Source organism: Kitasatospora sp. NPDC058046 (genome assembly GCF_042885595.1).
In the GTDB taxonomy this organism is placed as follows: Bacteria; Actinomycetota; Actinomycetes; order Streptomycetales; family Streptomycetaceae; genus Kitasatospora.
In genome coordinates, this window is the sequence record NZ_JBHVRS010000005.1 from 378,950 (window position 1) to 491,156 (window position 112,207).

At 73.8% G+C, this 112,207-nt stretch carries 98 protein-coding genes, 1 pseudogene and 1 riboswitch (1 of these 100 only partly in view); of the genes and pseudogenes, 52 read left to right on the forward strand and 47 right to left on the reverse strand.

Annotated elements, in window-relative coordinates:
* Positions 1–138: 138 nt before the first annotated feature.
* Positions 139–840 (reverse strand): hypothetical protein, encoded by a 702-nt coding sequence (locus ACFVU7_RS13980; RefSeq protein WP_074002535.1) that lies wholly within the window; start codon positions 838–840, stop codon positions 139–141.
* Between ACFVU7_RS13980 and ACFVU7_RS13985 the strand changes: the two are divergent.
* Positions 827–937, forward strand: a pseudogene (locus ACFVU7_RS13985) (IS5/IS1182 family transposase); the annotation flags it as partial. The gene ACFVU7_RS13980 and the pseudogene ACFVU7_RS13985 overlap by 14 nt on opposite strands.
* Before the next feature lie 179 nt (positions 938–1,116).
* Here the strand turns inward: ACFVU7_RS13985 and ACFVU7_RS13990 are convergent.
* The 3 genes from ACFVU7_RS13990 to ACFVU7_RS14000 form a co-directional block, all read right to left on the reverse strand.
* Entirely contained in the window at positions 1,117–2,163 is a 1,047-nt protein-coding gene (locus tag ACFVU7_RS13990; protein WP_074002536.1) for a hypothetical protein, read from the reverse strand.
* 31 nt (positions 2,164–2,194) lie between these two features.
* Positions 2,195–3,889 (reverse strand): DNA/RNA non-specific endonuclease, encoded by a 1,695-nt coding sequence (locus ACFVU7_RS13995; protein WP_388045172.1) that lies wholly within the window; start codon positions 3,887–3,889, stop codon positions 2,195–2,197.
* A 605-nt stretch (positions 3,890–4,494) separates the two neighbouring features.
* Positions 4,495–7,866, reverse strand: coding sequence for a hypothetical protein (locus tag ACFVU7_RS14000; protein ID WP_074002538.1), 3,372 nt, complete (start codon positions 7,864–7,866; stop codon positions 4,495–4,497).
* 444 nt (positions 7,867–8,310) lie between these two features.
* On the opposite strand from ACFVU7_RS14000, the gene ACFVU7_RS14005 reads away from it, so the two are divergent.
* Positions 8,311–8,826, forward strand: a complete 516-nt coding sequence (locus ACFVU7_RS14005) for a hypothetical protein (RefSeq protein ID WP_074002539.1) — start codon at positions 8,311–8,313, stop codon at positions 8,824–8,826.
* 184 nt (positions 8,827–9,010) lie between these two features.
* Positions 9,011–9,367 (forward strand): cytochrome P450, encoded by a 357-nt coding sequence (locus tag ACFVU7_RS14010; protein WP_380718504.1) that lies wholly within the window; start codon positions 9,011–9,013, stop codon positions 9,365–9,367.
* 45 nt (positions 9,368–9,412) lie between these two features.
* On the opposite strand, the gene ACFVU7_RS14015 is transcribed toward ACFVU7_RS14010, so the two are convergent.
* The gene (locus ACFVU7_RS14015) at positions 9,413–10,033 is read right to left on the reverse strand and encodes an L-threonylcarbamoyladenylate synthase (RefSeq protein WP_049650747.1); all 621 of its coding nucleotides are present in this window, start codon (positions 10,031–10,033) and stop codon (positions 9,413–9,415) included.
* Positions 10,034–10,133: 100 nt separating this feature from the next.
* Complete coding sequence (locus ACFVU7_RS14020; RefSeq protein WP_049650746.1) at positions 10,134–10,547, reverse strand: Fur family transcriptional regulator; 414 nt, start codon at positions 10,545–10,547, stop codon at positions 10,134–10,136.
* A gap of 301 nt (positions 10,548–10,848) precedes the next feature.
* On the opposite strand from ACFVU7_RS14020, the gene katG reads away from it, so the two are divergent.
* Entirely contained in the window at positions 10,849–13,065 is a 2,217-nt protein-coding gene (gene katG / locus ACFVU7_RS14025) for a catalase/peroxidase HPI (RefSeq protein WP_049650745.1), read from the forward strand.
* 80 nt (positions 13,066–13,145) lie between these two features.
* Here katG and ACFVU7_RS14030 read toward each other — a convergent pair whose 3' ends face one another.
* Together ACFVU7_RS14030 and ACFVU7_RS14035 are read right to left on the reverse strand one after the other, a co-directional pair.
* Positions 13,146–13,841 (reverse strand): response regulator, encoded by a 696-nt coding sequence (locus ACFVU7_RS14030; RefSeq protein ID WP_388045173.1) that lies wholly within the window; start codon positions 13,839–13,841, stop codon positions 13,146–13,148.
* Positions 13,838–15,082 (reverse strand): sensor histidine kinase, encoded by a 1,245-nt coding sequence (locus tag ACFVU7_RS14035; protein WP_388045174.1) that lies wholly within the window; start codon positions 15,080–15,082, stop codon positions 13,838–13,840. Before ACFVU7_RS14035 ends, ACFVU7_RS14030 begins: the two co-directional genes overlap by 4 nt.
* 209 nt (positions 15,083–15,291) lie before the next feature.
* Between ACFVU7_RS14035 and ACFVU7_RS14040 the strand changes: the two genes are divergently transcribed.
* On the forward strand, positions 15,292–16,059 hold the full coding sequence (locus tag ACFVU7_RS14040) for an ABC transporter ATP-binding protein (RefSeq protein ID WP_380745494.1): 768 nt from the start codon (positions 15,292–15,294) through the stop codon (positions 16,057–16,059).
* Complete coding sequence (locus tag ACFVU7_RS14045) at positions 16,056–18,437, forward strand: FtsX-like permease family protein (RefSeq protein ID WP_388045175.1); 2,382 nt, start codon at positions 16,056–16,058, stop codon at positions 18,435–18,437. Before ACFVU7_RS14040 ends, ACFVU7_RS14045 begins: the two co-directional genes overlap by 4 nt.
* Positions 18,438–18,529: 92 nt before the next feature.
* Here ACFVU7_RS14045 and ACFVU7_RS14050 read toward each other — a convergent pair whose 3' ends face one another.
* The 5 genes from ACFVU7_RS14050 to ACFVU7_RS14070 form a co-directional block, all read right to left on the reverse strand.
* Entirely contained in the window at positions 18,530–19,030 is a 501-nt protein-coding gene (locus ACFVU7_RS14050) for a histidine kinase (protein WP_388045176.1), read from the reverse strand.
* A gap of 81 nt (positions 19,031–19,111) precedes the next feature.
* The gene (locus ACFVU7_RS14055; protein ID WP_388045177.1) at positions 19,112–19,576 is read right to left on the reverse strand and encodes a DUF6193 family natural product biosynthesis protein; all 465 of its coding nucleotides are present in this window, start codon (positions 19,574–19,576) and stop codon (positions 19,112–19,114) included.
* A 157-nt stretch (positions 19,577–19,733) separates the two neighbouring features.
* Positions 19,734–20,771 carry a JmjC domain-containing protein gene (locus tag ACFVU7_RS14060; RefSeq protein ID WP_388045178.1) on the reverse strand — a complete coding sequence of 346 codons (1,038 nt, stop codon included), beginning with the start codon at positions 20,769–20,771 and terminating at the stop codon, positions 19,734–19,736.
* Positions 20,772–20,837: 66 nt separating this feature from the next.
* On the reverse strand, positions 20,838–21,884 hold the full coding sequence (locus tag ACFVU7_RS14065) for a cytochrome P450 (RefSeq protein ID WP_388045179.1): 1,047 nt from the start codon (positions 21,882–21,884) through the stop codon (positions 20,838–20,840).
* Positions 21,885–22,423: 539 nt separating this feature from the next.
* Complete coding sequence (locus tag ACFVU7_RS14070) at positions 22,424–24,703, reverse strand: M9 family metallopeptidase (protein ID WP_388045180.1); 2,280 nt, start codon at positions 24,701–24,703, stop codon at positions 22,424–22,426.
* A 399-nt stretch (positions 24,704–25,102) separates the two neighbouring features.
* Between ACFVU7_RS14070 and ACFVU7_RS14075 the strand changes: the two genes are divergently transcribed.
* Both ACFVU7_RS14075 and ACFVU7_RS14080 read left to right on the forward strand, forming a co-directional pair.
* Positions 25,103–25,705 carry a superoxide dismutase gene (locus ACFVU7_RS14075; protein WP_049649981.1) on the forward strand — a complete coding sequence of 201 codons (603 nt, stop codon included), beginning with the start codon at positions 25,103–25,105 and terminating at the stop codon, positions 25,703–25,705.
* 266 nt (positions 25,706–25,971) lie between these two features.
* Positions 25,972–27,000, forward strand: coding sequence for a glycosyltransferase family 2 protein (locus tag ACFVU7_RS14080; protein ID WP_117487007.1), 1,029 nt, complete (start codon positions 25,972–25,974; stop codon positions 26,998–27,000).
* Between the two features lie 47 nt (positions 27,001–27,047).
* Here ACFVU7_RS14080 and ACFVU7_RS14085 read toward each other — a convergent pair whose 3' ends face one another.
* Positions 27,048–28,538 (reverse strand): PLP-dependent aminotransferase family protein, encoded by a 1,491-nt coding sequence (locus ACFVU7_RS14085; protein WP_388045181.1) that lies wholly within the window; start codon positions 28,536–28,538, stop codon positions 27,048–27,050.
* A gap of 145 nt (positions 28,539–28,683) precedes the next feature.
* Between ACFVU7_RS14085 and ACFVU7_RS14090 the strand changes: the two genes are divergently transcribed.
* The 3 genes from ACFVU7_RS14090 (at position 28,684) to ACFVU7_RS14100 (ending at position 31,856) form a co-directional block, all read left to right on the forward strand.
* Positions 28,684–29,919 carry a Tm-1-like ATP-binding domain-containing protein gene (locus ACFVU7_RS14090; protein WP_388045182.1) on the forward strand — a complete coding sequence of 412 codons (1,236 nt, stop codon included), beginning with the start codon at positions 28,684–28,686 and terminating at the stop codon, positions 29,917–29,919.
* A 54-nt stretch (positions 29,920–29,973) separates the two neighbouring features.
* Positions 29,974–30,798, forward strand: a complete 825-nt coding sequence (locus ACFVU7_RS14095; protein WP_074002548.1) for a phosphoenolpyruvate hydrolase family protein — start codon at positions 29,974–29,976, stop codon at positions 30,796–30,798.
* Positions 30,799–31,034: 236 nt separating this feature from the next.
* Positions 31,035–31,856, forward strand: coding sequence for an aminoglycoside 3'-phosphotransferase (locus ACFVU7_RS14100; protein ID WP_388045183.1), 822 nt, complete (start codon positions 31,035–31,037; stop codon positions 31,854–31,856).
* 267 nt (positions 31,857–32,123) lie between these two features.
* On the opposite strand, the gene ACFVU7_RS14105 is transcribed toward ACFVU7_RS14100, so the two are convergent.
* Positions 32,124–33,074 (reverse strand): methyltransferase domain-containing protein, encoded by a 951-nt coding sequence (locus tag ACFVU7_RS14105; protein WP_388045184.1) that lies wholly within the window; start codon positions 33,072–33,074, stop codon positions 32,124–32,126.
* 100 nt (positions 33,075–33,174) lie between these two features.
* On the reverse strand, positions 33,175–33,315 hold the full coding sequence (locus tag ACFVU7_RS14110; protein WP_388045185.1) for a hypothetical protein: 141 nt from the start codon (positions 33,313–33,315) through the stop codon (positions 33,175–33,177).
* Between the two features lie 126 nt (positions 33,316–33,441).
* Here ACFVU7_RS14110 and ACFVU7_RS14115 point away from each other — a divergent pair, with 126 nt between their 5' ends.
* Genes ACFVU7_RS14115 through ACFVU7_RS14125 form a run of 3 tightly spaced genes read left to right on the forward strand, consistent with a single transcriptional unit; the run spans position 33,442 to position 35,492 of the window.
* A complete protein-coding gene (locus ACFVU7_RS14115; RefSeq protein WP_388045186.1) occupies positions 33,442–34,293 on the forward strand; it encodes a helix-turn-helix domain-containing protein in 852 nt (283 codons plus the stop codon).
* A gap of 14 nt (positions 34,294–34,307) precedes the next feature.
* Positions 34,308–34,877 (forward strand): class IV adenylate cyclase, encoded by a 570-nt coding sequence (gene cyaB / locus ACFVU7_RS14120; RefSeq protein ID WP_380739648.1) that lies wholly within the window; start codon positions 34,308–34,310, stop codon positions 34,875–34,877.
* Positions 34,878–34,910: 33 nt separating this feature from the next.
* Positions 34,911–35,492, forward strand: coding sequence for an HD family hydrolase (locus ACFVU7_RS14125; RefSeq protein WP_388045187.1), 582 nt, complete (start codon positions 34,911–34,913; stop codon positions 35,490–35,492).
* A 73-nt stretch (positions 35,493–35,565) separates the two neighbouring features.
* Here the strand turns inward: ACFVU7_RS14125 and ACFVU7_RS14130 are convergent, their stop codons facing one another.
* The 4 genes from ACFVU7_RS14130 to mutA form a co-directional block, all read right to left on the reverse strand.
* Positions 35,566–36,648 (reverse strand): hypothetical protein, encoded by a 1,083-nt coding sequence (locus ACFVU7_RS14130; RefSeq protein WP_388045188.1) that lies wholly within the window; start codon positions 36,646–36,648, stop codon positions 35,566–35,568.
* A gap of 236 nt (positions 36,649–36,884) precedes the next feature.
* A complete protein-coding gene (meaB, locus tag ACFVU7_RS14135) occupies positions 36,885–37,871 on the reverse strand; it encodes a methylmalonyl Co-A mutase-associated GTPase MeaB (RefSeq protein ID WP_074002556.1) in 987 nt (328 codons plus the stop codon).
* Positions 37,872–37,883: 12 nt separating this feature from the next.
* The gene (gene scpA, locus ACFVU7_RS14140) at positions 37,884–40,103 is read right to left on the reverse strand and encodes a methylmalonyl-CoA mutase (protein WP_117486997.1); all 2,220 of its coding nucleotides are present in this window, start codon (positions 40,101–40,103) and stop codon (positions 37,884–37,886) included.
* Positions 40,100–41,968, reverse strand: a complete 1,869-nt coding sequence (gene mutA / locus ACFVU7_RS14145; protein ID WP_388045190.1) for a methylmalonyl-CoA mutase small subunit — start codon at positions 41,966–41,968, stop codon at positions 40,100–40,102. The genes scpA and mutA overlap by 4 nt, the downstream gene beginning before the upstream one ends.
* 562 nt (positions 41,969–42,530) lie before the next feature.
* On the opposite strand from mutA, the gene ACFVU7_RS14150 reads away from it, so the two are divergent.
* Positions 42,531–43,616 (forward strand): C40 family peptidase, encoded by a 1,086-nt coding sequence (locus tag ACFVU7_RS14150; protein ID WP_074002559.1) that lies wholly within the window; start codon positions 42,531–42,533, stop codon positions 43,614–43,616.
* A 108-nt stretch (positions 43,617–43,724) separates the two neighbouring features.
* On the opposite strand, the gene ACFVU7_RS14155 is transcribed toward ACFVU7_RS14150, so the two are convergent.
* Complete coding sequence (locus tag ACFVU7_RS14155) at positions 43,725–44,240, reverse strand: MarR family winged helix-turn-helix transcriptional regulator (RefSeq protein WP_388045191.1); 516 nt, start codon at positions 44,238–44,240, stop codon at positions 43,725–43,727.
* 55 nt (positions 44,241–44,295) lie between these two features.
* Between ACFVU7_RS14155 and ACFVU7_RS14160 the strand changes: the two genes are divergently transcribed.
* The 3 genes from ACFVU7_RS14160 to ACFVU7_RS14170 all read left to right on the forward strand — a co-directional run bounded on the left by ACFVU7_RS14160 (position 44,296) and on the right by ACFVU7_RS14170 (position 48,015).
* Positions 44,296–45,372: an ABC transporter substrate-binding protein gene (locus ACFVU7_RS14160; protein WP_388045192.1), complete on the forward strand. Its 1,077-nt coding sequence runs from the start codon at positions 44,296–44,298 to the stop codon at positions 45,370–45,372.
* A 127-nt stretch (positions 45,373–45,499) separates the two neighbouring features.
* Positions 45,500–46,999 (forward strand): APC family permease, encoded by a 1,500-nt coding sequence (locus ACFVU7_RS14165; RefSeq protein WP_388045193.1) that lies wholly within the window; start codon positions 45,500–45,502, stop codon positions 46,997–46,999.
* Positions 46,996–48,015 carry an acetamidase/formamidase family protein gene (locus ACFVU7_RS14170; protein WP_388045194.1) on the forward strand — a complete coding sequence of 340 codons (1,020 nt, stop codon included), beginning with the start codon at positions 46,996–46,998 and terminating at the stop codon, positions 48,013–48,015. The genes ACFVU7_RS14165 and ACFVU7_RS14170 overlap by 4 nt, the downstream gene beginning before the upstream one ends.
* A gap of 171 nt (positions 48,016–48,186) precedes the next feature.
* Here the strand turns inward: ACFVU7_RS14170 and ACFVU7_RS14175 are convergent, their stop codons facing one another.
* From ACFVU7_RS14175 to ACFVU7_RS14185, 3 genes are all read right to left on the reverse strand, one after another.
* Positions 48,187–48,555, reverse strand: coding sequence for a BlaI/MecI/CopY family transcriptional regulator (locus ACFVU7_RS14175; protein WP_049650008.1), 369 nt, complete (start codon positions 48,553–48,555; stop codon positions 48,187–48,189).
* A gap of 215 nt (positions 48,556–48,770) precedes the next feature.
* On the reverse strand, positions 48,771–51,512 hold the full coding sequence (locus tag ACFVU7_RS14180) for an FtsX-like permease family protein (protein ID WP_388045196.1): 2,742 nt from the start codon (positions 51,510–51,512) through the stop codon (positions 48,771–48,773).
* Entirely contained in the window at positions 51,509–52,309 is an 801-nt protein-coding gene (locus tag ACFVU7_RS14185) for an ABC transporter ATP-binding protein (protein ID WP_117486990.1), read from the reverse strand. The genes ACFVU7_RS14180 and ACFVU7_RS14185 overlap by 4 nt, the downstream gene beginning before the upstream one ends.
* Before the next feature lie 360 nt (positions 52,310–52,669).
* Here ACFVU7_RS14185 and ACFVU7_RS14190 point away from each other — a divergent pair, with 360 nt between their 5' ends.
* Together ACFVU7_RS14190 and ACFVU7_RS14195 are read left to right on the forward strand one after the other, a co-directional pair.
* Complete coding sequence (locus tag ACFVU7_RS14190; RefSeq protein ID WP_388045197.1) at positions 52,670–53,404, forward strand: MgtC/SapB family protein; 735 nt, start codon at positions 52,670–52,672, stop codon at positions 53,402–53,404.
* 100 nt (positions 53,405–53,504) lie between these two features.
* Positions 53,505–54,182: a YoaK family protein gene (locus tag ACFVU7_RS14195; protein WP_388045198.1), complete on the forward strand. Its 678-nt coding sequence runs from the start codon at positions 53,505–53,507 to the stop codon at positions 54,180–54,182.
* Positions 54,183–54,343: 161 nt separating this feature from the next.
* Here the strand turns inward: ACFVU7_RS14195 and ACFVU7_RS14200 are convergent, their stop codons facing one another.
* On the reverse strand, positions 54,344–55,000 hold the full coding sequence (locus tag ACFVU7_RS14200; protein ID WP_380739672.1) for a hypothetical protein: 657 nt from the start codon (positions 54,998–55,000) through the stop codon (positions 54,344–54,346).
* Positions 55,001–55,417: 417 nt separating this feature from the next.
* Between ACFVU7_RS14200 and ACFVU7_RS14205 the strand changes: the two genes are divergently transcribed.
* From ACFVU7_RS14205 to ACFVU7_RS14215, 3 genes are read left to right on the forward strand one after another with little or no spacing between them, the layout of a single operon-like run.
* A complete protein-coding gene (locus ACFVU7_RS14205) occupies positions 55,418–55,942 on the forward strand; it encodes a PadR family transcriptional regulator (protein WP_049656925.1) in 525 nt (174 codons plus the stop codon).
* Entirely contained in the window at positions 55,939–56,631 is a 693-nt protein-coding gene (locus ACFVU7_RS14210; RefSeq protein WP_074002566.1) for an ABC transporter ATP-binding protein, read from the forward strand. The genes ACFVU7_RS14205 and ACFVU7_RS14210 overlap by 4 nt, the downstream gene beginning before the upstream one ends.
* A complete protein-coding gene (locus ACFVU7_RS14215; RefSeq protein ID WP_388045199.1) occupies positions 56,628–58,856 on the forward strand; it encodes an FtsX-like permease family protein in 2,229 nt (742 codons plus the stop codon). Before ACFVU7_RS14210 ends, ACFVU7_RS14215 begins: the two co-directional genes overlap by 4 nt.
* A gap of 26 nt (positions 58,857–58,882) precedes the next feature.
* On the opposite strand, the gene ACFVU7_RS14220 is transcribed toward ACFVU7_RS14215, so the two are convergent.
* The gene (locus ACFVU7_RS14220; RefSeq protein ID WP_387966940.1) at positions 58,883–59,425 is read right to left on the reverse strand and encodes an NUDIX hydrolase; all 543 of its coding nucleotides are present in this window, start codon (positions 59,423–59,425) and stop codon (positions 58,883–58,885) included.
* Between the two features lie 21 nt (positions 59,426–59,446).
* Positions 59,447–60,865, reverse strand: coding sequence for an SDR family NAD(P)-dependent oxidoreductase (locus ACFVU7_RS14225; RefSeq protein ID WP_234348576.1), 1,419 nt, complete (start codon positions 60,863–60,865; stop codon positions 59,447–59,449).
* 462 nt (positions 60,866–61,327) lie between these two features.
* Here ACFVU7_RS14225 and ACFVU7_RS14230 point away from each other — a divergent pair, with 462 nt between their 5' ends.
* Entirely contained in the window at positions 61,328–62,767 is a 1,440-nt protein-coding gene (locus ACFVU7_RS14230; RefSeq protein WP_049656920.1) for a GuaB1 family IMP dehydrogenase-related protein, read from the forward strand.
* Here the strand turns inward: ACFVU7_RS14230 and ACFVU7_RS14235 are convergent.
* Positions 62,728–63,729, reverse strand: a complete 1,002-nt coding sequence (locus tag ACFVU7_RS14235; protein ID WP_388045200.1) for a DUF5995 family protein — start codon at positions 63,727–63,729, stop codon at positions 62,728–62,730. The two genes, ACFVU7_RS14230 and ACFVU7_RS14235, sit on opposite strands and share 40 nt — an antisense overlap.
* A 207-nt stretch (positions 63,730–63,936) precedes the next feature.
* Here ACFVU7_RS14235 and ACFVU7_RS14240 point away from each other — a divergent pair, with 207 nt between their 5' ends.
* A complete protein-coding gene (locus ACFVU7_RS14240) occupies positions 63,937–64,776 on the forward strand; it encodes a poly-gamma-glutamate hydrolase family protein (protein ID WP_117486985.1) in 840 nt (279 codons plus the stop codon).
* Between the two features lie 38 nt (positions 64,777–64,814).
* On the opposite strand, the gene ACFVU7_RS14245 is transcribed toward ACFVU7_RS14240, so the two are convergent.
* Together ACFVU7_RS14245 and ACFVU7_RS14250 are read right to left on the reverse strand one after the other, a co-directional pair.
* Positions 64,815–65,210, reverse strand: a complete 396-nt coding sequence (locus ACFVU7_RS14245) for a DUF3224 domain-containing protein (protein WP_388045201.1) — start codon at positions 65,208–65,210, stop codon at positions 64,815–64,817.
* Positions 65,211–65,385: 175 nt separating this feature from the next.
* Positions 65,386–66,477: a PP2C family protein-serine/threonine phosphatase gene (locus tag ACFVU7_RS14250; protein WP_049655986.1), complete on the reverse strand. Its 1,092-nt coding sequence runs from the start codon at positions 66,475–66,477 to the stop codon at positions 65,386–65,388.
* Positions 66,478–66,681: 204 nt separating this feature from the next.
* Here ACFVU7_RS14250 and ACFVU7_RS14255 point away from each other — a divergent pair, with 204 nt between their 5' ends.
* Together ACFVU7_RS14255 and ACFVU7_RS14260 are read left to right on the forward strand one after the other, a co-directional pair.
* Positions 66,682–67,659, forward strand: a complete 978-nt coding sequence (locus tag ACFVU7_RS14255) for a pseudouridine synthase (RefSeq protein WP_388045202.1) — start codon at positions 66,682–66,684, stop codon at positions 67,657–67,659.
* Between the two features lie 137 nt (positions 67,660–67,796).
* Entirely contained in the window at positions 67,797–68,555 is a 759-nt protein-coding gene (locus tag ACFVU7_RS14260) for an SDR family NAD(P)-dependent oxidoreductase (RefSeq protein WP_388045234.1), read from the forward strand.
* Between the two features lie 83 nt (positions 68,556–68,638).
* Here ACFVU7_RS14260 and ACFVU7_RS14265 read toward each other — a convergent pair whose 3' ends face one another.
* Together ACFVU7_RS14265 and ACFVU7_RS14270 are read right to left on the reverse strand one after the other, a co-directional pair.
* A complete protein-coding gene (locus ACFVU7_RS14265; RefSeq protein WP_388045203.1) occupies positions 68,639–72,322 on the reverse strand; it encodes a SpoIIE family protein phosphatase in 3,684 nt (1,227 codons plus the stop codon).
* A 1,333-nt stretch (positions 72,323–73,655) separates the two neighbouring features.
* Complete coding sequence (locus ACFVU7_RS14270; RefSeq protein ID WP_388045204.1) at positions 73,656–75,089, reverse strand: MFS transporter; 1,434 nt, start codon at positions 75,087–75,089, stop codon at positions 73,656–73,658.
* Positions 75,090–75,211: 122 nt separating this feature from the next.
* On the opposite strand from ACFVU7_RS14270, the gene ACFVU7_RS14275 reads away from it, so the two are divergent.
* The gene (locus ACFVU7_RS14275) at positions 75,212–75,757 is read left to right on the forward strand and encodes a helix-turn-helix domain-containing protein (RefSeq protein WP_117486978.1); all 546 of its coding nucleotides are present in this window, start codon (positions 75,212–75,214) and stop codon (positions 75,755–75,757) included.
* 106 nt (positions 75,758–75,863) lie between these two features.
* Here ACFVU7_RS14275 and ACFVU7_RS14280 read toward each other — a convergent pair whose 3' ends face one another.
* From ACFVU7_RS14280 to ACFVU7_RS14295, 4 genes are all read right to left on the reverse strand, one after another.
* A complete protein-coding gene (locus ACFVU7_RS14280) occupies positions 75,864–77,054 on the reverse strand; it encodes an alpha/beta hydrolase family protein (protein ID WP_388045205.1) in 1,191 nt (396 codons plus the stop codon).
* Between the two features lie 149 nt (positions 77,055–77,203).
* Positions 77,204–77,944, reverse strand: a complete 741-nt coding sequence (locus ACFVU7_RS14285; RefSeq protein WP_388045206.1) for a hypothetical protein — start codon at positions 77,942–77,944, stop codon at positions 77,204–77,206.
* Positions 77,945–78,447: 503 nt separating this feature from the next.
* Complete coding sequence (locus tag ACFVU7_RS14290; RefSeq protein WP_388045207.1) at positions 78,448–79,512, reverse strand: serine hydrolase domain-containing protein; 1,065 nt, start codon at positions 79,510–79,512, stop codon at positions 78,448–78,450.
* Positions 79,513–79,699: 187 nt separating this feature from the next.
* Complete coding sequence (locus tag ACFVU7_RS14295) at positions 79,700–80,113, reverse strand: HIT family protein (RefSeq protein WP_074005165.1); 414 nt, start codon at positions 80,111–80,113, stop codon at positions 79,700–79,702.
* 183 nt (positions 80,114–80,296) lie between these two features.
* On the opposite strand from ACFVU7_RS14295, the gene ACFVU7_RS14300 reads away from it, so the two are divergent.
* Positions 80,297–80,485, forward strand: coding sequence for a DUF1508 domain-containing protein (locus tag ACFVU7_RS14300; RefSeq protein ID WP_049651337.1), 189 nt, complete (start codon positions 80,297–80,299; stop codon positions 80,483–80,485).
* A gap of 201 nt (positions 80,486–80,686) precedes the next feature.
* On the opposite strand, the gene ACFVU7_RS14305 is transcribed toward ACFVU7_RS14300, so the two are convergent.
* Complete coding sequence (locus tag ACFVU7_RS14305) at positions 80,687–81,391, reverse strand: MSMEG_1061 family FMN-dependent PPOX-type flavoprotein (protein ID WP_117486974.1); 705 nt, start codon at positions 81,389–81,391, stop codon at positions 80,687–80,689.
* A 228-nt stretch (positions 81,392–81,619) separates the two neighbouring features.
* Here ACFVU7_RS14305 and ACFVU7_RS14310 point away from each other — a divergent pair, with 228 nt between their 5' ends.
* From ACFVU7_RS14310 to ACFVU7_RS14360, 11 genes are all read left to right on the forward strand, one after another.
* Positions 81,620–81,934 carry an antibiotic biosynthesis monooxygenase family protein gene (locus tag ACFVU7_RS14310; protein ID WP_380743535.1) on the forward strand — a complete coding sequence of 105 codons (315 nt, stop codon included), beginning with the start codon at positions 81,620–81,622 and terminating at the stop codon, positions 81,932–81,934.
* Between the two features lie 202 nt (positions 81,935–82,136).
* A riboswitch (FMN riboswitch) is annotated at positions 82,137–82,264 on the forward strand.
* Positions 82,265–82,487: 223 nt separating this feature from the next.
* Positions 82,488–83,234 carry a riboflavin synthase gene (locus ACFVU7_RS14315; RefSeq protein ID WP_387823502.1) on the forward strand — a complete coding sequence of 249 codons (747 nt, stop codon included), beginning with the start codon at positions 82,488–82,490 and terminating at the stop codon, positions 83,232–83,234.
* A 56-nt stretch (positions 83,235–83,290) separates the two neighbouring features.
* Positions 83,291–83,878 (forward strand): nicotinamide riboside transporter PnuC, encoded by a 588-nt coding sequence (locus ACFVU7_RS14320; protein ID WP_388045235.1) that lies wholly within the window; start codon positions 83,291–83,293, stop codon positions 83,876–83,878.
* A 5-nt stretch (positions 83,879–83,883) separates the two neighbouring features.
* Positions 83,884–85,167, forward strand: coding sequence for a bifunctional 3,4-dihydroxy-2-butanone-4-phosphate synthase/GTP cyclohydrolase II (locus ACFVU7_RS14325; RefSeq protein ID WP_049651350.1), 1,284 nt, complete (start codon positions 83,884–83,886; stop codon positions 85,165–85,167).
* A 48-nt stretch (positions 85,168–85,215) separates the two neighbouring features.
* Entirely contained in the window at positions 85,216–85,689 is a 474-nt protein-coding gene (gene ribH, locus ACFVU7_RS14330) for a 6,7-dimethyl-8-ribityllumazine synthase (RefSeq protein ID WP_049651340.1), read from the forward strand.
* Positions 85,690–85,801: 112 nt separating this feature from the next.
* A complete protein-coding gene (locus ACFVU7_RS14335; protein WP_049651341.1) occupies positions 85,802–86,074 on the forward strand; it encodes a phosphoribosyl-ATP diphosphatase in 273 nt (90 codons plus the stop codon).
* Positions 86,075–86,131: 57 nt separating this feature from the next.
* Positions 86,132–86,980 (forward strand): ATP phosphoribosyltransferase, encoded by an 849-nt coding sequence (gene hisG / locus ACFVU7_RS14340; protein ID WP_049651342.1) that lies wholly within the window; start codon positions 86,132–86,134, stop codon positions 86,978–86,980.
* Positions 86,981–87,088: 108 nt separating this feature from the next.
* Positions 87,089–87,529, forward strand: a complete 441-nt coding sequence (locus ACFVU7_RS14345; RefSeq protein WP_259316486.1) for a PH domain-containing protein — start codon at positions 87,089–87,091, stop codon at positions 87,527–87,529.
* A gap of 321 nt (positions 87,530–87,850) precedes the next feature.
* Positions 87,851–89,194: a hemolysin family protein gene (locus ACFVU7_RS14350; protein WP_049651344.1), complete on the forward strand. Its 1,344-nt coding sequence runs from the start codon at positions 87,851–87,853 to the stop codon at positions 89,192–89,194.
* Positions 89,191–90,237, forward strand: coding sequence for a hemolysin family protein (locus ACFVU7_RS14355; RefSeq protein WP_049651345.1), 1,047 nt, complete (start codon positions 89,191–89,193; stop codon positions 90,235–90,237). The genes ACFVU7_RS14350 and ACFVU7_RS14355 overlap by 4 nt, the downstream gene beginning before the upstream one ends.
* 125 nt (positions 90,238–90,362) lie before the next feature.
* Complete coding sequence (locus ACFVU7_RS14360; RefSeq protein WP_388045208.1) at positions 90,363–91,349, forward strand: NAD-dependent epimerase/dehydratase family protein; 987 nt, start codon at positions 90,363–90,365, stop codon at positions 91,347–91,349.
* A gap of 20 nt (positions 91,350–91,369) precedes the next feature.
* Here ACFVU7_RS14360 and ACFVU7_RS14365 read toward each other — a convergent pair whose 3' ends face one another.
* Together ACFVU7_RS14365 and ACFVU7_RS14370 are read right to left on the reverse strand one after the other, a co-directional pair.
* The gene (locus ACFVU7_RS14365; RefSeq protein ID WP_388045236.1) at positions 91,370–93,505 is read right to left on the reverse strand and encodes an AAA family ATPase; all 2,136 of its coding nucleotides are present in this window, start codon (positions 93,503–93,505) and stop codon (positions 91,370–91,372) included.
* A 389-nt stretch (positions 93,506–93,894) separates the two neighbouring features.
* Positions 93,895–94,551: a uridine kinase gene (locus ACFVU7_RS14370; protein ID WP_375874883.1), complete on the reverse strand. Its 657-nt coding sequence runs from the start codon at positions 94,549–94,551 to the stop codon at positions 93,895–93,897.
* A gap of 212 nt (positions 94,552–94,763) precedes the next feature.
* On the opposite strand from ACFVU7_RS14370, the gene ACFVU7_RS14375 reads away from it, so the two are divergent.
* Positions 94,764–95,927 (forward strand): acyl-CoA dehydrogenase family protein, encoded by a 1,164-nt coding sequence (locus ACFVU7_RS14375; RefSeq protein WP_049655285.1) that lies wholly within the window; start codon positions 94,764–94,766, stop codon positions 95,925–95,927.
* A 76-nt stretch (positions 95,928–96,003) separates the two neighbouring features.
* Here the strand turns inward: ACFVU7_RS14375 and ACFVU7_RS14380 are convergent, their stop codons facing one another.
* A complete protein-coding gene (locus tag ACFVU7_RS14380) occupies positions 96,004–96,525 on the reverse strand; it encodes a hypothetical protein (RefSeq protein ID WP_181970507.1) in 522 nt (173 codons plus the stop codon).
* A 229-nt stretch (positions 96,526–96,754) separates the two neighbouring features.
* Here ACFVU7_RS14380 and ACFVU7_RS14385 point away from each other — a divergent pair, with 229 nt between their 5' ends.
* From ACFVU7_RS14385 to fxsA, 5 genes are all read left to right on the forward strand, one after another.
* Entirely contained in the window at positions 96,755–97,195 is a 441-nt protein-coding gene (locus ACFVU7_RS14385; RefSeq protein WP_045694655.1) for an Lrp/AsnC family transcriptional regulator, read from the forward strand.
* Positions 97,196–97,226: 31 nt separating this feature from the next.
* A complete protein-coding gene (locus ACFVU7_RS14390) occupies positions 97,227–98,834 on the forward strand; it encodes an amidohydrolase (protein WP_380782019.1) in 1,608 nt (535 codons plus the stop codon).
* Between the two features lie 42 nt (positions 98,835–98,876).
* Positions 98,877–99,314, forward strand: a complete 438-nt coding sequence (locus ACFVU7_RS14395; protein WP_388045210.1) for an N-acetyltransferase — start codon at positions 98,877–98,879, stop codon at positions 99,312–99,314.
* A 95-nt stretch (positions 99,315–99,409) separates the two neighbouring features.
* Entirely contained in the window at positions 99,410–101,056 is a 1,647-nt protein-coding gene (gene lnt / locus ACFVU7_RS14400; protein ID WP_074005173.1) for an apolipoprotein N-acyltransferase, read from the forward strand.
* 55 nt (positions 101,057–101,111) lie between these two features.
* Complete coding sequence (gene fxsA / locus ACFVU7_RS14405) at positions 101,112–101,690, forward strand: FxsA family membrane protein (protein ID WP_074005174.1); 579 nt, start codon at positions 101,112–101,114, stop codon at positions 101,688–101,690.
* Between the two features lie 163 nt (positions 101,691–101,853).
* Here fxsA and ACFVU7_RS14410 read toward each other — a convergent pair whose 3' ends face one another.
* The 3 genes from ACFVU7_RS14410 to ACFVU7_RS14420 form a co-directional block, all read right to left on the reverse strand.
* The gene (locus ACFVU7_RS14410; RefSeq protein ID WP_049655293.1) at positions 101,854–102,228 is read right to left on the reverse strand and encodes an RNA polymerase-binding protein RbpA; all 375 of its coding nucleotides are present in this window, start codon (positions 102,226–102,228) and stop codon (positions 101,854–101,856) included.
* A gap of 311 nt (positions 102,229–102,539) precedes the next feature.
* The gene (locus tag ACFVU7_RS14415; RefSeq protein WP_388045211.1) at positions 102,540–104,156 is read right to left on the reverse strand and encodes a hypothetical protein; all 1,617 of its coding nucleotides are present in this window, start codon (positions 104,154–104,156) and stop codon (positions 102,540–102,542) included.
* Between the two features lie 113 nt (positions 104,157–104,269).
* Positions 104,270–104,464 (reverse strand): hypothetical protein, encoded by a 195-nt coding sequence (locus ACFVU7_RS14420; protein WP_049660046.1) that lies wholly within the window; start codon positions 104,462–104,464, stop codon positions 104,270–104,272.
* A gap of 398 nt (positions 104,465–104,862) precedes the next feature.
* Between ACFVU7_RS14420 and ACFVU7_RS14425 the strand changes: the two genes are divergently transcribed.
* The 4 genes from ACFVU7_RS14425 to ACFVU7_RS14440 all read left to right on the forward strand — a co-directional run bounded on the left by ACFVU7_RS14425 (position 104,863) and on the right by ACFVU7_RS14440 (position 107,563).
* On the forward strand, positions 104,863–105,279 hold the full coding sequence (locus ACFVU7_RS14425; RefSeq protein ID WP_049660049.1) for an ankyrin repeat domain-containing protein: 417 nt from the start codon (positions 104,863–104,865) through the stop codon (positions 105,277–105,279).
* 24 nt (positions 105,280–105,303) lie between these two features.
* Positions 105,304–105,819, forward strand: coding sequence for a GNAT family N-acetyltransferase (locus ACFVU7_RS14430; RefSeq protein ID WP_049660050.1), 516 nt, complete (start codon positions 105,304–105,306; stop codon positions 105,817–105,819).
* A 48-nt stretch (positions 105,820–105,867) separates the two neighbouring features.
* Positions 105,868–106,956, forward strand: a complete 1,089-nt coding sequence (locus tag ACFVU7_RS14435) for a serine hydrolase domain-containing protein (RefSeq protein WP_388045212.1) — start codon at positions 105,868–105,870, stop codon at positions 106,954–106,956.
* 106 nt (positions 106,957–107,062) lie between these two features.
* Entirely contained in the window at positions 107,063–107,563 is a 501-nt protein-coding gene (locus ACFVU7_RS14440) for an NUDIX domain-containing protein (RefSeq protein ID WP_388045213.1), read from the forward strand.
* A gap of 7 nt (positions 107,564–107,570) precedes the next feature.
* On the opposite strand, the gene ACFVU7_RS14445 is transcribed toward ACFVU7_RS14440, so the two are convergent.
* From ACFVU7_RS14445 to ACFVU7_RS14455, 3 genes are all read right to left on the reverse strand, one after another.
* Positions 107,571–108,227, reverse strand: coding sequence for a vitamin K epoxide reductase family protein (locus ACFVU7_RS14445; protein WP_388045214.1), 657 nt, complete (start codon positions 108,225–108,227; stop codon positions 107,571–107,573).
* A gap of 106 nt (positions 108,228–108,333) precedes the next feature.
* On the reverse strand, positions 108,334–109,137 hold the full coding sequence (locus tag ACFVU7_RS14450) for a thioredoxin domain-containing protein (protein ID WP_049659252.1): 804 nt from the start codon (positions 109,135–109,137) through the stop codon (positions 108,334–108,336).
* A 153-nt stretch (positions 109,138–109,290) separates the two neighbouring features.
* Positions 109,291–109,965: a hypothetical protein gene (locus ACFVU7_RS14455; RefSeq protein ID WP_387976348.1), complete on the reverse strand. Its 675-nt coding sequence runs from the start codon at positions 109,963–109,965 to the stop codon at positions 109,291–109,293.
* Positions 109,966–110,132: 167 nt separating this feature from the next.
* On the opposite strand from ACFVU7_RS14455, the gene ACFVU7_RS14460 reads away from it, so the two are divergent.
* On the forward strand, positions 110,133–111,011 hold the full coding sequence (locus tag ACFVU7_RS14460) for a CHAD domain-containing protein (RefSeq protein WP_388045215.1): 879 nt from the start codon (positions 110,133–110,135) through the stop codon (positions 111,009–111,011).
* A gap of 111 nt (positions 111,012–111,122) precedes the next feature.
* Here ACFVU7_RS14460 and ACFVU7_RS14465 read toward each other — a convergent pair whose 3' ends face one another.
* Positions 111,123–111,935 (reverse strand): uracil-DNA glycosylase, encoded by an 813-nt coding sequence (locus ACFVU7_RS14465; protein ID WP_387823543.1) that lies wholly within the window; start codon positions 111,933–111,935, stop codon positions 111,123–111,125.
* A gap of 155 nt (positions 111,936–112,090) precedes the next feature.
* Between ACFVU7_RS14465 and ACFVU7_RS14470 the strand changes: the two genes are divergently transcribed.
* Positions 112,091–112,207, forward strand: partial view of a slipin family protein gene (locus tag ACFVU7_RS14470; RefSeq protein ID WP_388045216.1) — the beginning only. The gene runs 876 nt beyond the window's last position; the window shows 117 of its 993 coding nt (coding positions 1–117); the start codon lies at positions 112,091–112,093; its stop codon lies off the right edge, out of view.

Here is a 112,207-nt window from a genome sequence, read left to right on the forward strand (position 1 = left end):
GCCACCACCCCCCCTTGCCGCTGCTCCCCCCCCCCCCCCCCCGGGTCACCCGGCCGCATTTCTGGGCCCCGGAACCGGCGCCGCCGGCCCGCCGGGGGATCGGGCGGCACGGCAGCGTTCGTGACGGGCGGGACGGGGTCAGGCCGTGAAGTAGCCGCTCAGGTCGGCGATCACGTGGGTGTCACCCCAGTTGTTGAAGAACGTCACCCGGCCGTCCACGACCGGGACGACGACCAGGTTGGCCCTGGTCTGCCCGGCCGTGAAGTTGAGGTTCGACACGCCGGGGCGGTCGGTGCCGTGCGGGTAGACGATCAGGTGGCCGTCCGCCGTCGGCTCGGTGACCGTGACGTTGAGGACCACGGCGGTGACGCCGGTGGCCGGCACGCCCTCCAGGCCCGTCACCCGCATGCTGACGACGCCGCCGCCGCTCACCGCTCCGGCTCGGGCGCCGACACCGTTGCGGGTGTCCAGCAGCCGGACGGGGGTGGTGGGGGAGTAGGTCGAGCCGGAGTCGCCGTAGTAGCCGGTGACGTCGGCGATCAGGTCGACGTCGCCCGCGCTGTTGCGCAGGTCGACCTTGCCGTTGACGACCGGGACCGTCACCAGGTTGGCGACGATCTTTCCGGCTTCGTAGTTGAGGTTGGAGACATTCGGCAGGGGCCGGCCGTCGGGGTAGACGATGATGTGGCCGGAGCCGGTCGGGTTGACGGCGGTGACGTTCATGACGACGGCGGTGACGCCGGTCGCCGGGACGCCCTTGACGCCGGTGACCTGGAGGCTGACCACGCCGCCCGCGCCGACCCGCTGGGCGGGGGCGCCGGTGCCGTCCCGGGTGTTCAACTACAAGATCCTCCGAGACCGCCGACAGAAAGGCGACGGCCCGCACCACGCGGTGCAGGCCGTCGCCCACATGTACAACCTCGCCCGAACCGCATGAACCATCAGGCCAGACCACACACCGACCTGCCCACACCCGGACTTCCGCAACAAGCTTTAGGCAACCCCGGCCCTGGGCCGCACGCTCTTCGGGGTAACAACCACCCGCCCGCCGCCGTCGCTACTGACCCCCGCCCACTTCGGTCTTGACCCGGCGCAGGCCGCGCGGCTCCTCGGCGTCTACTGGATCAGTTCGAGGTGCGGATGGTCCGGGGACACCGGGCAGACGTGGAGTTGCAGGTCGTAGCCGCGGGCGAGGTCGAGCATGGTCGGGTTCCACGGTTCGGGATCGGTGAGGGACTGCGTGGAGCGGGACTGGTCCTCGTAGGGGATCCAGCTCTCGGTGCTGGGATCCCATTCGGCCGAGGAGATGGTCAGCAGCGGGTCCATCTCGGTGCCGCACGCGTCGCAGTCGCGGGGGGTGGGGTCGGTCAGGCCCCAACGGGTCCAGCCACCGACCTTCCAGCCGGGAGCGTGGGACAGCTTGTTCAGGTAGAACTCCTGCGGGGCGATGGCGTAGGAGCTGTCCACCGCGGGCCCGGCCGCCTGCCAGGCACTCCACTCCGCCAGTTGCTGCTGCACCTCCTCGTCCAGCTCCAGGGGGTTGGGGTAGTCGGTGACGTCCTCCGGCGAGAGCAGGCACGGCTGCGGCACATAGCCGGGGAACTGGACCGCAGGCGGCTCGGGATGTGCGGTGAGAACTGGGGTGACCGCCGCGGCGGACCGCCAGAACAGTGCGGTCCTGGGGTGCTCCGGGTGGTCGAAGGGGCACCACAACACCTGGAGCACATCGGCCTCGGCCGTGCCGGGCGGGCGCAGCCGGGGGATGTCACGCGTGTACAGCTGGGCGACGGGAAGCATGGGGACGGGGCCGTCGGGCCACGGGCGGCCGGCTTTGATCAGGCTGTCGATCGCGCGCTCTTCGGGCGTGAACCGGACCATCTCGGGAATGCCCTTCGGGCGGCTCGCCACGGCCGCCCGGATGCTGCGCTGCTGCCGTACGTCCTGCGGTGAGAGGATCGTGTTGACCTGGTCCCACACGTGCGGGCCCTCGCAGTGCGGCCAGGGCTCGTCGGCGGGCCACAGCAGCGGCCCGCCGACGGAACTGTCATGCGGTGACGGTGATCCGGGGTGCGGGTGCAACCGGGTCGCCGTGCGTGCCAGGGGGGCCAGCCGAGGGAACAGCGCGGTGACGTCGAGCGGCCGCGGTGGGGTGGTACGACTCATTCTGGCTCCCGATGGCACTGGTCGGTCGGATTTAGTTGCCGAGGTTGTACAACCCAGTATTGCCCTTGGTGTTGGGGATGTAGACGTCGGGGAACAGCGGCTGCGACGTTCCGTCCGCCCGCTGGACGGTCGCGCTCATCGTGACGCCGTCGGGGATCGTGCTGGTGATGTCACCGTAGTGGGGCGTGACCTCGTAGAAGATGGCGTCGTTCTCCCCGAAGTTGGCGTCCTTCACCAGTTCCTGAGCCTTGTACTCGTAGGTCCGCATGCTGGGGGTTCCCGTGTTCATGCCCGACTGCCAGCAGGGGACGAGGTTGTCCTGCCCGCCGTCCTTTATTTGGCCCTTTCCGCCGACGATGTTGGCGATCAGGTGGCACCGGGCGAGTCCGTACGGAGCCTTGGTGCCGGGAGAGGCCAGGGGGCGGGCGAATTCCTGTGCGTCCTCCCAGCCGGTGATGTCACCCGACGCTGCGGTGCCCTTGCCCGGATTCTTCCCCAGACAGGCTTCGGCCTTGGTCGGCCGGGTACCGGCCGGGCCGGGCGGGTTGGTGTCCTTGTTGCGCTGCGCGACCGGTTCGGTGGTGTTGCTGTTCCACCCGTCGCCATTCGGGAGCGACCCTGTCGGCCGAGTCTGAAGGCAGGCGGCCCGAGGCGGGGCGGTCGAGCCGGTGACCTCCAGACCGAACCGCTCGCCCTCCACCACACGCTGGTTGGCGAAGCCCTCGGAGAGCCGCGTCCGGGCGGACTGGCTGTCCGCGACCGGAACGTGGGCGCGCACGCACGGCATGCTGCCCGTCACGCTCCGCAGCGGGTAGACGTCCCATGTTCCGGTGCTGGGGTTGGGGATGATCTCGGCGCACTGGGCGCCGTCGGTTCCCCCTTCATGGCTGGCCCCGAAGGGGAAGTCGTCACAGGTGTCGTCGGTGACGAGGTCCGGTAGGGCCTCGAAGGGTTGCGAGCCCTCGCAGGTGCGGCTCGTGCGGTCGGCCATGCCGCTCTTCGCGCGGGTCAGTGGCTTGTTGCGGCCCCAGCCGTCGGAGAGGTTGTTCTGGGCCCACTGGTATCCGGCCGCCGCGGCTCCCTCGGTCGACGTGCTCATCCGGACGATGGGCATGACGCTGGGGACGGCGCAGCCGGCAACGGGCTTGCTGGTGGAGCTGCTGGTGTCCCGGACGTCGTCGTCGCACCGGATCTTCTCCGGATTGCTCCAGGAGGCGTTCGGGTCGACGGCCTGGGCGCCGGGTGAGGTCACGTACAGCTTGTACGACGTCGTGAAGTCGACGGACGTTCCGGCGGCGGGGGCGGAGGAGTAGGACACGTTGCCGCTGACGGACTGGCCCTTGACCAGGTCCCCGCCGAACCAGGGGGCGGGCTTGGTGACCTTGCAGCCGGCCGAGCATTCGGCCCTGAACTTCGCGCTGAGGGACGTGACCGCCCCGGTCGCGCCGGTCATGGCCACCGTGATGTCCTCGTCCCACGTCGTGCGCGCGGCGGGCAGGAGGGCACTGGTCGCGACGGTCAGGGTGCCGGTGCCGAGCTCCTTGCCGTTGCCGTCCTTGAGCGTGTACAGCACGTTCAGGCCGTTCACGCAGTAGCCGAAGCGGCCGTAGCTCCAGTTGCCGGGGGTCGTCGTCGCACAGGTGGCGTCGTCGGCGGCGGCCGGAGCGGTCGGCTGAGCAGCGGCGAGAGACCGCCGCTCGGCCGGCGTCGGCGGCGCGACGCTCATGGTGACACAGGCCTGCACGGCTCCCGCCCCGCGCTCGCTGGAGCCTGTGCGCGTGGGCTCACAGTTCTCCTCGGAAGTCGCCGTGAAGGGCCGGGTCTTGGCGGGGGTGGGAACGCGGTCCGGACCGCTGGGGTCGACCGTGCCCACCTTGAGGCCGGACGCCGTGGGCACGTGCGCCGACGGGGTGTGCTGGTCGGCGACGGCGGTGCCGGTCGCGGTGAGGCTGAAAACGAGAAGGAGCCCGGGAAGTATTCGTCTTGTGCGTGATGAGATCATGTCTTCTCTCGGCTGGGGATCGTTCCAAGCGCCATGTGGTGGGCTGCGTGACGAGGTGAGCCGCACCGCCGTCCGTCGTTCGGGTCGGCGGGTGCGGCTACGGGAATCGCCTTGGGAGCTATCCGTCACTGACCGTCCGGCACGGTTTCGGTACTGGTTGAGCCTGCTCTCACTTCCCTCGGCGCCCGTGCCGTGGGGGCAGCGGGTGAGTATCAGTGAGCTGCGGCTGGATGCGGGCACTTCATCCCGGGTCGGCCGGAGACGCTGCCGTGCCGGACGAGCCGATCAGCCGACGCCTGGGAGGTGAGCGGAAGGCGGTGGCGGACCTGTCAGAAGAAGGCGCCGACGAGCTTGGAGCCGGCGTCGGCGAGCTTCTCCACCGTCCTGACGACCGGCTTGGCCACGGTGGAGACGGCCTTTCCGCCGCCACGGGTGACGAGTTGCAGCGCCGTGCGCCCGGCGGCCATGGCGAATTGGCTGCTGCCGAAGCCGTATTCGAATCCCGAGGCGATCGCGCTGATTCCAGAGGCGACGACGGAGACGCCGAGGCAGACCGCGGCGATGCTGCCGAGGACGGGCGCGGCAGGCCAGAACACGCAGGCGACGCCGAAACCCACCGCCAGGAGTCCTGCGGCCGAGCTCACCTTGTCGGCGGTGTCAGCCCACCATTTGGCGTTGCTCGGCGATTCGTCCTGGCCGGGCTGGGATCCGTCCTTGCCGGGTTGGGTTCCCTTGGGGTTGACCGTGTCGTTGGTCGCCGTGTTGGAGGGATTGCGGTTCGCATCGCGGTCCCTCTGCGCCTGCTCGGCGGCGACGCGCGCGGCTTCCTGCACCTCTGCCGTGCGCTTGTCGGCCGCGGTCTGGCGTGCTTCGGCGGCTGCGGTGGCAGCGGTCTTGGCGTCCCGGCCGGCGTTGAGCTCGGCCTGGTGGGCACTGGCGGCGGAGGCTGCGGCGCTGTAGGAGGAGGCCAGCGCGCTGCGGGCCGCGTCGACGGCGATGTTGGCGGAGTTGTTCGCCGCGCGGGAGGCACCCTGAGCGGTGTTGGCGGCGTCCTTGGCCTTGTCCGCCGAAGCCTGGGCGTCGGCGGCGGATTTGTCCGCCGCGCTCGCGTACTGGCGGGCCTGGGTGGCGTAGCCGTCGGCCAACGTGGCCGAGTCCAGTGCTTTCTGGGCCCACTCCTGGGCCTTGACCCCCGCATCTCGGGCTTCGGCCGCGACCTTGGAAGCGAGTGCCGCGTCCTTCTGCGCCTCCTGGGCGATCTTGGCTGCCGCCGCGATGGTCGCTTGCATGGCGGCGGCGTGGCTGAGGGAGTCGTAGTCGAGCTGGGCGGCTCGGTGCTGGACGAAATCCACGAAGCGCCGGCGCATCCAGGCCGGGCCTTCCATGGCGACCTGGGCGTACGCCTTGGAGTAGGCGTTGCCGGAGGCGATCACCTTCATGGTGGAGACGGCGTCGTCCTCCCTGATGGCGTTGGTCAGGTCCTCGTCGAAGAACTTCTGGAGGGCTTCCGGTGTGTTGGCGTTGAGGGCGTCGTTGGCGGCCTGGACCACGGCCTTGCCGGGCCTCTCGTTGAGGATCTTGAGGATGTTGACCCTGTTGTCCTCGGCCCGTGACTTGATGACGCCGCTGGTGTTGAAGTCGCCTTCCGCGGGGATGCCGCCGGCAAGGGCTTGGACCGCCGCCCTCGCGACGGCCGGCTCGGAGACCTGGGCGATGAAGAGGATGGTCTCGCGATCGTCCTGGGAGGCGGCGAGCTCGCGGTCCAGGTCGATCCAGGAGTAGACGTCGTACTCGGATCCGGCGAGTGCGAAGCGGGCGGCCTGACGGCTCCAGGTGCCCGCGGAATCCAGGAACGCGGTCGCCGCCTGTCGGCCGAGGGTGGCGGCAGCGGCGAGGTCGTTGTTCCTGAGGGCCTGCTCCGCCCGGGCGATGAGGTCCTTGGTGGCCTGGGCGGTCCGCTGCGCCTGGGTGCGCTTGTGCAGGGCGGCCGCGCGTTCGCTCTGGTCCAGCAGGGTGAGTTGGGCCGCCTCCTTCATACCTTGCAGTCTGTCGGTCTCCAGTGCGGCGGCCTCGGCGGCGCGGGCGTTCTTCTCGACCTCGATCGCGTCCGCGATCGCCTGGGTCGCGAGGTTGGCCGCCTTGACCGCCTCGTCGGCGTAGGCGGTGGACCTGTTGGCGAAGTCGATGGCCTGGCCGGCGTACTTGACGGCTTCCTCTGCGGCGTCGGCGGCCTTCTCGGCGTGTTCGGCGGCCGATTTGGCCGCGACATGGGCAGTGCGCGCGGCTTGGGCGGCGGTGGAGGCGAGTGCCCGGGCGGTGGAGGCGGCGTTGGTCGCCTGGTTGGCCGCGGAGGAGGCGATCTCGGCCTGGCGCTTGGCTTCGGCCGCCTCGTTCTGGGCGGCACCGGAGGCGTTCGCAGCCTGGGCGGAGGCCTTCGCGGCGGCGGCGGCGTCGCGTGCGGCGTCGGCGGCCGCCAGGCCGGCGTCGGCGGACTGGTCCGAAGCGAGGGCCGCGTCATCGGCCGCCTTGGCCGCGTTGTAGGCCTTCGCGGCGGCGTCGCGTGCGGCGACCGCGGCGTTCTTCGCCTCTTCGGTCTTCTTCTCGTCCTTCGACGCGGCGATCGCGGCGTTGTAGGCGCGCGTGGCCGCCGAGCCGGCGGCGGTTGCCGCTTGCGAGGCCGCGGTGGCTGCCCAGGACGCCCGCTGCGCTGCCTGGATGGCGGCGTTGGAGGCATTGATGGCGATCCCGGCGGCGGACGCGGCGCCGCTGGCGGCGGTGGCGGCCGAGCGGGCCGCGTCGGCGGCCAGACGGCCGTCGTCCCGCGCCTTCTCGGCTTCGAGCGCGGCGGTCTCGGCCTTTTCCTTGGCCTTGCCCGCGGCCGTCGTCGCACGTGCCGAGGCCTCGACGGCCAGGTCGGTCTGCTCCCGTGCGCGTGCGCTCTCACGCTCGACGATGGCGACCAGCTGCCCGATGTTGGCTGCTTCCTGGTCACGGGCCCGCGCGATGTGCTGGCCGGTGTCGAGGTACCACTGCACGTCGTCCGCGGTCCCGCTCAGGGCCCGGTTCGCGTACTTCTTGAGCTCCGGGCCGGCTGTAGCGAGGCTGCGGATGATCTCGACCCGCATGTCCTCCAGCCTGGCACTGTACTGAGTGGTGAGCAGGAACTGCTCCAGCGCCTGGTCCGTTCCGGCGCTGAGCGCGGTGTTGCCGTCGCGCTTGACGCTCTTTCCGCCGTTGGCCATCACCGAGAGGGTCGAGACCCGCATGTCCTCGGTGACCGAGGAGCGGAATCCGTCCTTGATGAAGGCCGATATCGCGTCGTCACCGTCGTTGAGGGCGGCGGTGACGTCCCTGCGGATGCTCCTGCCTCCGAAGCCGAGGTAGGTGAAGGCGGTGACACGGTTGTCGATCCGCGTCGCCTTCGGCAGCTGCTCGGTGAGGAACGTGGTGATCTCCTGGTCAGTGCCGCTCAGCGCGTAGGAGGCCGCCTCCCTGACCGAACGGCCGCCCAGGATCCAGGCCTTGACGACCTGGGCGCGGTCCGTGTCCGGAAGGGACAGGGCGTCACCGGCGGGGTCGGCCGTGCCGGCGCCGGGGGCTGCTCGTGCGGGTGTGGTGAACAGCCAGGGAGTGGAGACGGCGGCTGCGCTCGCCGCGAGGGCGGTGGCGAAACGGCGCCGGCTCCAAAAAGTCTGCTGCACAGAAGGACCTCTCTGATTGCGAATCCTCGAGGGTGAGGCCGAATCCCGCCCGGGACGTATCGTCGGAGTGGCGGTGGCCTGACCCTATGTAAGCGAACACGTCGTTAAAACCTTGGCTGGAGCCCAGGTGACGTCCCGGTCGGAAGATGGCTGGATCTGGTCCTCAGATTTTCGCAAAACTGCCACAACCATTCGACGGAGTGGCACACGTCGCGTTCCAAATATGGAGTTTGCACGACTATGTTCCGGTATATCCGCTTGGCTTGGCGGCATCTGGCTGCTTCTATTCAGGAGCTCGCCAGTCAGGGCATGATGTCGCTACACTCCCGTTCCGGCAGAATCCTTATGACCTGGCCGAGGCGCACCCCATAAATCTGCGCGCCTCTCTTTCCCATCGCGCACTCATGCGCGTTCACATGCACCGAATCGACACCTGGGACGAAAATGAAGGTACGTAGCACCATTCTGCGGATCACTGTCACAGCTCTGAGTGCAGGCGCTCTGACCTGGATTGCAGTTGCTGGAGGAGCGACTGGCGAACGCGGCCCCGATAAGCTCGCGACGCAGGTGGTTGCCGATGAAGGCCCCGGGTACGCGGTTGAAGACTTCGCCTACCCGAATGCCGACGGAATCCTCGCGGAGCAGAAGATCAAGCTCAAGAGAGGAGACGGCCACATCCTCCTCGCTCCCTGCACGGGCGCACCTGAATTGATGGAGGTCTTCTCCCACAAGAACGAGAAGGTCTGCTTCCGGGTCACTGGGGACAAGGGCTACCTGAGCCTCGAAATCCCTGCGGTCTTCGGAGTGAAGGGAAACGATTACGCCGCGCAGGTCGCGATGACCACCGGCACCGAGGAAAAGACCTTCCCGGTCGACAAGAACTCCTGGACGGCTGTCGGCGAGACCGCGGATGCGCAGGGCCGCGATTTCATGCTCCTGGAAATCCGCACCAGCAAGTAGCACCAGTCGGCGCCCGGCCCCAGGGGCGTCGTCGTTCAGTGTGCGTCCCCGGTTCGATCATGCGATACCGAGGATGGCCAGGGTACGGGTGGCGTTGCGCGCGTGGTGGCGGACGCCAGCGGCGATGGCAGTGTGTCCGGCGAGGCGGAGGGCGAGCCTCGCCGCCGACGGCGCCACCCGGACCGTGGATGTCCCCGAAGGCTTCCGCCGCACCGCGACGCGGGACGTGGAGCTGGGCGGACGGGCTATCCGGCGGGGGGACAAGGTGGTGGTCTACCACGCCTCCGCGAACCGGGACGGGGCGGTGTTCCCCGACCCGGACCGCTTCGACGCCACCCGTAGCCCGAACGACCACGTGAGCTTCGGGTACGGTCCGCACTTCTGCCTCGGTGCCCAACTCGCCCGCCTGCAGCTGAGGTCGGCCCTGCGCTGCCTGGTCGAGCGGCTGCCGGGGCTCCGGCTCGTGCCGGGGCGGCCGCCGCGGCGGCTGGTCTCCAACTTCCAGAACGGGCTCAAGTCACTGTGGGTCCAGTGGGGTTGAGGCGGCCCTCCGGATGCGCCCGGTGTGCCCGGTGCGCCCGGTGCGTCACTCGAAGCGCTCGGGGTCGCCGGCCCCGCGCCGGGTGATCTCCGCCTCGCCGCTGGAGAAGTCGACGACCGTCGTCGGTACCGTGCCGCAGTCGCCGGAGTCCAGCACGGCGTCCAGTTGGTGGTCGAGCCGCTCCTTGATCTCCCAGCCCTGGGTCATCGGCTCGTCCTCGCCGGGGAGGAGCAGGGTGCTGGAGACCAGGGGCTCGCCGAGCTCGGCGAGCAGGGCCCTGGTGACGACGTGGTCGGGGATCCTGACGCCGACCGTCTTCTTCTTCGGGTGCAGCAGGCGGCGCGGCACCTCCTTGGTGGCGGGGAGGATGAAGGTGTAGCTGCCCGGCGTCGCGGCCTTGATCGCGCGGAAGACGTTGTTGTCGATGTGGACGAACTGGCCCAGTTGGGCGAAGTCCATGCACATGAGGGTGAAGTGGTGGCGGTCGTCGAGGCGCCGGATCGACCGGATCCGTTCGAGGCCGTCGCGGTTGTCCAGCTGGCAGCCCAGGGCGAAACAGGAGTCGGTCGGGTATGCGATGAGGTCCCCGGAACGGAGGCCGGCGGCCACGGAGCCGATGGTGCGCGGCTGGGGGGACTCTGGATGCACGTCGAAGTACTTCGCCATTGGTCGACCCTAAGCGATCCCGGCCCCCGATCGCTGCACGGCGGGCCAGCGGGTACGGCCAGCGGGTACGGGCAGGGCGGCCGGCCGGCCGCCGGAGCGGTCAGCCCGCGCAGTCCGGGCACAGCCCCCGGTAGGTGACCTCCGCCTGCGCCACGACGAACCCGAAGCGCTGCTCGGCCGGCAGGTCGGCCAGCGGATCGCCCTGCGGGTGGACGTCGCGGATGGCGCCGCAGCCGGTGCAGACCAGGTGCTGGTGCGGGTGGTGCGCGTTCGGGTCGTAGCGCTTGGCGCGCCCGTCGGTGGCGACCTCGACGACCTCACCCAGGGTGACCAGTTCGCCGAGCGTGTTGTAGACCGTCGCCCGGGAGATCTCCGGGAGGCGCTCGGCGGCCCGGGCGTGCACCTCGTCGGCGGTCAGGTGCACGTGCTCGCCGTCCAGGACCTCGGCCACGACACGCCGCTGGGAGGTGAGGCGCCAGCCGCGCCCGCGCAGCCGCTCCAGGAGGTCACTCATATCGGTTCACCTATTCAGGTAATGGGGAGGACCGGAGTTTACCAATGCGCTTCCGGTGCCCTCCGGATCCCGATCGGATATGGGCTTGGTGTCTTTCTTGACTTGGATTCCGTCCACCGTAGGATCGGCTCCGGCGCTAGCCTGGACAGCAGCAGCACGTGACTCCCGTCACCACTCCCGTCACCGCCGGACGCGGTGCCGAGTGGGAACACCACGGGGCGCACCAGGCCAGACCGCAGCAGTAGGTGCCGTAGGTAGCAGATGAAGACACCGTGATCCGCCTTGTGAGGGAAGGATTCCCATGTCTGACAACCACGATGCAACCGGCGTAGAGGCGAACGCGGAGGGCTGCCCGGTGAACCACGGGCGCGCGCCGCACCCCACCCAGGGCGGCGGGAACCGCCAGTGGTGGCCGGAACGGCTCAATCTGAAGATCCTCGCGAAGAATCCCGCCGTGGCCAATCCGCTCGGCGCGGAGTTCGACTACGCCGAGGCCTTCAAGACCCTCGACCTCCCGGCCGTCAAGCGGGACATCCAGGAGGCCCTCACCACGTCGCGGGACTGGTGGCCGGCCGACTTCGGCTACTACGGCCCCTTCATCATCCGGATGGCCTGGCACAGCGCCGGCACCTACCGGATCAGCGACGGCCGCGGCGGCGCCGGCGGCGGCCAGCAGCGCTTCGCCCCGCTGAACAGCTGGCCGGACAACGCCAGCCTGGACAAGGCCCGCCGCCTGCTGTGGCCGGTGAAGAAGAAGTACGGGCGCGCCCTGTCCTGGGCCGACCTGATCATCCTGTCCGGCAACGTGGCCCTGGAGGGCATGGGCTTCCGGACCTTCGGCTTCGGCGGCGGCCGGGTCGACGAGTGGGAGCCGGACGAGGACGTCTACTGGGGCCCCGAGACCACCTGGCTCGGCGACGAGCGCTACACCGGCGACCGCCAGCTGGAGAACCCGCTGGCCGCCGTCCAGATGGGCCTGATCTACGTCAACCCCGAGGGCCCCAACGGCAACCCCGACCCGCTCGCCGCCGCCCGCGACATCCGCGAGACCTTCTACCGGATGGCGATGAACGACGAGGAGACCGTCGCGCTGATCGCCGGCGGCCACACCTTCGGCAAGACCCACGGCGCCGGCCCGGCCGACAACGTCGGCCCGGACCCCGAGGCCGCCCCCATGGAGCAGCAGGGCCTCGGCTGGAAGAGCAGCTTCCGCACCGGCGTGGGCGCCGACGCGATCACCAGCGGTCTGGAGGTCACCTGGACGGCCACCCCGATCACCTGGGACAACAGCTTCTTCGAGACGCTGTTCGGCTACGAGTGGGAGCTCACCAAGAGCCCGGCCGGCGCCTGGCAGTACAAGCCCAAGGACGGCGGCGGCGAGGGCACCGTGCCGGACGCGCACGTCCCGGGCAAGCGGCACGCCCCGAACATGCTCACCACCGACCTCTCGCTGCGCTTCGACCCGGTCTACGAGCCGATCTCCCGGCGCTTCCTGGAGAACCCGGAGGAGTTCGCCGACGCCTTCGCCCGCGCCTGGTACAAGCTGACCCACCGCGACATGGGCCCAGTCGTCCGCTACCTCGGCCCGGAGGTCCCCGCCGAGCACCTGCTCTGGCAGGACCCGCTGCCGGAGGTCACGTACCAGCGGATCGGCGCGGCCGACGTCGCCGACCTCAAGCGGCGGATCACCGCCACCGGCCTGTCGGTGTCCGAGCTGGTCTCCACCGCCTGGGCGGCCGCCTCCTCGTTCCGCTCCAGCGACAAGCGCGGCGGCGCCAACGGCGGCCGCATCCGGCTCCAGCCGCAGATCGGCTGGGAGGTCAACGAGCCCGACCGGCTGGCCACGGTGCTGCGCGCCCTGGAGGGCGTCCAGCGGGAGTTCAACGCGCAGGCCGGCGAGAAGCAGGTCTCGCTCGCGGACCTGGTGGTGCTGGCCGGCGGCGTCGGCGTCGAGCAGGCCGCGAAGGCGGCCGGCCTGGCCGTCGAGGTGCCGTTCGAGCCCGGCCGGGTGGACGCGCCGCAAGAGCTGACCGACACCGAGTCCTTCGCCGCGCTGGAGCCCAAGGCGGACGGCTTCCGCAACTGGGTCGGCAAGGGCAACCGGCTGCCGGCCGAGTACCTGCTGCTCGACAAGGCCAACCTGCTGGGCGTCAGCGCCCCCGAGTTGACCGTGCTGGTCGGCGGCCTGCGCGTGCTGGGCGCCAACCACGGCGGGTCCGCGCACGGGGTGCTCACCGGGACGCCGGGCGTGCTGACGAACGACTACTTCGTCAACCTGCTGGACCTGGGCACCAGTTGGAAGGCCACCTCGGAGGACGCGCACACCTTCGAGGGCCGGGACGAGTCCGGCCGGGTGAAGTGGACCGGCACCCGCGCCGACCTGGTCTTCGGCTCGAACGCCGAACTGCGCGCCGTCGCCGAGGTGTACGCGAGCGACGACGCCAAGGAGAAGTTCGTCGAGGACTTCGTCGCGGCCTGGGCCAAGGTCATGAACGCGGACCGCTTCGACCTGGCGTGATCCGCACCCGCGGCTGACGCGGCGGGAGCCCGGGGTGTCGACCCCGGGCTCCCGCCGTCGTTGCCGGGCTCCCGCCGCCGCTACCGGGCGGCGTCCGCGGACCCCACGCTGACCAGCCCGGTCTCGTACGCCGCGACCACCACCTGGGCCCGGTCCCGCAGGCCCAGCTTGCCGAGGATCCGGGCCACGTGCGTCTTCACCGTCGCCTCGGACAGCCCCAGCCGGGCGGCGAGTTCGGCGTTGCTGAGGCCGCGGGCGAGCAGCGCCATCACCTCCAGCTCGCGCGGGGTGAGCGTGCCCAGCTCCCGGTGCGGGGCGATGGCGGCGGCGCCCGGGTCGTCCGGGCGGGCGAAGCGCTCGACCAGGCGGCGGGTGATCGCCGGGGCGAGCAGCGCGTCCCCGGTGCGGACCAGCCGGACGGCGGCCGCCAGGTGCTCCGGGGTGACGTCCTTCAGCAGGAAGCCGCTGGCCCCGGCGGCCATCGCCGCGTAGACGTAGTGGTCGAGGTCGAAGGTGGTCAGCATGATGATCCGGGGCGGCTGCCGCGCCCCGTCCGCCAGGATCCGGCGGGCGGCCTCCAGCCCGTCCAGGCCGGGCATCCGGATGTCCAGCAGCACCACGTCCGGCCTGGTGCGCCGGACGGCGGCGACGGCCTGTTCGCCGTCCTCGGCCTCGGCCACCACGTCGATGCCCTCCGACTCCAGGATCAGCCGGAACCCGGTGCGGACCAGGGCCTGGTCGTCGGCGACCACCACCCGCAGCGGCTGCTCGTTCATGAACTCTCCAGGGGGACAAGGGCCTTGACGCGGTAGCCGCCGCGCGGCCGGGGGCCCGTGTGCAGGGTGCCGCCGTAGACGGCGAGGCGTTCGCGCAGGCCGAGCAGGCCGCGTCCGTTGCCGGTGGCGGCGGCGCCGGTGGGGCGGCCGCCGGTGTCGGTGACCTCGACCAGCAGCCGGTCGGGGGCGTACTCGACGGTCACCGCGGCGTCGGCGCCGGACGCGTGCTTGACGGTGTTGGTGAGCGCCTCCTGGACCACCCGGTAGGCGGCCAGCTCGACCCCGGGCGGGACGGGCCGGCGCTCGCCGCGGACGGTCAGCTCGACCGGCAGCCCGGCCTGCCGGACGCCGTGGACCAGCGCCTCCAGGCGGCCGAGGCCCGGCTGCGGGCTGAGGTCGGCCTCGGCGGCCGGGTCGCCGGCGCTCTCCGAGTCGATGGTCAACAGGCCCATCACGTGCCGCAGTTCGGTCATCGCCGCGCGCCCGCCGGACTCCACCGCGGCCATCGCCTCGCGGGCCTTGTCCGGGGCGGTGTCCAGGATCTTGCGGGCCGCCCCGGCCTGGATCGTCATCATGCTCACGTTGTGGGTGACGACGTCGTGCAACTCCCGGGCGATCCGGGCCCGTTCGAGCTCCACCGCGCGCTCCAGCGCGGCCAGCTGCCCGCGCTCCAGGGCGGAGAGCCGCTCCCGCCCCTCGTCCACCCGGCGGCGCCACATCCGCAGTTCGTAGGCGACCGCGAACACCGGCACCAGGACCAGGACGGCCATCACCCCGTTGGGGAAGTGCGGCAGCTTGGCCGCGGCGAAGAGCACCACGAGGGCGGCGGTCGCGGCCGGCAGGCTCAGCAGCAGGGCCGTCGCACGGCGCCCGTACGCGGCGGCGCTGTACGCGGCGACGATCACCGCCACGCCCGCCGCGTACGCGATGTCCTCCGACTCGTGCCGGACCAGCAGCGCGGCGGGCAGGACCACCCAGAGCACCGCCAGCGGGTGGCGCCGGCGCAGCACCAGCGGCAGCGGGACGAGCGGCACCAGCAGCAGCAACAGGCTGTGCCGGTCCGGATGGCCGGGGTTCTGCGCGATGGTCGCGTAGCGCCCGCCGGTGAGCGCGAGGAAGAGGGCCAGGGCCAGGTCGAAGGCCAGGCCGCGCCTGGTCGGCCGGTGCGGCGGCGGTCCGCCCGGGCCGCCGGCCAGCCGGACCGCCGCGCGCAGCCGCCGCACCGTCGGATGGTTGATCACCGGGACATTGTGGGGGCCGCGGGCGCCGGGGGACAGCCCCGCGGGTGGCGGGCGGCGGGTACACCCGGCGACTACGTCGGAAGGATGACGCCGCGCCCGGGTCCGCCGGACGCGGTAGCGATGGTGCGGCGGACGGCTGACGCGGGCGCGGGCCGCCCGTTCGTACCTTCGTCCTCGTCAGCAGGCGGGCAACGACGAGGAGCGGGGACATGAGCGGCGATCCGGTGATCGAACTGAACGGGGTGAGCCGTCACTACGAGGGCGCCCGGGCGGCCCTGGACGGGGTCACGCTGAGCGTGCGGACGGGGGAGTCGGTGGCCGTGCTCGGCCCGTCCGGCAGCGGGAAGTCCACCCTGCTGAACCTGGTCGCCGGGCTGGACCGGCCGAGCGCCGGGACGGTCACCGTGGCCGGGGTGCGGGTGGACCGGCTGGGCGAGGCGGCCTCGGCCCGCTACCGGCGCGGCACGATCGGCATGGTGTTCCAGTTCTTCAACCTGCTGGACGACCTCACCGTGGCCGACAACGTGGTGCTGGCCGGCGAACTGGCCGGCGTCCCGCGTGCCGAGGCCCGGCGCCGGGCCGCCGAACTGCTGGAGAGCCTCGGCATCGACCGGCACGCCCGCGCCCACCCGGGCCGGCTCTCCGGCGGCGAGCGCCAACGCGTCGCGGTGGCACGGGCGTTGATGAACCGGCCGACACTGCTGCTGGCGGACGAGCCGACCGGGGCGCTGGACTCGGCCTCGGGCGAGGACGTCAAGGAGCTGTTCCGGGAACTGCACGAGGACGGGCAGACCGTCCTGCTCGTCACCCACGACCTGGCCCTGGCCGAGGACTGCGCCACCCGCACCGTGCGGATGCGGGACGGCCGGGTCGAGGCGGACTCGGGTCCGGGGCCGACTTCGGGGCCGGACGTGGCTTCGGGTGCGGCCGCGGCTTCGACTTCGGGTACGGCTCCGGGCCCGGCGGTGACGGCATGAGCGCGCTCGGCAGGGTCGTCCGGGCCGGTGTGCGCAGGCGCCGGACGCAGTCCGTCGCGGTCGGGCTGGCCGCCCTGGTGGCCACCACCTGCTCCGTCCTCGGCGGCTCGCTGCTGGTCGCCTCCCAGGACCCCTTCGACCAGGCCTTCGACCACCAGCACGGCGCCCACCTCACCGCGCGCTTCGACGGCGCCCGGGCGAGCGCCGACCAGCTCGCCGCCACCGCGCACGCCCCCGGGGTGGCGGCCGCCGCCGGGCCGTACCGCACCGTCACCGTCGACCCCGAGCCGGGGCCCGGCCTGGGCATGCCGCCCGGGGTGACGATGGGGCCGATGACCGTCGCCGGGCGTGGCTCGGCCACCGTCGGCGTCGACAACATCACCCTGGTCCAAGGGAGTTGGCCGCAGCAGCCGGGCGAGGTGGTGGTCGACGCCGGATACCACGACCAGCCGAGGGGGCTGGGCGGCAGCCTGCGGGTGCCCGGCCTGCCGGGGGCGCCGACCCTCAAGGTCGTCGGCCTCGCCCGCTCCGTCAGCCGTACCGCCGACGCCTGGGTGACCCCGGAGACCGTCGCCGCCCTCACCGCGCCCGGCAGCACCCCCGGCTACCAGATGCTCTACCGCTTCAGCGACGCCGGCAGCGCCGACGCCATGGCCGCCGACCGGGCCGCCGTCACCGCCGCCGCCCCCGCCGGGGCGCTCACCGGCGCCCAGTCCTGGCTCACCGCCAAACAGGGATCGGACCGCAACACCGCGCTGTTCCTGCCCTTCATGGTCGCCTTCGGCCTGCTCGGCATGGCGATGTCCGTGCTGGTCGCGGGCAATGTGGTGGCCGGCGCGGTCGGCACCGCCACCCGCCGGATCGGCGTGCTCAAGGCGCTCGGCTGTACCCCCGCCCAGGTGGTGCGGGCGTACGTCGCCCAGGCGCTGGTCCCGGCCGCCGTCGGCACCCTGCTCGGGGTCGTCGTGGGCAACGCGCTGACCGTCCCGGTGCTCGCCACCACCGGCTCGCTGTACGGCACCGACACCTCCGGCCTCGCCCCCTGGGTGGACGTCGCGGTGGCCGGCGGCACCCTGGCCGCCGTCGCGCTGGTCGCCTGGGCCGCCGCCGCCGCCCGGGCCGGCCGGCTGCGCACGGTGGACGCGCTCGCCGTCGGCCGGACCGCGGGCGGCACCCGGCGGGACGTCCTGGCCGCCCGCGCCGCCGCGGTGGCCGCCCGGCTGCCGCTGCCCAGGCCGCTCAGCTTCGGCCTCGCCCAGCCCTTCGCCCGCCCGGCCCGCGCGGCCGGAATGCTCGCGGCGGTGCTGTTCGGCACGGCGGCGGCCGTCTTCGCGGTGGGCATGGGCGGGACGATGAGCTGGGTGCAGGAGGCGAAGACCCGCGACGCGGGGGACGTCGCGGTGCACCCGGTCCGGCCGGACGGCCCGCCCGGAACGGCGCCGGCCAGTCCCGTCCCGGCCAACCGGGCCGTGGTCACCGCCGCGCTGGACGCCCAGCCGGGCACCGCCGGGTACCTCGGCAACGGCACCGAGGACGTCACCGTCCCCGGGGTGGCCGGCGCCACCACGGTGACCGCCTTCGACGGCGACTCCTCCCGGGCGGGCTACAAGATGGTCAGCGGCCGCTGGTACCGGGGCCCGGGCGAGGCCGTCGCCCCGTCCACCTTCCTGACCGAGGCCTCCGTCAACCTCGGAGACCAGGTGACCTTCACGACCCACGGCCGGGCCGTCACCGTCCGGATCGTCGGCGAGGTCTTCGACCCGCACGTGCAGACCAACGAACTGCTCACCGACGCCGGCAGCTACCCGCCCGGAACGGCCCCGACCCCCGACTTCTGGTTCGTCAAGCTGAAGCCGGGCACTGACCGCGCCGGTTACGCCGCCGCCCTCACCGCCGCGCTCGCCCCGGCACACATGACCGCCGACACCGGCGGGCCGCACGGCTCCAGCGGCTCGATCGCCGCCCTGAACTCGCTCACCGCCACGCTCACCCTGCTGCTGCTCGTGGTCGCCGGGCTCGGGGTGTTCAACACCGTCGTCCTGGAGATCCGCGAGCGCACCCGGGACACCGGCGTCGCCAAGGCGCTCGGCATGACCCCGGCCCAGACCGTGGGCGTCGTCCTCGCCTCGGTCCTGCTGACCGGTGCCGTCGGCGGCGCGATCGGCCTGCCGGCGGGGCTGCTGCTGCACGGCCTGACGGTGCCCGCGATGGGCCACAGCGCCGGGCTGAACTTCCCGCCCGCCGCGCTGGACGTCTTCGGCACCCCGGCGCTGGTCCTGCTCGGCCTCGGCGGCGTGCCGATCGCCCTGCTCGGCGCGCTGCTCCCGGCCGTACGGGCGGCGCGGGCGCGCACCGTGGACGCGCTACGGGCGGAGTGACGGCGGGGGCCGTACGGGACCGGACGCCCGGTCCCGTACGGCCCCGGCGCGGCTCAGGAGGCCCCCGCGCGGCTCAGAAGGCCCCGTGCCGTTCAGGAGGCCCCGGCGTCGTCCGCCTTCTGCTCGGCCGCCCGGACCCGCTCGGCGAACTCGCGCGCGTCGATCCGCTCGACCGAGGCCCCGTGCCGGGCGGCCAGCTCGTCCGCCGGGGCGGGCGAGGACTCCCGGAGCTCCACGGCGAGCAGCGCCCCGCCGTCCGGCACCCGGGGCGAGAGCATGATCAGCCCGGCGCCGCCCTCGCTCGCCTGGTGCTCCTCGGCCGCGTTGCCGAGCGCCGCGCCGGCCGCGAAGCCCAGCAGCACGCCGACCGGCCCGCCGAGCAGCCCGATCAGGCCGCCCAGCACACCCGAGCCGACGGTCGCCACCCCCGCGCCCCGGGTGAAGGTGTCCGCGACCTCCAGCAGCCCGTCGGCGCTGCGCTCCATCGCCGCCACCATCCGCAGGCCCGGCAGGTGCTGCGCCTCGTCGAAGGCCGGGCGCCAGGCGGCGGCGTCGGGGAAGGTCAGCAGGACGACGTTGTGCTGGTCGCTCATCGCGCTCCGATCGGGCCGGGGCCGGAGGTGGCCGGGCTTCCATCGTGACCCCCGGTGCGGGGCGCTGCCACCCCGGCGGCCTCAGCGCGGTTCGTCCGCCGGGTGGTTGAACACCGGCCCGAGGTCCGGCGGGAGGTGGTCGACGAGCAGGGCGACGGCCTCCTCCGGGGTGGCGGGCGTGCCGAGCACCCCGGCGCCGCCCTGGCCGCGGACCTGGTAGCCGCCGCCGTCCAGCGGAACGGCGAACGGCACGCCCGCGGCGGTCCACGGGGCCGAGGTCGACAGGCTGAAGTGCAGGTCGTGGTGGCTGGTCCAGGGGAAGAGCCGGCCCAGCCGGGGCTCGGCGCGGGCGGCCTTCAGCAGCCGCACCAGGCCGTCGTGGCAGCTGCCGGGGCCGTGCCCGATGTCCTGCTGGAGCCATTCCCAGGACAGGACGATCCCCTCCCAGCGGGCCTCCACCGCGGCCTCGGGACCGATCGCGCGGGCGGCGGCGACGTCCGGCAGGACGGGCTTGGGCAGGACGTCCCTCTGATCATCTGATCGCATGGTGAGCAGTCTGCCCCAGTGCTGCCCGGAACGGAGAGGATCGTCGAGTCGGGGCGGCTTCGCCGGTCGAACGTCAGTCAGTCCGAGGCATCCTGTCGGTCGATCAGATCATCGAGGCGGATTCCGTACACCGGGCTGTCGCTGCCGTCGCCGCAGGCTACCCGGCCGCGCCGCGCAGGCGGCGCCAGGTGCGGCCGACGGAGGCGAGCCCGGGGCGGCCGTCGGCGGGGGTGGCGGACTCCCAGGTGCGGGCGGCCTCGGTGAGGGTTTCCGCGGGTCCGGCCGGGGCTGCCGGGGCGTGGGGGGTGCCGGTCCGGGCGGCGCGGGCGGCGCGCAGGAGGTCCTCCGGTCCGAGCGCGTCGAGCCTCGTCCGGGCGTGGGCGAGCAGGGCGGCGCAGGCGTCGGTGATCGCGGGCTCGCCGAGCGGGCGGGCGGGCAGGCCGAGGCCTTCGGCCAACTGCCCTTCCAGGGCGGTGCGCAGGTCCTGGACGGAGAGGTCGCGGACGGTCAGCGACAGGTGGGCGGACAGGCCCCCGGCGCCGACCGCCCGGTGGGCGAAGCCGCGCGGGATGTAGAGCACGCCGCCGGGTTCCAGGACGCCGTGCAGGCGCAGCGGGGAGCGCTCGTCCTCGGGGAGTTCGCCGAGCCGCCAGTCCGCGGTCGTCGGCGCGTCGTGGACGTACCAGGTCTTGCGTCCGGCGGCCTGGAGGACGAACACGTCGGCGTCGTCGCGGTGCACGGCGAGGCCCTGGGCGCCGGCCGGGGTGACGAAGAAGAAGGCCTCCACCCGCCGGTCGAGTTCCTCGGACAGTCGGGCCACCAGTTCGCCGGTCGGGCGGTGCCACTGGTCGACGCAGCGCAGCAGCAGGGTCGCCCCGCGGCGCAGCTGGGCGAGCACCTTCGCGCGGTCCGCGAAGCCGTGGTGCGCCGTGCCGTTGACGGTGCGCGAGGTGGTGAAGGCCTCCGGCGGGATGGTCACCTTGTCAGAGCGGACCATCTCCAGGTAGGGCGTGCGCAGCAGCCCGCCGTCGAAGGCGGCGTCGAGTTCGTCGAGGTCGAAGGGCGAGGCGGGCGTGGCGGGCGCGGCGGGCGCCTCCGGGGCCTTCCGGGGGAAGAGCGCGGGCTCGCGCTGCCACTGGCGGCCGGTGAAGCCGTCGACGTCGCCGACCCAGTCGGCCAGTGTGGGCGATTCCATGGTGTGTCCCGTGGTGTCAGGGGTCTTCCGGGGCGGCGGGGGTGTTCCGGAGGCGGCGCCGGGGCGTCAGGCCCGGACCCGCGCCTCGAACCGTACGGCGAGCAGCGAGCGCAGCGGCACCTGCGCGTCCTGCCGCGGGCTGTGGACGACCAGCCGGTTGTCCAGGGCCGCGGTCAGCAGCTGCTCGGCCAGCGGCACGATCAGGTGCTTGGCCCAGCAGCGGGCGCCGTCGAAGCCGAAGGGCATGAACCCGGGTGTCTTCTCCGGGTCCGCGACGCCGTCCCAGCGCTCGGGGCGGAAGTCCAGCGGGTCGGACCAGTAGTCGGGGTGGCGGTGCATCAGCAGCGGGAAGAGCGCGACGTCGTCCTCGGGCCGGATCTCGGGGTGGAGTTCGGTGTAGGCCGCGCCGCCGTTGCGGTAGAGCATCCAGGCGGGCGGGAGCAGGCGCAGGGTCTCCCAGAGGACGTCGGTGAGCTCGGCGCGGTGCTCCGGCCGGTCCCGTTCCGGGCCCATGAGCCACAGGGCGTTGCCGGCCAGGGCGGCCACGCCGTCGCAGAGGGTCGCCGTCGCCCGCCGGTACATCGCGATGGCCTGCTTGCGTTCCAGCGTCTCGTCGGCGCCGCGGATCAGTCCGGCCAGTTCGGTGCCCCCGTCCTGGTCGGCGGAGCCGGGCCAGGCGGTGACGGCGCGGTCGACGAGCCGGGAGAGGGTGTCGGAGCGGGTGACGCCGCGCTTCGACAGCAGGGAGACCGGCAGCGGGTCGTCGGAGAACAGCCAGCGGCGCAGGTAGGAGGTGCCCGCGTAGGGCCAGGAGCCGGCCATGCCGCGCGCCGGGGGCGGCGGCTTGCGGATGCCCGCCATGGCGTCCTGCCCCAGTGCGCGGATGGTGCGCGTCGCGCTGTCGTGGGGGATGTCGGAGCCGGCGGCGGGCTTGTAGACCGATCGCTCGGTGGAAAGGACGGGGCGGGCCGCGACGATTTCGGCCATCAGCCGGGAGTCCGAGACGCCGACCTTCGACGGGTCGATCCGGAACACCTTCTCGTCCCTGGCCAGCAGCTCCTGAATCCTCGGGGCGAACACGAGGGAACGGCTGCGCGCGGTTGCCGTCGCCATTTCTTCCACGGGAATCCGGCCTCCAATGCGAAATGGCAGGTCAGTGTGTTCGGCGTGGCGCGCGGAGGAATCCCGGACGCGCCGTGGCGCCGGCGGGGGCACGGCCGACCCGGCCCCCGCCAGCGGCTGGACACGTTAGATAACGTGCAGCACCCACGCGTGGTTCGCGAGGTCGTCGTTCTTCTTGAACTTCTTGACGAGCGCCTTGACCATCTTCATGACTAACTCTCCATTCCGGGGATTGGCGGGTGTGGCGAGAATGCCGCACCCGAGCCGTCAGAGATATTCGGCATTCCGTTGCCGGAGGCCGAACCGGTTGATCTGTTCATGGACACTAACCGAAACTTCGCCGCCCGGACACCCCCTCGGCAGAGGAATATGCGATCTCTTACGGGCCGTTGACGGCCTATTCGATGGCCGAATCGTTATAACCCCTGGATATCCCCGGGCGGGGGGGTCGGAACGGGAAAGCGAAAGGGCCCCGCGAAGTCGCGGGGCCCTGCTGCCTGCGGCAGTCGGTCGGTCGTGGGGCGTCGGTGTCAGTTGTAGGTCGTGGTGACCGTGACGCCGCCGAAGCCCTGCTGGGCGTAGAGGCTGAAGAAGACGTAGCCGGCCGGAGGGTTGGTGATGGTCAGGGTCTCACCGTTGCCGCCGGTGGCGGACTTGGCCGTGGAGGAGCCGGTGGTGGCCCAGGAGCCGGCGTTGTAGTAGAGGTCGGCGTTGCCGGTGCCCCCGCTGGTGGTGATGGTCAGCTGCTTCACGCCGGCCGGCAGGTTCAGGAAGCTGTAGCTGTAGTTCCCGGTGGTGGCGGCGACGTTGTCGCGGCGGCAGTTCTTGTCGTACTGCCGGGCGTCGGTGGCGGTGCAGAGCGGGGCCTTGGGCTGCTCGGTGGTGGGCAGCGAGCCGCAGTTGTCGGCGGCGCAGGCCTTGAGCCAGGTGGCGAAGTCGGCGTCGTACGCGGTGCCGATGGTGGTCTTCAGCAGGGTGCGGGCGCCGTTCCAGTCACCGGCGCGGTACTTGGCGAGCAGCGCGTCGACGTCCTGCGGGTGCGACTGGAGCATGTAGCGGACGGCCAGGTAGCCCCAGTTGTAGATCCGGGTGGAGTCCGCGTTGTCGTAGGTGGTGTCGAACAGGGTGCTCAGCGCATAGGTGCCCTTGCCGGCCTGGGCGACCGCGTCGTCGTAGTGGGCGCCGCGGTAGCTGTAGGAGACGTACTCGGCGAGGCCCTCGACCCACCAGATGGTCGGGGTGGTCATGCCGGCCTCGAAGTCGCCGTACATGTCGTAGCGGCCGTCGAGGTAGTGGGTGTACTCGTGGTTGAGGTTCCAGATCTGGAACTGGGGGCGCAGCCAGGAGGCCTCGTGGGCGATGAAGCGGGCCTGGTTGCCGACCGTGGCCGGGTTGCCCTCCTCGTACATGCCGCCGTTGTCGACGTCGATCTTGTACATCTCCCAGGCGTACAGGCTGTAGTTGTAGTAGTCGTCGAAGACGACGACCTCGAGGTTGGTGTTGTTGTCGTTCGGGACCGGGCCGTTGTCCTTGACCACCTTGTGGAAGAACGCGTCCTGGTTGACCAGGCTGGTGCAGGTGTCGGCGAGCTGCTGCGCGGTCATGTCCTGGGCGCGGATGCGCAGGTTGGCGTTGCAGGTGTGGTCGACGGTGAGCACCAGCGGCACGAGCTTGGCCGGGACGTCACAGGTGCCGTAGTAGGAGCAGTTGCCGGCGTCCTTCTTCTCCGTGAACCAGAGCAGGTTCATGGTGAGCGGACCGGTGTTGCCGACCAGCGGGTAGCGGTTGATCAGGTCCTTGACGATCGGCCGGCCCTGGGCGCGCAGCGCGTCGTTGGCGACCAGGTTGCCGAGCTGGATGCCGATCTTGGTGACGGTGTCGCCGCCGTTGAGCTGGCCGCTGTTGCGGGTGACGAAGGACGACACGGTGGTCGCGAAGGTCGGGTCGGCCTGGAGGGCGGAGACGAACTCCGGCAGGTCGAAGCCGCGCTCGATGACGGTCTCGGTGTTGGCCACGGCGGTGGCCATCGTGGCGGGCCAGCTGCCGGTGTAGTCGTTCAGCAGCCGCTTGACGACGCCGGTGTAGCGGGCGTTCTCCTGGGCGCTGTCGATCAGGGTGACGGCCTCGGCGAGGGTGGCACCGTTGGCGTCGGTGGCGTCCTTGCTGTGCGGGGCGGCGTAGAAGGCGTCCAGCGCACCGCGGATGGCGGTCTGGAGGCCGGTGCCGTACGGGCCCACGACGTCCTTGTTGTACCACTGCACGTAGTAGCCGGCCCGCAGGAAGAGCACCAGCTGCCCGGCGGAGGTGGAGTTGTCGCCGGGGTAGGTGGCGGCGGTGTCGCGCAGGGCGTTGGCGACGGTGACCATCTGGGCCTCGTTGAAGGCGCCCTTGGCGTCGTTGCCGGTCAGCGTGAACAGGGTGTTGACGCAGTCGAGACCGGCCCCCTTGACCTGCTGGACCAGCGCGGCACCGGACTTGCCGGTGAAGGCGGAGACGTCGCAGGCGGCGGCGGTGAGCGCCCGTGCCGACCTGGCGGCGCCGACGGTGCTGCCCGCCGTCGGGGCGGTGGCCTTGGCCTGCGGGTCCGAGACCAGCGGACGGGCGTCCTTGGGGGTGTCGGGGGACTTGGGCACCGGGATCGTGCGCGGTGCGGCGGTCTGGCCGGCCGAGGTGGCGGGCTGACCGGCCGGGGCGGCCGCGGGGGCGGCGGCCTGCGCCGCGGGTGCGAACAGGCCGAGCGAGAGGAGGAGGGCGGTGCCGAGCGCAGGGAGTCTGCGCGCGCCGTCCTTCGCTATCGAGGAGGGACGCATCTGTGGGGGCCTCCGGGGCCGTTGAGGGTGGGGGTGGCCGCGCTGCGTGGGGCGCACGGGCCTTGCTGTGTGACATGTAAAATGGCACAACGGCGAACACGGAGGGAAGCCCCGGGAACGGATTGCCGGTCTACGAGACCGAAACGTTGCCGGAGGGGCGCCGGTGCGGCGGAGTGACGGGCCGCCGGGGTGACGGGGCGTACGGGCCGGGCAGGTCGGCCGGGTCGGGCGGGCGGGGCGAGTCGGCTGGGCCGGACGGGTGGTCAGCGGCGGTCATTGTGCCCGACGGGACGTGCGGGAATAAGCAGGAGCCCATGCTTCGTTCTTGCAACTGATACGCAATAGTGTTGTCCCGGCACGATCACCACCGTTCAACCCGCCGAAAGGGGCCGTGTCCTGATGGGCACCTACACGCTTCCCGACCTGCCGTACGACTACTCCGCGCTGGAGCGGGCGATGTCGGCCGAGATCCTGGAGCTGCACCACTCCAAGCACCACGCCGCGTACGTCAAGGGCGCCAACGACACCCTGGACCAGCTGGCCGAGGCCCGCGACAAGGAGCAGTTCGGCGGCCTGGTCGGCCTGCAGAAGACCTTCGCGTTCCACCTGTCGGGCCACGTGCTGCACTCGCTGTTCTGGCAGAACCTCTCGCCCGAGGGCGGCGACCGCCCCGAGGGCGAGCTGGCCGACGCCATCACCGAGCACTTCGGCAGCTTCGACGCCTTCAAGAAGCAGCTCACCACCGCCACCACCGGCGTGCAGGGCTCCGGCTGGGGCATCCTCTCCTGGGAGCCGCTCGGCCAGCGCCTGATCGTCGAGCAGGTCTACGACCACCACGGCAACGTCGGCCAGGGCACCACCCCGCTGCTGGCCTTCGACGCCTGGGAGCACGCCTACTACCTGCAGTACCGCAACGTCCGCCCGGACTACGTCACCCGCCTGTGGGACGTCGTCAACTGGCAGGACGTCTCGGACCGCTTCGCGGCCGTCAAGAGCGCCTGACCCGGTTCGGGTGACGGAGGGCCCCGGACCGGTCGGGCGGTCCGGGGCCCTCCCCTTGCGCCCCAAGGGGCGTCCCGCGCGGGCGGGTTGACGCCGGGCGCGGCCGACGCCCCGGCGGACCGGTGATTGCACCGTTCCGCTCGCTCGATTCAACCCGGCGTTCGCCCGCGGGCCGCATACGGTCCGTATGCTCGGGCCACTGTCGGTGACCGGCGGTCGACGGCCGCCCGGCCCGTCCGCTCGTGTCCTGAGCGAAAGGCCGTGCGATGGCCCCGCGTCTCTCCCTCGTCGTCCCGATCTACAACGTCGAGCGCTACCTCGGGGAGTGCCTGGACTCGATCGCGGCCCAGACGTTCGAGGACTTCGAGTGCGTCCTGGTCGACGACGGCTCGACCGACGACGGCCCCGTCATCGCCGAGGAGTACACCGAGCGGGACGGGCGCTTCCGACTGGTCCGGCAGCGGAACCAGGGCCTCGGCGCCGCCCGCAACACCGGCTGGCGCCACCTCACCCCCGGCACCGAGTACCTGGCCTTCGTCGACAGCGACGACGTCGTGCCGCCGCACGCCTACCAGCTGATGATCAGCACCCTCGACGGGACCGGCTCCGACTTCGCCGCCGGCAACGCCCTGCGGCTGCGCACCTCCGGCCTCAGCCCCTCGCACGCCCACCGCCGCCCGTTCCACGAGACCCGGCTGCGCACCCACATCGGCGAGACCCCCGCCCTCGTCACCGACCGCACCGCCTGGAACAAGGTCTACCGGCGCTCCTTCTTCGACGGCGCCGGCCTGACGTACCCCGAGGGCATCCTGTACGAGGACGCCCCGGTCAGCGTGCCCCACCACTTCCTCGCCGCACGCGTCGACGTGCTCGCCGACCCGGTCTACCACTGGCGGGTGCGCGAGGACGGCGACCTCTCCATCACCCAGAAGAAGACCGACCCGCGCGGTGTCGTCGACCGGGTCCGTTCGATGGAACTCGTCCGCGAATGGCTGCTCGCCCGCCCCGAACCCGCCTTCGCCGAGCACCTGCGCGCCTACGACCGCAACTGCCTGGTCGAGGAGATCCCGATGTTCTTCTGGACCGTCCCGGACGGCGACCGCGCCTACCGCGCCGCCTACCAGCAGCACGTCGCCCGGCTCCTCCAGGCCATCGGCCCCGAGGCCCAGGCCGGCCTCAGCCCCCAGCTCCGCCTCAAGTACCGGCTCACCCAGGCCGACTCCATGCCCGCCTTCGTCGCCGTCCAACGCGCCCACCGACTCGCCCGCCGCACCCGCCAGGCCCTCCGCCGCTGAGCCGGGGGGCGGGGCGGACGGTTCGGCGGTTCCGCGGGTACGGCGGCTCAGCGGACGGGACCGGCGCGGTCGGCGCTGTGCAGGAGGACGGGCAGGGCGGCGGCCAGCCGGTCGTACTGGTCGTGCGGGTCGAGCGGGTCGTGCCGGGCGGCGAACGGCAGCCGCAGGCGGCTGCGGAAGCCGTCGACGGCGGAGAAGGCGGGCCCGGGCACCACCAGGACCCCGGCCCGGCGGGCCAGTTGGGCGGTGGCCTCGGCGTCGGTGCCGGGGAGCTCGACCCACAGCGCGGAGCCGCCGGCCGGCCGCTCCCAACGCCAGTGCGGCGCCTGCGCGGTGAGCAGCCGCTCGGCCGTGGCGAGGCGCTCACGCAGCTGCGCGCGGCGCCGGGCCCGCGCCTCCGGCAGCCCCTGGAGCAGCCGCACCGCGAGCAGCTGCTCCACCACCGGACAGGAGAGGTCGACGGACTTGCGGAGCTCGGCCAGGCGGTGGATGACCGGGCGGGAGGCGCGGATCCAGCCCAGCCGCAGGCCGCCCCAGTAGAGCTTGGAGAGGGTGCCGATGGTCGCGGTCGTGCCGTCCGGCAGCTGTGCGGCGAGCGGGGGCGGCGCGCCGTCCTCGGACAGGGACAGCTCCGCGTACGCGTTGTCCTCGACGGTGTACAGGCCGCGCTCGGCCAGGACGGCGGCCCAGGCCCGTCGGGTCGGCCCGCTCATGGCGCGCCCGGTCGGGTTGTGCACGGCCGGCTGGAGGTACACCAGGCGCGGGCGGATCCGGCCGGTCAGCCGGGCCAGGGCGGCGGGCCCATCGTCGTGCGCGTCATGCGCGTCGGTTCGGGAGCCCGTTCGGGAACCGGAGCGGGAGCCGTACGCGGGCAGCGGCACCAGGCGTGCGCCCCGGGCGCGCAGCGCCTCCAGGGCGCCCCGGTAGGTCGGGTCCTCGACGACCACGGTGTCGCCCGGCTCGACCAGCCCCTGGGTGATCAGCCAGAGCGCCTGCTGGGACCCGGCCGTGACCAGGATCTGGTCCGGCGAGGTCGGCAGGCCGGCCGCGCGGTACTGCTCGGCCAGCAGCTCGCGCAGCCGCGGCAGCCCGTACGGGAGGTAGCCGTCACCGGCGAGTGCGGCGGCGAGGTCCCGGCCGGACAGCGAGTCGAGGGCGTCCGCCACGGCGGGCAGGCCCTCCAGCGCCCCGCTGGAGAGGTCGACGACGCCGTCCCGGGTGCCGAAACTGGCGAGCCGCCCCTCGCCGACGGGCTCGCCGACCGCCCCCGAGGCGCGCAGCCGCGAGCCGCTGCCGTGCCGGCTCTCCAGCCGCCCCTCCGCCTCCAGCAGCCCGTACGCGGAGGTGACGGTGGAACGGCTGACCCCGAGGGCCGAGGCCAGCGCCCGTTGCGAGGGCAGCGCGGTGCCGGGGGCCACGTCGCCGCGCTCGGCCAGCTCGCGCAGCGCGTCCGCGAGCAGCCGCGGCAGGGCCCCCGGACCGTCGGCGGCCCAGCCGGTGAGCAGGCGCGAAAGGCGGGTGGCGGGGATCCGGTCCATGCCGTCCATGATGCCCCGGTGGCCCCGGCCGCCATCCGGCCCGGTGACCGGGGCCGACGGCAGGCCACTTGCCCGCAAGTGGTCTTGGCCGCCGTCCCGGCCCCGCCGGATGATCGGGGCACCGTCCGTTCAAAGGAGCAGGGACATGGCGACCGTCGTACTGGTCGGGACACTGGACACCAAGGGCGCGGAGTACGCGTGGCTCGCCGAGCGGCTGCGGGAGGACGGCTGCGAGGTGGTCATGGTCGACGCCGGCGTGCTGCCGCCGCCCCCCGGCACGCCCGCCGCCGACCTCGGCCCGGAGGAGGTCGCCCGGGCCGCCGGGCACGACCTGGCGGCGCTGCGCTCCGCGGGCGACCGCGGGGCGGCCGTGACGGCGATGGCTCAGGGCGCCGAGCGGCTGGTCGGCGAGCTGTACCGGTCGGGCCGGCTGCACGCCGTCCTGGCGGTGGCGGGCAGCGGCGGGTCGTCCATCGCGGCCCGCGCGATGCAGGCGCTGCCGGTCGGCGTGCCCAAGCTGCTGGTGTCCACCATGGCGGGCGGGGACGTGGCACCGTACGTGGGCAGCAGCGACGTCACCCTGATGTACAGCGTGGTGGACGTCGCGGGCATCAACTCGGTGTCCTCGCTGATCCTCGGGAACGCGGCGGCGGCCGCCGCGGGCATGGCCGTCCGGCACGAGCGGGTGCTGGCCGCCCCGCGTCCGCACGGCCGCCCGCTGGTCGGCGCCAGCATGTTCGGCGTGACCACGCCCGCGGTCGACGCCGCCCGCGAGCGCCTGGACGAACTCGGCTACGAGGTCCTGGTGTTCCATGCCACCGGGGCCGGCGGCCGGGCGCTGGAGAAGCTGGCCGCGGGCGGCTTCCTGGCCGGCGTCCTGGACCTGACCACCACCGAACTCGCGGACGAACTCGTCGGCGGCGTGCTCAGCGCCGGGCCCGACCGGCTGACCGCGGCCGGACGGGCCGGCATCCCCCAGGTGGTCGCGCCGGGCGCGCTGGACATGGTCAACTTCGGCCCCCGGGAGACCGTTCCGGAGCGCTTCGCCGAACGTCGGCTGCTGGTCCACAACCCCACCGTGACCCTGATGCGCACCACCGCCGAGGAGATGTCCGCCGTCGGCGCCGACCTCGGGCACAAGCTCAACGCGGCGCGCGGCCCGGTGACGGTGCTCTGGCCGCTCGGCGGGGTGTCCGCCGTGGACGCGCCGGGCGGGCCGTTCCACGACCCGGCCGCCGACCGGGCCGGCCTGGCGGCGCTGCGCTCGGCGCTGGCCGACGGCCCGGTCGAACTGCGCGAGCTGGACGCCCACCTGAACGACCCGGCCTTCGCGGTCGCGGCCGCCGACCGGTTGCACCAGCTGATCACCGCGCACGCCTGACCGTTGCCGTTACCCCCCCCACCGAACGACACCCACCGAACGAGGAGCCCACCCGTGAACCGCACCGAAGCCCTGGCCCGCCTGACCGCGCAGATCACCGCAGGGAAGCCGGTCATCGGCGCCGGCGCCGGCACCGGCCTGTCCGCCAAGTGCGCGGAGGCCGGCGGCGTCGATCTGCTGATCATCTACAACTCGGGCCGCTACCGGATGGCCGGCCGCGGCTCGCTGGCGGGCCTGATGCCGTACGGCGACGCCAACGCCATCGTGCTGGAGATGGCGGGGGAGGTCCTGCCGGTGGTCCGCGAGGTGCCGGTGCTCGCCGGGGTGTGCGGCACCGACCCGTTCCGGATCATGGGCAACTTCCTGGACCAGCTGAAGGCCGTCGGCTTCACCGGGGTGCAGAACTTCCCCACGGTCGGACTGATCGACGGCACGTTCCGGGCGAACCTGGAGGAGACCGGGATGGGCTTCGGCCTGGAGGTCGACATGATCCGCCAGGCCCACGAGCGCGAACTGCTCACCGCCCCCTACGTGTTCGACCCGGAGCAGGCCGCCGACATGGCCCGGGCCGGCGCCGACGTGCTCGTCCCGCACGTCGGGCTCACCACCAAGGGCTCCATCGGCGCGGCCACCGCGCTCACCCTCGACCAGGCGGCGGCCGCCGTACAGGAGATGCACGACGCCGCGAAGCGGGTCAACCCGGAGATCATCGTGCTCTGCCACGGCGGCCCGATCGCCGAACCCGAGGACGCCCGCTACGTGCTGGAGCACACCACCGGGATCGCCGGGTTCTTCGGCGCCTCCTCGATGGAACGGCTGCCCACCGAACGCGCCATCACGGAGCAGGCCCGCGCGTTCAAGTCCCTGCCGCTCGGCTGAGACCGACGGGCGGTGGCCGGACGGCGGCGTACCCGGGAACGGGAGCGCCGCCGCCCCGCCATCCCGGCGGCGGGAGATCCCGGCGACAGGAGATCCCGGCGCCGGCGCGGTCCGCGTCCCGACGGACGACCGGTCGGTCGAGGACCTCGCCCAGGACGTCCTCCGGGCCGCCTGGTAGCGGCGGAACCCCGCAAAACGGTTGGCAGACTGCCGCCCGCCCCGGTGAGAATGGGCGGATGATCGCCGCCGCGCCCCAGGGCCCCGTCCAGCCGCCACCCGTCGTCACCGAGCTCGCGGCCGGACGGCCGGTCCGGGCCGTCTGGGAGAACGAACTCGGCGGACTGACCTTCCAGCTCGGCCACGGCGACACCCGGCAGTTCGTGAAGTGGACGCCGGCCGGCAGCGGCAGCGACACCGGCACCGGCATCGACCTCGCGGCGGAGGCGGCCCGCCTGCGCTGGGCCGCGAGGTTCGCCGTGGTGCCACCGGTCATCGGCGAGGGCGCCGACGAGACCGGATCCTGGCTCGTCACCCAGGGCCTGCTCGGCCGGTCGGCCGTGGACGAGCACTGGAAGCGCGACCCCGCCACCGCCGTCCGCGCCATCGGCGCCGGCCTGCGGGCGCTCCACGACGCACTGCCCGTCGCGGACTGCCCCTTCGACTGGTCCGCCGAAACACGCCTGACGAACGCCCGGGCCAAGGCGGAAGCGGGCCGCACCGACCCGGCCGACTGGCCGGAGGAACTGCGCCACCACGGCACCGTCGAACGCGCCCTGGCCACCCTCGCCGACATCCCCCCGATCGACCACCTCGTCGTCTGCCACGGCGACGCCTGCGCCCCCAACACCCTGATCGGCGACGACGGCACCCACACCGGCCACGTCGACCTCGGCACCCTCGGCCTCGCCGACCGCTGGGCCGACCTCGCCATCGCCACCTGGAGCACCCAGTGGAACTACGGCCCGGGCTGGGAGGAGCCACTGCTCGACGCCTACGGCATCGCCCCCGACCCGGAGCGGACCGCCTACTACCGGCTGCTCTGGGAACTGACGGACTGAGCCCGGCATCCGCCAGGAGGCGGCCGCTGCGATTCTCGAACCAACCAGGGCCTGGCGAGATCCCGTACCGCATCCGCGCATGAGCGATAGGTGGTGGCCGTCCTCTCGGAGTGGCCGGACATGGTCGAGTTCCGGCTCACTGCCGTCCAGGCGGGCATCCGGCGCGTCCGGCTGCCACCGCAGCCGGACGCGCTCAACAGGCACCAACTGCTCCGGACCCCAGAGCCGAGGGGGCGCGCGGGGGTGTGCCCGGGAGCGGGTGCGGTCCTACCGCAAGGGCCACCCGTTCGCCGGGTCGTCGAGCCAGGCGGTGTGCCCCTCGGGCGTGACGGTCAAGCCGAACCGGTCCGGCCCGGGGCGGCCGTTGTCGAGCCACCAGCGGTGAGCGGCCTCGACCTCCTCCCAGAGCCGGCGCCGGCCGTGCTGCCACACCGTGTAGCGCTCGGTGTTCTCGCGGCCGTCCCAGTCGACGGCCGCCCAGGAGCCGCCGTCGGTCGTTGCCACCCAGAGGCGGGTCACCACGCCTTCGACCTCGGGGCCGTGGTGCCAGGCGTACCAGAGGTCGCCGAGGCGGTGGCCGAGGGCGAACTGGGTCTCGAAGGCGGAATCCGCGACGGCCCACGGGTCGAGGGCGGTCGTGGACTCGGTGGGCACGTGCTCGTCCAGGGCGACGTCCCGGAAGAGCCGGAGGTCGAGGCGCTGGGTACGCATCAGCATGAAGGCACTGTCGGGGGAGTAACGGCCGCTGGCGGTCCCGTCGTCGCCGACGGTGAGGCGGAGCAGGCCGCCGTGACTCCAGTCGTCGCACCACGGGGTGAGGATGACTCCGCCAGGCCGACTCTGGCGGATCCAAGCGTACGGAACCCGCCGTACCGAGCACGTGGCCACCACACGGTCGTATGGCGCTTGGACGCCCCAGCCGAGACCTCCGTCACCCCGGACCACGGTGGGGGCGTAGCCGGTGGCCTTGAGGTTGGAACGAGCGAGTTCGGCGAGGACGGGATCGATCTCGATCGTGGTCACGTTGGCGTCACCCAGCCGGTGGGACAGGAGAGCTGCGTTGAACCCGGTGCCCGTGCCGATTTCGAGGATTCTCATCCCCGGTTCGACGTCCAGGAGTTCGAGCATCCGGAAGACGATCGACGGGGCGGAAGCCGAGGAGGACGGAAGGGCGTCGGACGGGTCCTTCACCTCCTGCCCGTCGTTGATCTGCGTCACCACCGGCTCGTCCGCGTAGGCGGCGGCCAACCACCGGTCGGGCTCGCGTCCACGGTCGCACGGTGTGAGGGAGCCGCCGTCGGGCCCCAGCCAAATGCGGTCAGGGAGAAAAACGGTGGCGCGGGGTCGCTTCGGCCGCCTTGCGCCACTCCGGGGCCACGTCGTGGCCGAGCTGGCGGGAAACAGCCTGCAGCAGGCCGGTCGTTCCGGCCTGCCGAAGACTCTTCTGGCTGGTGGTCACTTCTTGCCGGTTCGCCCTCGTCCGCACTGTCGGCCGCGCATCCAGAATCGCGTCACCGAACGCAGTCGGCGATATCCAGACGGTAATCTCACGGTGGAATGGATCGATTGACGAGGGGTTCGCCTCATGGGCACTGCGCTCGAACCGATCAGGCTGGCCGACCTTGCCTGGCAGAACGAGCAGGTGCGGTGCGCGCTGCGGGACCGTGATGTCGCCGCGCTGTTCCGCTATGTGCAGCACCACAGCGGTGCGAGTCAGGCCCGGTTGGCGGTTCAGGTGGGTATGACGCAAGGCCGGGTGAACGAGATCCTCAACGGCCGTCGGATGGTGACGAAGCTGAACGTCTTCGAGCGGATCGCCGACGGGCTCAACCTTCCCGACGATGCGCGGCGGCTACTCGGGCTGGCGCCACGGTCGGACGGCCTACGGGCCTCCGGATCAGCCTTTGATCTGGCGGCGTTTCCCGAGATCGTCCGTGTGTACGGCGACCAGGAATCGGCCTCCGCCGAGATCCAGTGTGCGGCGGGATCGGCAGCCGAACTGGACGTCCTGGCCGTGCGTGGCCTTGGTCTCCTCGCCCTGCGCGATTCTCTGTTGCGTCAGCACCTGCGCCGCGATGGCGGCCCCGCCCCCCGTCTGCGGGTGCTGCTCCTCGATCCGGAGTCGCCGGCTGCCGAGTTCCGTGCCGCCGAGATCGGAGAATCCACGGCTTCGCTGGCCGGAGGTATCCGACTGGCGGAGGCCCGGCTGCGGGAGCTGTCCGACTACGGACAGGTCGAGGTCTACCGGTACCGCACGATGCCGGTGTGGCGGATCATCCGGCTGGACCGCACCCTGTTCGTCGGAGCCTTCGACGCGGATTGGGAAGGGCACGAGTCGGCAACCTATAAGGTGCTGCCCACTCCGCACGGCCCCTTGTACCGGGGCTGGTGTCGGCAGTTCGATGCCATGGTGGACAGTGCCGAGCGTGTGATCTGAGGGAAGGCAGAGGGATGGCGATCGAAGCGGAGCTCAAGGCGATCGTGCGGGACCCGGAGGGCGTGCTCAAGCAGCTGGAGGAGCGGTACGGTTCCGGCCGGGCCGAGGTCTACCGGGACACGTACTATGACGCGCCGGACGGCAGTCTGATGGGCGCTGACCGGGAGCTGCGGATCCGTACCGTGCACAGCCAGGACGACACGCGCACCGTGCTGACGTACAAGGACGCTCGGGTGGACGAGGCGTCCGGGTCGAAGCCGGAGGCCGAGACCAGGGTCGCGGATGCCGACGCGATGCACGAGATCGTCCGGGGCCTCGGCTTCACCCCGCGAATCGCGTTCGAGAAGCGGTGCCGCAACTACAGCTTCCAGCAGGACGGGTGGCCTGTGCTGGCCACGCTCGTTCGCGTTCCGGAACTGGATGGCGCGACGTTCATCGAGGTGGAGACATCGGCTGCGACGGCGGCCGAACTCGCCCCCGCCCTCTCCCTGGTCCGTGCCGTACTCGGAGAACTCGGCATCGGCGAGGACGACTTGACCACCGAGTTGTACACCGATGCGGTTGCGGCGGCCCGGCCCGCGTAACGTCGGTCGTGGCGTGGATGAGAGGAGTCGGCAGTGACGGACGACCTGGGCTCGGTGGCGAGGTTCCTGTTCGAAGCCGGGACGCTCAAGCAGACCAAGCGCACGGGCTGGTGGATGGCCGGTGTCCGTGACCCCGAGTCGGTCGCCGAGCACTCCTGGCGGGCCGCGTTGATCGCCTCGGTCATCGCCAGGCTCGAAGGCGCCGATCCGGCGCAGGCCGCGTTCCTGGCGGTCTGGCACGACTCCCAGGAATCGCGCACCGGGGACGTCAACCACCTGGGCAAGAAGTACGCGCCGAGTGCGGATCCGGCGGCGGTGACGGCCGACCAAGTCGGGGGAATGCCGGACGTCCTGGCCTCGACCATCCGGGACCTCGTCGCGGAGTACGAGGCGAAGGAGTCGTTGGAGGCGGTCTGCGCCCGGGACGCGGACAAGCTGGAATGCCTGATCCAGGGCGTCGAGTACAAGGCGCAGGGCTACGCGAACGCGCAGCGGTGGATCGACAACAGCCGCGGCCGGCTCACCACGAAGACCGCGAACGACCTCGCCGATGCCGTCCTGGCGACCGATTCCCTCGATTGGCTGCGGGCCGCTCTCGGCGAGAAGCCGATGTGACGCGGTCAGCGGCGGGCTCCCTCCGGCCAGATCACCCCGACCGGGACGCCTTGCCGGAGCGGAGGCTCATGGCTCAGGCGGCCTTCTGCTGTGCGACCTCGCGGGTGCGCTCCCGGAGGCGGCGCACAGTGCCGTTGGCGGCGTGGGCCGGGAGGGCGGTGTTCAGGGCGCGGAAGTGCTCGTCGCCGCGGACGGAGCTGAGCGTGACGTAGTCGTCCAGGAAGGTGTCCCAGGTGGCGCAGGCGGCTTCGACGTGGCCGAGTTCCATCTGCCGCCGGGCGAGCAGGCCGTTGCCGTGCACGCGGCCCTGCTTCTCGTTGGCGGGGCGGGCCCGGTTGGAGAGCTGGAGCTCCTTGATCGCCCCGGGGAGGTCGCCGAGTTCGTACAGCACGTGCGAGACGTGGAAGTGGTACGCGGTCTGGTCGTAGCCGCCGATGGAGTCGTTGCGGCCGTCGGCCTGGGCCAGCGCCGTCTCGGTCTCGGCGAGGCGCGCGAAGGCCTGGCGCCGGTCCTTCACCATGGCGGCGCCGTGCGCCTGTTGGCCGGTGAGGAAGGCCCGCAGGCGGGGGCCGGAGGCCGGAGCGGCCTCGGCGGCCGAGTCGGCGAGTTCGAGGGCTTTTGGACCGTAGCCGAGGTTGGAGGCCTGGAGTGCCATGCCGCGCAGGGTGCGGCAGTACGTCACGTGGTCCTGGGCCTCCCGCGCGAGCTTGAGGGCCTGGACGTAGTACTTCTGGCCGAGGCCGTGGGCGGTCTCGTACATCGCCATCCAGCCGGTGAGGTAGGTGAGATCGGCGGCGGCCGACAGCAGGTCGGCCTTCACCTGGGTCGTGCCGGACGCCTGGAGCCAGGGCCCGACCGAGTTGACCAGGAACGCCGCAGCCATCGGGCGGGCGTGGGCGGCACCGAGCTCGTCGAGGATTCCGGCGATCCGGTCGGTCACCGTCCGTACGGTCTGGACCTCGCCGTCGCCGACACGCACGGTTCGGCCCGCGGCGGCACGGGTGATCCGCTCGGGGCTCTCGTCGAACTCCGGCAGTGTCAGGGTCAGTGAGTAGAGACCGGCGGTCAGGACGCCACGGCGTGAGGGGTCCATGTCGGACCTGCCGATCGACCGTGCGGCGAGCTCGGGGTTGGGTGTGCGCGGTCGAGGGGTCATCGCGGTCCCGTCCTCTGTGCGACCGGTTCAACGGCTGCGTCAGCATCTCCGGTTCTCCGCTTCGGTGTACCCGCATTGACTCGTTGTCAGCCGTTCGGGCGACGGAAGAGGGTCAGAACGGGCCTGGCATGGCGTGGAGTTGTCGAGCTGCGACCGGATGGGATTCCCAGGAGAACCCGAGAAGCGCCGTGCCCCACGCGGGGGTGGGGCACGGCGCTCGGTCTGCGAGACCTCGGTCAGGCGAAGAAGGCGTCCAGGATCTGCTGGGCCGCCAGCCCCGCCGGGAGGGTGCCGGCGCGGACCTGGGCTTCCAACTCGGGGGTCAGGCGCCGTACTTCGGGGTTCTCGTGGAGGCGGGCGTAGAGCTGGTCGTGGACCATGGACCAGGTCCATTCGACCTGCTGGTCGCGGCGCTTCGCCGCCAGCGCGCCCGTGGCGTCCAGCACCTTGCGGTGCTGCTGCAGCCGCTCCCACAGGACGTCCAGGCCCGCGCCGTCGAGGCCGCTGCAGGTGAGCACCGGCGGCGTCCAGGCGGCGTCCGGGGCCTGCAACAGCCGTAGCGCGCCGGCGAGTTCGCGGGCCGCCGCCTTGGCGTCGCGCTCGTGCGGGCCGTCGGCCTTGTTGACGGCGATGACGTCCGCCAGCTCCAGGACGCCCTTCTTGATGCCCTGGAGCTGGTCGCCGGTCCGCGCCAGGCTGAGCAGCAGGAAGGTGTCGACCATCCCGGCCACCGTCGTCTCGGACTGGCCGACGCCGACCGTTTCGATGAGCACGACGTCGTACCCCGCCGCCTCCATCACCACCATCGACTCACGGGTGGCCTTGGCGACCCCGCCGAGCGTGCCGGACGTGGGGGAGGGTCGGACGAAGGCGGCAGGGTCGACGGCGAGGCGCTCCATCCGGGTCTTGTCGCCCAGGATGGAGCCGCCCGTCCGGCTGGAGGTCGGGTCGACGGCGAGCACCGCGACCCGGTGGCCCTGGCCGGTCAGCATCGTCCCGAAGGCGTCGATGAAGGTCGACTTGCCGACACCGGGCACGCCCGTGATGCCCACCCGGACCGCGCCACCGGCGTGCGGCAGCAGCCGTTGGAGCAGCTGCTGCGCGAGTGCGCGGTGGTCGGGTCGGGAGGACTCGACGAGGGTGACGGCGCGCGCGATCCAGGCGCGCGAGCCGTCGAGTACGCCCGTCACATAGCTGTCGAGGTCGATCGTCCGTGGAGGCATGCGTTCAGGCAATCACAGCTCGTGGCCGAGGTCGGCCGCCAGGGACTTGAGCAGGTCGTACGCCGCGTCCGGGATGACCGTTCCCGGGGGGAAGACCGCCGCGGCGCCGGCCTCGTACAGGGCGTCGAAGTCCTGCGGCGGGATGACTCCGCCGACCACGATGGTGATGTCCTCCCGCCCTGCCGCGGCGAGTTCGGCGCGCAGCGCGGGCACCAGGGTGAGGTGTCCGGCGGCGAGCGAGGACACGCCGACGATGTGCACGTCGGCCTCGACGGCCTGGCGGGCGACCTCGGCCGGGGTCTGGAACAGCGGGCCGACGTCCACCGTGAAGCCGAGGTCGGCGAAGGCGGTGGCGATCACCTTCTGGCCGCGGTCGTGGCCGTCCTGGCCCATCTTGGCGACCAGGATGCGCGGACGGCGGCCCTCGGCCTGCTCGAACCGCTCGACCAGGTCGCGGGTGCGCTGGAGGGAGGCCGACGGGCCCGCTTCGTCTCGGTACACACCGGAGATGGTACGGATCTGGCCGGAGTGGCGGCCGTAGACCTTCTCCAGGGCGTCGGAGATCTCGCCGACGGTGGCCTTGGCCCGGGCCGCGTTGACGGCCAGGTGCAGCAGGTTGCCGTCCAGTGAGCCGCCGCGCTGCGGGCCGGCCTCGGCGGCGGCCGTCAGCGCGCGCAGCGCGTCCTGGCACGCGGCCTCGTCGCGTTCGGCGCGCAGCCGGCGCAGCTTCTCGACCTGCCGTGCCCGTACCGAGGAGTTGTCGACCTTGAGCACGTCGATCTGCTCGTCGTTCTCCACCCGGTACTTGTTGACGCCGATCACCGGCTGGCGGCCGGAGTCGATCCGCGCCTGGGTGCGGGCGGCGGCCTCCTCGACGCGCAGCTTGGGGATGCCCGCGTCGATGGCCTTGGCCATGCCGCCGGCCGCCTCGACCTCCTGGATGTGCTCCCAGGCCCTCGACGCGAGGTCGTGGGTCAGCTTCTCGACGTACGCGGAGCCGCCCCACGGGTCGATCACCCGGCAGGTGCCCGACTCCTGCTGGAGCAGCAGCTGGGTGTTGCGGGCGATCCGCGCGGAGAAGTCGGTGGGCAGGGCGAGGGCCTCGTCCAGGGCGTTGGTGTGCAGCGACTGGGTGTGGCCCTGGGTCGCGGCCATCGCCTCCACGCAGGTGCGGGTGACGTTGTTGAACACGTCCTGGGCGGTGAGCGACCAGCCCGAGGTCTGCGAATGGGTGCGCAGCGACAGGGACTTGGGGTTCTTCGGGTCGAACTGCTTGACCAGCTTGGCCCAGAGCAGCCGGGCCGCGCGCAGCTTGGCGACCTCCATGAAGAAGTTCATGCCGATCGCCCAGAAGAACGACAGCCGCGGCGCGAAGGCGTCCACGTCCAGGCCCACGTCCAGGCCCGCGCGCAGGTACTCCACCCCGTCGGCCAGGGTGTAGGCCAGCTCCAGGTCGGCCGTCGCACCGGCCTCCTGGATGTGGTAGCCGGAGATGGAGATCGAGTTGTACCGGGGCATCTTCTGCGAGGTGTACGCGAAGATGTCCGAGATGATCCGCATCGACGGCTGCGGCGGGTAGATGTAGGTGTTGCGGACCATGAACTCCTTGAGGATGTCGTTCTGGATGGTCCCGGCGAGCTTCTCCGGCGGTACGCCCTGCTCCTCTGCCGCGACGATGTACAGCGCGAGGACGGGCAGCACGGCGCCGTTCATGGTCATCGACACGGACATCTTGTCCAGCGGGATGCCGTCGAAGAGTTGGCGCATGTCGTAGATCGAGTCGATCGCCACGCCCGCCATGCCGACGTCGCCGGTGACCCGCGGGTGGTCGCTGTCGTAGCCGCGGTGGGTCGGCAGGTCGAAGGCGACGGACAGGCCCTTCTGGCCGGCCGCGAGGTTGCGGCGGTAGAAGGCGTTGGACTCCTCGGCGGTGGAGAAGCCCGCGTACTGGCGGACGGTCCAGGGCTGGTTGACGTACATGGTCGGGTACGGCCCGCGCAGGTACGGGGCGATGCCCGGGTAGGTCTCCAGGAAGTCCAGCCCGGTGAGGTCGGCCCCGGTGTACAGCGGCTTGACGCCGATGCCCTCGGGGGTGTCCCAGAGCAGCTCGTCGACGTCCTTGCCGGTGGACTGGCGCCAGGCGGCCCGCCACTGCTCGTCGGTGACGCCAGGGCCGCCCGTGAGGCTGCCGGCGGCGCCGTCCAGCCCGATTCCGGTGAAGTCGGGGATCATCGAGCGGCTCCGATCTGGTCCAGCAGGGAGGTCAGGACGGCGACCGCGTCGCCCCCCGCGAAGATGAACTCGTCCACGCCGTCGGGTACTTCGGCGGGTCGCCCGGCGAGCAGCACCCGTTCGGCGCCGGCCGCCTTCAGGGCGCCGGCGACCGGGGCGGCGTGCTCGGCGTACAGCGCGTCGCTGGAGCAGAGGCAGGCGACGGTCGCGCCGGAGGCCCGGAAGGCCTCGGCGAAGGCCGCCGGGTCGACGGACTCGGCCGAGACCGTCGCGATGCCGCCCGCCTGGAAGAGGTTGGCGGCGAAGGTGGTGCGCGCGGTGTGCGCGGAGGCGGTGCCGATCGAGGCGAGGAAGAGGTTCGGGCGGGCGCCGTGCGCGGCGGCGTGGGCGTCCGAGCGGTCCCGCAGCGCCTCGTAGGCCTCGGCGCGGCGCACCCGCGGCAGCCCGCCGCCGGGTGCGGCCGGGGCCGGTTCGCGGACCAGCGGCTGCTCGTCCAGGTGCGGGAACTCGCTGACGCCGGTGACGGGTTCGCGCCGCTTGGCGAGCCGTACCGAGCGCTCGGCCCAGGTCGCGGCGATCCGCTCGCCGACCAGGCCGGACTCCAGGGCGGCCTGCTGTCCGCCGGCCCGCTCGATCTCCTGGAACCAGGCCCAGGCTGCCCGGGCCAGCTCCTCGCTCAGCTGCTCGACGTACCAGGAGCCGCCGGCCGGGTCGATCACCCGGGCCAGGTGGGACTCCTCCAGCAGGATCGCCTGGGTGTTGCGGGCGATCCGGCGGGCGAAGGCGTCCGGCAGGCCGAGTGCGCTGTCGAAGGGCAGCACGGTGACGGCGTCCGCGCCGCCGACCCCGGCGGCCAGGCAGGCGATCGTGGTGCGCAGCATGTTCACCCACGGGTCGCGGGCGGTCATCATCACCCGGGAGGTGACGGCGTGCTGGCGCTGTGCCGAGGCGGCCGCACCGGCCCCCGAGGCCTCGGCGACCCGGGCCCAGAGGCGGCGCGCGGCACGGAACTTGGCGATGGTGAGGAACTGGTCGCCGTCGGCGGCGTAGCGGAACTCCAGCTGGCCGAGCGCGTCGTCGACCGGGAGGCCGGCGGCGGTCAGCGCGCGCAGGTAGGCGACGCCGGTGGCCAGCGAGCAGCCCAGCTCCTGGGCGGGGGAGGCGCCCGCCTCGTGGTACGGCAGGGCGTCCACCGTGAGCGCCCGCAGGCCCGGGTACCCGGCGGCGCAGCGGGCGGCCAGCGCGGTGGCCTCAGCGAGCAGCGCCCCGGTGCGGTCGGTCCGGCCGGTGCGGGCCTGGAGGCCGAGCGGGTCGGCGCCGAGGTTGCCGGCGGCGGCGCCGGGGGAGACCTCGCGCTCCTCGTACAGGTTGAACAACTGCTCGGCGGCGTCGGTGAATTCGGCGCCGGCGTCGAGCGCCACGGCGGCCAGGTCCAGGTACACGCCGGTGAGCGCCTCGGGCAGGGCGTCCACGGGGAGGCCCGCGCCGCCCAGCTCCAGCCAGAGCGAGCTCACGCCGTGCTCCAGGTCGGCCAGGACGGCCTCGTTGGCGCGCCGGCGGTCCGGGTCGGCGTGCCGCTGGCGGACGTCCCAGCCGGCCACGGCGGAGCCCTGCGGCCGGCCGCCGCGCACGAACGGCGGGAAGCCCGGGTAGCCCGGGTCGGCGTCGGTGTCCTCGGCGGTGTACAGGGGGCGTGCGCTCAGCCCGTCCTGGAGCCGGGTGGTGAGCGCCTGCTCGGCGGCGGGACCGTCCTCGGGCTGGGCACCGGACTTGCGCAGCACGCCCTGGACGAGCTGCTGCCACTGCTCTCGGTGCGCGGCCGGGAACTCGGCAGCGAGGGGGAGCCCTTCGGGCGGGACCTTCATGTGCGCAGGTTAGCGCCCGTGCGCGGGGCTGCAGGAGAGGAATCTCATGTGACCTTTCCCTCGGTTCGGCCGCTCGCGAGCACTCTCCGGGGCGGGGGGTGCCATGGCGTGCGGGGACGGCTGGCACCCGCGGCCGATAGGGGTGTCGGCAGGGGGTCGGAGGTCAGGGGGTCGGAGGCGCTGGGTGGGGTCGTCCGGGGTGTCCGCGGAGGCGGGCGGCGCGGTCATCCGAGCGCGTCGTCCGGGGGGCGTCCGGGCCGTCGTCGGTGATCCGACCGGCGGTCGCCGGGTGGTGGGAGGTGTCCGCGGTGTCCGGAGGTGTCCGAGGTCAACGCCGATGGCACGGAACGCGATCGATGTCCTGTCATGCTGTCAAAACGTCATGATCAGGGGGATTGCGGAACCCGGCCCCTCATCTATTAAGTTACTTCGAAGAAGGTGGGCGGGGCAGCACCCCCCCGTTGCTCGTCCTGCCCGCCTTCGTCGTCCCCAGGCACCGGCCGAGCCGTCCCCCCGCTCCGCCCGGACCGTCCCGAGATTCCCCCGAAGGAGAGCGACCGCCATGGGAAAGCGCCGCAAGCCCAGCCCCCCGAGCCGGGCCCGCATGGCGGTCCTCACCACGGCCATGGCGGCCGGCGGCGCGGTCCTCGCCTCCGGTACCGCCCACGCCGAGCCGACCCCGAACCTCGCCACCGTCAAGGAGCAGGTCGACCAGCTCAACGAGGACGCCGAGCAGGCGATCGAGAAGTACAACGGCTTCCAGGCGAAGCAGCAGAAGCTCCAGGGCGAGGCCAACCAGATCCAGGAGAAGGTCGTCCGGGGCCAGGAGGCGATGAACGAGCTGCGGACCCGGCTCGGCGCGGTCGCCGCCGACCAGTACCGCACCAACGGCATCGACCCGTCGGTCCAGCTGATGCTCGACTCCGACCCGGCCGCCTACCTGGAGCGTGCCTCGGTGCAGAACCAGGTCTCCGACTCCCAGGCGAGTCTGCTCAAGCAGGCCCAGGACGAGCAGCGCAAGCTCGACCAGGACCGCGCCGAGGCCACCGCCACCCTGGCCGCGCTCGACTCGGTGGGCACGCAGCTGGCGGAGCAGAAGAAGGACATCCAGACCAAGCTGGCCCAGGCCCAGGGGATGCTGAACAAGCTCAGCGCCGAGGACCGCGCCAAGATCAACGCCCAGCAGAACGCGGAGAAGGCCAAGGCCGAGGCCCAGCAGGCCGCCGCCGCCGCGGCCAAGGACCGCGCCTCCCGCTCCAGCGACCGCCCGGACATGAACGCCCCGGTGCCGTCGGCCAGCGGCCGGGCCGGCGCCATCATCGCGTTCGCCCAGGCCCAGCTCGGCAAGCCCTACGGCTGGGGCAAGACCGGCCCCGCGACCTTCGACTGCTCCGGCCTCACCAGCCAGGCCTACCGCGCGGCGGGCGTCACCATCTCCCGGACGTCCGAGGAGCAGTGGAAGGACGGCCCGCACGTCGACCGTGCCAACCTCCAGCCCGGTGACCTGGTGTTCTTCTATGACGACCTGCACCACGTCGGCCTGTACATCGGCGACGGCAAGATGATCCACGCCCCGTACACGGGCAAGAACATCGAGGTCCTGCCGATCTCCGTGATGCCCTACAAGGGCGCCGTCCGCCCGGCCTGACCGCGTCCGATCGCGCGCCGCGACGGCCCGCTCCCGCTTCGGCGGGGGCGGGCCGTCGTCGTCCGTGGGTGCCGTTGTCGTGCGCCCGGGGCGGCCGGGGCGGGCCGGTCAGAGCGCGGCGAGCCGCCGCAGTACGTGCGCCGGGTCGGTGAGGCCGCAGGCCCGGCGCACGGCGGCGTCGTGGGCGGCGGCGAGGGCGTCCAGCCGGGTCAGCCGGGTGCGGCCCTGGCGGGAGAGGTGGGCGGTGATCCGGCGGCGGTCCTGGTCGTCCTGGCGCCGGTAGACCCAGCCGGAGTCGGCCAGCGAGTCCACCAGCCGGCTCAGGCTCGCCTGCGGGATCAGCAGGGCCTGGGCCAGCTCGCCCATCGCGTGTCCCCGGTCGTCCGCGAGGACGCGCAGCAGCCGCCACTGGTCGACGGTGCAGTCCTCCTCGGCGAGGGCGGCGGCGAGGCCGCCGGAGAGCCTGCGGTGGGCCAGCGTGACCAGCTCGACCAGCAGCGGCTCCGGGGCGGCCGGGGGGCGCGCCGCGGCGGCGACGGTCTGCTCGGCGGCCGGGGCGGCGGTCCGGGTGGCGGGATCGCCGGGACGGCCGTCGACCCCCGGTGCGGCACCAGCTGCGGTCATCGGACCCTCCCGTTCCGGCCTTCCCCGATATCGGCGGTACGACGATACTCGCACCGTGAGCATCGAGGTGAGGGTGATCGATCCGCTCGATGCGCTGCACTCGGCTCGGGACGGGGCGGCGTTCCGGGTGGGCCTCGTCGTGCCGCAGTCCGGCCCGCTCGGGCTCACCGGCCCGTCCGCGCTGGACGGCGCGCTGCTCGCCGCACACGAGGTCAACGCGGGCGGCGGGGTCCTCGGCCGCCCGCTGGAGCTGGTGCTGGTGGACGGCGGCGGCGCGCCGGGCCCGGTCGCCGGGGAGGTGCGGCGCCTGCTGGACGCCGGGGCGCTGGACGCGCTCGCCGGGTGCCACACCAGCGATGTGCACCGGGCGGTCGAGACCGTTGCCGCGGGCCGTCTCGCGTACGTCTTCACCCCGCCGCACGAGGGCGGCTCCCGGCTGCCCGGCGTGCTCTGCACCGGCATCGACCCGTCCCGCCAATTCGGCCCGGCAATCCAGGAGTTGACGGATCGTCACGGGATCGGCCGGTGGGCGCTGATCGGCAACGACTACATCTGGCCGCGCTCCGTCCACCGGGCCGCCGAGGGACTCGCGGCGCGGGCCGGCGCCCGGGTGGTGCTGGAGCGGCGGGTCCCCTTCGGGGCGGTCGAGGAGGCGCTCGACCCGCTGCTGGACGCGTTGCGTTCGGCCCGCGCGGACGCCCTGCTGCTCAGTCTGATCGGGCGCGACCTGGTGCAGTTCAACCGGGCGCTGCGGCGCAGCGGGCTGGATCGGAGGCTGGTGCGGCTCTCCGGCTCCCTGGAGGAGAACGGCCTGCTCGCGCTCGGCGGCGACGACACCGGGACGCTGTACGCGGCGATGCCCTCCTTCGCGACGCTGGCCGAGGAGCGCCGGCAGAGCCTCGCCGAGCGGCACCGGGCCCTGTGCGGTCCGTGGGCGCCGGTCCTGGACGCCTACGCGGTGGGCCTGTACGAGGGTCTGCGCCTGCTCGCCGACCTGGCGGCCCGTCGGGCCCTGGCCCCGGACGGCCTGGCGGCGGCCGCGGGCCGGCTGCTGCACGGCGAGGCCGCGGGCCGGGCGCCGATCCACCTGGCCCGGGCCGAGGGCCTCGGCTTCGCCGTCCTGCCCCGGTAGGTCAAGCCAGCCCCGGGTACTCCGTTCTCGTCAGGTGGAATGTCGGAACGAAACCCTTCCATCTGGAAATAGTTCCCTCTACAGTCTCCCCACACCCCTCGCAGGGTCGTCACGGAGAGAGAGCACCATGGCCGACACACCCGCACCCCAGGGCATCGAGAGCTACGGCTACCAGCAGGAACTGCGCCGTTCGCTCGGCTTCACCGACCTGCTCGTCTACGGGCTGGTGTTCATGGTGCCGATCGCACCGTTCGGCATCTTCGGCGGCGTCTTCCAGGGCTCCGGCGGCATGGTGGCCCTGGCCTACGTCCTCGGCATGGTGGCGATGATGTTCACCGCCCTGTCGTACGCCCAGATGTCCCGGGCCTTCCCGATGGCCGGCTCGGTCTACACCTACGCGGGCCGCGGCATCGCCGCCCCGGTCGGCTTCCTGTCCGGCTGGATGATCCTGCTCGACTACGTGCTGGTGCCCGGGTTGCTGTACCTGATCGCCGGTGTCGCGATGAACTCGCTGGTGCCGTCGATCCCGGTCTGGCTCTGGCTGATCGGCTTCGTCCTGCTCAACACCGTGGTCAACTACCTGGGCATCGAGACCACCAACCGGGTCAACAAGGCGATGCTGATCGGCGAACTCGTCGTGCTGGCCCTGTTCGTGGTGGTCGGCGTGATCGCCCTGGCCAACGGCAAGGGCCGGGGCTTCGACTTCACGCCGCTGTACAACGGGCACACCTTCTCGTGGAGCCTGGCCTTCGGGGCGGTCTCGATCGCGGTGCTCAGCTTCCTGGGCTTCGACGGCATCTCCACCCTCTCGGAGGAGAACCGGGACTCCGCCAAGGCCATCGGCCGGTCCATGGTCGCCGCGCTGCTGCTCGCGGGCACACTGTTCATCGTGCAGACCTGGGTCGCCTCGCTGCTGGTCGCCGACCCCGACGCGCTGATCCGGGACGGCGACCCGAACGGCACCGCCTTCTACGACGCGGCCCGCACCGCCGCCGGCGGCTGGCTCGCCACACTGACCGCCGCCTCCACCGCCGTGGCCTGGGGCTTCGCCAACTCGCTGGTCGCCCAGGCGGCCACCTCCCGGCTGCTGTACGCGATGGCCCGCGACCGCCAGCTGCCCGCCTTCCTGGCCCGGATCCACCCCACCCGCCGGGTGCCGGTCAACGCGACCCTGCTGACCGCCGGGATCTCGCTGGTGCTCGGCCTCTACACGGCCTCGCGCGAGGACGGCATCACCCTGCTGAGCACCCTGGTCAACTTCGGCGCGCTGTCCACCTTCCTGGTCCTGCACGTCGCCGTGGTCGTCCACTACCTGGTCCGCAAGCGCAGCAAGGACTACTGGCGGCACCTGATCGCCCCGGCGCTCGGCTTCGCGATCCTCGCGTACGTGGTGGTCAACGCCAACATCGCCGCCCAGCGGCTCGGGTTCGTCTGGCTGCTCGTCGGCGGGATCGTGCTCGCCGGGCTGGTGGCGACCGGGCGCAGGCCCCGGCTGGCCGTCGCCGAGGGCGAGACCGATGCCGAGGCCGCCGCCACCGGTGCCACGGCCGGGAACGCCACCACCACGAACACCACTGCCGCGAACAGCACCGCCATGAACAGCACCCCCGCCGAGGAGAAGCAGTGAGCCTGCCCGAGACCGTCCGGCTGTCCCCGACCCCGGAGGACTACGCCTACACCTTCGGCGGCCGCGCCCCGCTGGTCACCGTCCAGCCGGGCACCGTCGTCGAGTTGACCACCGAGGACTGCTTCGGCGGCAAGGTGCGCGGCACCGGGGACCTGCCCAGCCAGGTGTGCGTCTTCCCCTACCTCAACCCGGTCACCGGCCCGATCGCGGTGGCGGGCGCCGAGCCCGGGGACGTCCTCGCGGTGCACTTCGCGGAGATCACCCCGGCCCGGGAGTACGGCGTCTCCAGCACCTTCCCGCACTTCGGTGCGCTGACCGCGACCCACGCCACCGCGATGCTGCACGCGCCGCTGGAGGAGCGGGTCTGGGTCTACGAGCTGGACGCCAAGGCGGGCGTCTGCCGGTTCCGGGCCCGCAACAGCGGGTTCACGGTGGACCTGCCGCTCGACCCGATGCACGGCACGGTCGGCGTCGCTCCGGCGGCCGGCGAGGTGCTGGCCTCGATCACCCCGGGCGCGCACGGCGGCAACCTGGACACCCCCGAGATGCGGGCCGGCACCACCGCCTACTTCCGGGTCAACGTCGAGGGCGGCCTGCTCGCCATCGGTGACGGCCACGCCCGCCAGGGCGAGGGCGAGGTGTGCGGCACGGCGGTGGAGGCGGCGATGCGCACCACCGTGATCGTCGACCTGGTCAAGGGCGGCGGCCCGGCCTGGCCCCGGCTGGAGAACGACGACTTCCTGATCAGCACCGGCTCCGCCCGTCCGCTGGAGGACGCGTTCCGGATCAGCCAGCACGACCTGGTCGGCTGGACCGGCGACCTGCTCGGCCTGGACCAGCTGGACGCCTACCAGCTGGTCAGCCAGGCCGGCTTGGCCCCGGCGGCGAACGTCTGCGACACCAACTACACGATGGTTGCCAAGCTGCCGAAGACCCTGCTCGGCCGGGCCCGCGCCTACGACGGGCTGCACGACCGGCTGCGCCGGACGGCGGAGGCGTACCTGCGGCACCGGTGACGACGAGGCACCGGTGACAACGCCGGTCCGGCCGCGCGGGTTCAGGCGCGCGGGTCAAGGACACGGCAAATCCCACGAACCCCCACCCCCCACCCCCACCCGGGGCCCGTCGGTACCCCCACGCCGACGGGCCCACGGGGGCGTGTCCGGGGACGGATCCGAGCGCGAGGACTACCCGGCCTCCCGGGACCTCGCGTGTTCGAGGGCGGCGAGCAGGGCCGAGGCCTCCGCCCCGCTGATCCGGTCGACGAAGTGGAGCAGCGCGCCCGCCCGGTCGGGGGTGGTCTCCAGCGCCCGGTGCATCAGCCGGGCGGTGTACTCCTCGCGGGTGCAGCTCGGCCGGTACACCCAGGCGCGGCCGACCTTGTCGCGGCGCAGCCAGCCCTTGGTGTGCAGGATGTCCGCGACCGTGGTGACGGTGGTGTACGCGACGGCCCGGTCCCGCTGGAGGTCGTCGACCACCTCGCGCACCGTGGCGGGCCGGTCCCAGGACCAGAACCGGTCCATGATCTCGGCCTCCAGGTCCCCGAACCCCCGCAGCACCGCCCTCTACTCCCTCTGCTCCCTCGCCGGACCGGACGCCGACGCCCTTGGCCCGCCGGATCGCGGCCCATGGTACGGCGAGCGCCGGGCGCCCGCCCCCGGGTGAAGGGGACGGACGCCCGGCGCGTAACGGTCGGTGCCCGGGTGGTGCCCAAGCGGTGTCAGCCGGTGGTCGGTACGTGTGCAAGACGTGTCCGAGGCTGACGGGGCCGTCAGGACAGCCGCCGCCCGAGCGGGATGCGGGAGCGGGTGAGCAGCGCCGCGAGCAGCCCCGCGACCACCGGCAGCACCAGCACGATCAGCAGCAGCTCGCCCCAGGGCGCGGTGATCAGCGCCGGCTTGGCCCCGAACCCGCTGGCCCGGGACTTCAGCAGCCCCACCGCCGGCACGAACCCGTTGACCGCCCCGAGCAGCGCGCCCAGCAGGGCGATCAGGGTGCACTGGAGTCCCGCCATGCTCCGCCGGATCCGCGGCGGCGCGCCGACCGCGGCCAGGGTGGCCTGGTCCTGCCGGGAGTCGGCGGCCGCCAGGCCGGTGGCGATCCCGGCCGCGCCGAGCACGACCAGCGCGGCGAAGCCGGTGAGCGCCAGGCTGAGCGCGTCGCCCGTGGGCTGGTAGCCGCGCTCCACCTCCAGCGTGGCGAAGCGGTCCAGCCGGACGGCGGCCGCCGCGGCGCGCTGCTGGGCCTTGCGGTCGGGCGGCGTGGCGGGCAGCCAGACCGAGCCGGACGGCCGGGACGTGAGCCCGAGCGCGGGCAGCGCGGAGGGCAGCGCCAGGCCCTGGGCGAAGTCGGCGGCGGCCGGGTTGTCGACCAGCACCGCGTCGACCGGGACCTCCTGGACGTCCGGCTTGGGCACCTCGCCGGGCTGCAGCGGAGCGCCGCCCCCGCCGCGCAGGACCATCACGGCCTTGCCGTCGGCGCCCACCAGGGACCGGTCGAAGACCAGCAACTTCCCTGCTGCCAGCGCCTGTTCGGCGGCCGGGTCGTGGACGGCGAACAGGTTGTGCAGCACGGTGACGTCACCGGCGGCGATGTGCGGCGGCGAGCCCAGGCCGCGGCGCTCCGGCGGGCCCTGGAGCTGGACGACGCTGGAGCAGTTGTCGCAGAAGCGGTACTCCACCTGGCCGAGGTCGCCGCGCGGGCCGAGCCCGGACAGCTGCTTCTCCAGCTCGGCCCGCTCCTCGGTGAGCCGGGGCCCGTCGACGTACGTCATCAACTGGACGGCGCCGTACGGGGCCTGCGGCCGGTAGTCGCGCCGGTCCTCGGCGTCGGTGCTGGTGGAGTAGACGCCGATGGCGACGGCGCCGGCCACCGCGGCCATCACCGCGGCCACCGCCGGAGCGGTGCGCGAGCGGTGCCGGGCGGCGTCGCGCAGCGCCAGCCGGGGGCCGAGCGGCAACCGCCCGGCGGCCCGGCCGATCAGGGCGACCAGCATCGGGGTGCACAGCAGCAGGCCGATCTCGGCGGTCACCGAGCCGCCGAGCACGGTGAGCGTACGGGTGTCGTAGCCGCCCGCGCCCGGCTGGTCGCGCTTCACGGCGCCCGCGCCGTACATCGCGAGCACGGCGCCGAGGACGAGCAGTCCCAGGCCGGCGAAGGTGACCAGCCGGCTGGGGGCGCGGACGGTGTCCCGGCCGGTCAGCCCGGCGGTGACGCTGCGCCGGGCGGCCTGCAGCGCGGGCAGCGCGGCCGCGAGCAGCGCGGTGAACAGGCCGATCCCGGCGATCGCGAGGAGGTCCAGCGGCGGCACGGCGAAGTGGCCGAAGCGCACGCCGCCGAACTGCTCGATCCGCGGCCGCAGCAGGGCGACCACCGCGGTGCCGAGCACCACGCCGACCACCGCCCCGGTCGCGCCGAGGACGACGCCGCCGCCGAGCACCACCGCGCCGACGTGGGCCCGGCTCCCGCCGGCCGCGCCGAGCAGGGCGAGCTGGCGGCGGGAGCGGCGGGCGCCGACCGCGAAGGCGGGCCCGGCGAGCAGCGCGATCTCCAGCAGCGCCATGCCGCTGACGACGGCGACGACCATCTTGGTGTTGTTGGCGGCCGTCGGGTCGTGGTAGCGGTACGCGTCGCGGTAGTAGGGGACGGCCTGCTCGGGCGGCGGGGCGATCGCCACCGAGCGCGCGGTCAGGGTGTAGCCGTGGGCGTTGAACCGCTGGACGGCGGCCCAGTCGAGGGAGGCCCCGGACGGCAGCCGGACCAGCCAGCCGGACCGGGTGGCCGAGGGCTTCTCCGCGACGGGCCCGCCGGCCGCCAGCGCGGTGTTCAGCGGCTCGATCAACTCGCCGGGCCGGGCGACGAGTTCGACCCGTCCCAGCTCGCTCGGGTGCTCCACCACACCGGTGATGGTGTAGGTGGTGCGCTCCAGGCCCTGGAGGGTGGTGGTGGCGCCGGTCTTGAGCCCGGAGCGGTCCAGGAAGGCCCGGGTGACGGCGACTTCGTGCGGGGCGCTCGGGGCACGGCCCTCGACCAGGTCGAGCCGGCCGCGCCAGATCGGGTCGCCGAGGTCGGCCTCGGTGGTGAGGGTGCGGACCAGGCCCTCGGGCGAGTCCGCGCCGGCCTCCGGCCCGGGCCGGGCCGGGGTGAGCGCGCTGCCGGGCGGCAGCAGCGCGGCGACCAGGGCGGCCGGGTCGGTGCTCGCGCCCTTCTCCTGCTCGGCCGTCGGCTTGTCGCCGGGGCGGGCCGGGACGGTGAAGGCACCGTCCTCGGCGATCGGGGCCTGCTCGACCGGTGTGCCCGGGGCGAGCGAGGTGACCAGGGCGTCCGCGCCGCCCACCACCCGCTGGACCCGTTCGGCCGGGGTCAGCTGCCCGCTGCGGTGGACCACGTCGGCGCCGGTGACGCCGAGCACGGGCAGCGCGATCATGGCGGCGATCAGCGCGCTGCGGCCCTTGGCGCGCAGCGCGTCGCGGCGGGCGATGCGCAGGGCGACCCGCCAGGCTCCGAGCCTCACTGCGCCACCTCGCCGACCGCACCGGAGGGGTGCACCGCGGCGAGGCGGGCGGAGGAGCGGCGGCCGGGGGCCTCCGAGGCGACCGCGCCGTCCCGCAGGTGGACCACCCGGTCCGCCCAACTGGCGTGGGCCGCCTCGTGGGTGACCATCATCGCGGCGGCGCCGGCGTCGCAGCGGGCGCGCAGCACGGCGAGCACCGCCTCGCCGGTGGCCGAGTCGAGGGCGCCGGTCGGCTCGTCGGCGAGTACCAGCCGGCGCTCGCCGATCAGGGCGCGGGCGATGGCCACGCGCTGCTGCTGGCCGCCGGACATGTCGTCGGGGAAGCGGTCGGCGAGCTCGCCGATGCCCAGCTCCTCCAGTGCGGCCAGCGCCTCCCGGCGGGCCCGGCGGCCCGGGACGCCGTCGAGTTCGCGCGGCAGCGAGATGTTCTCGGCGGCGGTCAGGGCCGGGATCAGGTTGTAGTCCTGGAACACGTACCCGATCGAGCGCCGCCGGAGGTCGGCGAGCCGGCCGCGGCCGAGGCCGCCGAGGGCGACCCCCTCCACCAGCACCTCGCCGTCGCTGGGCTGGTCCAGCCCGCCGGCCAGGGTCAGCAGGGTGGACTTCCCGGAGCCGGACGGGCCCATGACGGCGACGAACTCGCCCGGGTGGACGGCCAGGTCGATGCCGCGCAGGGCGTGCACCTCGGCGGCGCCCCGCCCGTGCACGCGGGTGACGTTGGCCAGGCGCAGGACGGGTGCGGGCCGGTTCGGATCGGTGTGGGACACACTTCCCCCTCGTGAGCTGCTCAACTGCATATGTCGGTGAACTATATATGTCGGAGGACGTGACGCAAGGCGGGTCGGTTCCCGGGCGGCGGTGATCGGGTTCGGTCAAACTTCTACAAAGCTGTCGAGGAAGAGCGGGAAACCCCTGCCCCGGTCGTTCGGAGGCGGTCTATGCTCGGGACGGCTCACGGCTCCGGAGGCGCCCGAGACCCCCGATGCGCCGACGCGCCGTCACGTTGTCCGGGGCCGACCGCACGGCCGGCCCCCGCGCCCTGCGCGCCTCCCCGCCGACCACCGTGGCGATGGCCATCATCGAGGTCGCCCGGCCTGCCGGGAGCATCGACCGCGTGCCACCGTCCGTACCCCTCCTCCCGTGAAGGAGGTGCCGTCGTGCACACCCTGACCACCGTCGACTTCCTGGTACGGCTCGCCACCGGCGTCGCCTGCGGCGCGCTGATCGGCGTCGAACGCCAGTGGCGGGCCCGGATGGCCGGCCTGCGCACCAACGCCCTGGTCGCCGCCGGCGCCACCCTGTTCGTGCTCTACAGCGAGGCCGTCGGCGACGCCGGCAGCCCCACCCGGGTCGCCTCCTACGTCGTCTCCGGCATCGGCTTCCTCGGCGGCGGCGTCATCCTGCGCGACGGCGCCGGCGTACGCGGCCTCAACACCGCCGCCACACTGTGGTGTTCGGCCGCCGTCGGGGTCCTCGCCGCCTCCGGCAAACTGCGGTTCGCCGTCCTCGGCACACTCGCCGTCCTCGTCGTCCACCTGGTCCTGCGCCCGGCCGGCCGACTCCTCGACCGGGCCCCGCAGGCCGGCAGCGACCCCGACTCCACCACCCGCGCCACCGTCCACCTGGAATGCGACCGCAAGTCCGAGACCCACATCCGGGCCCTGCTGCTCCAGGCCCTCGCCGGCTCCGGGCTCTCCCCGACCGGCCTGCGCGCCCGCCGCACCGACAACGGCGACGCCACCAGCCTGCGGGCCACCGTCGCGATCACCGGGCAGGTCGCCCCGGCGCTCGAACAGGTCGTCACCCGGCTGTCGTTGGAGCCCGGCGTACGCGACCTGCACTGGCACCTGGAGGACGAGCCGGAGGACCCCGGCAGCCCGGCGCTCGCCTGACGGGCGGCGCGGACGTACCGTCACCACCCGGACCGTGTCACCGGACCGCGTCACCCGAACCGGGTCACCCGAACCCCCGCCCGAACCGACTGGAGGCAGGATGCCGACCCCCGATCCCGAGCACGGGCCGCTGGTGCCGATGCTGCTGGTGCTGACCGTGGTCACCGGAGTGGTGGACGCGGTCAGCTACCTCGAACTCGGCCACGTCTTCGTCGCCAACATGACCGGCAACGTGGTGTTCCTCGGCTTCGCCCTGGCCGGCGCGGCCAACCTCTCCGCCACCGCCTCGCTGGCCGCCCTCGCCGCCTTCCTGCTCGGCGCCCTGGCCGGCGGCCACCTCGCCCGCCGCCTGCCCGGCCACCGCGGGCACCTGCTGACCGCCGCCGTCGCCGTCCAGTCGGCGCTGGTCGCGGCGGCCACCGTGCTGGCGGCCGTGGCCGGCCACACCTCCGAGCCGGCCCGCTACACCCTGATCGGGCTGCTCGGCTTCGCCATGGGCGGCCAGAACGCGGTGGTCCGCGCCCTGAAGGTCCCCGACCTCACCACCACCGTGCTGACCATGACCATCACCGCCCTCGCCGCCGACCGCACCGGCCCCCGCCGGCTGGCCTCCGCCGTCTGGATGTTCGCCGGCGCCCTCCTCGGCGCCCTTCTGGTCCTCCACGCCGACATCCCGCTGGCCCTGGCCCTGGCCCTCGCGCTGCTCCTCGCCGTCGCGGCCCTCACCCACCGCGCCGCCAGGACCGTCCCCGCCCCCGCCTGGACCCGGCCGCGCTGACCGGGCATCCGGTGATCCGCCGCCCGCCCATGGCGGGTGCCGGGTGCGGGCCGCGTCGAATTCCGGCCCCGCCCGAGGGGGTTCGGGATGCCGCACGGTCGCCTACGGCCCGGACGGCGCCCCTGGCGGCGTCGACTTCCGGGGTGTCACCGGTGGCTGGCTCAGTCCTCGCTGCGGTGCCCGGCGCGGCCGCTCCAGAGGGGTTCGAGGCGCTCCCACTCGGTGCTCCAGGCGGCCTCCGCCCGGCGGTCGAGCGCCTGGAGGCGCAGGCGGAGGGCGAGGGCGAGCAGGGCCAGCAGGACGAGGAGGCCGCCGGCGCCGGTGCAGGCGGCGGAGACGGCGAGGGCCACCCGGTCGGCCGGGGCGACGGAGACGGTGCCGGCCGCGTCGACCCAGACGGGGATCCGGCTGCCGGTGACGGCGGAGTGCGGGGCCTGGACGGTGCCGTGGCGCGGGCTGCCGTCGGGGGCGGTCCAGTCCGCGTCGACGTCCACCTGGTTGCTGTAGCCGCCGGCGAAGCGGCTGCCGGTGGCGGTGGTGCGGTCCGGGACGCCGCTGACCACGGCGTCGACCTGCTGCAGCCGCCCGCGGTCGGCGTCGGCCCGGTGCGCGGTGGCGCGGTAGAGGAGCAGCGAGCCGCCCGCGCACAGGGCGAGGGCGAGCACCGCGCCGAGCACGGCGGACAGCCAGGCGCGGGCGCGGGAGCGGTCGAGGGGGCGGGCGAGCGGCTCGTGCCGGGCACCGAGTGCCCGCCGCAGCCGCCGGCCGGTGCGCCGCGGGAGCGACGCGGGCAGGGCCGGACGGGGAGTGCTGGACACGGTGAGGGCTCCTCAGGGGCGCGGGGACGCTGGGCGGTTACGCCCCAATGTCCACCCGGCGGCCCCCCGCGCACAAGAGTCGTGCGCGTTCGGAGGACCGCCGGTACCTGCCGGTCAGGGCCGGTCGGCCCAGTGGTCGGGACGTTCGGCCCTCGGCATCCGCACCCGGTCCGGGCAGGCTGGGGTGTGGCGGCGTCCTCCCGGTGCTTGGGCGCGGCCGTGGCCCGGTCGGCCGTGGGGGCGCCGGGCCGAGGTACGGGGCAGGGGGTGGTCGTGGGGCCACCCCCTGCCTGTGCCGTGTCCGGCTCCGGCCCGTTCTCCGCCCTTTCCTCGCCGATGAACTGACGATGTCCCAGGTCGGGGCCGTATTCTGCCCAGATATACACTCGGGGTATACGCCGGGTGTATGTTTCCCCCATGAGTGTTCCTTTGACCCTTCTGGGGCTGCTGGAGCGAGAGCCGAGCCACGGCTACGACCTCAAGCGCGACTACGACGCCCTCTTCGGCCGCGGCAAGCCCCTTCCGTACGGCCAGGTCTACTCGACCCTCGGCCGGCTGGCCCGCGACGGCAAGGTGGTGGCCGGCGAGGCGGAGCCCGGCGACGGGCCCGAGCGCAAGCGGTACGTCATCACCGAGACCGGGGCGACCGAGTTCGAGACCTGGCTCCAGGAGCCGGTCGCGCCCGAGCCCAACCTCCAGTCCGTGCTGTTCACCAAGGTGGTGCTGGCCCTGATGCTGGGCCGGGACGCCGAGCACTACCTGGACACCCAGCGCGCCGCCCACCTGCGCCGGATGCGCGAGCTCACCGAACTGCGCCGCACCGGAGCCCTGGTGGACGCCCTGCTCGCCGACCACGGCCTGTTCCACCTGGAGGCCGACCTGCGCTGGATCGACCTCACCGCCGCCCGCCTGGACGCGCTCGCCGCGGAGGTGAACGCGTGACCGCTGTGATCGAGGCCCGGGACATCGCCCTCGCCTTCGGCGAGACCCCCGCCCTGCGCGGGGCCAGCCTGTCCGTCCAGGCCGGCGAGGTGCTCGCCATCATGGGCCCCAGCGGCTCCGGCAAGTCGACGTTACTGCACTGCCTGGCCGGCATCCTGGTGCCCGACGCGGGGGAGGTGCTGTTCGACGGGCAGCGCCTGGACACCATGCCGGAGGCCCGGCGCAGCGCCCTGCGCCGGGACAAGTTCGGCTTCGTCTTCCAGTTCGGCCAGCTGGTGCCGGAGTTGACGGCCGAGGAGAACGTCGCGCTGCCGCTGCTGCTGAACGGCGTGCGCCGCTCCGCCGCGCTGGCCCAGGCCCGTCCCTGGTTCGCCCGGCTCGGCCTGGACGGCATGGAGCAGCGCCGCTCCGGCGAGCTGTCGGGCGGTCAGGCGCAGCGGGTCGCGCTGGCCCGCGGCCTGGTGGCCCGGCCGCGGGTGCTGTTCGCCGACGAGCCGACCGGCGCGCTGGACTCGCTGACCGGCGAGCAGGTGATGGAGCTGATGGTCGCCTCCGCCAAGGAGCAGGGCACCACCGTCATCCTGGTCACCCACGAGGCCCGGGTCGCCGCGTACGCGGACCGCGAGGCGGTCGTCCGCGACGGCCGGGCCCGGACGCTCTCGGCCGGCGCCGGAACGGTGGCCCCGTGATCGCCTTCTCGCTCCGGCTGGCCGTCAGCGGCGGCCGGGAGGCGGTGGCCCGGCTGCTGATGATCGCGGCGGCGGTCGCGGTCGGCGTGGGGCTGCTGCTCTCGACCTTCGCCGGCGTGAGCGCGATCGACCGGGCCAACGAGCGGCAGCTCTGGATGAACACGGGCGTCAAGGGCGCGACCGCGGCCACCTCGGCGGACCCGCTCTGGTGGGGCGCCCGGATGGACTACTACCGGGGGAGGACCGTCTTCCGGGCCGATGTCGCCCCGACCGGTCCCACCTCGCCGCTGCCGCCCGGCCTGAGCCGGCTGCCCGCGCCCGGCGAGTACTACGCCTCGCCCGCGCTGGAGAAGCTGCTGCGCGACACCCCGGCCGTCGAACTGGGCGACCGCTTCCCCGGACGGCAGGTCGGCACCCTCGGCGAGGACGGGCTGCCCTCCCCGGACACCCTGGCGCTGGTCGTCGGCCGCACCGCGGACGAGGTCAAGGCCCTGCCGAGGGCCACCACCGTCACCAGCCTCGCCACCGTCCTGCCCCACGACTGCGAGTACGACTGCTACGGCGCGGGCGTGCACGGCGACGCGATGGTCCTGGTGCTCACCGTGGTCGCCGCCGCGCTGATCTTCCCGGTGCTGGTCTTCATCGGCACCGCGACCCGGCTCTCCGCCGCCACCCGGGAGCAGCGCTACGCCGCGATCCGCCTGGTGGGGGCGACGCCCGGCCAGGTGTCGGTGATCTCGGCGGTGGAGTCCACCCTGGCCGCGGTGATCGGCACGGCCCTCGGCTTCGGCCTGTTCGCCGCGCTGAAACCGGTGGTGGCCGACGTGCCGTTCACCGGCGACCGCTTCTTCGCCTCCGACCTGACCCTGACCCTGCCGCAGGCGGCCGGGGTGGTGCTGGGCGTGCCGGTGGCGGCCGCGCTCGCCGCCCGGCTCGCGCTGCGCCGGGTCACCGTCTCGCCGCTCGGGGTCTCCCGCAGGGTCACCCCGAAGCCGCCGAGCGCCTGGCGGCTGGCACCGCTGGTGGCCGGCCTCGCCGAACTCGGCTACTTCGTGGGCAACCGCCCGGAGACCACCGACGGGCAGTCCACGGCCTACCTGACCGGTTTCGTGCTGGTGATGCTCGGGCTGGTGGTCTCGGGGCCGTGGCTGACCATGGCCGCGGCCCGGGCGGTGGCCCGGCGCACCCGCCGTCCGGCCGCCCTGATCGCGATGCGCCGCCTGGCGGACGACCCGGGGGCGGGCTTCCGTTCGGTCGCCGGCGTGGTGCTGGCGCTGTTCGTGACCACCGCGACCCTGGCCATCATGAGCACCATCAACGCGAACCAGGGCATGCTCAACGGCGCCCCCGAGGTGCGCAAGGCGATCGTGGACGCCCCCTTCGGCAACCGGAACGACGCGGCCCTGCTGCCGTCGGTGCCCGATCGCGTGCTGGCCCGGGCGCGGGCCGTCCCCGGGTTCCAGGGGATCGCCCTGGTGCACGAGGACCCGGCCGGTACGGGCCAGCGGAGCGGGCGGGGCATCGTGCCCGGCCTGGTGAGCTGCGCGGACCTCGCGCAGATCCCCGTGGTCGGCCACTGCGCTCCCGGCGCCGCCGTCGCGGCCGTCGACCCCTACCAGCTGGTCGGCCTGGTGGACGCCTCCGACCGCGAGTGGCCGGCCGCACCGGTCTCCGAGGCCGAGGCGGCCGGGCTCCCGGTGCGGATGCTCTACGCGACCACCGACGGCTCCAAGGCGGCCAAGGAACAGCTGCGGACCCTGTTCATGAAGGAGTTCCCGCACTACGAGGCGAGGCTGGCCGAGGACTGGTCCTCCGCCGGGCAGAAGAAGCTCCAGGGCTGGCGGCAGCTGGCGAACGTGGTGCTGCTGACCACCCTGCCGATCGCCGGGTGCAGCCTCGCGGTGAGCGTGGTGGCCGGACTGTCCGACCGCCGGCGGCCGTTCGCGATGCTGCGGCTGACCGGCGCACCGCTGCGGCTGCTGCGCAGGGTGGTCGGACTGGAGAGCGCGCTGCCGCTGCTGGTGGTCTCGGCGCTCGCGATCGGGACGGGCTTCGCCGCGGCCGCGATGTTCCTCAAGGCGCAGAAGGACTACGACCTGGTGTCCCCGGGCCCGGCGTACTACGGGCTGACCGGTTTCGGGCTGGCCGCCTCGCTCGGGATCATCGCCTCGACGCTGCCACTGCTGAAGCGGATCACCGGACCGGAGGCGGCCCGCAACGGCTGAGCGCCGTCAGGCGGTCGGCTGCCCCGTCACCCGTTCCAGCGGGCGACGGGGTAGCCGTGCGTTCCGGCCAGCAGCCGCGGGGACAGCCGCGGCAGCCAGCTGCCGAGCACCAGCGCGGACGGGTAGAACATCGGCTCGGGCAGCGCGTCCACCGGGACGCGCTCCCAGCCGCCGCACGCGTGCGGCTCGGTGACCACGGCCTCGGCCAGGCTCGGCGGCGCCAGCACGGCGGCCGTCAGCCGGGGCCGGCCGAGCTCGTGGTCGAGGTGGACGGCGAGCACCCGCATCTCCTCGGCGGGCAGCACGATGCCGGTCTCCTCGGCGAGTTCGCGGGCCGCGGTCCGCTCGAAGGACTCGCCGGGGTCGACCTTGCCGCCGGGCAGGCTCCAGGTCGGCGGCTCGCCGGCCGTGGTCCGGCGGCCGATCAGCACCCGGCCGTCCCCGGTGGGCACGATGACCCCGGCGCCGAGCAGCGGTGCGGTCGGCGGGACCGGTGCGGCGGGCGCGGCCGGCCCGGCGGGTCCGGTGGGCGCGGTCGGTCCGGTCGGTCCGGACGGTGCGGTGCTCAACTCGCCATCCCCTTCGGCTGGTTACCAGTTGGAGCGGTCGTAGTCCTTGAGGAAGCAGCCGTACAGGTCCTCGCCCGCCTCGCCGCGCACGATCGGGTCGTACACCCGGGCCGCGCCGTCGACCAGGTCGAGCGGGGCGTGGAAGCCCTCGTCGGCGAGGCGCATCTTGTCCGGGTGCGGCCGCTCGTCGGTGATCCAGCCGGTGTCGACGGCGGTCATCAGGATGCCGTCGGACTCGAACATCTCCTGCGCGCTGGTGCGGGTGAGCATGTTGAGCGCGGCCTTGGCCATGTTGGTGTGCGGGTGGCCGGCGCCCTTGTAGCCGCGCGAGAAGACGCCCTCCATCGCGGAGACGTTGACCACGTACTTGCGGCGGGACGCGGAGGCGGCCATCGCCGGGCGCAGCCGGCTGATCAGGATGAACGGCGCGGTGGAGTTGCAGAGCTGGACCTCCAGCAGCTCCATCGGGCCGACCTCGCTGACGGTCTGCACCCAGCTGTTGGTGTCCGCGAGGTCGGGCACCAGGCCGCCGGCGTCGATCGCGGTGCCGGCCGCGATCCGGTCGGGCGTCGCGGAGCCGGTGACCAGGGCCAGCGAGGTGACGTCCTCGGCGGTGATCCGCTGCGTGTCGCCGCCCGCCTGGTGGGGGAGGGCGGGCAGGTCGACGCTGCCGCTGCCGAAGCGGCCGATGGTGGTGGCCTGGGGCAGCTCGCCGGCCGGCAGCGGGGCGGACTCGGCGTTGACCAGCTCGCGGTAGGACTCCGGCGGGCGGCGCACGGTCTGCGCGGCGTTGTTGATCAGGATGTCCAGCGGGCCGTCGGCGGCGACCTCGTCGGCCAGGGCCATCACCTGGGCCGGGTCGCGCAGGTCGATGCCGATGATCTTGAGGCGGTGGATCCACTCGGCGCTGTCCGGCATCGCCGTGAAGCGGCGGATCGCGTCGTTGGGGAAGCGGGTGGTGATGGTGGTGTGGGCGCCGTCGCGCAGCAGCATCAGCGCGATGTACATCCCGATCTTGGCCCGGCCGCCGGTGAGCAGCGCGCGCTTGCCGGTGAGGTCGGCGCGGGCGTCCCGGCGGGAGCGGTTCTTGACCGCGCAGTCCTGGCAGAGGTTGTGGTAGAAGGCGTCGACCTCGATGTACCGCTGCTTGCAGGTGTAGCAGGAGCGCGGGCGCTCCAGGATGCCCGCGATCTCGGTGGTGGTGACGGTGGTCAGGCCGAAGGCGCCGGCCGTCTCGTCGTCGATCCGGGTGGGCGCACCGGTGGCGGTACGGGCGGTGACCTCGCGGTCGTTGGCGGTCTTGCGGGCCCGGGTCTCCTGGCGGCGGCGCTGCTTGAGGGTGCGGAATATGCCGCCGACGGCCTTGCGGACGGTGATCGCGTCCGGGTGGTCCACGTGCAGCTCGTCGAGCTCGGCCAGCACCTCCAGGCAGAGCCGCAGCCGCTCGGGGTCGAGGCCGGGACCGAAGTCGGTCTCCTCCTCGGCGCCCTCGACCGGGTCCTGGCCGAGGTCCGTCCGCCCGGTGCCCGTCTGCTCGATGCCCGCCTGTCGGAGGTCCGTCTGGTCGATGTCCGTCTGACCGATGCTCACGCCTGCTGCCGCTTTCCCGATTCGCCACGCCCACACGCGTGAAGCCAAGCCCCTTACCGCGTGAATGCTACGGGAGCGGTCCGGACCGGGGCGAAAAGCCGACGTCGGAGGGGGTCTTTGGATGATCCTCCATGTCTACGCGCGGAGTATTGATCACGGTTTGTACGCAGCCCCAGCAATGCCCGTCGAACTGGCTTTTGCCCCCACCCTCACGGAGAATCGAACGCTGGGTGCCGGGCGCCCGAGTGCGCTCCGGCGGCATCGCCGCAACCGCACCCGAGGTGTATCCCCCCAGCCAGAGAGCCCTCCTTCATGCGCTTCCTGAACGACCTCAAGCCCTCGTACGACCTGACGTACGACGACGTCTTCATGGTCCCCAGCCGTTCCGCCGTGGGCTCCCGGCAGGGCGTCGACCTCTCCTCGAACGACGGCACCGGCACCACCATCCCGCTGGTCGTGGCCAACATGACCGCCATCGCCGGCCGCCGGATGGCCGAGACCGTCGCCCGCCGCGGCGGCCTGGTCGCCATCCCGCAGGACATCCCCACCGAGGTCATCGCCGAGGTCGTCTCCTGGGTCAAGCAGCGCCACCTGGTGTTCGACACCCCGATCACGCTCGCCCCCGGCGCCACCGTGGCCGAGGCGCTCTCGCTGCTGCCCAAGCGCGCGCACGGCGCCCTCGTGGTGGTCGAGGACGGCAAGCCCGTCGGCGTGGTCACCGAGTCCGACTGCCAGGGCGTGGACCGCTTCACCAGCCTGGCCGACATCATGTCCCGCGAACTGCTGCTGCTGGACGAGGGCATCGACCCGCGGACCGCCTTCGAGAAGCTCACCGAGGCGCACCGCAAGCTCGCCCCCGTCGTGGACGGCGAGGGCCGACTGGTCGGCATCCTCACCCGCAAGGGCGCGCTGCGCGCCACCCTGTACACCCCGGCCGTGGACGAGGCCGGCAAGCTGCGGATCGCCGCCACCGTCGGCATCAACGGCGACGTCGCGGGCAAGGCCGCGGCGCTGATCGAGGCCGGTGCCGACGTGCTGGTGGTCGACACCGCGCACGGCCACCAGGAGTCCATGATCAGCGCGCTGCGCGCGGTGCGCGGCCTGGACCCGCGGGTCCCGATCGTGGCCGGCAACGTGGTCTCCGCCGCCGGTGTCCGCGACCTCGTCGAGGCGGGCGCCGACATCCTCAAGGTCGGCGTCGGCCCCGGCGCCATGTGCACCACCCGGATGATGACCGGCGTCGGCCGGCCGCAGTTCTCCGCCGTCCTGGAGTGCGCCGCCGAGGCCCGCCGACTCGGCAAGCACGTCTGGGCCGACGGCGGCGTGCGCCACCCGCGCGACGTCGCGATGGCGCTGGCCGCCGGCGCCTCCAACGTGATGATCGGCTCCTGGTTCGCCGGGACCTACGAGTCCCCGGGCGACCTCCAGACCGCCGCCGACGGGCGCCAGTACAAGGAGAGCTTCGGCATGGCCTCGGCCCGCGCCGTCAGCAACCGCACCGCCCAGGACTCCTCGTACGACCGGGCCCGCAAGGCGCTGTTCGAGGAGGGCATCTCGCACTCCCGGATGTTCCTCGACCCGACCCGCCCCGGCGTCGAGGACCTGATCGACTCGATCATCGCGGGCGTCCGCAGCTCCTGCACCTACGCGGGCGCCGGCAGCCTGGAGGAGTTCCAGGAGAAGGCGATCGTGGGCATCCAGAGCGCGGCCGGCTACGCCGAGGGCAAGCCGCTGCACTCCAGCTGGGCCTGACCGGCTCCGGCGCCCGCTGCGCCTGTTGTGCCTGCCGGGCCCGCCGCGTCGGGGCCCGCACCGTCGGCCGTCCGGTTCCTCGCCTCGGGGAGCCGGGCGCCCGTGGCCGTTGCGGGGGGCGTCGCGGGGGCCGCCGCGGGGGCCGTTACGGGGGTGCGGTGCCCGGGGGCCTGGCCGCTGATCCGGCCGCCGGCCGCTCCGGTGCTCCGCCCGTCCTCCGGTCCGCCGCCGTGCCTCCCGCCCTGCCTCCCGCCCGGCCCGAGCGGGAGCAGCAGGACGCGGCCGAGCAGCCCGACCGAACCGTCCAGCGCCGTGGCGAGGGCCCGGGCGGCGCCCGGCAGGTGCCGCAGCTCCCACAGCGCCTCGACGGTGCCCCAGGCGCCCTCGCGGGCGGCCCCGACCGACCAGGCGCCGAGCAGGTGGGTGAGCGGCTCGGCGCGCTCCAGGAGGTCGGGCCCGGGCATCAGCTGCTCCCGGACGGCCGTCTCCACCTCGGCCAGCACCCGGTCGATCCGGTGGTAGTCCGGCTCGACGTCGGACGGCTCGCAGCCCCGGCGGCGGCAGGTGTCCACGACGGCCAGCGGCAGGTCGTGCTGGATGTGGGCGGCCATCCCGGCCAGCGCGAACTGCAGCGGGTGCACCCCCGGGTGGGCGCGCAGCGCGAACAGCGGCCGCCAGCAGGCGGGCGGCTCCTGCCCGACCGCGTCGGCGGCCACGGCCCGCAGGTACCGCCCGGCGAACACCACGTCCAGCTCGGCCACCGCCGACGGGTCGGCGAAGCGCCCGCCGTCCAGCCGGTCACGGACCGCCTCCGTCACGGTGAGGTAGAGCCGGTTGAACACCCCCACCCCGTCGGCCGGGGGCAGCCCCGCCCCGATCTCCCGCAGCCGGCCGACCACCTGCTCGACCGTCCGCGCCTCCACGACCACTGCCGTCGTACGATCCACCGCCGTGTCGGGCATGCGCCACCCTCCGATGTCGATCGTGCACTGATCGCATCATCGTGACAGCGCTGCCCGTGCCCGGGCGGATGCGGCACGCCTCCGTCGGGCCGGTGTCGCACGACCAGGTCGCTGTCGTACGACCGGGCCGATCCCGTCGTGACATGGCGTCGACTTGGCCAAAGCCTTGCCGGTACTTTTCCGATCCCCCACCTCCTGTCATGATCCGTGACCGTGATTAACCGTCGTACCCTGATCGCCGCGTTCGCCGCGGCCCCGGCCCTCAGCACCCTCGGCGCCGCCGTGGGCAGCACCCCCGCGAGCGCCGCCGCCGACCTGTACCCCTCCAACACGGCCCTCTACGCCAACCCGACCGTGGTCGAGGGCGTGGACTACGGCCGCCGCTACCGCCGGCACCTGGTCGACGACCAGAGCCCGCAGGGCCGTACGCCGTTCGTCCGGACCACCGTCATCGCCCCGCACGGCGGCGGCATCGAGGGCGGCACCTCCGAACTGTGCCTGGCCATCGCCGGCTACCACCCGGCCGACCTCGCCCCGGCCCCGGCCGCCGGGCCGACGCACGACTTCTGGATGTTCGAGGGCCTGCGCTCCTCCAACAACAGCGAGCTGCACGTCACCTCGACCCACTGCGACGACGGAGTGGCCCGCGCGATGTGCGCCGGCAGCCGCAACGTGCTGTCGCTGCACGGCTGCACCGCCGCCCAGGCCGGACTGGAGGCCGGTGCCCAGGCCGTGCTGGTCGGCGGCCTGAACCCCACCTTCCGCCAGTACCTGATGGAGGAGTTCGCGGCCGCGGGCATCCGGGCCGTGACCGCCTCCGGCGAGGAGGAGATCGCGGGCATCTCCCCGGAGAACATCTGCAACCGCAGCCTGCTCGGCATGGGCGCCCAGCTGGAGATGACCACCGAGCTGCGGGCCGCGATGTTCGCCCCGGGCAAGAACACCCGCACCGAGCGGGCGGCCAACACCCTGCCGCTGTTCTGGGCCTACGCGACCGCGGTCCGGACCGCGATCCAGCGGCTGGAGGCGACCCAGCCCATCCTCTGACGGGCCGGGGCCGCCGGCCGCGCGCGCCGCGGCCGGCGTCAGCCCAGCCCGTACTCCAGGACGTAGGTGTGGGTGCCGGACCCGTCGACGGTCAGGTGGAACTCGCCGGTGATCCCGGCCAGCTCGCCCGTGCCCGTGCCCGGCACCACCCGTATCGTCGTGCCGGTGGTGTCCCAGGCCGCGTGCTGGAGCACGAACGAGCCCTTGCGTCCGTCCAGTTCACCCGTCACGTGCTCCACCGCGACGTACGAGGCCGGGCTGCCGGAGGGGCCCGCGACGGAGAGCATCCGCACCTCGCCCGCCCCGCTCAGCCCGCCCGTGAAGGTCTTGGCGATCCGGACCCGCCCGAACGCCGCGCCCTCCCGCTCCTCCGTCTCCACCGGCTCGAACGCCGTGACCTCGAAAGACCCGCTCGCCCTGCTCCCGCTCCCCATGGCACCGTCCCCTCGTCGATCCGCGACCACCCTGCGGCCGGCTCCCCGCCGACCGTGGACCGAGCCTTGCACACACCACTGACAATCGCGGCCGGGAAGCTCACCGGAGCTGCTCTCCGGGCAGTTCTCCGGACCGCTTTCCGGACCGCCCTCCCGAGCCATCGGCGCGGCCCGGTCACGGCTCCCAGCGGATCGCCAGCACCGCCGCGTCGTCGGCCAGCCCGGCGTCGCCGACCCAGCCGCCGACGTCCGTCAGCACGGCGTCCAGCAGGTCCGCCGGGGTGCCGCCGTGCAGTCCGGGCAGCCGCTCCGCGATCGGGTAGAACCGGCCCGCGGCGTCCCGGGCCTCCGACACGCCGTCGGTGTGCAGGAGCAGCAGGTCGCCCGGCTCCGGGTCGAACCGCCGGTCCGGGTAGCTGTCGTCGGTGAGCCCGAGCAGCCCCAGGGGAGGCGCCGGGAACGGGGGCTCCAGCTCGCTCACCCGGCCCGCCCGGCGCAGCAGCGGGGGCGGGTGGCCGCAGTTCACCAGCCGCACCGGCCCCCGGTCCGGCGCCACGTCGAGCAGCAGCGCGGTGGCGAACCGCCCCTCCTCCGACGGCCGGGCGGCCAGCGCCGCGTCCAGCCGTTCGGCGAGCCGCCCGGGGTCCGGCTCGGTCCGCGCGGCCTCCCGGAACACCCCGAGGACGTCCGCCGCCGTCTCCACCGCCGGGAGGCCGTGCCCCTGGACGTCCCCGAGCAGGATGCGCAGCCCGAAGCGGGTCTCCACCACGGCGTACAGGTCCCCGCCGATCCGGGCCTCGGCGGCCGCCGCCACGTACCGCACCGCCAGGCGCAGCGGCCCGATCCGCTCCGGCGGCGGGCGCAGCAGGGCCCGCTGGGCCGCCTCGGCCACCGTCCGGACCTGGAACAGCTCCCGCTCGCGGGCCGCCACCAGGACGACGCTGGCCGCGCTGGCCAGGGTCGAGGCCAGGACGGTGACCGGCACGCTGATCCGGACCGAGAGCGGCAGCTGCGCGTTGGCCGACTCCAGCAGGCCGACGGCGACCACCGCGGCCGCGCCGACCAGCAGCGGCACCCGGGCCCGCCGGGTGGTCGCACCGGCCAGCACCGGGGCCACCGCGAGCAGCGGCGCCAGGGTGGTCCCGGGCCCGATGGCCAGCGCGGCCACCACGGCGGCGACCAGCAGCAGGAGCGAGCCGTAGAGCAGCAGCCGGGTCCGCCTCGGCAGGTGCAGCGGCGGCACCCCGTCCGGGCCGTCGGCGGTCACGCGTCCTCCAGTGGTGCCGGCCGGTCGGTCCGGCGGATCGGTCGGTTGCTCGGTTCGGCCGGTGGGGCGGCTGGTCGGCCCGGTCGGCGGACGGTCGGAGGCCCCCGGCGTCACGAGGGCCTCCGGTCCACTTTCCCTGCCCGGCCCCGGGTCAGCACCTCGGCCGAGGTGCGCGCGCCGGCGCGCACTAGGCTGGGCCGGGAGATGAGACGCAAGAGCCGCCGCCCGGCCTCCCCCCTCCCGCAGCGCCACGGTGTGGACCCGGTCCACCTCCGGCTGCCGCTCGAAGGCCCCTGGCCGACCGTGCGGGACCACCTGGTGGACCGGCTGCCCGCCGTCCCGGCCGAGCGGGTCGACGCCGCGCTGCGGGACGGCGAGATCGTCGGCGAGCAGGGCCCGATCGCCCCGGCGGAGCCGTTTCGCCCCGGCGCCCACCTGTGGTTCTACCGTGACCTCCCCGAGGAGGTGCGCGTCCCGTTCGAGCTGGTCGTGCTGCACCGCGACGAGCACCTGGTGGTGGTCGACAAGCCGCACTTCCTGGCCACCACCCCGCGCGGCCGGCACGTCACCGAGACGGCGCTGTCCCGGCTGCGGCACGCCCTCGACCTGCCCGCGCTCAGCCCCGCGCACCGCCTGGACCGGCTCACCGCGGGCCTGGCCATGTTCGTCGTCCGCCCGGAGGACCGCGGCGCCTACCAGACGCTGTTCCGGGACCGCCTGGTGCGCAAGGAGTACCAGGCCGTCGCCGGGTACGACCCGGAGCTGAGCCTGCCGCGCACCGTGCGCAGCCACATCGTCAAGGAGCGCGGGGTGATCGCCGCCCAGGAGATCGACGCGCCGCCGAACAGCGAGAGCCGGATCGACCTGCTGGAGCGCCGCGACGGACTCGCCCGCTACCGGCTGCGGCCGCTGAGCGGGCGCACCCACCAGCTGCGGCTGCACATGTGCGGCCTCGGGCTGCCGATCCTCGGCGACCCGGTCTACCCGGTCGTGCTGCCCGAGCCCGCCCCCGACGACTTCCGCCGCCCGCTGCAACTGCTCGCCTCGACGATCGAGTTCACCGATCCGCTGACCGGCCGGGAGCGCCGCTTCGCGACCCGCCGCACACTGACCGCCTGGACCGACCCGCAGGGCTGGGCCGACGACACCGGTCCCGGGCCCCAGGACCTCCGAACGATCTAGCTAGGGCCAACGTCCGAGCCGGTCCCCGTTCCGGTGGCCGATCCGCCGACCGGCCCGGCGGCGGGATGGTGTGCGGCATGAACGCAGGCACCAACGCAGGCACCAACGCAGACAACAACGCGGGCGTGAGCGCGGGCATGACGAGCGCAGGCACCGGCGGGGCGGGCCGCGCAGCCGTACCGCGGAGCGCTCCCGTCGCCCTGGTCACCGGAGCCTCCCGCGGCCTCGGCCTGGCCCTCGCGCGCGCCCTCGCCGCCGACGGCTGGCAGCTGGTGATCACCGCCCGGGGAGCGGCCGAACTCGCCGCCGCCGCAGCCGATCTGGCCGCCGTCACCAGGGTCGTCGCCCTGCCCGGCTCCGTCGTCGACGACGACCACCGCGCCCACCTGGCCGGGGCCGCGGAGGAGCTCGGCGGCGCGAGCCTGCTGGTCAACAACGCCGGAACGCTCAACGGCGCCCCCGGCCCCGGCGGGCAACCGCTGCCCCGGCTGGCCGACTTCCCGCTGCCGGGCCTGCTGGAGACCTTCGAGGTCAACACGTTCGCCCCGATCGCCCTCACCCAGCTCGTGCTGCCCCAGCTGCGCGCCCACGCCGGCGCCGTCCTCAACGTCAGTTCCGAGGCCGCCGTGGTGCCCTACCGCGGCTGGGGCGGTTACGGTGCCAGCAAGGCCGCGTTGGACCTCGCCGGCGACGTACTCGCCCGGGAGGAGCCGGAGTTGCGGGTCTGGTCGGTGGACCCGGGCAGCATGCGCACCCGGATGCTCCAGGAGGCGGGCCCCGGCGAGGACGTCTCCGGCGCACCGCTGCCCGAGCGGGTGACGCCGGCCCTGCTCGGCCTGCTTCGCGACCGCAGGCCCTCCGGCCGCTACCGCGCCGAGGACCTGGCCGGCCGCTGACGACACCCCCCGATCTCGGTGTCCCGCCCCAACTCGCCGCCCGCGCACCGGCCGAGAGACGCGGTGCGACAGCCGCCGATCGTTCAGGCGGACGGTGTTGCCCCCGGGGGCAACTCCAGCTCGAACCAGACCACCTTGCCGTCCTTGGTCCGGCGGCTGCCCCAGCGGTGCGCGAGCTCGTTGACCAGGTGGATGCCCCGGCCGCCCTCGTCCTCGCTGCGGGCGCGGCGGATCCGCGGCACCTCGGACTCCTGGTCGGCGACCTCGACGGTGAGCACCCGGTTGCAGTACAGCCGCAGTTGGGTGGGCGATCCGGCGTGCACCAGCGCGTTGGTGATCAGTTCGCTGGTGAGCAGCTCGGCCCAGTCGATGAGCGCGTCGAGCCCCCAGGAGGCCAGTGTCTCGCGGGTGAAGCGGCGCGAGTGGGCGACCATGGCGTGGTCGCCGGTGAGCCGCAGGGTGGCGATCCGGTCCGCGCCCTTCGGGCGGACCTGCGCCATGATGACGGCGATGTCGTCCTCGCCGGTGGTCTCGGTGAGCCGCTTCAGGACGGCGTCGCAGGTCTGTTCCAGCGAGCCGCGCCGGTCGGCGACCGTCCGGCACAGCAACTGCAGTCCCTCGTCGAGGTCCTGGCCCCGGCGCTCGACCAGCCCGTCCGTGTAGAGGGTCAGGATGCCCTCCTCGGGGAGGGTGAACTCGGCGCTCTCGAAGGCGACTCCGCCCACCCCCAGTGGGGCGCCGGTGGGCAGCTCGACCAGGTGCGCCCGCCCCTCGGTGTCGGCGACCACGGGCGGCAGGTGCCCGGCGCTGGCCGCGGTGCACTGGCGGTCCACCGGGTCGTAGACCACGCAGACGCAGGTGGCGAACTGGCCCTCGCCGATGCCCGCGGTCGCCTCGTCCAGCCGGTACAGAACCCGCTCGGGATCCAGGTCCAGCGTGATCAACGTCCGTGCGGCCGTGCGGAGTTGACCCATGGTGGCAGCGGCCCGGATGCCGTGGCCCATCACGTCGCCGACGATCAGCGCGACCCGCCCGGAGGACAGCGGCACCACGTCGAACCAGTCGCCGCCGACCTCGCTGACCACGCTGCTCGGCAGGTAGCGGTAGGCGAGGTCCAGCCCGAGCGTGCGGTGCACCTCCTGTGGCAGCAGGCTGCGTTGGAGGGTGAGCGCGGTGTCCCGTTCGCGGCGGTAGAGCCGTCCGTTGTCGATCGCCAGCGCGGTGCGGGCGGCCAGCTCCTCGGCCAGCGAACGGTCCGCCGACCCGAACGGCACCGGGTTGCGGGAGCGGACGAACTCCGCGCCGCCCAGCACCTGTCCGCGCGCCACCAGCGGCACCATCAGGTACGAGTGCACCCCGGCGTCCAGGCTCGGCTGCACCCGGTCGGGCGAGGCGACGATCCGGCTCAGCTCCTCCTCGGTCACCTCGGAGACCAGGATCGAGCGCCGGGTGCGCAGGCTCTGCGCGTACAGCCCGGCCGACTGCGAGGTCTCGCCCACCTGGTCGGCGGCCCCGAGCATGCCGCCGTCCGGGCCGGTGTCGCCGACCGCCACCGCCCGCATCAGCACCGGGCCCTCCGCCGGGACCGCCCCGGGCTCCTCGCCGCTGAGCACCGCCTCGCGCAGGTCCACGGTCACGAAGTCGGCGAAGCGCGGGATCACCACCTCCACCAACTCCCGGGCGGTGCGGTGCAGATCGAGCGTGGTGCCGATCCGGTTGCTGGCCTCGTTCAGCAGCGACAGCCGCTGCTGGGCGGCCCACGCCTCGTCCAGTGCCCGCTGTCGGGCGGCGGCCGCGTCGCGCTCGCGGGTGAACAGCAGCGCGTTGTCGATCGAGACGGCCGCCCGCACCGCCAACTCCCCGGCCAGCGCCACGTCGTCGTCATCGTACGGGCGCTCGACCCGGGTGCGGTAGAAGCCCGCCACGCCGACCGGGGTGCCGCGCGCGATCAGCGGGACCACCATGAACGACAGCACGTTCTGCTCCCGTACGGCGGCTTGCCGCACCGGGTCGTCCGCGAACCAGGCCATGCCCTCCTCGTCCATCCTGGGCACCAGGACGGGCTTGCGGTGCGCCAGGCACCAGGCGTACGGCGAACCGGGCACGAAACGGTGCAGATTGCCGGTGCGGGCGATCGGCGCCAGCGTCGAGCCGGGCACCGAGTGGAAGGCCATCCGCCGCAGCAGCGCCGAACCGTCCACCGGGGCGGTCGCCTCGCGCTCGCCGCGGACCAGCTCCTCCAGCACCTCCACCACCACCGTGTCGGCCAGCCTCGGTGCCGCCACCTCGGCCAACTCCTTTGCGGTCTGGGCGAGATCGAGCGTGGTGCCGATCCGGGCGGAGGCCACGTTGACCAGCGCCAGGCGCTCCTGCGCGGCCCTCGCCTCGCGCAGCGCCTGCTGCCGGGCCAGCACGGTCTGGTGCTGGCGCAGGTACAGCCGGGCGTTGTCGATCGCGACGGCCGCGCGCGAGGACAGCTCGTCGCCGAGCGTGATGTCGGCCGCCGCGAAGGACTCCCGCGCGCCGCGCCGCGAGTACACCACCATGCCGAGCGTCGTACCGCGCGCCACCAGCGGGGTGATCCGCACCGAGCGCGGGCGGTCGCCCAGGTAGGCCTGGCGGCGGCTCTCGTGGACGGGCTCGCTCAGCATCGGCAGCTCCCAGGAGGGCACCACCACCGTGCGCCCGCCGGCCAGCGCCCGGGCGTACGGGGAGTCCGGCCGCAGCTCGTACACCGCGTCGACCGGCAGCGAATCGGCCGGGTAGACGGCGTCGGCGGAGGCGATCGCCAGGCGGCGCACCAGCAGCGGGACGTCCGGCGCGGGCGGCTCCACGTTCCGGCCGGCCACCAGTTCCTCCAGCCCGAACACCGCGCTGATGTCGGCGACCCTCGGCACCATCGCGTCGACCAGCTCCCGGGCGGTCTGCCGCAGGTCCAGCGTGGTGCCGATCGAGGCGGTCGCGTCGACCAGCAGGGACAGCCGCTCCTGGGCGCGGGCCGCCCGGGCGTCGGCGTGGAACCGCTCGGTGATGTCGATGACCGTGGCGCACACGCCGAGCACCCGGCCACCGCGGTCCCTCAACCGGAAGTACGAGGCCGACCAGGCATGGTCGTGGCTCGGGTCGCCCGGGGTACGGCCGTGCGCCAGGTCGTCCACCACCGGCTCGCCGCTCTCCAGCACCCGGCGCATCACCGCCTCGGACTCGGGGGCGTTGATCCCCGGCAGCACCTCGGTGAGTCGACGGCCCAGCGGCTCCTCGACGCTCAGGCCGTTCGCGTCCGCCAGCGCCGCGTTCAACCGGACGAAGCGCAGACCGGTGTCGAACACCGCCATGCCGACCGGGGACTGCGTGAAGAACCCGTCGAGGAGCGCCAGGTCGGCCTGGAGCCGGCGCAGCGTCGTCACCTCGGAGGCCACCGCCAGCACCATCGGGGCGCCGCCCGGGCCGCGGATCGGATACGTACGGAACTCCAGGTTCACCAGGTGCCCGTCCCGGTGCCGCACCGGGAACACCCCGGACCACGACCGGCCCGCCAGGATCTGCCGGAACAGCTGGAGCACCTCCGGCCGGTGCTCCTCGGAGGTCAGCAGCGTCGCCGCCCGCGCCCCCACCGCCTCCTGCGCAGGGTGCCCGAGCAACGCCTCCGCGTCACCGCTCCAGTGCAGGATCCGCCCGTCGGCGTCGATCAGCGCCGTGGCGATCGGCACCATCAGCAGGGCGTCCTGCCGAGGCTGCCCCGCGCGCTGCGCGTATTCGTCCACCATGGCCAGAGAACCGTCCCAGAAACCGTCCGGAGATCGTTCCCACCAGCCCTGCCATCTTCGCACGCACCCCCACCCACCGCAGCCGCCCCAGCCCCCACACCCCGCACCCCACACCCCGGACCCACCCTCAGGCCCTGCCCACGGCGGCAGGGCCTCCACCACCACCCGACCCGGCAGCTCCCGCACGAGAAGTCGGCCCAGTCGACTTCTCGCGTCCCTACCCTCAGGCGCCGCCCACGGCGGCGCGGCCTTCACCACCTCTCGAGCCGGCAGTTCCCGTGCCATCCGTCGGCCTCGGAGCGACTGCCCCGAGCCCCTCACCCCGGTTGTGCGCAGGAAGTCGGTCCAGCCGACTTTCCGTGCTTCGAGTCCGAGTGCGGTTCCTGCCGGCGAGGCTTCCAGCACGCCCCCCAAGCGGTGCCCACGCAGGAAGTCGGCTTGGCCGACTTCCCATGTCCTGCTCCAGTGACCCTGCTCGCCAGGCGGCGTATTGCCAGGGCTTGCTTCGCTTGTGCCGCGCTATTTGTTGGCCTCGGCGCGAGCGTCCGGAAGCAGCCCACCCCGGCTGCGCGCAGGAAGTCGACCGCGCCGACTTCCTGCACCCCATTCCCAGGTGTTGTCCATGGCGGTGTGGCCTTCACTGCCGCGACGGATCGGTGGGTTGCGCGCGGAAAGTCGATCTAGCCGACTTTCCGTGCTTCCTGCCCGAGCGCGGTTCCTGTTGTTCCGGCCTCCGCCAGGGCCCCGAGCCGATGTGTGCGCGAGAAGTCGGCCCGGTCGACTTCTTGCGCCTCGCCCAGTGACGCTATTCAGTACGGGGCGTTTGGTCGGGGGGCCCGCTTCGCCGGTGTCCGGCTCGCACTTCAGGCGGCCGAGCTCCGGTTGATGTCGGCGGAGCCGGGGCGGGTCCTTCCGCCTGGGTGTGCGTGGGAAGTCGATTGAGCCGACTTCTCGTGCGCTTGGAGGGTGGGATTTCCGTGTGTGGGCTCCCGGTCTGCTCGCGAATTGTCCGTCGGCCTCGGCGCGGTCGTCCGGAGGCCTTCCGCGTAGGCCTTGGGGTGGTGGTTCGGGCGGACCGGTTACGCGGTGCTGGCGCCTGGATCGGCCCCGGCGGCTCCGGGGTTGGCTGCTTCAGGCCACGTGTTGCGGCAAATGGCATCGGCAGCGGCTCAATTTGGGTTCTGGGTCACGGAAAGTCGTCCAGAACGTCAACCGTTGCCGACAAAACCGGTGCCTGTGTTGCCACAGGTGGGGAGGCGTTTCGGCTGCCGCGGCGGAAGTCGGCTTGGCCGACTTCTGGTGTCTCGCGGGGGTGGGAGGGGGTCCCGGTGGCTCACGGGACGGGGGTGGGGTGGGTGGTGCGGGATTCGGTGGTGTGGGCGGCGAGGGCGAGGAGGGCGCCGAGGAGGCAGAAGGCGGCGGCGGTGAGGGTGGCCCGGTCGGTGCCTGCGGCGAGGGTGTGGGCGGTGGGGTGGGGGGAGCCGGCGACGGTGACGGTGAGGGCCACGCCGAGGGCCGAACCCAGGTAGCGGGAGGTGTTGTTGGCGCCGGAGCCCATGGCGGCCCGGTGTGCGGGGACGCTGCTGACCGCGAGCCGGGCGAGCGCCGCGTTGAGGATGCCGCTGCCGATGCCCGCGACGGCGAGTCCCGGGGCCAGTCGCAGCCAGGACGAGCCGGGGGTGAGCCCGTACAGCGCGGCCTCGCCGGTGCCGCAGACGAGCAGGCCGAGGGCGACCTGGGCGGTGGCGGGCAGGCGGGTGGCCAGGTGGCGGGCCTGGAGCGCGGAGACCACCGAGAGGCCCGACCACAGGGCCAGCACGCCGGCCGCGGCCGGGCCGGACAGGCCGAGTACGCCCTGGAGCAGGGTGGGCAGGTAGCTCATGAAGCCGACCAGGGCCAGCCCCGTGAACAGCGCCCCGCCGGTGGCCGCGATGAAGCCGGGGCTGCGGAACAGGGCGAGGTCCAGCATCGGCTCCCGGACCTTCGCCTCGACCACGGCGAACGCCGCCAGCAGCAGCACCCCGCCCGCCAGCAGCGCCACCACGGCGGGCTGTCCCCAGCCGCCGCGGCCTTCGGCCAGTCCGGCGATCAGGCAGGAGGTGCCGGCGGCGAGGGTGAGCACCCCGTACGGGTCGAGGGCACGCGGGCGTTCGGCCCGTGACTCGGTGAGGACCCCGGCGGCGCAGCCGGCCACCACGGCCGCGGCCACCGCGATCCCGCCGCTGACCGCGCGCCATCCGGCCCACTGCTGGACCAGGGCGCCGTACACCGGCCCGATCGCGATGCCGAGCCCGACCGCCGCGCCCCAGACACCGAGCGCCCGGATCCGGCCGGGCCCGGGCGGGTGGGCGTGGCTGATCAGGCCGAGCGCGGGGGCCAGGACGGCGGCCGAGGCGGCACCGAGGAGCACCCGGGAGGCCAGGTAGACGGCGCCGCCGGGGGCGAGGGCGGCCAGCGCCTCGGCGGCGGCGAACAGCAGCACGCCGAAGGTGAAGACCCGCTTGCGGCCGTGGTCGTCGGCGGCGCTCCCGGCGGTGAGCAGCAGCGCCGAGATGCCGACCAGGGTGCCGGTGAGGATCCAGGTGCGGCCGGAGGCGCCCAGGTGGGCGGCCTGGGCGGTGGCGGCGAGCGAGGCGGTGGGGGCGGTGTACGCGACGGTGGTCAGGGCGGTCGCCGCCGCGGTGGTCGCCAGCGTGGCCCCGGGCCGGACGCGCGGGCCCGGGGCGGTGGCGGTGGCGGGGGAGGAGGCGGGTGGTGCGGGGGGCATGGGTGTTCCCTCCGAGGGCCGAACCTTTATGGTCTGGTGAATGAACCTTCGTCTCGAACGGCACGCTACCACCGCTGGTCTGTTCATTGAACCCATAAGGAGGGTGGACTAGGCTGGCGCCCATGGCCCTGGGAACCGACTACGAACTGCAGGAGTGCGCGCTGGCCCGCGCCCTGGAGGTGGTCGGCGAGCGCTGGAGCCTGCTGATCGTGCGCGACGCGTTCTACGGTGTGCAGCGCTTCAACGACTTCCTCGCCCACCTCGGCATCCCGCGCGCCGTCCTCACCTCGCGCCTCAACGCCCTGGTCGCGGCCGGGGTGCTGCGCAAGGAGCCGTACCAGCGGGCGCCGCTGCGCCACGGCTACCTGCTGACCAGTACCGGGCTCGAACTCTGGGGCCCGCTCTACCAGTTGAGTCGCTGGGGCGGCCGGCACGCCACCGAGGGGGGCCCGTACCACCTCTTCGCGCACGCCGTCTGCGGCACCGACCTCGACCTCGTCGGCGTCTGCCCGGCCTGCGGCGGCGGGCCCGTCCCGCCGACCGCGGTCGTCATGCGCCCCAACCCCGCCCGGGCCGGCGGCCACCGCGAGGACCCGGTCTCCCGCGCCCTGGTCCGCCCCCACCCGCTGCTCGAACCGATCGCCTCGGCGGCGGTGCTGCCCGGCTGACCGTAGGCGGAGCGCCCGTACGCCGGCGGGGCCGCCGGCGCGCTGCCGACGGCCCCGCCCCGGGAACCGCTGTCACTCGGAAATCGCTGTCATTCGGGGACGGCCGTCAGGGGGTGAACCGCACCTCCGGGTTGGCGGCGCTCGGCCCGTCGAGCAGCGGCTGGGGGACGCCCTTCAGCTGGAGGTCGAAGAACGCCCCGACGTACTGCCGGGTGAGGGCGACGGCCCGCTGGCTGCCGATGGTGGTGTCCGGGCCCTTGGGGAGGCCGAGCCCGTCGAAGAAGAGCGGGAAGTCGGTGAAGCTGCCGTGGTCGGTGCCGTCGACGGTCAGCCAGCGCTTCCAGCCGTCCAGCCGGGGCCAGCTCCTGAGCCAGCTCTCGTCCTCGCCGCCGCCGGGCAGCGGGTGGCCGATCATCAGGTACGGCTTGCCCTTGATGCCGGACTCGGGCACCAGGTAGTCCATGGTGCCGTCCAGGTCGACCCCGGCCCGGATCCGGTCGTCGGTGAGCAGGGCCGGGACGGTGGCGGCGCCACCGGCGGAGTGTCCGGCCATGGCGATTCGGGCGCGGTCGATCAGCCGGGCGTAGCGCCAGGCCGGGTGCGGGCGGTCGGTCAACTGGTCGATGACGAAGGAGACGTCCTTCGCCCGGCTCGCGTCCAGGGCCTCCCAGGCCTCCTGGGTCCTCAGCGTCCCGCACACCTCGCAGGGGAGCGTCCGGCCGTCGGGGAAGGTGGTCCCGGTGTTCTCGTAGGTGTGGTCGACCAGCGCGACGACGTAGCCGCGGCTGGTCAGGTCCTCGGCGAGGCTGCTGAGCGTGGCACGCGGCATGGTGAAGCCGGGCGACAGGACCACCAGCGGGTAGTGGCCGCCCTGGGGGCGGGCCCCGGACTCCGCCCACGTCCGGGTGCCGGACACCGCCTCGGTCGGGATGGTGTTGCCCGGTAGCTTCCCGTCCAGCAGCGCGCGGGCGGCGGCGGGCGTCATGTACGGGGCGGGGGTGCCCGTCCCGGCGTGCGCGGGGTAGTACATCGAGACCATCAGCTGGCGCGGACCGGCGGCGGGCACCCACGGGTCCGGACGGTTCTGGTCCACGAGGTGCAGGACCTCCTGCCCGACCGCGTACGGCCCGGTCGGGCGGGGGAGTTCGACCTGGGCGGCGGCCCGGGTGGTCGGGTTCGCGGGAGCGGTGGCGGAGTTGGCGGGCACGGCCGCCAGGGCCGGCGCGGCGGCGGCGACGGACAGCGGCAGCGCGAGCAGCAGGGCCGCAGCGGCGGCGGTCGTACGGAGTCGGCTCATGTCAGCGACCGTAGGCCGCCCGCCACGGAACTGACGTCCACTCAGCGGCGTACTGATCCCTTCCGGAAGGCACTGTGGCGCCCCCTAGGGGGCGGGCCCGGGCGGACCTGCGCGAACCTGCACCGGGGCTGCTCGGCCCGGGCGGGCCGTCAGCCGGTGGAGGCCGTCCGGAGGTCCTCCAGGAAGCCTGCGGCCGCACGGGCGTTGGGCACCGGGAAGGTGAGCGGGAGACCGGCCGAGTGCGTCCGGACCTCCAGCTCGCCGAGGGCGGAGGCCCGGGCCGAGTGCACCTCCGGCCACCGGTAGGCCTCCGTCGCGGCGAGCGGGTGCGGCGGCCGGTGCACCAGCCCGCCGGCCGTCACCGTCAGTCGCCCCCGGACGAAGCGGACGCTCCCCTCCGCACGCAGCGTCTCGTGCAGGGCGGCCCGGAGCCCGGGGGAGAGACGCTCCTCCAGCTCCCGGAACAGCCTGCCCAGCCCGCCCAGGTGCGCCAGCACCAGCGGCTCGTCCGCGCCCGCCGGCCATATTCGCCCGTGCTCGTACTCCCCGTGCGGACCTCCCGGGGAGTACTCGGTGGCCTCCATCGCGCGCCAGGGCAGCGGCTCCTCGCTGCCGCCGGCCGAGACCAGCACCAGCCCGCCCTCGTGGACCCGTACGGAGCGCAGCCCGGGTGTGGGCCGCAGCCGCTCGTACCCGCTCACCGTCACCACCGCGGCGGCGGCCAGTACGGGCGCGGGCCACCACTCGCCGAGCGCCAGACAGACCACCACGGAGACGGCCACCCCGCAGGCGTGCAACCACACCCGTGCCGGCCAGGACAGCGGCCGGAACCGTCTGTGCACCCGCAGCACCGGGCCCAGTCGACCGGCAGCGCCGGCCACATCGGCCACGCCGGCCGCACCGGCAGAAGCGGCCAGGTCGGCAGAACCGGTCGCACCCGCCGACCGCACCCGCGTCGGCGACCACGTCACCGCCACGTCGGCCCCCTTTCACTCGGCTCAGTCGGAGGGCTCCCCCAACGGAACCGCGACTTCCAGAACCCCAGCATCGACCGCTCGCCGCCCCCGGCGACAGTGCCAATCAGCACCTTTTGGCCTGGTTAGACCCCGCCATCATCGCGCCCCGGCCGCAGCCGCCCGCCACGGGGGTGGGGACGAACGGCCCAGGTGCCCCCTGGGCAGGGCCGCAACGCCCGCCCGGGCGCCCGCACCACCGTCATACCGGGCTCCCTCCGCTCCGCGGCAACCCCTCAGGAGGGCCGCAACCATCGGATGCCCAGGATCGACTCCTCACCGCGCCCGCCGACAGTGCCGATCGGCACATTCCGATCGAAAACCCCCGCCGCCGGCGAGCGGCAGCCCCGCCGTCACCGCCGGAACCCCCGCCACCGCCCTCACCCCGTCGCCGCGAACCCGTTCTGCAGCCCGCGCAGCAGCGCCGTGCCCGCCGGATCGACCGACCGGCGGGTGTTGGCCAGCACCACGGCGCCGACCCGCTTCTCCGGGTCGAAGGCCACGAACGAACGGAACCCGCCGGTGCCCCCGTTGTGCCAGATCTGGAGGTGCCCGCCCTGCTGGGTGTGCAGCCGGTGCCCGAGCCAGCCCAGGTGCGTCCAGGCGAAGGGGTTGACCCGGTGGCGGGTCTCCCGGGTGAGGGCGATCGCGGCCGACAGCGGCGCCTCCGGCTCGCGCCCGGCGGCGAGTTGGGCCCGCAGGAACACCACCAGGTCGGCGGCGGTCGACCGGAGCCCGCCCATGCCGGGCACGGCCCCGAAGCTCCAGTGCGGCACCGGGCGGCCGCCCGGCGTGTGCCCGTGCGCCAGCCGCGCGGACTGCTCCTCGTCCGACCGCACGCAGGTGTCCACCAGGCCCAGCGGTGCGCAGACCTCGCGCGCCACCAACTCCTCGTACCCGACGCCGGACCGCTGCGCGAGGGCCAGGCCGAGCAGCCCCGCGCCGAGGTTGGAGTAGCGGAAGCCGCGCCCGGGCGCGGTCCGCAGCCGCGTCCGCGCGAGCCCGTCGAGCACCCGCTCGGTGGTGCAACCGGCGTACGGATCGGGCTTGTTGGGGGACAGCAGTGACTGCGCCAGCATGCCCCGGGGCAGCCGGGGGAGCCCCGAGGTGTGGGTGGCGAGGTGCCGCAGGGTGATCGGCTGCGGGCCCCTGGCCGGGACGACGGCCGGACCGCCCGAGGCCCCCGTGAGTACCTCGGCGAGCGGTTCGTCTAGCCGGACGGCTCCGTCGAGCGCCAGCCGTGCGAGCACGAGCGAGGTGAACACCTTGGTGACGGAGCCTATGTCGAACAGCGTGTGCGGTCCGGGTATCCCACCGCCAGGACCGGTCCGCCCGGCACCCCGGATCTCCACGTGGTCGCCGGCCAGCCCGGCGACCACCGCGCCGACGTGTCGGCCCGCGAGCCGGTCGGCCGTCTGCTGCACGAGACAGGCGAGTTCGTTCATGCTCGCGAGCCTAGGCGCCCGGTTCGGCCGGATCGTCCGCCCGGAAAACGATATCGACCCCGCCGATGCTCCTGCGGAGGTACGACCCCAACCGGCACCCAGCCGACCCCCGCCGACCCCCGCCGACCCCCAACCGACCCCCCGCGCGATCCCCACGGCAGGGCACGGAGCCGGAGCCCCGCCCCCGTCACTCCTCCAGCGCCTCCCGCAGCCGGGCCGCGACCTCCGCCGCCCCCGCCTCGTCCGGATACCGCCGCCGAGGCCAGAAGAACCCGCGCAGCCCGTCCTTCGGATTGCGCGGCACCACGTGGACGTGCAGGTGCGGCACCGACTGGCTGATCCGGTTGTTCGCCGCCACGAAACTGCCCGCCGCGCCCAGCCCGCGCTCGACGGCCCCCGCCACCCGCTGCACCCGCAGGAAGAACGGCCCGACCTCGGCCGCGGGCAGGTCGGCCAGCGTCGGGTGGTGGGCGCGCGGCACGACCAGGACGTGCCCGGGGAACAGCGGCCGGCGGTCCAGGAAGGCCACCGCCACCTCGTCGTCCAGCACCCGGTGCGCCGGCTCCTCGCCCGCCACCACCGCACAGAAGACGCAGTCCATCCGTCCATTCAAACCACCGGCCGGCCGCCCCGGCACCTCCGCAAACCCCGGTGGGCCCGGCATCACCCGTCCGGCCGCCGCCCGGGTGCGGCCGGGGCGGTGCCGGGCGCACGGTGGCGCCGGGGGCCGGACAGCGGGCGCATCGAGCGCTCCACGAGGAGGCCCCGCGAGGAGGTGGCCCCGATGTCGGGCAAGTTCGAGGTCTATCAGGACGCCGGTGGCAAGTACCGATTCCGGCTCAAGGCGGGCAACGGCGAGATCGTCGCCACCGGCCAGGGCTACGCCAGCAAGGACGCGGCCCACAAGGGCGTCGAGGCGGTCCAGCGGGCCGCCGACGGCGCGCCCGTGGTGGACCTTCCCAAGGCGGCCTGAGCCCACCGCCGCCTGAACCCGAGGCGGCCTGAGCCCGGGGCGGCCGGAGCCCCGAGGCTTAGGCCGGGCGCGCGGCCCGGCGCCCGACCCACCGGGCCGGCCGCCGGGCACCTCGCCGAGCACCTCGCCGGGCACCCGCCAAACCGACCGCCGGCCACTCACGGCGAGACGGGGACCCCGAGCGGAGAAGTCCCCGCTGCCTCACTCGTACCGGTACAGCAGCGCCTCCCGCTCGATTTGCTCGATCATCTCCACGGTCAGCGACTCGTCCCGCAGGTGCGAGAGCGTGACCTCCGCCGAGCTCGGCTGCGCGTCCTTGGCCAGCCAGTTCTCCGGCTTCCACGCCGAGGAGCGCAGGAAGGCCTTCGGGCAGTGCCCGTACACCTCCTCGACGGCGACCACGATGGCGCTGCGCGGCGGCTTGCCGACGGCGGTCAGCTGCCGCAGCAGCTCCGGGTCGGTCGAGACGCAGGCGCGCCCGTTGACCCGCAGGGTGGCGTCCCGGCCGGGGACGACGAAGAGCAGCCCGACCCGGCCGGTCTCCAGGATGTTGTGCAGGGTGTCCAAGCGCTTGTTGCCGGTGGCGTCCGGAATGGCCAGGGTGTACTCGTCGAGCACCGAGACCAGCCCGGCCGGCCCGCCGCGCGGGGAGACGTCGCAGCGCCCGGCGGCGTCCGCGCTGGCCACGAAGACCAGCGGGGAGCAGGCGATCAGGCGCTGGGCTACCTCGTGCAGGTGGTCGACCTGCTTGCGGCGCGCCTGGTCACCGGGCTGCTCGTAGATCTCGCGCAGCTGGGCGGGATCGCTGAGCGCGCCCGCGTGGAGGGCGTCGAACAGGCTGCCCGGCCGGTTCGGCGCGGTGGTTGCGGTGGTTGACGAAACGACAGATTCCGGTGTGGTCGTCATACCGGGAATGTAGCCGAGGCCGCTCGGCGCACCCCGTTCCCCGGGCCCCGGCAACCCTCCGTGAAATTCCGGCCCCACCCCTCCCCACCAGCGGGTTTCCGCTCATAATGGGGGCCAGGGACCACTGGCTCGGGGCTCGCCGGGCGGGGACCGCCGGGTCAGTGGTCAGCGCGCCCGGGCGAGGGATGCCCGGGCGCGGGACGCCAGCCGCAGCCGGAGGTGGTGGTCGTGATCGTCAGGATCTGGGCCGGGCAGGTCTCGGCCGGTCGCATCGAGGAGTTCTGCGCGCACCTGGCCGCCCAGGTGATCCCGCAGCTCGGGCGGACCGACGGCTGCCTCGGCGGCGAGCTGCTGCGCTCGGTGTCCGAGGACGGGCACCGGGTGCTGGTGCTGAGCCGCTGGCGCGACGAGGAGGCGCTGCGCGGGTACGCGGGGCCGATGTGGCGGATCCGGCCGGTCTGGTCGGAGGGCGAGCTGAGCTACCTCGCCCACCCGCCGGAGGTCACCCACTTCACGTCGATCACCGCCCCCGCGGCCCTCTGAGCCGCGGCCCTCCGAGCGCATGGCCCGCCGAACACGCGCACCCCCGCGCACATGGCCCTCCAACGTACGCTCGACCCCCGGCGGAGCCGCGGTAGCACCCCGCCGCGCATTCCCCGCAAGCCCGTGAAACAGACCACAGCCGGAGGCCCTCCCTGCCCTTGCGCCGACCGTGGCACAATGACGGCATCAAGCAGTGACGTTCAGCGCACTCCGGGGTCGGTGAAAATCCGAACCGGCGGTTACAGTCCGCGACCCGTCCGCAGCCAGCGGCCGGTTGACCAGGTGAAATTCCTGGACCGACGGTTAAAGTCCGGATGGGAGGCGTGCGCGGGCGGACGAAGAGCAGTACCCGTGGGTCCACTGGCAGGAGACTGCCTCCCGGGCCCCGGTCAGGTGAACGACGGGAGCGGTGTCTCCCGTGCCGGGCGAGCGATCTCCCGGTGGCCTCGGCATCCCCGGCGACGGGTGTGTCCCGGGTCCGTGCGCCGGTGCCCGTCCGTGTCATCTCCCATGCCGCCCCGGAGTCCGCGCCCCAAGCGCGAGGAGAACCCGGGTGTTCACCGGCATCATCGAAGAGCTCGGCGAGGTCGTGTCGATCGAGGAGATCGGCGACTCCTCGCGGATCCGCCTGCGCGGCCCGGTGGTCTGTACGGGTGCCCGGCACGGCGACTCCATCGCGGTCAACGGCGTGTGCCTGACCGTTGTCGACAGCCCGGCGGAACTGGCCGCCGGCACCGGCGAGTTCAGCGCCGACGTGATGGCCGAGACGCTGCACCGCTCCAGCCTCGGCGAGCTGGCGCCCGGCTCGCGGGTCAATCTGGAGCGCGCCATGGCGCTCGGCGCCCGGCTGGGCGGCCACCTCGTCCAGGGCCATGTCGACGCCACCGGGCGGCTGTTGAGCCGCGAGCCGGGCGAGCGCGACGCGGCGGGCGAGCTGCGCTGGGAGGTGCTGCGGTTCTCGCTGCCCGGCACGATCTCCCGCTACCTGGTGGAGAAGGGCTCGATCACGGTCGACGGCGTCAGCCTGACCGTGGTGGAGGCGGCCGCGGACAGCTTCACCGTCAGCCTCATCCCGACCACCCTCGCGCTGACCACGCTCGGCGCCAAGGCCGTCGGGGAGGGCGTCAACCTGGAGGTGGACGTGCTCGCGAAGTACGTCGAGCGCCTCCTGGAGTCCCGCACCCTGCCCGACTTCCCGAACCTGCCGAACCTTTCCAACCCGCCCCACCCGTCCGACCTTTCCAGCCTGTCCACCCCGTCCGGCCTGCCGGTCGACGGAACCCCGGGGGAGTCCGAGTGAGCTGGCTCAGCGGCGAGGCGTTCACCGTCCTCGGCGAACACGTCAAGTGGGCCGACATGTTCGGCAACATCCTCGGCCTCGGCGGGCTCGCGCTCGGCTGGCGCCGCTCGGTCTGGAGCTGGCCGGTCCAGCTGCTGTCCGGCGCGGTGCTGATCGCGGCCTACCTCGGCGGCCACGTCCCCGGCCTGATCGGCAAGCAGCTGATCGTGATCGTCACCGCCGCCTGGGGCTGGGCGCAGTGGCAGCGGGGCCGCCGCGAGGGCGGCACGATCGCCGTACGGTTCGCGAGTTGGCGCGAGCGGATCGCGCTGGCGGCGGGTACGGCGGCCGGCACGGTCGCGCTCGCCCTGCTCTTCACGTCCTACCCCAGCCTGTCCTGGAGCCCCTGGTCGGACGCCTACGTCTTCGTCGGCACGCTGGCCGCGATGGTCGCCCAGGCCCGCGGCTGGGTGGAGTTCTGGTTCGCCTGGATCGCGGTCGACGCGGTCGGCGTGCCGTTCGCCTTCAACAGCGGCTACACCTTCTCCGGCCTCACCTACTCCGTCTACTTCGTCCTGGTGCTGCTCGGCCTGCGGTCCTGGTGGCTGAGCACCCGTGAGCCGCGCGCCAAGTCCGCCACCGCCCCGCAGGGAGCCACGGTATGACCGAGATGACCGAGAACCAGTCCAGCAACGGGGCCACCGGGCCCGACTCCGACCCCGAGCTCGTCCTCGACCCGGTCGAGCGGGCGATCGCCGACATCGCGCTCGGCCGCGCCGTGGTCGTGGTCGACGACGAGGACCGCGAGAACGAGGGCGACATCGTCTTCGCCGCGTCCGCCGCGACCGCCGAGCTGATGGCCTTCACCGTCCGCTACAGCTCCGGCGTGATCTGCGCCCCGATGACCGGCGAGGAGCTGGACCGCCTCAAGCTCCCGCCGATGACCCAGGTCAACGAGGACCGCAAGGGCACCGCGTACACCGTCTCGGTGGACGCCCGGGAGGGGGTCGACACCGGCATCTCCGCCGCCGACCGCGCCCGCACCGTACGGCTGCTCTCCTCGCCCGGCACCGAGCCCGGCGACCTCACCCGCCCCGGGCACGTCTTCCCGCTGCGCGCCGTCGAGGGCGGCGTGCTGGTCCGCCCCGGCCACACCGAGGCCGCCGTCGACCTGGCCCGGCTCGCCGGGCTGCCGCCGGCCGGCGCGATCGCCGAGGTGGTCAACGACGACGGCACCATGGCCCGGCTGCCCGAGCTGGTCGCCTTCGCCCGCGAGCACGGCCTGGCGATCATCTCCATCGAGGACCTGATCGCCTACCGCCGCCGTACCGAGCTGCACGTCGACCGGGCCGCCGCCACCGGCCTGCCCACCGTGCACGGGGAGTTCACCGCCGTCGGCTACCGGGGGACCATCGACGGCGTCGAGCACCTCGCGCTGGTGGCCGGCGGCCTGGACGCGGAGGGGCGGCTGCCGGACGGCGAGGACGTCCTGGTGCGGGTCCACTCCGAGTGCCTGACCGGTGACGTCTTCGGCTCGCTGCGCTGCGACTGCGGCCCGCAGCTGGAGGCCTCGCTGCGGCGGGTCGCCGAGGCCGGGCGCGGCGTGGTGCTGTACCTGCGCGGCCACGAGGGGCGGGGGATCGGCCTGGCCCACAAGCTGCGCGCGTACGAGCTGCAGGAGCGGGGGCGGGACACCGTCGACGCCAACCTGGACCTCGGCCTGCCCGCCGACGCCCGCGACTACAGCATCGCGGCCCAGATGCTGGTGGACCTCGGCGTCCGCTCGCTCACCCTGCTCACCAACAACCCGCAGAAGCTGACCGCGCTCACCGAGCACGGGCTCAAGGTCAAGGGGCGCGAAGCGGTCGAGATCGCGCCCGGCGAGCACAACCTGCGCTACCTGCGCACCAAGCGCGACCGGATGGGCCACGACCTGCCCGGCCTCGGCTCCTGAAGCCGCACACCTCAGAACCAGCGACGACACCAGAGAACGGAAGAGAACATGAGCGGTCACGGAGCCCCCGAGCTGACCATCGACGGCGCCGCCGGCCTCAAGGTCGCCGTCGTCGCCGCCCAGTGGCACGACACGGTGATGAACGGCCTGCTGGACGGCGCGCACCGGGCGCTCAAGGAGCTGGGCGTCGCCGAGCCGACCGTGCTGCGGGTGCCCGGCACCTTCGAGCTGCCGGTCGCCGCCAAGCGCCTCGCCGAGCGCGGCTACGACGCTGTGGTGGCCCTCGGCGTGGTGATCCGCGGCGGGACCCCGCACTTCGACTACGTCTGCCAGGCGGCCACCAGCGGCCTCACCCAGGTCAGCGTGGACACCGGCGTCCCGGTCGGCTTCGGCGTACTGACCTGCGACAACGAGGAGCAGGCGATCGACCGCGCCGGCCTGCCCGGCTCCGCCGAGGACAAGGGCCACGAGGCCGTCACCGCCGCCGTCGCCACCGTCGTGGCACTGCGCGCCGCGCTCTGACACGGGGCCGCACCCGGTCCGTCCGGTCCCGGAGCGCGGACGTCCACCCGACTGTCCACGCTCCGGGACCGTTTACCGTCCGTCCGCCCGCACGCCGTAAGGTGGCCCCATCATGGCTTCGAAGACATTCGAGGAGCTCTACGCCGAGCTCCAGCAGAAGGCCGCCACCGGCGACCCCTCGTCCTCCCGTACCGCGCAGCTCGTCCAGCAGGGCGTCCATGCGATCGGCAAGAAGGTCGTCGAGGAGGCCGCCGAGGTCTGGATGGCCGCCGAGTTCCAGACGGACGAGCAGACGGCGGAGGAGATCTCGCAGCTCCTCTACCACCTCCAGGTGATGATGATCGCCCGCGGACTGACGCTCGACGACGTCTACAAGTACCTCTAGACACCCCCGCTCTCCCGAGCACCCCCATCCTCCGAACAGGTAAGGAAGCAACCTCCCATGCTGCGCATCGCCGTCCCCAACAAGGGTTCGCTCTCGGGTCCCGCGGCGGAGATGCTCCATGAGGCCGGCTACCGCCAGCGGAAGGACCCCAAGGAGCTCGTCCTCGTCGACCCGAACAACGAGGTGGAGTTCTTCTTCCTCCGCCCGCGCGACATCGCGGTGTACGTGGGCTCCGGCCGCCTCGACGTCGGCATCACCGGCCGCGACCTGCTGCTGGACTCGCACTCCAACGCCGAGGAGGTGCTCGCCCTCGGCTTCGCCGGGTCGACCTTCCGCTTCGCGCGCCCCGAGGGTGTGGACGTCGAGGACGTCAAGGGCCTGGAGGGCCTGCGGATCGCCACCTCGTACACCGGCCTGGTCGAGCAGCACCTGGCCGACCACGGCGTGAAGGCGACGGTCACCAAGCTGGACGGCGCGGTCGAGACCGCGGTGCAGCTGGGCGTCGCCGACGTGATCGCCGACGTGGTGGAGACCGGCACCAGCCTGCGCAACGCCGGCCTGGAGGTGTTCGGCGAGCCGATCCTGGTCTCCGACTCCGTGGTGATCCGGCCCAAGGGCGCGGGCGAGGACACCCGGGTGGAGCAGTTCCTGCGCCGCCTCCAGGGCGTGCTGGTGGCCCGCCGCTACGTGCTGATGGACTACGACATCCGCGCCGAGAAGGTCGGCGCGGCCGTCGCGCTCACCCCGGGCCTGGAGTCGCCGACCGTCTCGCCGCTGCACACCGAGGGCTGGGTCGCGGTGCGGTCGATGGTGCTCCGCAAGGAGGCCCAGCAGATCATGGACGACCTCTGGGGCATCGGCGCCCGGGCCATCCTGGTCACCAACATCCACGCCTGCCGCCTCTGACCCGCCCGCCCGAGCGCGGGTAAAGAACGGTTCAATGGGGCGGGGACGCCGGTCGGCGTCCCCGCCCCGCCGTGCTGCCGCCCCCAGAACCACCCCCGGAGAACCCACGTGTCCACGCCGTCCGTCCAGTTCCCCGTCACCTGGGCTCCGCGCCGCACCCGCGCCGTACTGCTGCCGGTCTGCGTGCTGATGGTGGTGCTGTTCTCCGCGATGGCCGTGCTGCTCCCGGAGAACTGGCAGCTCAACGACCGGATCATGATGACGGCCAGCGGCGTGCTGTTCGCCGGCGTCGGCCTGATGCTGGCCCGCCCCAAGGTGAGCGCCGACGCGGAGGGCGTGACGGTGGTCAACTTCGTCCGCCGCCGCCGGCTGGCCTGGGCCGAGATCGTCCGGGTCAACTTCCGCCAGGGCGACCCGTGGGCCACCCTCGACCTCGCCGACGGCACCTCGCTCGCCGCGGTCGGCATCCAGTCCGGCGTCGGCAAGGACCAGGCGATCGCGGACGCCCGGGCGCTGCGCGACCTGGTCGAGCACCACGCCCAGGCCTGAGCCCGCTCTAGGGCCTGAAAGCCTGCACCGGGCCTGAGCCCGCTCCCGGGCCTGAATGCCTGCACCGGGCCTGAGCCCGCGCCCCGGCCCGCAGCCGGGCGGACGTCCCCCCACCTGGGGTTCCCCGTCCCCGGCGGGCCGAACGGGCTTCCTACGCCCATCCGGGTATGGTCTACGCTGGTAAAAGCAGGGCAAAGTTCGCCCTGCCCGAAAATCGAGTGCCCGAACCCGACCAGAGGAGTGACACTCCCCCTCGATGGACGATCCGTCCGGTAGTACCTGCGCCGCCTCGCTTCCGCTCCCCGGAAGGCAGGCGGCACTGTGATCACCGCCTGGCTGCTGTTGCTCGCAGCCGTTCTCCTGATCCTCGCCAACGGCCTCTTCGTGGCTGCCGAGTTCGCCTTCGTGACCGTCGAGCGCGGTGAGGTGGAACGCTCCGCGGAGACGGGCGACGCCAAGTCCCGCCGCGTCGCCGGGGCCCTGCGGCACCTCTCCTTCGAGCTCTCCGGCGCCCAGCTCGGCATCACCGTCACCTCGCTGGTGGTCGGCATGCTCGCCGAGCCGGCCCTGTCGACCCTGCTCGCACCCGTCATGACCGGCATCGGCGTGCCCGACTCGGCCGCCCGCGGCGTCTCCGTGATCGTCGGCATGGTGCTGGCCACCGTCGTCCAGATGGTGATCGGCGAGCTGGTGCCGAAGAACTGGGCGATCTCCCGCCCGCTCCAGGTGGCCCGCGCGGTCGCCGCCCCGCACATGGCCTTCTCCCGGGTCTGCCGCCCGCTGATCAGCTTCCTCAACGGCACCGCCGACCGGACCGTACGGGCCTTCGGCGTCGAGCCGCAGGAGGAGCTGGGGCACGCCCGCACCCCCGACGAGCTGGTCTCGCTGGCCCGTCACTCGGCCAAGGCCGGCGCGATAGACGAGGAGTCGGCGACCCTGTTCGTCCGCACCCTGGCGCTGAGCGAGCTGACCGCCGAGTCCGTGATGACCCCGCGCGTCGACGTGGCCGCGCTCCAGCGCGACGCCACCGCCTCCGACGTCATCAACCTGACCCGGGCCACCGGCCTGTCCCGCTTCCCGGTGCACACCGACAGCCTGGACGAGGTCACCGGCATCGTCACGCTCAAGGACGCCCTGGCCGTCCCGGCCGCCCGGCGCGGCCTGGTGCGGGTCGCCGAGCTGGCCTCGCCGCCGCTGCTGGTGCCCGAGACGTTGCCCGCCGAGCGGCTGCTCGACCAGCTGCGCCGCCTCCAGCCGATGGCCATCGTGGTCGACGAGTACGGCGGCACCGCCGGCGTCGTCACCGTCGAGGACATCGTCGAGGAGATCGTCGGCGAGGTGCAGGACGAGCACGACCCCGACGACCACCCCGAGCTGTTCCCGCTGCCGCCGGTCAACGGCCTGCCGGTCTGGGAGGCCGACGGCCGCGCCCGGATCGACCAGCTGGAGCGGATCGGCCTGAACGCCCCGGACGGTCCGTACGAGACCCTGGCCGGCCTGGTCGCCGACCTGCTCGGCAAGCTCCCCGAGGTGGGCGAGCAGGCCGAGCTGCCCGGCTGGCGGTTCACCGTGACCGGTGTCGACCGCCACCGCACCACCGAGGTCCGGGTGGAGCGCACCACCGCGCCCGCGCGCTTCGACGAGGACCGGGAGGAGGGCCGATGACCGCCCTGCAACTGGCCGTCGCGCTGCTGCTCCTGCTCGGCAACGCCTTCTTCGTCGGCGCCGAGTTCGCCGTGGTGTCGGTGCGCCGCAGCCAGATCGAGCCGCTCGCCGAGGCCGGGCACAAGCGCGCCCGCACCGTGCTGCACGCGCTGTCCAACGTCTCGGCGATGCTGGCCGCCGCCCAGCTCGGCATCACGGTCTGCTCGCTGGGCCTCGGCGCCCTCGCCGAGCCGACCATCGCCTCGCTGCTGGAGGGCCCGTTCCACGCGATCGGCGTCCCGTCCGGCCTGATGCACCCGCTCTCGTTCGGCATCTCGCTCGCCCTCGTGGTCTTCCTGCACATGGTGTTCGGCGAGATGGTGCCGAAGAACATGGCCATGGCCGGCCCGGAGAAGGCCGCGCTCTGGCTCGGCCCGCCGCTGGACCGGCTGGCCCGCTGGCTCGCCCCGGTGATCCGGGCGCTGAACGCGTCCGCCAACGGCATCCTGAAGCTGTTCCGGGTGGACGCCAAGGACGAGGTCGAGTCGGTCTTCACCACCGAGCAGCTGATGTACCTGCTGGCGGACTCCCGGGACGCCGGGCTGCTCGACGAGAGCCGCCAGGAGCGGCTGGAGGACGCCCTGGAGCTGGGCCGCCGCCCGGTCACCGAGGTGCTGCTCAAGCCCGAGCAGCTGGTCACCGTGGACACCAAGGCGACCGCCGCCGAGGTCGAGGAGCTGGCGCTGCGCACCGGCTTCTCGCGCTTCCCGGTCACCGACGGCGACCCGGCCGGCCACGGCTACCTCGGCTACGTCCACCTCAAGGACATCCTCGACGTGGACGACCCCTCGGCACCCGTCCCGGCCCGCCTGTGGCGGCCGATCACGGTGCTGCGCGGCAGCCTCCCGCTGGACGACGCCCTCGGCGCGATGCGCCGGGCCACCTGCCACCTGGCCGCCGTGCTGGACCAGGACGGGCGCACGCTCGGCGTGGTCATGCTGGAGGACGTGCTGGAGGAGCTGGTCGGCGAGATGCACGACCCGGACCACCGCGCCACGGCCTGACGCCCGTCGGCCGGCGCCTCCCCGGAGAGTTCCGGCTTTCGCCGACGGCGTGTCCGCTCCTGGCGATTCTGCCCTGAGCATGCACCCGTTCCCATGCCGGCCACCCTGGTAGCAGGGTGGTCGGCATGAGACTTCTCCTGCTGGGTGGAACCGGGTTCGTCGGACGGGTCGTCGCCGAGGAGGCGCTGGCCAGGGGCTGGGAGGTGACGGCCCTCAACCGCGGCACGCAGCCCGCGCCCGGGGGCGTCCGGGTGCTGACGGGCGACCGCACCGCGCCGGACGGCCTCGCGGCGCTCGGCACGGGGGAGTGGGACGCGGTGGTGGACACCTGGTCCTGGGCCCCCGCGGCGGTGCGCGACAGCGCCCGCCTCCTGAACGGCCGGGTCGGCCACTACGCCTACGTCTCCAGCCGGTCGGTGTACGACCACCCGCTGGTGGCCGGGGCCGGCGAGGCCGCGCCGGTGGTCGCCTCCTCCCCGGACCTCACCGGCGAGGTGCCCTACGCCGAGGCCAAGCGCGGCGCGGAGCTGGCGCTGGAGGCGGAGTTCGGCGGGCGGGCGCTGCTCGCCCGGGCCGGGCTGATCATCGGCCCGCACGAGGACATCGGCCGGCTGCCCTGGTGGCTCAACCGGATCGCCGAGGGCGGCCCGGTGCTCGCTCCCGGGCCGCGCGACCTGGCCCTCCAGTACATCGACGTGCGCGACCTCGCGGCCTGGCTCCTGGACGCCTCGGCGGCCCGGCTCGGCGGCCCGTACAACCTGGTCGGCCCGTCCGGCCACGCCACCATGGGCGAGCTGCTGGAGGCCTGCGTACGGGCCACCGGCTCGGACGCCGAACTGCGCTGGACGGACCCGGAGCGGATCCTCGCGGCGGGCGTCGAGCCGTGGACCGAGCTGCCGATCTGGCTGGCGCCCGGCGAGCTGTACGACTTCCTGCACACCGGCTCGGTCGAGCGCGCGCTCGGCGCCGGGCTGCGCTGCCGCCCGGTCGCCGAGACCGTCGAGTCCACCTGGGCCTGGTTGCGGTCCATCGGCGGCAACGCGCCGCAGCGGAGCGACCGGGTCAGGGTCGGGCTGGACCGGGAGCGGGAGGCCGCGCTCCTCAGGGGCTGAGCAGGGGGCCGGTGCGGGGATCAGCTCCGGCCGTCGATCAGCTCCCCGTACGCCTGGACGAGGTCCGGCAGCCGCAGGGTGGCCAGGTCCTCCCGGCCCGGCGGCTCGCGCAGCAGCGTCAGCCGCAGGTCCCGGTAGGCGCAGGACTTCTCGTACAGGGTGCGGATGAACCGGCCGTTGCCCAGCTCGTCGATCCAGCCCTCGCGGACCACGTGGGTGCAGATGCTGGCCAGCTCCTCGGCGGCGTCCTCGTCCCAGCCGTCGCCGTCCCGGCCGGCCAGCGCGGCGCCGATCGCGGTCAGCTCGCCGGGGCGGTAGCTGGGGAAGTCGACCCGGGTGGTGAAGCGGGAGTTGAGGCCGGGGTTGGTGGCGAGCAGCCGGTTCATGCCCTCGGGGTAGCCGGCCAGGATCACCACCAGCCGGTCCCGGTTGTCCTCGGCGCGCTTGAGCAGCACCTGGAGCGCCTCGTCGCCGTACGCGTCGCCCTTGGTGTAGCCGGAGTTGGAGAGGCTGTACGCCTCGTCGATGAACAGCACGCCGTCCAGCGCGGAGTCGATCAGCTCGTTCGCCTTCACGGCCGTCTGGCCGAGGAACTCGCCCACCAGGTCGGCGCGTTGGGCCTCCACGAGGTGGTCGCCGGAGAGCAGGCCGAGGGCGTGGAAGACCCGGCCGAGGATCCGGGCCACGGTGGTCTTGCCGGTGCCCGAGGGGCCGGAGAAGACGAAGTGGCGCTTCGGCGGCTGGACGGGCAGGCCCTGCTCGGCCCGCAGCCGCGACATTCTCAACTGGGCGGACAGCGCCCGCACCTGGCGCTTGACCGGCTCCAGGCCGACCATCAGGGAGAGTTCGGCCAGGGCCGCGTCCAACTCCCGTTCGTCGCCGGCGGACCGGAGCTCCGGCACGGCGGCGGTCCGGGGCTGCACCCGGCCGAGGGCGGGCAGCGGCGGTACGGCGGGGCCGGTCGGGGCGCCCGAGCCGGAGCGCTCTCCGGCGGCCTGCGGAGCGCCGTCGGCCGGGGCGCCGTCCAGCCGGGCGCCGCCGGTCGCGGTCCCGTCCAGCAGGGCGCCGCCGGCCAGGGCCCCGTCCGCCGGGGGGCCGTCCACCAGTCCGGCGTCCACCGAGGGTCCGCCGCCGTTCGACGCCAGGCCGTTCGACAGCAGGCCGTTCGACAGCCCGCCGGGCACTCCGTCGCTCGACAGCCCTTCGCCGGGGACGGTCGCGCCGCCCGGCCCGCCCGCCTCCGCGAACTCCTCCCCGTACCCGGGCAGTTCGGGGTATCCGGCGTCGTCCGGGTAGCCGGGATCGGCACCCGGCCCGCCCGGTGCGGCGGCGTCGGCCGCACCCGGGCTGCCGCCCGCCGTCAGCCCGTCCGCGAGCCCGTTGGCGAGCCCGTCCGCGAGCCCGTTGGCCAGCCCGTCCGCGATGGCGTCCACGAGGCCGTCGGCGAGCGCGTCCTCGGCCGAGATGGCCGTCAGCCGGGTCGCGGTGTCCATGAACGCCGGGTCCGCCCGGTGCACCGCCCGGTAGAGCGGCAGCGCCGCGGCGCTGCGCCCGGCCCCCTCGTACGCCCGGGCCAGCCAGTACCGCAGCTCCTTGCGCTGCGGCTGCTCGGAGCGGCAGCGGGCCAGCGAGGCGGCCAGCGGGGCCTGCGCCTGGGCGCACATGTCGAGGCGCACCCGCGCCATGCCGGCGAACAGCCCGGCCTCGATGCCGAGCAGCGGGTCGTCCAGCAGGCGGTCGGTGTCCCGGATCAGCTGCTCCCAGTCCTTGAGCAGGTAGGACCGGCAGGCGTACAGGAAGCGGGCGGACGGGTCCTCGCTGGGCGCCGGACACTGCTCCAACGCCCGGTCCAGCTCGGCCAGGTGGCGCCCGTCCAGCCAGTGCGAGGCGTGCGCCAGCGCGAGGTCGCGGGCGTCCTCCAGCACCGGCTGCACCCACCAGCCCAGCCAGTACCAGGAACTGAGCGGCCGTCGGTGCAGTCGCCGCTGCTCGCCGAACCGCTTCTGGTTGCGGTACATGGCCAGCAGCGCGGCCGAGGTGTCGCTGCGCAGCGCGTGCAGTCCGAGCCAGGCGTCGGCCATGCCCGGGTCCAGCCGGACGGCGGCCCGGAACTCCTCCTCGGCCCGGGTGTACGCACCGGCCGTGTACGCGTCCATGGCGCGCAGCCAGGCGCGGTCGGCGAGCCGGTCGGGCCCGCCCGCCGTGCTGTCGGAACTGTCCACCGTCGTCACTCACGCCCCCCGCGGTGCGGCCCGGGGCTCGGCCGGCGGGTTGCCTGCGCCTAGCCTGGCCGGTGGTCGTCGACCCCCTGTGGCGCAACTGCGCCTGCCAGGAATCGTACCGGCGCGGCGCTGATCCGGAAGGGTGCCGCACAGGGGCAAATGCGATCGCACGAGCGGCCGTTGAGCGGCCGGGCGACGAAACGGGCGGCGGGGGAGCGGGTTTCGGAAGGGGACCGGACGGCGCCCCCGGCTCACGGGGGAACAAGCCGGGGGCACCGGGTCCGAGGCAACCGGAATCTGGTGTTCCGGTGGCTGAGGAGAACCTAGATCCTGGCGATGTCGCAGGTCAAGGCGTTGGTTGAAGATTCACCGACGGTGTCCGGGGCGATCCGGCCGGTCACCCCGTCGACCCGTGTCACGGCGTGCGGACGGCTCGGATCGGCGGCGAAATGCGCCGATTCGGCCCGGGCCCAGCCCGCCCAGAACTCGGCCAGTTCCGGCCCGTCCCGCTCCTCCCCGCGCCGCCGGGCCGAGACGGCGTCCAGCTCCATCCAGATCACCCGGGCCAGCCACGGCCGCACCGCCCGCCGCCCGGCGCCGACCCCCTCCACCAGCACCACCGGGGCGGCCGGCACCGCGGCCGCGCCCGCGAAGCGGCGCAGCGTCCAGTCGTACACCCGGTACTCGGCGTCCCGCCCGGCCGCCAGCGGCTCCAACACCTGCTCGCGCAGCCGTCCGGTCCACCCGAAGGGCTCGCGGTGGGTGGCCAGGTCGTCGAGGTGGACCACCGGGGCCCCGCCGAGCGCCGCCGCCAGCCGTCCGGCGAAGGTGGTCTTGCCGGAGCCCGCGTGGCCGTCCACCGCGACCAGCCGCACCGGCCCGCAGGAGGGCGGCAGCGCTCGCAACTCGGCCGCGAGCGCGGTCAGCCGGTCGTCCGGAGCGGGCCGGAATCGGGTCGGGAGGGGTTCGGATACAGCCACAACGTCAACCCTACGGTGCCGTAGCCCGCCACTGCGTCCAGTTCATATGTGCAGGTCGTGACGGCAGCGCGGGTTTCGGGCATACTCGCCTTCGCCACGACTGTGAACGGCCGTTCACCGCAACCCGGTGCCGGTCGGTCCGACCAGCCACACCCACGCCGGACCGGCCGACACCTCGGTCCCGCGCCCCGATCGAGGAGGCGACCACCGCCATGACCCCCTCCCCTGTGAAAGCCGTGGAGCGCCAGCTGCCCACCGAGGAGGCCCGCGAGCTGCTGGGCCTCACCCGGGACCTGGTCCAGCGCGAGCTCCAGCCGCGCGCGGCGGAGGACGAGGCCGCCGGCCGCTTCCCGCGGGAGGTCTTCCGCACCCTCGGCGAAGCCGGCCTGCTCTCCCTCCCGTACGACGAGAAGTACGGCGGCGGCGACCAGCCCTACGAGGTGTACCTGCAGGTGCTGGAGGAGCTCGCGGCCGGCTGGCTGGCCGTCGGCCTCGGCGTCAGCGTGCACACCCTGTCCTGCCACGCGCTGGCCACCTTCGGCACCGACGAGCAGCGCGAGACGTGGCTGCCCGCCATGCTCTCCGGCGAGCAGCTCGGCGCCTACTGCCTCTCCGAGCCGCAGTCCGGCTCCGACGCGGCCGCGCTGCGCACCCGCGCCGACCTCGACGGCGACACGTACGTGGTGAACGGCACCAAGGCCTGGATCACCCACGGCGGCCAGGCCGACTTCTACAGCGCCCTGGTGCGCACCGGCGTCGACGGCCCCAAGGGCATCAGCTGCCTGCTGGTCCCCGGCACCCAGCAGGGCCTGTCCGCGGCCCCGCCGGAGCACAAGATGGGCATGTGGTCCTCGCCGACCGCGCAGCTGCACTTCGACGGCGCCCGGGTGCCCCGCGAGCGGCTGGTCGGCGAGGAGGGACAGGGCTTCCAGATCGCGCTCGCCGCGCTGGACTCCGGCCGCCTCGGCATCGCCGCCTGCGCGATAGGGGTGGCCCAGGCCGCGCTCGACCTCGCCGTCGACTACGCCCGCACCCGGCGCCAGTTCGGCCGCCCGATCGCCGAGTTCCAGGGCCTGTCCTTCATGCTCGCCGACATGGCCACCCAGATCGAGGCCGGCCGCTCGCTCTACCTCTCCGCCGCCCGGCTGCGGGACGCCGGCCGCCCGTTCTCCAAGGAGGCGGCGATGGCCAAGCTGTTCTGCACCGACGCGGTGATGCGGGTGACCACCGACGCCGTCCAGGTGCTCGGCGGCTACGGCTACACCCAGGACTTCCCGGCCGAGCGCTACATGCGCGAGGCCAAGGTGCTGCAGATCGTCGAGGGCACCAACCAGATCCAGCGCCTGGTGATCGGCCGCCACCTCACGAAGGCCTGACGGCCTTCCCTCTCCACGGCCTCCGGCCGTCACTCCAGGGTGCGGAGTGACGGCCGGAGGCGTTCCCGGCGGAGCGTCAGCTCGCCTTGGCGGTACGGGCGGTCAGCGCCGGACGACGGCGGCGCTGCTCGGGGATGGCGGCCCGCATCGTCGCGACCGTCGGGGCTGCGGGCGCGGTCGGAGCGGCCTGGCCGACCGCGGCGAGCCGCACCGGGCGGTGCGCGACGGCGTGCGAGAACGGCTGGGTGCGCCAGTCCAGCCCGGTCGGGAGCTTGAACAGCGCGTCGATCCGGGCCGGTTCGGCGTCCTCCGGGGCCTCGACCTCGGCCAGGTCGTCCGTCGGGGTGCCCGAGCCCGGGCAGATCGCGGGGGCGAAGGGGTTCCAGGCGGTCGGCAGCAGCGCGTGCTGCGGCAGCCGGTCCTCGTCCGCCACCAGGGCGATCGGGCGGCGGCACTCGGGGCAGTCGACCCGGAAGATGTCCCAGTTCTCCGCCTCGCCGGGGTCGGTGCCCGGCATGTAATCGACCGCGAGGTCCTCGCGGTCGGTCATATCGTCGGTCTCGTCGGCGCCCAGCACACGCTGGTCAGTAGCAGGCATGAGGATCCCCCTAGGATCGGGCCCGGCGTGGTCGTCCAGGGCCACAACCAGCACTTCCCTGTGATCAGGACTCATAACCCTGCGGTCCCGTGCACCGTGATGCACCGGGTGTGTCCTTGGCCACACCGGACGCCACATTCGCCCGGCATGTGCCCGCCCGGTACCTGCGATCCCTCCCCGTGCCACCGCGTGCGCCCCCCGTGCTCCCGACCGGGTAGGTTTGCGCACTGTGGAGGATCTCGACCAACGCATTGTCCAGCTGCTCCTCGAAGACGGCCGGATGAGCTACACGGACCTGGGCAAGGCCACCGGCCTGTCCACCTCGGCGGTGCACCAGCGGGTGCGCCGCCTCGAACAGCGCGGGGTGATCCGCGGCTACACCGCGATCATCGACCCCGACGCCGTCGACCTGGCGCTGACCGCGTTCATCTCGGTCAAACCCTTCGACCCGAGCGCCCCGGACGACACCCCCGAACGGCTGGCCGGCCTGCCCGAGATCGAGGCCTGCCACAGCGTCGCCGGGGACGAGAACTACATACTCAAGGTCCGCGTCGGCGCCCCCGGCGACCTGGAGGACCTGCTGGCCCGCATCCGCAGCGCCGCCGGCGTCTCCACCCGCACCACCGTCGTCCTGTCCACCCCGTACGAGGCACGACCCCCGAAGCTCTGACCGCGAACGGGCGGGGTGCAGACTAGGCCGCATGACCGAACGCACTCCCCGGACCGTCCTGCTGCGCGGCGGCGCCGTCTACAGCCCCGCCGACCCCTTCGCCACCGCGATGCTCGTGGAGGGCGGGCACGTCGCCTGGGTCGGCAGCGACGGCGCCGCCGAGGCGTACGCCGCGACCGCCGACGAGATCGTCGAGCTGGACGGCGCCCTGGTCACCCCCGCCTTCGTGGACGCCCACGTGCACGCCACCGCCACCGGCCTGGCGCTCACCGGCCTCGACCTCACCGGCAGCCCCTCGCTGGCCGCCGCCCTGGCCGCCGTCACCGCCTTCGTCGACGCCCGGCCCGAGCCCGGCGGGGTGCTGATCGGCCACGGCTGGGACGAGAGCGGCTGGCCCGAGGGCCGCCCGCCCACGCTCGCCGAGCTCGACGCCGCCGCCCGCGGCGCCGCCCTCTACCTCTCCCGCACCGACGTGCACTCCGCCCTCGCCACCACGGCGCTGCGCGACCTCACCGAGGGCCTGGCCGAGGCGCCCGGCTTTGACCCCGAGGGCCCGCTCACCAGGGACGCCCACCACGTCGTGCGGCGGACCGCGCTGGCCCGGCTGACCCCCGAGCAGCGCCGCCGCGCCCAGCGGGCCACCCTGGCCCGCGCCGCCGAGCTCGGCATCGGCGCCCTGCACGAGTGCGCCGGCCCGGAGATCTCCTCGGAGGCCGACCTGGCCGCCCTGCTGGCACTCGCCGCCGACGGCGAGGGGCCCGAAGTCTTCGGCTACTGGGGCGAGTTGGGCGGTGTCGAGACCGCCCGCCGGCTCGGTGCGGTGGGCGCCGGCGGCGACCTCTTCGTGGACGGCGCGCTCGGCTCCCACACCGCCTGCCTGCACGCCCCGTACGCGGACGCCGGGCACACCGGCACCGCCTACCTGACCGCCGGGCAGGTCGCCGACCACGTCGCCGCCTGCACCGGGGCCGGGCTCCAGGCAGGGTTCCACGCGATCGGCGACGCGGCCGTGGCCGCCGTGATCGAGGGCGTCCGGGAGGCCGGAGCCCGGGTCGGCGCCGACCGGGTCAAGGCCCTGCGCCACCGCGTCGAGCACGCCGAGGCCCTGGACGACGAGGCCGTCGCCGCCTTCGCCGAACTCGGCCTGACCGCCTCCGTCCAGCCCGCCTTCGACGCCGCCTGGGGCGGGCCCGAGGGCATGTACGTCCAGCGCCTGGGCGCCGAGCGGGCGGCCGCCCTCAACCCCTTCGCCGCGCTGCTGCGGGCCGGCGTCCCGCTGGCCTTCGGCTCGGACGCCCCGGTCACCCCGCTCGACCCCTGGGGCACCGTCCGCGCGGCGGCCTTCCACCGGACCCTGGACCACCGGATCTCGGTGCGGGCCGCCTTCACCGCCCACACCCGGGGCGGCTGGCGCGCCGTCGGCCGGGACCAGGACGGCGTGCTGGTCCCCGGCGCGGTCGCCAGCTACGCGATCTGGGCGGCCGGCGAGCTGGTCGTCCAGGCCCCCGACTCCCGGGTGGCCGGCTGGTCCACCGACCCGCGCTCCGGCACCCCCGGCCTGCCCGACCTCACCCCGGGCCACCCGCTGCCGACCTGCCTGCGCACCGTCGTCCGCGGCCGCACGGTGTACCAGCGGTAAACCCCGTGGATCGGCGGGCCGTCGCCTCCTAGGTTGATCACCATGACCGACCTGGTACCCGCCGACTTCACCGTCCCGCGCGAGCTGCTCGCCCCGGAGTTCCGCCTGGAACCCCTGGGCGAGCGGCACAACGCCTCCGACCACGCCGCCTGGACGGGCTCCATCGCCCACATCCGCGCCACCCCCGGCTGGCCGCCCGCCGACGGGATGCCGCCGGAGCGGAACCTCGACGACCTGCGCCGGCACGCCGCCGACTTCGAGGCCCGCACCGGCTTCACCTACACCGTCCTGGAGCCGGACCGCGACGAGGTGATCGGCTGCGTCTACATCTACCCGGACCGCGAGGACCCGTCCGCGGTCTCGGTCAGCTCCTGGGTCCGGGCCGACCGCGCCCACCTGGACGCCCCGCTGTACCGCGCCGTCTCCGACTGGCTCGCCGGGCACTGGCCGCTGCGGGAGGTCCGCTACACCCCGCGCTGACCCCGCTACCACCCTGACCTCACGGGTCTCCGACCTTCCGGGGTACCTTCTTCGCACAGCGTCCGAACAGCAAGCCCCAGGAAGATGGTGCGCCGGTGGCCACTCCCGTCACCCAGGAACGGCCCGAGGCCGTCCCCGAGCCGCAGGAGCCGGCGCCCCGGGCGAGCCGCGGAGCCCGTGCGCTCGCCAAGGTCCGCGCCGGCCTCCCGCGCACCGGCCTCGCCGCCCTGGCCGGCCTGCTGCTGGCCCTCGCCTTCCCGCCGTACGACCTGTGGCCGCTGTCGCTGCTCGGCGTCGCCGCGCTGTCGCTGCTCACCCGGGGCCGCACCTTCCGCCAGGGCCTGTGGACGGGCTTCGCGTTCGGCCTGCCGTTCTTCCTGATGCTGCTCAGCTGGCTGCGGGTGGTCGGCTGGGACGCCACGATCGGCCTGTCGGTCGTGGAGGCGCTGTTCCTGGCCGTGCTCGGCGGCGCCCTGGCCGTCACCTCCCGGCTGCCCGGGTGGCCGCTCTGGACGGCCTGCCTGTGGATCACCCAGGAGTGGGCCCGCGACCGGCTGCCGCTCGGCGGCTTCCCCTGGGGCCGGCTCGCCTTCGCCAACACCGCCACCCCGTACACCCCGCTGGCCGCGCTCGGCGGCGCGCCGCTGGTGACCTTCGCGGTCGCCCTGTCGGGCGCCCTGCTGGCCTGGGCCGCCCTGCGGCTGCGCGGGCCCGGCAGGGCCCCGAAGGCGGCCGCGCTGGCGGCGCTCGGGGCGGTGGCCGCGCTGCTGGCCGGCTACCTCGTCCCGGTGCCCACGGCCGCCGACGACACCGTCAAGGTCGCCATCGTCCAGGGCAACGTGCCCAACCCGGGCATGGACTTCCTGGGCCGCCCGATGATGGTCCTCAACAACCACGCCGCGGCCACCGAGCGGCTCGCCGCCGACATCAGGGCCGGCAAGGTCGAGCGCCCCGACATCGTGATCTGGCCGGAGAACTCCTCCGACCTCGACCCGTTCAGCGACCCGCTGGCCCGCCAGCGGATCGACGAGGCCGTGAAGGCGATCGGCGTGCCCACCCTGGTCGGCACCCTGGTGGACGGCCCGGACGCGCAGCACGTCCAGAACGAGGGCATCGTCTGGGACCCGGTCACCGGCCCCGGCGCCTCCTACACCAAGCAGCACCCCGTCCCGTTCGGCGAGTACGTGCCCTTCCGCGCCCAGCTGATGAAGGTGATCACCCGCCTCCAGCGGGTCGCCCGGGACTTCTACCCCGGCGACCACAACGGCGTGATGCAGCTCGGCCCGGCCCGGATCGGCGACGTGATCTGCTTCGAGGTCGCGTACGACGAGATCGTCCGCGACACCGTGGACAGCGGCGCCCGGGTCCTGGTCGTCCAGACCAACAACGCGACCTACGCCAAGACCGGCCAGCCCGAGCAGCAGCTGGCGATGAGCCGGCTGCGGGCCGTCGAGCACGGCCGGGCGGTGCTGATCGCCGCCACCAGCGGCATCAGCGCGGTGATCGGCCCGGACGGCAGCGTCCGGCAGCGCACCGAGGAGCTGACCGCGGCCGAGCTGTCGGCCACCGTCCCGCTGCGCGACGGCACCACGGTGGCCGACCGGGTCGGCGCCGCCCCCGAGTGGACGCTGGCCGTCGGCGGCCTGCTGGCCTGCGGCGCGGCGGTGCTGGTCGGCCGCCGCCGGAAGGCCCCGTCCGGAACACCGGCCGGGCAGGAATCGTTGGACCAGGTGGTGCCGTAGCCGGCCCGGACCTCCCGTGCGGCGCGCAGAGCACCGCTTGGAGTGGATTCGTACCGTGACCCAGCAAGCTACCCCCACCCGTCCGGCCCCGCGTAGCAGGCTCCGCCGGGTGCTGCCGCTGCTGATCACCGCCTGGCTGGTGCTGGAGATCTGGCTGCTGGTCCAGGTCGGCTCCTGGCTGGGCGGCCTCACCGTCGTGCTGCTGCTCGTCGCGGGCGTCCTGATCGGCGGCTCGCTGATCAAGCGGGCCGGGCTGAAGGCGCTGTCGGCGGCGATCGAGCAGAGCAAGAACCCGCAGTCCCAGCAGCCGCAGACCGGCACCAGCATGACCGTGCTGGCCGGCCTGCTGCTGATCGTCCCCGGCTTCCTGACGGACCTGGTGGCCCTGACCCTGCTCTTCCCGCCCACCCGGGCGCTGTGGCGGGCGGTCGGGCGCCGGGCCGCGGACAAGGCGCTGCGCAGCACCTCCGCCGCCGGGGCCGACCCGTTCGCGGACGCGATGCGGCTCCAGGAGCAGCTGCGCATCCACCGCCCGGACGGCAAGGTGGTCCAGGGCGAGGTCGTGGACCCGGAGGACGGCCCGCGCGGCCCGCAGGGCCCTGACACCACCTACCGCCCGCCGATCGCCGGCTGACCGGACCGTCCCGACGTACGAGCCCCCGGAGAGGCGGACACCCAGCCCCTCGGGGGCTCGTCGCGCGGACGACACCTGGTTGCCCGTCCATGGGCAACGCGAAAGGGACCCTGGTGACCAGGGTCCCTTTTCGCGTCCTCCCGCACGGGGCGGGAGCGAGGTGTCAGGCGCTCTTACGGGTGTCTCGCGGGTGTACCGCGAGGTTCATCCCGCCGGAGCGGAGCACGGCCAGCCGTTCGGCCAGCACCTCCTCCAGCTCCTCGCGCGTCCGGCGCTCCATCAGCATGTCCCAATGGGTGCGCGTCGGCTTGATCTTCTTCTCTTCCGGCTCGTCGCCGTCGAGAAGCGCCGCCTCCTGTCCACAGAAGCGGCATTCCCAGGTCGCGGGGATCTCGGCCTCGACCGAGAAAGGAACCTCGAAACGGTGTCCGTTCTGACATGCGTACTCGACGGTCTGGCGGGGAGCCAGATCGATACCACGGTCGGTCTCGTAGCTAGTGGCCCCGAGTCGCGTGCCGCGGAGAGCTCGCTCGCTCATGAATCGTGCCTCCCGGGCTTATGGCCCACAGGACTAGTGGTCGCTGTTCTTCGTCGTTCGGTCAACGCTCGGCTTCCGACGAAGATTCCCGTCCCGGGACATGCGTCGTCTGTAGTGCCGCCCCTGTTTGTACCCACCTGCGCCCGATTTGTCACATCTGGCCGGTGATATCACCCCAGGTGTCACGTATTTCACATCTGGTGATCGTGCGGACTTTCCGTGACGAGCGTACCGGGACGGGATTCGGCGGTGGTCGCCGCCCCCGGTCGAGGGCCGGGGAACCGGCCCGGGGGACGGGTCCGGCCCGGCGGTCAGGAGATCGGCCGTGAACGGATCATCGGCTCGCCCTTGGCCAGGTCGACGGGACGGGCCGGCGCGGCCGGATCGGCGGCGGGGACCACCGGCGGGCGGTCCGGGCGGGGCGGTGCGGCGGCGGCCGCCTCGGTGCGGCTGTCCCGGTGCGGCAGCAGGGCGATCACCGCGTCCCGCAGCGGGGCCGGGGCCTCGTCGTCCAGCGGGTCGACGGTGGCGGGCACCTGGAGGCGGAGCGGGGCGCCGTTGCCGATCCGGGCGTAGCCGCGGCCGACCGGGGCGTGGGAGGCGGGCACGATGTCCAGCGGCGCGCCGAGCGCGTCGCGGCCCTCGTCGGGGCCGGCCGGGCCGAGCACCACCCGGGCCCGGGTGGTGGTGCGGACGGTGGCGGTGAGCCGGTCCCGGGCGGCGAGGTCGTCGGCGACCACCACGGTGACCCGGGCGGCCCGGCCGTGCCGCAGCGGGAGCTCCAGCAGGTCCTGCGGGTCGGGGCGGCCCTCGGCCTGGGCGAGCTCGCTCAGCTCGGTCGGGTGGTCCAGCAGCAGCCACAGCGGCCGGGTGACGTCCTCCGGTGGGGCGGTGCCGGCGTGCCGGGCGGCGTTGAGCGCGGCGAGCCGGCGCTCGGTCTCGCCGACGGCCCAGTCCAGGGCGGCCAGCGCGCCGTGCAGGCTGGTCTCCACGGTGTGCACGCCGGGCCGGTTCACCAGGCAGGCGTGCTCGCCGGTGCCCGCGCCGTCGACCACCACCAGGTCCGCGTACGGGAGCGCCTGGAGGGCGACCGAGCGCAGCAGGCTGGAGGTGCCGTAGCCGGTGACGCCGAGCACCAGCAGGTGCGGCTCGGAGGAGCGCGGGCCGGTGCGCCAGACCACCGGCGGCTGCTGGACGGTGGCGCCGCCCCGGGTGACCGGGATGGTGCGGGCGGTGCCGTCCTCGTCGGTGAAGCCCAGCACGATCTCGCCGGGGGCGGCCACGAAGCGCTGGGCGGCGATGTCGGTGGGCAGCGGGGCGAGCGCGGTGATCCGCAGTCGGTTGGACTCCTCGTCCCAGTCGAAGCGGTACTCGCGGGCCCGGCCGGCCTTGCCCTGGACCACCTGCTCGATCCGGGCCCGGGAGGACGGCTCGGTGTCGGTGAAGTACGCGGGGTAGCTCATTTCCAGCCGGGAGAGCCGCCCCTCGCGGTCGAACTCCCACGCGCTGAAGGCGCTCTTGTAGGCGCCCTCGAAGTGGTACAGCGGGTTGGCGTCCTCGGGGCCGCACAGGTACGGGGTGAGCGCCGCGTAGAGGGCGGCGAGCTTGACGTCGGCGGCGTCCGGCGCGGGCGGTGCGGGCGCCGCCTTGGGGGCCCGGCCGGCCCAGGCGGCGCTGGCCATCAGGGCGATCAGGGCGAACAGCAGGCCGTGCGGCAGCAGGTAGACGCCGATCAGCAGGGCGGCGGTCAGGAACAGCGTCGGGCCGCGGCGCTCCTTGGGGGTCTCCTGCCAGCGGGACCTGGCCCAGTCGACGTGGTGGCGCAGGCCGCGGCCGATGACGGAGAGCGGGGCGAACATGTCGGAGGCGTGGTCCCCGGCGGTCCGGGCGATCGTGCGGCCCTTGCTGAGGTGGCGGTGGAGCGGCATTCCTTGACTCCCCGGGCGGTGGGACGGGTGGGGTGGGCGCGGTGGGGAACGACGGGGCCCGGGGCGGTGTGGGATCCGCGCCCGGGCCGGTACGGCGGGGGAGGAGGTGGCGGCTAGAACCTGATGCCGCTGAGCAGGCTGGCGAGGCTCGCGCCGCCCGCGGTGATGCTCGGCGCGATCGAGGAGCCGGCGATGTAGAAGCCGAAGAGGGCGCAGACGATGGCGTGGGAGACCTTTAGTCCGTCCCGGCGGAAGAAGAGAAAGGCGATGGTGCCGAACAGGACGATGCCGGAAATCGAGAGGATCACGTTCCGCTCCTCAGGAAGTGGGGACAAGCAGGGGTGTTACAGAAAGTGCACTAATCGTGACAAAAAGTAATAGATGATGGAACGGTGCAAATGGGTGGTTCTGCCGTTCAATACCGTTCCGGCGGCCGGGTGGCGGTATGCGCACCGGCCGGGGTGGGGGCCGGGCCGCGCGGGGATTCGGTGCGCCCAGGCATTCCCGGGCGGCGGGTGGGAAGTTTCCGGGGGGTCCCGGAAGTTCGCTCGAATGGCTGCGCAACGCGTGCGGTCGCGTGTCGTGGCGGGAGCGGGCCGTCATCCGGATCCCGGACGTCCGCTGGCCCGTCGCGGCACCGGCCGCTACCGTGCCCTGGGCGCAGCCCCGAGACCGCCCGACGACCCGACCGGAAAGGCCGTCCGCCATGACCGACGCCGCCAGCCAGCAGCCCGCCGACGCCCCCGACGCCGAGGTGATCGCGCTCGCCGGGAAGCTCTTCGACGCCGCCCGGGCCGGGGAGACGGACACCCTGTCCGCCTACCTGGGGGCCGGCGCCCCGGCCGACCTCACCAACGACCGCGGCGACACCCTGGTGATGCTCGCCGCCTACCACGGCCACGCCGCCACCGTCGCGGAGCTGCTCCGGTACGGCGCCGACCCGAACCGCGCCAACGACCGCGGCCAGACCCCGCTGGCCGGCGCCGTCTTCAAGGGCGCCACGGACGTGCTCGACGTGCTGCTGGCCGGCGGCGCCGACCCCCGGGCCGGCGTCCCGAGCGCCGTGGACACCGCCCGGATGTTCGGCAAGGACGAGCTGGTCGCCCGGTTCGAGGTCCGCTGAGCGGGGATCGTAGGCTTTTTCACCATGAGTACCAGCACCGCCCAGGACACCGGCACCGTCGAGTTCCGTGTCACCGGCTACGCCCACCCCGACGCCCAGGCCCTGTCGGCGGAGGTGCAGCAGGAGTACGTGCGCCGCTACGGCGACCCGGACGAGACCGTCCTGCACCCCGAGGACTTCGAGGCGCCGGCCGGCCTGTTCATGATCGCCTACCTGGACGGCCGGCCGGTCGGCTGCGGCGGCTGGCGGGCCAAGCAGGCCGGCCCGGACGGCCTGCGCGACGGTGACGCCGAGCTGAAGCGGATGTTCGTGGTCCCCGACGCCCGCGGCCGCGGCCTGGCCCGCGCGGTGCTGCGCCGCCTGGAGCGGACCGCGGTCGAGGCCGGGCGCACCCGCTTCATCCTGGAGACCGGCACCGAGCAGCCCGAGGCGATCGCGCTGTACCAGTCCGAGGGCTACGCCGCGATCCGGAAGTTCGGCATCTACAAGGACCACCCGCAGAGCGTCTGCCTCGGCAAGGAACTCGCTCCGGCGGTCTGAGCCGCGGCCGCGGGGGGAAGGCTCCCGTCGGCCCGAGGAGGGGGACGGATGAGCCACCGAGCGACTGGACCCGACGCACCCGGAGCCGACCGGCTCCCCGGCCTGGCCGCGCCCGGCGGGGAGCTGGACCGGCTGGTCGAGGACGGCGCGCGCACCGTCGGGGCGGGCGCCGTCTGGGCCGTCGGCGACCCCGGCGGCGCGCTCGGCGGCGGCGGTCACGGCGTGCTCGGGCAGGGGCCGTACGCGCGGCTGAGGCCCGGGCCGGACACCCTGTACGACCTCGCCAGCCTCACCAAAGTGGTCGCGCTCTGGCCCTGCGCCGGGGTGCTGCGGCAGTCCGGACGGCTGCCGCTGGACGAGCCGCTCGGCGCCTGGTGGCCGCCCGCCGCGGGGCACCCCGCCGGAGCGGTGACGGTCCGTCAACTCCTGGCCCACACCGCCGGGATGCTCCCGTACACCCGCTTCGAGCAGCTCTACGGGCGCGACCCGGCGGCGATCCGGGCCGGGGTCCTCGCCGCCCCGTCGCACCGGCCGCCGGGCGCGGCCGTCGAGTACACCGACCGGGCCGCCGTGCTGCTCACCTACCTGGTCGAGGACCTCGGCGGCGCGCCGCTGGACCGGCTCGCCGAGCAGTGGGCCTGGCGGCCGCTCGGCATGGCCGACACCCGCTACGGTCCGCTCGGCGCCGCGCTCGCCGCCCGCACCGCGCCCACCGAGTACGAGGAGGGCGCCGGCGCCCACCTGCGCGGCGTCGTCCACGACCCCTCGGCCCGGCTGCTCGGCGGGGTCTCCGGCAACGCCGGGGCCTTCTCCACCGCCCGCGACCTCGCCCGCTTCCTCATCGCTCTGCTCGCCCCGCCGCCCGGGCTGCCCTGGGGCGGGGCGTGGATCGAGGAGTCGCTGCGCGAGCAGACCGGCGGCCTCGCCCCCGCCCGCGGCCTGTCTTGGCTGTACGCCCCCGGCACCGGACCGGCCGAGGGCACCTTCGTCCACTACGGCTTCACCGGCACCGGCTTCTGGGTCTCCCGGCGGCTCGGCCGCTGGGCCCTGCTGCTCACCAACAAGGTGCACTACGACCGGGACATCCAGCGGCTCACCGAGCTGCGCAACGCCTTCCGGCGGGCCGTCTTCGGCTGAGGCCGCCCCCGGCACTCATTCGGGTGGATTCGGCGCGAACAGCCGTTTGGCGGGCGGGGATCGCGGCAGATTGTCCCCGACGGCGGCGGTCGGCGGAGGAGGCGCGATGACGGACACCTGGGCACTCTCGGAGGAGGAGTGGCTCGCCGGGATGGTGCGCGCCTACGTCGGGTGCAGCGTGCTGCTCACCGACGAGGCGGGCAAGGTCCTGCTGCTGAAGGCCAGTTACCGCGACCAGTGGCAGTTCCCCGGCGGCGGGATGGACCCGGGGGAGGGGCCCGCCGAGTGCGCTGCCCGCGAACTGTACGAGGAGACGGGGCTGTTGGCCGGGCCGCTGCGGCTGCTCGTCGTGGAGTGGCGCGACGCCATCCCCGACCAGGGCGAACACGCCCACCCCGCCGTGCAGTTCATGTTCGACGGCGGGACGGTCGCGGCCGGGTCGGTGGTCCGGGCGCAGGTCGAGGAGATCGCCGACCACGGGTACTTCACCCCGGCCCAGGCGGTGGTCCTGCTGCAGCCCGGTGCGGCGCGCCGGCTCGCCGGGGCCCTGGAGGCCCGGCGGACGGGCGCCGCCACGCTGCTGCACTCGGACGGGTACGTGGGGTGACGGACGGTCAGAGGAGCGTGCTCCAGTAGTACCAGAACCGGTTGAGGACCAGCAGCGCGATCACCGCCGCCCACAGCACCGGCAGCGCCCAGTGGTAGCGCGCCGCCTCCCGGACGACCACGCCCAGCCGCGGGCCCACCGGGATCACGCCCGAGTGCAGGTTGTGCAGCGTGGTGTACCAGAACAGCACCACCACCGTCGCCCACACCACCATGCAGTACGGGCAGAGCGCGCCGATGTCGTACAGCGCCTGGTAGATCAGCCAGTGCGCGAACCCCACGCCCACCGCGGTGCCCGCGTTCAGCCCCAGCCAGAACCAGCGCCGGTACGCCGCACCGGCGAGCAGCCCCGCACCGATCGCCGCCAGCGCGCCGAAGGCCGCCAGCCCGAGCAGCGGGTTCGGGAAGCCGAAGACCTCCGCCTGCTCGGTGCGCATCACCGAACCGCAGCTGATCACCGGGTTGATGTTGCAGTTGGGGACGTAGGAGGGGTTCTCCAGGATGCGGAGCTTGTCGAAGGTCAGGACCGCCGAGGCGGCCAGCCCGACCAGAGCGCCGAGGAACAGCAGGAAGGCGTAGGCCCGGCTCGCGCCGATCGGGGCCCGGGCCCGGGCGGGGTCGTCGGGAGCGGAGCGGGACGGGGGCACGGTGGTAGCAGCGGACATGGCAGCACACTCCGGTGGCTGGCTGGGAGGAGCCGGCCCGGCCGGGAGTTCGGCCGGGCCGGGTGGTGCCGTACGGTGCGGTGGTGCGCGGGGGCGGGGGCGCGGCCTACTGGAGGCCGGCGGCCTGCTTCACCTGCGCGGTGAACTGCTCCGGCGGGACCACGGCGTTCCCGGCGAACAGGGTGATCTGCTTGCCGTCCACCTTGACGGTCGGGGTGCCGGTCACGCCGCTGTCGTTGAACGCGTCGGCGACCTTGGCCGCCCACGGGGCGTAGGTCTTGTCGGTCACCGCCTTTACGAAGGCGTCCGTCTTCAGCCCGGGCACCTGGCCGGCCAGGTCCAGGATGTGGTTGACGTCGCCGAAGCCGTCCTCGCGCTCGTCCGGCTGGTTGGCGTACAGCACGTCGTGGAACGCCTTGAACTGGTCCACGCCCTCGTTCAGCGCGGCGCCGACGGCGGCCAGCGCGGTGCGCGAGCCCTTGCCGCCGAGGCTCTTGTCCAGGAAGGCCGCCAGGTGGAACTCCACCTTGATCTGGCCGTCCTCGGTGAGCTTCTTGACGGTCTCGCCGTTCGCCGCCTCGAAGTGCTTGCAGACCGGGCAGCGGAAGTCCTCGTAGACCGCCATGGTGTGCGGGGCGTCGGCCTTGCCGTAGGTGATCACCGTGCCGTTCGGGCCGGAGGCGTTGGCCGGGGTGACCAGCGGCGCCGACGCGGCGGCGGAGGACTTGTCGTTCTTGTCCGAGGCCGAGTTGACCGCCACGGCGACACCGCCCGCGAGGGCCAGCACGACGACGGCGGAGACCGTCACGACGATCCGCTGACGGCGCTTGGCGGCCTGCTGCTCGCGGCGCTGCGCCTCCTGGATCCGCTCGCGGGCACTGATGCGCTTCTTGTTCTTGTCCTGGGACACGGGGGAGTCAACTCCTGTACGCGGCGCGCGGGTGCGCGCGGGAAGCCGCAGCTGCTGCGGCGGGGTCGGTGAACGCGGGAGTCGTGCGCACTGCCTGCGGGCGTACCGGGCCCGTTTCGGGCGGGTACGGGGATGATCAGATGAGGCGGAAGATCAGCAGGCAGGCGCGAAGGCGGGCGGGCCGCGCCGGGGCGCCGGGCTCAGCACCACGTCCTCGCGGCGCGGCCGCGGGCGGTCCGACACCGGCAGCGGCACCCGCAGCACCGGACGGACCGGGGCCGGGAGCAGCAGGACGACCAGGGCGCGCAGCGGGCCGGCCAGCGACTCGCTCAGCGCGCGCAGCGCCCGGGCCAGGCCGGACAGGGCGGCGTCGCCCATCCGCAGCCAGGCGGAGGCCGCCAGCGCGATCACCAGGTGCACCAGCAGGAGCAGCAGCTGGGTCGCGGCGGGCGCCAACTGGGCGGTGTGCCCCAGCGGGCCGCCCAGCAGCGAGCCGTCCACCGAACCGCCGCCACAGACCAGCAGGTTCACCCCGCGTGCGGGCACCTGACCGGCCAGCACCGGCGAACAGCCGGCCTGGCCCAGGTTGAACGTGGTGTTGAGCAGCAGCTCGACCGGCACCATCACGCCGGAGATGTGCAGCAACCGCCGCTCCCCGCCGGCCAGCACGGCCGCGACCAGGAAGACGACGGCACCGGCCGTGGCCACCAGCGACAGCGGCAGCGGACGGCCCGTGATGACCACCTGGCCCAACGCGGCCATCGGCACGGCGAGCGCGGTGAACACCGCGGCCCGCAGGGCCCTGGTCGCATGGGAGGAGGTCGTCACGCTCCGGAGTATGCCATGGCCTCCGCGTCCGGCACGAGGGCCCGTAGGTCCCTGGTCCGGCTGACGCGCGCTCAGTAGCCTGCGAGGTCGCCCGTCGGGTCGACAGCAGCCGCGGCCGGATTAGCCTGGAAGGCGTTCCCGCTGACCCGACGAGGGGGCGAGCGCGCATGGCGAAACCCGAGACCACGGTGGGACAGGTGCTGCTGGCCCGCATCGAGGCGCAGGCCGTGGTGCTGGCCGGCCTGGACGAGGCCGTCCGGGCCGACGAACCGGACGCCGTGCACCGGATGCGGGTCGCCTGCCGGCGGCTGCGCAGCGCCCTGCGGACCTTCCGGCGGCTGTTCGCCCCCGGCACCACCGACGAGCTGGTCGCCGAGCTGCGCTGGCTCGCCGCCGCGCTCGGCGGGGCGCGGGACCGCGAGGTGCTGGCCGAACGGCTCGCCGCCGAGGCCCGCGAGCTGCCCGCCGAATGCGGGCCGCAGCGGGTCGCCGCCGCGCTGGAGCGGTGGGGCGAGACCGAGTACCGGCAGATCTGGCCGGAGGTCGTCGCCGCCCTCGACAGCCCCCGCCGCCGGGCCCTCGGCCAGGCCCTCGCCACCCTCCTCGCCGACCCGCCGCTGCTCCCGCGCGCCGCCCGCGGTGCCGTCCCGGAGCTCTCCCGGATCGCCGCCCGCGAACAGGACCGCACCGCCGAACGCGTCCGCGCCGCCCTCGCCGCCGCCCCCGGGGAACGGGACCTCGCCCTCCACGCGGCCCGCAAGGCGGCCAAGCGCGCCCGCTACGCCGGCGAGACCGCCGCCCCGGCCGTCGGCGCCCGGGCCGAGCGCTACGCCCAGCGGATGAAGGCCGTCCAGGAGGTGCTGGGCGAGCACCAGGACGCGGTGGTCGCCGCGAGCACCCTCGCCGCCCACGCGGCGAGCGGCGGCGAGCCCTTCGGCTACGGCGTCCTCTACGGCCGCCAGCTGGCCGCGCAGGAGGCCGCCCGGCACCGGCTGCCGGAGGTCTGGCGGCCGGCGGGCAGGCGGAAGCTGGCCCGCTTCGGGTAGCGGCGGCCTGGCCGCTGAGCGACCGGGCCTCGTCCGTCGCGGGCGTCACGCTGCCGGTGGACGGCGGGATCACGGCCACCCGCCGGTTCGACCGGCCCGCTTCGCCGCGCCCTACCGGGGGTCGAGCCCCGCCGAGCGGGCGGCTTCGCGCAGCAGGTCCCGGAGCATCGCGGTGGTCAGCCGGCCGGTGTTCGTGTTGCGCGGGCTCACGTGGTAACAGCCGTACATCCGCAGGTCCGGGCCGCCGTCGCGGGCCGGGAAGGCGGCCACGGCGGCGTGGCCGAAGGCGGGGCGGGGGCGGGGGAGCCGCCAGCCGGCGTCCGCGATCACCGGCAGCATCGCCTGCCAGGCGAAGCCGCCGAGGGCGACGACGGTGCGCACGGTGGGGCGCATCAGCTCCAGCTCCCGGGTGATCCAGGGCCGGCAGGTGTCGCGTTCCGCGGTGCTGGGCTTGTTGTCCGGCGGGGCGCAGCGGACCGGGTCGGTGATCCGGACGCCGGACAGTTCCAGGCCGTCGCCGTAGCGGACGGACTCGGGGCGGTTGGCGAGCCCGAGCTCGTACAGGGCGGCGTAGAGCAGGTCGCCGGAGGGGTCGCCGGTGAAGATCCGGCCGGTGCGGTTGGCGCCGTGGGCGGCGGGGGCGAGGCCGACCAGGACGAGCGGGGCGTCCGGCGGGCCGAAGCCGGGGATCGGGCGGGCCCAGTAGTCCTGGTCCTGGTAGGCGCGGCGCTTGGTGCGGGCGGTCTCCTCGCGCCACGCGACCAGGCGCGGGCAGGCCCGGCAGCCGGTGACGACGCGGTCCAGCGCGGCGAGTCCGGCGGCCCGGGCGGCCGCCTCGGCGGGGTGCCGGGGGTGCTCGGGGTCGTCGGCGGCCTGGTCGGAGGGGTCGGCGGTGGGGGAGGAGGGCGCGGCCTCGGTCGGCATGGTCGAGATCCTAGGGGGAGCGGGACGTTCGTACCGGCGTCCTCCGGGCAGGCGTAGCGTGGAATCAGTTGCTCCGGCGGTCCCCGGCCGGTCCGGGTCGGCGGCGGCCGGAGACGCCGGTGTGCGCGCAGTGCGCCGGTCGCGAGGAGGCCGCGATGATCGTCGATGCGGTGCTGGGTGCGCTCGGGGGGCTGGCCGGGCTCGGGGTGATCTGTGCGGGCCTGAGCATCAGGGTCGTCCAGCAGTTCCAGAAGGGCGTGGTGTTCCGTTTC

What these genes read in the sequence shown, in the direction of transcription:
- ACFVU7_RS13990 (WP_074002536.1), bottom strand. Translation starts at nt 2,163, where the DNA reads ATGAGTCGTACCACCCCACCGCGGCCGCTCGACGTCACCGCGCTGTTC.
- ACFVU7_RS13995 (WP_388045172.1), bottom strand. Translation starts at nt 3,889, where the DNA reads ATGAGCGTCGCGCCGCCGACGCCGGCCGAGCGGCGGTCTCTCGCCGCT.
- ACFVU7_RS14005 (WP_074002539.1), top strand. Translation starts at nt 8,311, where the DNA reads ATGAAGGTACGTAGCACCATTCTGCGGATCACTGTCACAGCTCTGAGT.
- ACFVU7_RS14015 (WP_049650747.1), bottom strand. Translation starts at nt 10,033, where the DNA reads ATGGCGAAGTACTTCGACGTGCATCCAGAGTCCCCCCAGCCGCGCACC.
- ACFVU7_RS14020 (WP_049650746.1), bottom strand. Translation starts at nt 10,547, where the DNA reads ATGAGTGACCTCCTGGAGCGGCTGCGCGGGCGCGGCTGGCGCCTCACC.
- katG (WP_049650745.1), top strand. Translation starts at nt 10,849, where the DNA reads ATGTCTGACAACCACGATGCAACCGGCGTAGAGGCGAACGCGGAGGGC.
- ACFVU7_RS14030 (WP_388045173.1), bottom strand. Translation starts at nt 13,841, where the DNA reads ATGAACGAGCAGCCGCTGCGGGTGGTGGTCGCCGACGACCAGGCCCTG.
- ACFVU7_RS14040 (WP_380745494.1), top strand. Translation starts at nt 15,292, where the DNA reads ATGAGCGGCGATCCGGTGATCGAACTGAACGGGGTGAGCCGTCACTAC.
- ACFVU7_RS14045 (WP_388045175.1), top strand. Translation starts at nt 16,056, where the DNA reads ATGAGCGCGCTCGGCAGGGTCGTCCGGGCCGGTGTGCGCAGGCGCCGG.
- ACFVU7_RS14050 (WP_388045176.1), bottom strand. Translation starts at nt 19,030, where the DNA reads ATGAGCGACCAGCACAACGTCGTCCTGCTGACCTTCCCCGACGCCGCC.
- ACFVU7_RS14055 (WP_388045177.1), bottom strand. Translation starts at nt 19,576, where the DNA reads ATGCGATCAGATGATCAGAGGGACGTCCTGCCCAAGCCCGTCCTGCCG.
- ACFVU7_RS14060 (WP_388045178.1), bottom strand. Translation starts at nt 20,771, where the DNA reads ATGGAATCGCCCACACTGGCCGACTGGGTCGGCGACGTCGACGGCTTC.
- ACFVU7_RS14065 (WP_388045179.1), bottom strand. Translation starts at nt 21,884, where the DNA reads ATGGCGACGGCAACCGCGCGCAGCCGTTCCCTCGTGTTCGCCCCGAGG.
- ACFVU7_RS14070 (WP_388045180.1), bottom strand. Translation starts at nt 24,703, where the DNA reads ATGCGTCCCTCCTCGATAGCGAAGGACGGCGCGCGCAGACTCCCTGCG.
- ACFVU7_RS14075 (WP_049649981.1), top strand. Translation starts at nt 25,103, where the DNA reads ATGGGCACCTACACGCTTCCCGACCTGCCGTACGACTACTCCGCGCTG.
- ACFVU7_RS14080 (WP_117487007.1), top strand. Translation starts at nt 25,972, where the DNA reads ATGGCCCCGCGTCTCTCCCTCGTCGTCCCGATCTACAACGTCGAGCGC.
- ACFVU7_RS14085 (WP_388045181.1), bottom strand. Translation starts at nt 28,538, where the DNA reads ATGGACCGGATCCCCGCCACCCGCCTTTCGCGCCTGCTCACCGGCTGG.
- ACFVU7_RS14090 (WP_388045182.1), top strand. Translation starts at nt 28,684, where the DNA reads ATGGCGACCGTCGTACTGGTCGGGACACTGGACACCAAGGGCGCGGAG.
- ACFVU7_RS14100 (WP_388045183.1), top strand. Translation starts at nt 31,035, where the DNA reads ATGATCGCCGCCGCGCCCCAGGGCCCCGTCCAGCCGCCACCCGTCGTC.
- ACFVU7_RS14115 (WP_388045186.1), top strand. Translation starts at nt 33,442, where the DNA reads ATGGGCACTGCGCTCGAACCGATCAGGCTGGCCGACCTTGCCTGGCAG.
- cyaB (WP_380739648.1), top strand. Translation starts at nt 34,308, where the DNA reads ATGGCGATCGAAGCGGAGCTCAAGGCGATCGTGCGGGACCCGGAGGGC.
- ACFVU7_RS14130 (WP_388045188.1), bottom strand. Translation starts at nt 36,648, where the DNA reads ATGACCCCTCGACCGCGCACACCCAACCCCGAGCTCGCCGCACGGTCG.
- meaB (WP_074002556.1), bottom strand. Translation starts at nt 37,871, where the DNA reads ATGCCTCCACGGACGATCGACCTCGACAGCTATGTGACGGGCGTACTC.
- scpA (WP_117486997.1), bottom strand. Translation starts at nt 40,103, where the DNA reads ATGATCCCCGACTTCACCGGAATCGGGCTGGACGGCGCCGCCGGCAGC.
- mutA (WP_388045190.1), bottom strand. Translation starts at nt 41,968, where the DNA reads ATGAAGGTCCCGCCCGAAGGGCTCCCCCTCGCTGCCGAGTTCCCGGCC.
- ACFVU7_RS14150 (WP_074002559.1), top strand. Translation starts at nt 42,531, where the DNA reads ATGGGAAAGCGCCGCAAGCCCAGCCCCCCGAGCCGGGCCCGCATGGCG.
- ACFVU7_RS14155 (WP_388045191.1), bottom strand. Translation starts at nt 44,240, where the DNA reads ATGACCGCAGCTGGTGCCGCACCGGGGGTCGACGGCCGTCCCGGCGAT.
- ACFVU7_RS14165 (WP_388045193.1), top strand. Translation starts at nt 45,500, where the DNA reads ATGGCCGACACACCCGCACCCCAGGGCATCGAGAGCTACGGCTACCAG.
- ACFVU7_RS14185 (WP_117486990.1), bottom strand. Translation starts at nt 52,309, where the DNA reads ATGCAGTTGAGCAGCTCACGAGGGGGAAGTGTGTCCCACACCGATCCG.
- ACFVU7_RS14195 (WP_388045198.1), top strand. Translation starts at nt 53,505, where the DNA reads ATGCCGACCCCCGATCCCGAGCACGGGCCGCTGGTGCCGATGCTGCTG.
- ACFVU7_RS14205 (WP_049656925.1), top strand. Translation starts at nt 55,418, where the DNA reads ATGAGTGTTCCTTTGACCCTTCTGGGGCTGCTGGAGCGAGAGCCGAGC.
- ACFVU7_RS14230 (WP_049656920.1), top strand. Translation starts at nt 61,328, where the DNA reads ATGCGCTTCCTGAACGACCTCAAGCCCTCGTACGACCTGACGTACGAC.
- ACFVU7_RS14235 (WP_388045200.1), bottom strand. Translation starts at nt 63,729, where the DNA reads ATGCCCGACACGGCGGTGGATCGTACGACGGCAGTGGTCGTGGAGGCG.
- ACFVU7_RS14245 (WP_388045201.1), bottom strand. Translation starts at nt 65,210, where the DNA reads ATGGGGAGCGGGAGCAGGGCGAGCGGGTCTTTCGAGGTCACGGCGTTC.
- ACFVU7_RS14255 (WP_388045202.1), top strand. Translation starts at nt 66,682, where the DNA reads ATGAGACGCAAGAGCCGCCGCCCGGCCTCCCCCCTCCCGCAGCGCCAC.
- ACFVU7_RS14260 (WP_388045234.1), top strand. Translation starts at nt 67,797, where the DNA reads ATGACGAGCGCAGGCACCGGCGGGGCGGGCCGCGCAGCCGTACCGCGG.
- ACFVU7_RS14265 (WP_388045203.1), bottom strand. Translation starts at nt 72,322, where the DNA reads ATGGTGGACGAATACGCGCAGCGCGCGGGGCAGCCTCGGCAGGACGCC.
- ACFVU7_RS14270 (WP_388045204.1), bottom strand. Translation starts at nt 75,089, where the DNA reads ATGCCCCCCGCACCACCCGCCTCCTCCCCCGCCACCGCCACCGCCCCG.
- ACFVU7_RS14275 (WP_117486978.1), top strand. Translation starts at nt 75,212, where the DNA reads ATGGCCCTGGGAACCGACTACGAACTGCAGGAGTGCGCGCTGGCCCGC.
- ACFVU7_RS14280 (WP_388045205.1), bottom strand. Translation starts at nt 77,054, where the DNA reads ATGAGCCGACTCCGTACGACCGCCGCCGCTGCGGCCCTGCTGCTCGCG.
- ACFVU7_RS14290 (WP_388045207.1), bottom strand. Translation starts at nt 79,512, where the DNA reads ATGAACGAACTCGCCTGTCTCGTGCAGCAGACGGCCGACCGGCTCGCG.
- ACFVU7_RS14295 (WP_074005165.1), bottom strand. Translation starts at nt 80,113, where the DNA reads ATGGACTGCGTCTTCTGTGCGGTGGTGGCGGGCGAGGAGCCGGCGCAC.
- ACFVU7_RS14300 (WP_049651337.1), top strand. Translation starts at nt 80,297, where the DNA reads ATGTCGGGCAAGTTCGAGGTCTATCAGGACGCCGGTGGCAAGTACCGA.
- ACFVU7_RS14305 (WP_117486974.1), bottom strand. Translation starts at nt 81,391, where the DNA reads ATGACGACCACACCGGAATCTGTCGTTTCGTCAACCACCGCAACCACC.
- ACFVU7_RS14320 (WP_388045235.1), top strand. Translation starts at nt 83,291, where the DNA reads ATGTTCGGCAACATCCTCGGCCTCGGCGGGCTCGCGCTCGGCTGGCGC.
- ACFVU7_RS14325 (WP_049651350.1), top strand. Translation starts at nt 83,884, where the DNA reads ATGACCGAGAACCAGTCCAGCAACGGGGCCACCGGGCCCGACTCCGAC.
- ribH (WP_049651340.1), top strand. Translation starts at nt 85,216, where the DNA reads ATGAGCGGTCACGGAGCCCCCGAGCTGACCATCGACGGCGCCGCCGGC.
- ACFVU7_RS14335 (WP_049651341.1), top strand. Translation starts at nt 85,802, where the DNA reads ATGGCTTCGAAGACATTCGAGGAGCTCTACGCCGAGCTCCAGCAGAAG.
- hisG (WP_049651342.1), top strand. Translation starts at nt 86,132, where the DNA reads ATGCTGCGCATCGCCGTCCCCAACAAGGGTTCGCTCTCGGGTCCCGCG.
- ACFVU7_RS14355 (WP_049651345.1), top strand. Translation starts at nt 89,191, where the DNA reads ATGACCGCCCTGCAACTGGCCGTCGCGCTGCTGCTCCTGCTCGGCAAC.
- ACFVU7_RS14360 (WP_388045208.1), top strand. Translation starts at nt 90,363, where the DNA reads ATGAGACTTCTCCTGCTGGGTGGAACCGGGTTCGTCGGACGGGTCGTC.
- ACFVU7_RS14365 (WP_388045236.1), bottom strand. Translation starts at nt 93,505, where the DNA reads ATGGACGCGTACACGGCCGGTGCGTACACCCGGGCCGAGGAGGAGTTC.
- ACFVU7_RS14375 (WP_049655285.1), top strand. Translation starts at nt 94,764, where the DNA reads ATGACCCCCTCCCCTGTGAAAGCCGTGGAGCGCCAGCTGCCCACCGAG.
- ACFVU7_RS14380 (WP_181970507.1), bottom strand. Translation starts at nt 96,525, where the DNA reads ATGCCTGCTACTGACCAGCGTGTGCTGGGCGCCGACGAGACCGACGAT.
- ACFVU7_RS14390 (WP_380782019.1), top strand. Translation starts at nt 97,227, where the DNA reads ATGACCGAACGCACTCCCCGGACCGTCCTGCTGCGCGGCGGCGCCGTC.
- ACFVU7_RS14395 (WP_388045210.1), top strand. Translation starts at nt 98,877, where the DNA reads ATGACCGACCTGGTACCCGCCGACTTCACCGTCCCGCGCGAGCTGCTC.
- ACFVU7_RS14410 (WP_049655293.1), bottom strand. Translation starts at nt 102,228, where the DNA reads ATGAGCGAGCGAGCTCTCCGCGGCACGCGACTCGGGGCCACTAGCTAC.
- ACFVU7_RS14415 (WP_388045211.1), bottom strand. Translation starts at nt 104,156, where the DNA reads ATGCCGCTCCACCGCCACCTCAGCAAGGGCCGCACGATCGCCCGGACC.
- ACFVU7_RS14425 (WP_049660049.1), top strand. Translation starts at nt 104,863, where the DNA reads ATGACCGACGCCGCCAGCCAGCAGCCCGCCGACGCCCCCGACGCCGAG.
- ACFVU7_RS14430 (WP_049660050.1), top strand. Translation starts at nt 105,304, where the DNA reads ATGAGTACCAGCACCGCCCAGGACACCGGCACCGTCGAGTTCCGTGTC.
- ACFVU7_RS14435 (WP_388045212.1), top strand. Translation starts at nt 105,868, where the DNA reads ATGAGCCACCGAGCGACTGGACCCGACGCACCCGGAGCCGACCGGCTC.
- ACFVU7_RS14440 (WP_388045213.1), top strand. Translation starts at nt 107,063, where the DNA reads ATGACGGACACCTGGGCACTCTCGGAGGAGGAGTGGCTCGCCGGGATG.
- ACFVU7_RS14445 (WP_388045214.1), bottom strand. Translation starts at nt 108,227, where the DNA reads ATGTCCGCTGCTACCACCGTGCCCCCGTCCCGCTCCGCTCCCGACGAC.
- ACFVU7_RS14460 (WP_388045215.1), top strand. Translation starts at nt 110,133, where the DNA reads ATGGCGAAACCCGAGACCACGGTGGGACAGGTGCTGCTGGCCCGCATC.
- ACFVU7_RS14465 (WP_387823543.1), bottom strand. Translation starts at nt 111,935, where the DNA reads ATGCCGACCGAGGCCGCGCCCTCCTCCCCCACCGCCGACCCCTCCGAC.